General features: G+C 46.6%; 107 protein-coding genes, 6 tRNA genes, 1 pseudogene, 1 riboswitch and 2 other annotated features (2 of these 117 cut by a window edge). Of the genes and pseudogenes, 79 read left to right on the plus strand and 35 right to left on the minus strand.

All coding sequences use genetic code 11. From position 1 onward, the window contains the following. The 13 genes from BLV50_RS12845 to BLV50_RS12900 all read left to right on the plus strand — a co-directional run. Window positions 1–957: the 3' portion of a glycosyltransferase family 4 protein gene (locus BLV50_RS12845; protein WP_090808070.1), read on the plus strand. Its footprint begins 246 nt before the window's first position; the window shows 957 of its 1,203 coding nt (coding positions 247–1,203); its start codon lies off the left edge, out of view; the stop codon is at window positions 955–957. Then, on the plus strand, window positions 954–1,850 hold the full coding sequence (locus tag BLV50_RS12850; RefSeq protein WP_090808072.1) for a glycosyltransferase: 897 nt from the start codon (window positions 954–956) through the stop codon (window positions 1,848–1,850). The genes BLV50_RS12845 and BLV50_RS12850 overlap by 4 nt, the downstream gene beginning before the upstream one ends. Then, a complete protein-coding gene (locus BLV50_RS12855) occupies window positions 1,850–3,235 on the plus strand; it encodes a lipopolysaccharide biosynthesis protein (RefSeq protein ID WP_090808075.1) in 1,386 nt (461 codons plus the stop codon). Before BLV50_RS12850 ends, BLV50_RS12855 begins: the two co-directional genes overlap by 1 nt. Then, window positions 3,228–4,199: a polysaccharide pyruvyl transferase family protein gene (locus BLV50_RS12860; protein WP_256337947.1), complete on the plus strand. Its 972-nt coding sequence runs from the start codon at window positions 3,228–3,230 to the stop codon at window positions 4,197–4,199. Before BLV50_RS12855 ends, BLV50_RS12860 begins: the two co-directional genes overlap by 8 nt. A gap of 48 nt (window positions 4,200–4,247) precedes the next feature. Beyond that, window positions 4,248–5,636 (plus strand): sugar phosphate nucleotidyltransferase, encoded by a 1,389-nt coding sequence (locus BLV50_RS12865; protein WP_090808079.1) that lies wholly within the window; start codon window positions 4,248–4,250, stop codon window positions 5,634–5,636. Then, the gene (locus BLV50_RS12870) at window positions 5,633–6,964 is read left to right on the plus strand and encodes a UDP-glucose dehydrogenase family protein (protein WP_072734350.1); all 1,332 of its coding nucleotides are present in this window, start codon (window positions 5,633–5,635) and stop codon (window positions 6,962–6,964) included. Before BLV50_RS12865 ends, BLV50_RS12870 begins: the two co-directional genes overlap by 4 nt. Window positions 6,965–7,003: 39 nt before the next feature. Beyond that, on the plus strand, window positions 7,004–7,921 hold the full coding sequence (locus BLV50_RS12875; RefSeq protein WP_063564500.1) for an LCP family glycopolymer transferase: 918 nt from the start codon (window positions 7,004–7,006) through the stop codon (window positions 7,919–7,921). A 38-nt stretch (window positions 7,922–7,959) separates the two neighbouring features. Beyond that, on the plus strand, window positions 7,960–8,532 hold the full coding sequence (locus BLV50_RS12880; protein ID WP_177031177.1) for a VanZ family protein: 573 nt from the start codon (window positions 7,960–7,962) through the stop codon (window positions 8,530–8,532). 88 nt (window positions 8,533–8,620) lie between these two features. Beyond that, window positions 8,621–9,139, plus strand: a complete 519-nt coding sequence (locus BLV50_RS12885; RefSeq protein ID WP_090808083.1) for a hypothetical protein — start codon at window positions 8,621–8,623, stop codon at window positions 9,137–9,139. A gap of 243 nt (window positions 9,140–9,382) precedes the next feature. After that, window positions 9,383–9,634 (plus strand): hypothetical protein, encoded by a 252-nt coding sequence (locus tag BLV50_RS32470; protein WP_143038119.1) that lies wholly within the window; start codon window positions 9,383–9,385, stop codon window positions 9,632–9,634. 32 nt (window positions 9,635–9,666) lie between these two features. Continuing rightward, complete coding sequence (locus BLV50_RS12890) at window positions 9,667–10,575, plus strand: ABC transporter ATP-binding protein (RefSeq protein WP_064640101.1); 909 nt, start codon at window positions 9,667–9,669, stop codon at window positions 10,573–10,575. Next, window positions 10,568–11,362 (plus strand): ABC transporter permease, encoded by a 795-nt coding sequence (locus BLV50_RS12895; RefSeq protein ID WP_090808086.1) that lies wholly within the window; start codon window positions 10,568–10,570, stop codon window positions 11,360–11,362. The genes BLV50_RS12890 and BLV50_RS12895 overlap by 8 nt, the downstream gene beginning before the upstream one ends. 202 nt (window positions 11,363–11,564) lie before the next feature. Then, window positions 11,565–12,662: an AI-2E family transporter gene (locus BLV50_RS12900; protein WP_063564495.1), complete on the plus strand. Its 1,098-nt coding sequence runs from the start codon at window positions 11,565–11,567 to the stop codon at window positions 12,660–12,662. 349 nt (window positions 12,663–13,011) lie between these two features. Here BLV50_RS12900 and BLV50_RS12905 read toward each other — a convergent pair whose 3' ends face one another. Further along, window positions 13,012–14,355 (minus strand): hemolysin family protein, encoded by a 1,344-nt coding sequence (locus tag BLV50_RS12905; RefSeq protein WP_063564494.1) that lies wholly within the window; start codon window positions 14,353–14,355, stop codon window positions 13,012–13,014. Window positions 14,356–14,731: 376 nt separating this feature from the next. Between BLV50_RS12905 and cls the strand changes: the two genes are divergently transcribed. Both cls and BLV50_RS12915 read left to right on the plus strand, forming a co-directional pair. Further along, entirely contained in the window at window positions 14,732–16,171 is a 1,440-nt protein-coding gene (gene cls / locus BLV50_RS12910) for a cardiolipin synthase (protein WP_064640097.1), read from the plus strand. A gap of 347 nt (window positions 16,172–16,518) precedes the next feature. Further along, entirely contained in the window at window positions 16,519–17,427 is a 909-nt protein-coding gene (locus tag BLV50_RS12915) for a YitT family protein (RefSeq protein ID WP_053783466.1), read from the plus strand. Window positions 17,428–17,486: 59 nt separating this feature from the next. Here the strand turns inward: BLV50_RS12915 and ligD are convergent, their stop codons facing one another. The 5 genes from ligD to BLV50_RS12940 all read right to left on the minus strand — a co-directional run bounded on the left by ligD (window position 17,487) and on the right by BLV50_RS12940 (window position 22,895). Next, window positions 17,487–18,377, minus strand: a complete 891-nt coding sequence (ligD, locus tag BLV50_RS12920) for a non-homologous end-joining DNA ligase (RefSeq protein WP_063564492.1) — start codon at window positions 18,375–18,377, stop codon at window positions 17,487–17,489. 79 nt (window positions 18,378–18,456) lie between these two features. Next, window positions 18,457–19,422: an ATP-dependent DNA ligase gene (locus tag BLV50_RS12925; protein ID WP_090808089.1), complete on the minus strand. Its 966-nt coding sequence runs from the start codon at window positions 19,420–19,422 to the stop codon at window positions 18,457–18,459. A gap of 68 nt (window positions 19,423–19,490) precedes the next feature. After that, window positions 19,491–20,588: a GerAB/ArcD/ProY family transporter gene (locus tag BLV50_RS12930; protein ID WP_063564490.1), complete on the minus strand. Its 1,098-nt coding sequence runs from the start codon at window positions 20,586–20,588 to the stop codon at window positions 19,491–19,493. A 218-nt stretch (window positions 20,589–20,806) separates the two neighbouring features. After that, window positions 20,807–21,676, minus strand: coding sequence for a VOC family protein (locus tag BLV50_RS12935; RefSeq protein WP_090808093.1), 870 nt, complete (start codon window positions 21,674–21,676; stop codon window positions 20,807–20,809). 307 nt (window positions 21,677–21,983) lie between these two features. Further along, on the minus strand, window positions 21,984–22,895 hold the full coding sequence (locus tag BLV50_RS12940) for a non-homologous end joining protein Ku (RefSeq protein ID WP_063564488.1): 912 nt from the start codon (window positions 22,893–22,895) through the stop codon (window positions 21,984–21,986). A gap of 197 nt (window positions 22,896–23,092) precedes the next feature. On the opposite strand from BLV50_RS12940, the gene BLV50_RS12945 reads away from it, so the two are divergent. From BLV50_RS12945 to BLV50_RS12980, 8 genes are all read left to right on the plus strand, one after another. After that, window positions 23,093–23,389, plus strand: a complete 297-nt coding sequence (locus BLV50_RS12945; protein ID WP_063564487.1) for a hypothetical protein — start codon at window positions 23,093–23,095, stop codon at window positions 23,387–23,389. A 2-nt stretch (window positions 23,390–23,391) separates the two neighbouring features. After that, complete coding sequence (locus BLV50_RS12950; protein WP_053783520.1) at window positions 23,392–23,568, plus strand: H-type small acid-soluble spore protein; 177 nt, start codon at window positions 23,392–23,394, stop codon at window positions 23,566–23,568. Window positions 23,569–23,761: 193 nt separating this feature from the next. Next, window positions 23,762–24,244: a tRNA (adenosine(37)-N6)-threonylcarbamoyltransferase complex ATPase subunit type 1 TsaE gene (gene tsaE, locus BLV50_RS12955; RefSeq protein ID WP_090808095.1), complete on the plus strand. Its 483-nt coding sequence runs from the start codon at window positions 23,762–23,764 to the stop codon at window positions 24,242–24,244. Between the two features lie 2 nt (window positions 24,245–24,246). Further along, window positions 24,247–25,095 carry a tRNA (adenosine(37)-N6)-threonylcarbamoyltransferase complex dimerization subunit type 1 TsaB gene (tsaB, locus tag BLV50_RS12960; RefSeq protein WP_090808794.1) on the plus strand — a complete coding sequence of 283 codons (849 nt, stop codon included), beginning with the start codon at window positions 24,247–24,249 and terminating at the stop codon, window positions 25,093–25,095. Window positions 25,096–25,112: 17 nt separating this feature from the next. Next, entirely contained in the window at window positions 25,113–25,634 is a 522-nt protein-coding gene (gene rimI / locus BLV50_RS12965; RefSeq protein ID WP_063564485.1) for a ribosomal protein S18-alanine N-acetyltransferase, read from the plus strand. Then, window positions 25,631–26,686 (plus strand): tRNA (adenosine(37)-N6)-threonylcarbamoyltransferase complex transferase subunit TsaD, encoded by a 1,056-nt coding sequence (tsaD, locus tag BLV50_RS12970; RefSeq protein WP_063564484.1) that lies wholly within the window; start codon window positions 25,631–25,633, stop codon window positions 26,684–26,686. The genes rimI and tsaD overlap by 4 nt, the downstream gene beginning before the upstream one ends. Before the next feature lie 88 nt (window positions 26,687–26,774). Further along, window positions 26,775–27,132: a binding site (T-box leader), on the plus strand. Window positions 27,133–27,198: 66 nt separating this feature from the next. Continuing rightward, window positions 27,199–27,545, plus strand: a binding site (T-box leader). A 5-nt stretch (window positions 27,546–27,550) separates the two neighbouring features. Next, entirely contained in the window at window positions 27,551–27,775 is a 225-nt protein-coding gene (locus tag BLV50_RS33090) for a hypothetical protein (protein ID WP_218135394.1), read from the plus strand. Next, on the plus strand, window positions 27,759–29,315 hold the full coding sequence (locus tag BLV50_RS12980) for a 2-isopropylmalate synthase (protein ID WP_079695244.1): 1,557 nt from the start codon (window positions 27,759–27,761) through the stop codon (window positions 29,313–29,315). The genes BLV50_RS33090 and BLV50_RS12980 overlap by 17 nt, the downstream gene beginning before the upstream one ends. 524 nt (window positions 29,316–29,839) lie before the next feature. Here BLV50_RS12980 and BLV50_RS12985 read toward each other — a convergent pair. Beyond that, window positions 29,840–31,798 (minus strand): ABC-F family ATP-binding cassette domain-containing protein, encoded by a 1,959-nt coding sequence (locus tag BLV50_RS12985; protein WP_090808100.1) that lies wholly within the window; start codon window positions 31,796–31,798, stop codon window positions 29,840–29,842. A 278-nt stretch (window positions 31,799–32,076) separates the two neighbouring features. Between BLV50_RS12985 and BLV50_RS12990 the strand changes: the two genes are divergently transcribed. The 10 genes from BLV50_RS12990 to BLV50_RS13030 all read left to right on the plus strand — a co-directional run bounded on the left by BLV50_RS12990 (window position 32,077) and on the right by BLV50_RS13030 (window position 39,086). Then, a complete protein-coding gene (locus BLV50_RS12990) occupies window positions 32,077–32,715 on the plus strand; it encodes a 5-formyltetrahydrofolate cyclo-ligase (RefSeq protein WP_063564480.1) in 639 nt (212 codons plus the stop codon). A gap of 15 nt (window positions 32,716–32,730) precedes the next feature. Further along, window positions 32,731–33,234: a cyclic pyranopterin monophosphate synthase MoaC gene (gene moaC, locus BLV50_RS12995; RefSeq protein WP_072734325.1), complete on the plus strand. Its 504-nt coding sequence runs from the start codon at window positions 32,731–32,733 to the stop codon at window positions 33,232–33,234. A 37-nt stretch (window positions 33,235–33,271) separates the two neighbouring features. Next, the gene (locus tag BLV50_RS13000; RefSeq protein WP_024630749.1) at window positions 33,272–33,757 is read left to right on the plus strand and encodes a MogA/MoaB family molybdenum cofactor biosynthesis protein; all 486 of its coding nucleotides are present in this window, start codon (window positions 33,272–33,274) and stop codon (window positions 33,755–33,757) included. Window positions 33,758–33,959: 202 nt separating this feature from the next. Beyond that, window positions 33,960–34,208: a twin-arginine translocase TatA/TatE family subunit gene (gene tatA, locus BLV50_RS13005; RefSeq protein ID WP_063564479.1), complete on the plus strand. Its 249-nt coding sequence runs from the start codon at window positions 33,960–33,962 to the stop codon at window positions 34,206–34,208. Between the two features lie 78 nt (window positions 34,209–34,286). Continuing rightward, window positions 34,287–35,069: a twin-arginine translocase subunit TatC gene (tatC, locus tag BLV50_RS13010; RefSeq protein ID WP_063564478.1), complete on the plus strand. Its 783-nt coding sequence runs from the start codon at window positions 34,287–34,289 to the stop codon at window positions 35,067–35,069. 23 nt (window positions 35,070–35,092) lie between these two features. Then, entirely contained in the window at window positions 35,093–35,290 is a 198-nt protein-coding gene (locus BLV50_RS33095; RefSeq protein ID WP_161490575.1) for a hypothetical protein, read from the plus strand. A 228-nt stretch (window positions 35,291–35,518) separates the two neighbouring features. Then, a complete protein-coding gene (groES, locus tag BLV50_RS13015) occupies window positions 35,519–35,800 on the plus strand; it encodes a co-chaperone GroES (RefSeq protein WP_024630746.1) in 282 nt (93 codons plus the stop codon). A gap of 74 nt (window positions 35,801–35,874) precedes the next feature. Continuing rightward, window positions 35,875–37,506: a chaperonin GroEL gene (gene groL, locus BLV50_RS13020; RefSeq protein WP_079695247.1), complete on the plus strand. Its 1,632-nt coding sequence runs from the start codon at window positions 35,875–35,877 to the stop codon at window positions 37,504–37,506. Window positions 37,507–37,597: 91 nt separating this feature from the next. Next, window positions 37,598–37,834 carry a hypothetical protein gene (locus tag BLV50_RS13025; protein ID WP_090808102.1) on the plus strand — a complete coding sequence of 79 codons (237 nt, stop codon included), beginning with the start codon at window positions 37,598–37,600 and terminating at the stop codon, window positions 37,832–37,834. Between the two features lie 199 nt (window positions 37,835–38,033). After that, window positions 38,034–39,086 carry a flavin-containing monooxygenase gene (locus tag BLV50_RS13030; protein ID WP_063564475.1) on the plus strand — a complete coding sequence of 351 codons (1,053 nt, stop codon included), beginning with the start codon at window positions 38,034–38,036 and terminating at the stop codon, window positions 39,084–39,086. Between the two features lie 119 nt (window positions 39,087–39,205). Here BLV50_RS13030 and BLV50_RS13035 read toward each other — a convergent pair whose 3' ends face one another. The 3 genes from BLV50_RS13035 to BLV50_RS13045 all read right to left on the minus strand — a co-directional run bounded on the left by BLV50_RS13035 (window position 39,206) and on the right by BLV50_RS13045 (window position 41,153). Next, window positions 39,206–39,721, minus strand: a complete 516-nt coding sequence (locus BLV50_RS13035; RefSeq protein WP_143038120.1) for a hypothetical protein — start codon at window positions 39,719–39,721, stop codon at window positions 39,206–39,208. Between the two features lie 374 nt (window positions 39,722–40,095). Continuing rightward, a complete protein-coding gene (locus BLV50_RS13040; protein WP_064640066.1) occupies window positions 40,096–40,359 on the minus strand; it encodes a DUF2642 domain-containing protein in 264 nt (87 codons plus the stop codon). 209 nt (window positions 40,360–40,568) lie between these two features. Further along, on the minus strand, window positions 40,569–41,153 hold the full coding sequence (locus BLV50_RS13045; protein ID WP_063564471.1) for a TetR/AcrR family transcriptional regulator: 585 nt from the start codon (window positions 41,151–41,153) through the stop codon (window positions 40,569–40,571). 265 nt (window positions 41,154–41,418) lie between these two features. Here BLV50_RS13045 and BLV50_RS13050 point away from each other — a divergent pair, with 265 nt between their 5' ends. The 13 genes from BLV50_RS13050 to BLV50_RS13110 all read left to right on the plus strand — a co-directional run bounded on the left by BLV50_RS13050 (window position 41,419) and on the right by BLV50_RS13110 (window position 59,954). Then, the gene (locus BLV50_RS13050) at window positions 41,419–42,483 is read left to right on the plus strand and encodes an LLM class flavin-dependent oxidoreductase (RefSeq protein ID WP_090808107.1); all 1,065 of its coding nucleotides are present in this window, start codon (window positions 41,419–41,421) and stop codon (window positions 42,481–42,483) included. Window positions 42,484–42,511: 28 nt separating this feature from the next. Beyond that, complete coding sequence (locus BLV50_RS13055) at window positions 42,512–43,480, plus strand: alpha/beta hydrolase (protein ID WP_090808798.1); 969 nt, start codon at window positions 42,512–42,514, stop codon at window positions 43,478–43,480. Between the two features lie 221 nt (window positions 43,481–43,701). Beyond that, on the plus strand, window positions 43,702–44,613 hold the full coding sequence (locus BLV50_RS13060) for a helix-turn-helix domain-containing protein (RefSeq protein WP_090808108.1): 912 nt from the start codon (window positions 43,702–43,704) through the stop codon (window positions 44,611–44,613). A 26-nt stretch (window positions 44,614–44,639) separates the two neighbouring features. After that, window positions 44,640–45,128: a DinB family protein gene (locus BLV50_RS13065; protein WP_090808110.1), complete on the plus strand. Its 489-nt coding sequence runs from the start codon at window positions 44,640–44,642 to the stop codon at window positions 45,126–45,128. Window positions 45,129–45,306: 178 nt separating this feature from the next. Further along, entirely contained in the window at window positions 45,307–45,594 is a 288-nt protein-coding gene (locus BLV50_RS13070; RefSeq protein ID WP_090808113.1) for a hypothetical protein, read from the plus strand. Window positions 45,595–45,828: 234 nt separating this feature from the next. Continuing rightward, window positions 45,829–46,350: a GNAT family N-acetyltransferase gene (locus BLV50_RS13075; RefSeq protein ID WP_064640055.1), complete on the plus strand. Its 522-nt coding sequence runs from the start codon at window positions 45,829–45,831 to the stop codon at window positions 46,348–46,350. A 387-nt stretch (window positions 46,351–46,737) separates the two neighbouring features. Further along, complete coding sequence (rhaD, locus tag BLV50_RS13080) at window positions 46,738–47,589, plus strand: rhamnulose-1-phosphate aldolase (protein ID WP_063564465.1); 852 nt, start codon at window positions 46,738–46,740, stop codon at window positions 47,587–47,589. Window positions 47,590–47,873: 284 nt separating this feature from the next. Beyond that, window positions 47,874–49,691, plus strand: coding sequence for an APC family permease (locus BLV50_RS13085; protein WP_063564464.1), 1,818 nt, complete (start codon window positions 47,874–47,876; stop codon window positions 49,689–49,691). Between the two features lie 497 nt (window positions 49,692–50,188). Next, a complete protein-coding gene (locus BLV50_RS13090) occupies window positions 50,189–51,055 on the plus strand; it encodes a carbohydrate ABC transporter permease (RefSeq protein WP_371129256.1) in 867 nt (288 codons plus the stop codon). Beyond that, window positions 51,052–51,873, plus strand: coding sequence for a carbohydrate ABC transporter permease (locus tag BLV50_RS13095; RefSeq protein ID WP_090808115.1), 822 nt, complete (start codon window positions 51,052–51,054; stop codon window positions 51,871–51,873). Before BLV50_RS13090 ends, BLV50_RS13095 begins: the two co-directional genes overlap by 4 nt. A gap of 293 nt (window positions 51,874–52,166) precedes the next feature. Beyond that, a complete protein-coding gene (locus BLV50_RS13100; protein ID WP_063564461.1) occupies window positions 52,167–53,540 on the plus strand; it encodes an ABC transporter substrate-binding protein in 1,374 nt (457 codons plus the stop codon). A 487-nt stretch (window positions 53,541–54,027) separates the two neighbouring features. Next, on the plus strand, window positions 54,028–59,583 hold the full coding sequence (locus BLV50_RS13105; RefSeq protein ID WP_090808117.1) for an S-layer homology domain-containing protein: 5,556 nt from the start codon (window positions 54,028–54,030) through the stop codon (window positions 59,581–59,583). Between the two features lie 158 nt (window positions 59,584–59,741). Next, window positions 59,742–59,954, plus strand: a complete 213-nt coding sequence (locus BLV50_RS13110) for an immunity 17 family protein (protein ID WP_064640044.1) — start codon at window positions 59,742–59,744, stop codon at window positions 59,952–59,954. A 181-nt stretch (window positions 59,955–60,135) separates the two neighbouring features. Here BLV50_RS13110 and BLV50_RS13115 read toward each other — a convergent pair whose 3' ends face one another. Continuing rightward, a complete protein-coding gene (locus BLV50_RS13115) occupies window positions 60,136–62,727 on the minus strand; it encodes a glycine betaine ABC transporter substrate-binding protein (RefSeq protein ID WP_090808119.1) in 2,592 nt (863 codons plus the stop codon). Then, window positions 62,693–63,922: a quaternary amine ABC transporter ATP-binding protein gene (locus tag BLV50_RS13120; RefSeq protein ID WP_063564457.1), complete on the minus strand. Its 1,230-nt coding sequence runs from the start codon at window positions 63,920–63,922 to the stop codon at window positions 62,693–62,695. Before BLV50_RS13120 ends, BLV50_RS13115 begins: the two co-directional genes overlap by 35 nt. Before the next feature lie 497 nt (window positions 63,923–64,419). Here BLV50_RS13120 and BLV50_RS13125 point away from each other — a divergent pair, with 497 nt between their 5' ends. Next, complete coding sequence (locus BLV50_RS13125; protein ID WP_063564456.1) at window positions 64,420–64,992, plus strand: GbsR/MarR family transcriptional regulator; 573 nt, start codon at window positions 64,420–64,422, stop codon at window positions 64,990–64,992. A 97-nt stretch (window positions 64,993–65,089) separates the two neighbouring features. Here BLV50_RS13125 and BLV50_RS13130 read toward each other — a convergent pair whose 3' ends face one another. From BLV50_RS13130 to BLV50_RS13145, 4 genes are all read right to left on the minus strand, one after another. Then, window positions 65,090–66,718, minus strand: a complete 1,629-nt coding sequence (locus BLV50_RS13130; protein ID WP_177031179.1) for a helix-turn-helix domain-containing protein — start codon at window positions 66,716–66,718, stop codon at window positions 65,090–65,092. A gap of 198 nt (window positions 66,719–66,916) precedes the next feature. Beyond that, the gene (locus BLV50_RS13135) at window positions 66,917–68,203 is read right to left on the minus strand and encodes a hypothetical protein (RefSeq protein ID WP_063564454.1); all 1,287 of its coding nucleotides are present in this window, start codon (window positions 68,201–68,203) and stop codon (window positions 66,917–66,919) included. A 152-nt stretch (window positions 68,204–68,355) separates the two neighbouring features. After that, the gene (locus BLV50_RS13140) at window positions 68,356–69,189 is read right to left on the minus strand and encodes an ABC transporter permease subunit (RefSeq protein WP_064640038.1); all 834 of its coding nucleotides are present in this window, start codon (window positions 69,187–69,189) and stop codon (window positions 68,356–68,358) included. Continuing rightward, window positions 69,182–70,087, minus strand: a complete 906-nt coding sequence (locus BLV50_RS13145) for an ABC transporter ATP-binding protein (protein WP_177031180.1) — start codon at window positions 70,085–70,087, stop codon at window positions 69,182–69,184. The genes BLV50_RS13140 and BLV50_RS13145 overlap by 8 nt, the downstream gene beginning before the upstream one ends. Window positions 70,088–70,535: 448 nt before the next feature. Between BLV50_RS13145 and BLV50_RS13150 the strand changes: the two genes are divergently transcribed. Both BLV50_RS13150 and BLV50_RS13155 read left to right on the plus strand, forming a co-directional pair. Beyond that, window positions 70,536–72,371, plus strand: a complete 1,836-nt coding sequence (locus BLV50_RS13150) for an HSP90 family protein (protein ID WP_072734310.1) — start codon at window positions 70,536–70,538, stop codon at window positions 72,369–72,371. After that, window positions 72,371–73,426, plus strand: coding sequence for a hypothetical protein (locus BLV50_RS13155; protein ID WP_090808125.1), 1,056 nt, complete (start codon window positions 72,371–72,373; stop codon window positions 73,424–73,426). Before BLV50_RS13150 ends, BLV50_RS13155 begins: the two co-directional genes overlap by 1 nt. Before the next feature lie 160 nt (window positions 73,427–73,586). Here the strand turns inward: BLV50_RS13155 and BLV50_RS13160 are convergent, their stop codons facing one another. Continuing rightward, window positions 73,587–75,767 carry a serine hydrolase domain-containing protein gene (locus tag BLV50_RS13160; protein WP_090808127.1) on the minus strand — a complete coding sequence of 727 codons (2,181 nt, stop codon included), beginning with the start codon at window positions 75,765–75,767 and terminating at the stop codon, window positions 73,587–73,589. 154 nt (window positions 75,768–75,921) lie between these two features. Continuing rightward, window positions 75,922–77,172, minus strand: a complete 1,251-nt coding sequence (locus tag BLV50_RS13165) for an MDR family MFS transporter (RefSeq protein ID WP_090808129.1) — start codon at window positions 77,170–77,172, stop codon at window positions 75,922–75,924. A gap of 140 nt (window positions 77,173–77,312) precedes the next feature. On the opposite strand from BLV50_RS13165, the gene BLV50_RS13170 reads away from it, so the two are divergent. Beyond that, window positions 77,313–78,878, plus strand: coding sequence for an ABC transporter substrate-binding protein (locus BLV50_RS13170; protein ID WP_090808131.1), 1,566 nt, complete (start codon window positions 77,313–77,315; stop codon window positions 78,876–78,878). 23 nt (window positions 78,879–78,901) lie between these two features. Further along, window positions 78,902–79,141, plus strand: a complete 240-nt coding sequence (locus tag BLV50_RS13175; RefSeq protein ID WP_090808134.1) for a hypothetical protein — start codon at window positions 78,902–78,904, stop codon at window positions 79,139–79,141. Window positions 79,142–79,184: 43 nt separating this feature from the next. Here BLV50_RS13175 and BLV50_RS13180 read toward each other — a convergent pair whose 3' ends face one another. Further along, window positions 79,185–80,678 carry a serine hydrolase gene (locus BLV50_RS13180; RefSeq protein ID WP_090808136.1) on the minus strand — a complete coding sequence of 498 codons (1,494 nt, stop codon included), beginning with the start codon at window positions 80,676–80,678 and terminating at the stop codon, window positions 79,185–79,187. Between the two features lie 295 nt (window positions 80,679–80,973). Here BLV50_RS13180 and BLV50_RS13185 point away from each other — a divergent pair, with 295 nt between their 5' ends. The 6 genes from BLV50_RS13185 to BLV50_RS13210 all read left to right on the plus strand — a co-directional run bounded on the left by BLV50_RS13185 (window position 80,974) and on the right by BLV50_RS13210 (window position 89,641). After that, entirely contained in the window at window positions 80,974–82,176 is a 1,203-nt protein-coding gene (locus tag BLV50_RS13185; RefSeq protein WP_072734304.1) for an outer membrane lipoprotein-sorting protein, read from the plus strand. Window positions 82,177–82,635: 459 nt separating this feature from the next. Further along, window positions 82,636–83,823 (plus strand): alanine racemase, encoded by a 1,188-nt coding sequence (gene alr / locus BLV50_RS13190; RefSeq protein ID WP_090808138.1) that lies wholly within the window; start codon window positions 82,636–82,638, stop codon window positions 83,821–83,823. 261 nt (window positions 83,824–84,084) lie between these two features. Next, on the plus strand, window positions 84,085–84,366 hold the full coding sequence (locus tag BLV50_RS13195; protein WP_024630715.1) for a CopG family ribbon-helix-helix protein: 282 nt from the start codon (window positions 84,085–84,087) through the stop codon (window positions 84,364–84,366). Between the two features lie 3 nt (window positions 84,367–84,369). Next, on the plus strand, window positions 84,370–84,720 hold the full coding sequence (locus BLV50_RS13200) for a type II toxin-antitoxin system PemK/MazF family toxin (protein WP_024630714.1): 351 nt from the start codon (window positions 84,370–84,372) through the stop codon (window positions 84,718–84,720). Window positions 84,721–84,954: 234 nt separating this feature from the next. After that, a complete protein-coding gene (locus BLV50_RS13205; protein WP_079695272.1) occupies window positions 84,955–87,144 on the plus strand; it encodes an alpha-galactosidase in 2,190 nt (729 codons plus the stop codon). Between the two features lie 274 nt (window positions 87,145–87,418). Further along, window positions 87,419–89,641, plus strand: a complete 2,223-nt coding sequence (locus BLV50_RS13210; protein ID WP_090808140.1) for a Tex family protein — start codon at window positions 87,419–87,421, stop codon at window positions 89,639–89,641. Window positions 89,642–89,793: 152 nt separating this feature from the next. On the opposite strand, the gene cmpA is transcribed toward BLV50_RS13210, so the two are convergent. Beyond that, complete coding sequence (gene cmpA, locus BLV50_RS13215; RefSeq protein ID WP_090808144.1) at window positions 89,794–89,937, minus strand: cortex morphogenetic protein CmpA; 144 nt, start codon at window positions 89,935–89,937, stop codon at window positions 89,794–89,796. A gap of 233 nt (window positions 89,938–90,170) precedes the next feature. After that, window positions 90,171–90,527, minus strand: coding sequence for a hypothetical protein (locus BLV50_RS13220; RefSeq protein ID WP_024630711.1), 357 nt, complete (start codon window positions 90,525–90,527; stop codon window positions 90,171–90,173). 120 nt (window positions 90,528–90,647) lie between these two features. On the opposite strand from BLV50_RS13220, the gene BLV50_RS13225 reads away from it, so the two are divergent. From BLV50_RS13225 to BLV50_RS13235, 3 genes are all read left to right on the plus strand, one after another. Further along, window positions 90,648–91,109 carry a SprT family protein gene (locus BLV50_RS13225; RefSeq protein WP_063564440.1) on the plus strand — a complete coding sequence of 154 codons (462 nt, stop codon included), beginning with the start codon at window positions 90,648–90,650 and terminating at the stop codon, window positions 91,107–91,109. Between the two features lie 171 nt (window positions 91,110–91,280). Beyond that, window positions 91,281–91,356 (plus strand) — tRNA-Asn (locus tag BLV50_RS13230). A 5-nt stretch (window positions 91,357–91,361) separates the two neighbouring features. After that, a tRNA-Ser gene (locus BLV50_RS13235) sits at window positions 91,362–91,450 on the plus strand. A gap of 114 nt (window positions 91,451–91,564) precedes the next feature. Here BLV50_RS13235 and BLV50_RS13240 read toward each other — a convergent pair. After that, the gene (locus BLV50_RS13240) at window positions 91,565–92,263 is read right to left on the minus strand and encodes an ArsR/SmtB family transcription factor (RefSeq protein ID WP_072734299.1); all 699 of its coding nucleotides are present in this window, start codon (window positions 92,261–92,263) and stop codon (window positions 91,565–91,567) included. Window positions 92,264–92,363: 100 nt separating this feature from the next. Between BLV50_RS13240 and BLV50_RS13245 the strand changes: the two genes are divergently transcribed. Both BLV50_RS13245 and BLV50_RS13250 read left to right on the plus strand, forming a co-directional pair. Continuing rightward, on the plus strand, window positions 92,364–93,032 hold the full coding sequence (locus BLV50_RS13245) for a flavin reductase family protein (protein WP_090808146.1): 669 nt from the start codon (window positions 92,364–92,366) through the stop codon (window positions 93,030–93,032). A gap of 208 nt (window positions 93,033–93,240) precedes the next feature. Continuing rightward, window positions 93,241–93,912: an MgtC/SapB family protein gene (locus BLV50_RS13250; protein ID WP_079695276.1), complete on the plus strand. Its 672-nt coding sequence runs from the start codon at window positions 93,241–93,243 to the stop codon at window positions 93,910–93,912. Between the two features lie 57 nt (window positions 93,913–93,969). Here BLV50_RS13250 and BLV50_RS13255 read toward each other — a convergent pair whose 3' ends face one another. Both BLV50_RS13255 and BLV50_RS13260 read right to left on the minus strand, forming a co-directional pair. Further along, the gene (locus BLV50_RS13255; RefSeq protein ID WP_090808150.1) at window positions 93,970–94,866 is read right to left on the minus strand and encodes a Cof-type HAD-IIB family hydrolase; all 897 of its coding nucleotides are present in this window, start codon (window positions 94,864–94,866) and stop codon (window positions 93,970–93,972) included. A gap of 3 nt (window positions 94,867–94,869) precedes the next feature. Continuing rightward, a complete protein-coding gene (locus tag BLV50_RS13260) occupies window positions 94,870–95,646 on the minus strand; it encodes a DeoR/GlpR family DNA-binding transcription regulator (protein WP_063564436.1) in 777 nt (258 codons plus the stop codon). 307 nt (window positions 95,647–95,953) lie between these two features. On the opposite strand from BLV50_RS13260, the gene BLV50_RS13265 reads away from it, so the two are divergent. The 4 genes from BLV50_RS13265 (at window position 95,954) to BLV50_RS13280 (ending at window position 96,903) form a co-directional block, all read left to right on the plus strand. Further along, a tRNA-Glu gene (locus BLV50_RS13265) sits at window positions 95,954–96,025 on the plus strand. A gap of 113 nt (window positions 96,026–96,138) precedes the next feature. Further along, window positions 96,139–96,214: transfer RNA gene (locus tag BLV50_RS13270), tRNA-Lys, on the plus strand. A 17-nt stretch (window positions 96,215–96,231) separates the two neighbouring features. Then, window positions 96,232–96,314 (plus strand) — tRNA-Leu (locus tag BLV50_RS13275). Between the two features lie 172 nt (window positions 96,315–96,486). Next, entirely contained in the window at window positions 96,487–96,903 is a 417-nt protein-coding gene (locus BLV50_RS13280) for a helix-turn-helix domain-containing protein (RefSeq protein ID WP_063564435.1), read from the plus strand. A 168-nt stretch (window positions 96,904–97,071) separates the two neighbouring features. Here the strand turns inward: BLV50_RS13280 and BLV50_RS13285 are convergent, their stop codons facing one another. Genes BLV50_RS13285 through BLV50_RS13310 form a run of 6 tightly spaced genes read right to left on the minus strand, consistent with a single transcriptional unit; the run spans window position 97,072 to window position 101,889 of the window. Continuing rightward, complete coding sequence (locus BLV50_RS13285; RefSeq protein ID WP_177031181.1) at window positions 97,072–97,977, minus strand: urease accessory protein UreD; 906 nt, start codon at window positions 97,975–97,977, stop codon at window positions 97,072–97,074. Further along, window positions 97,949–98,671 (minus strand): urease accessory protein UreG, encoded by a 723-nt coding sequence (gene ureG / locus BLV50_RS13290; RefSeq protein WP_053781689.1) that lies wholly within the window; start codon window positions 98,669–98,671, stop codon window positions 97,949–97,951. Before ureG ends, BLV50_RS13285 begins: the two co-directional genes overlap by 29 nt. A 33-nt stretch (window positions 98,672–98,704) precedes the next feature. Further along, window positions 98,705–99,403, minus strand: coding sequence for an urease accessory protein UreF (locus BLV50_RS13295; protein ID WP_090808154.1), 699 nt, complete (start codon window positions 99,401–99,403; stop codon window positions 98,705–98,707). Between the two features lie 15 nt (window positions 99,404–99,418). Continuing rightward, window positions 99,419–101,137, minus strand: a complete 1,719-nt coding sequence (gene ureC / locus BLV50_RS13300) for an urease subunit alpha (RefSeq protein ID WP_090808156.1) — start codon at window positions 101,135–101,137, stop codon at window positions 99,419–99,421. Beyond that, the gene (locus BLV50_RS13305) at window positions 101,134–101,523 is read right to left on the minus strand and encodes an urease subunit beta (protein WP_063564431.1); all 390 of its coding nucleotides are present in this window, start codon (window positions 101,521–101,523) and stop codon (window positions 101,134–101,136) included. Before BLV50_RS13305 ends, ureC begins: the two co-directional genes overlap by 4 nt. A gap of 18 nt (window positions 101,524–101,541) precedes the next feature. Beyond that, entirely contained in the window at window positions 101,542–101,889 is a 348-nt protein-coding gene (locus BLV50_RS13310) for an urease subunit gamma (RefSeq protein ID WP_371129247.1), read from the minus strand. Window positions 101,890–102,103: 214 nt separating this feature from the next. On the opposite strand from BLV50_RS13310, the gene urtA reads away from it, so the two are divergent. The 5 genes from urtA to urtE all read left to right on the plus strand — a co-directional run bounded on the left by urtA (window position 102,104) and on the right by urtE (window position 106,967). Continuing rightward, window positions 102,104–103,354, plus strand: coding sequence for an urea ABC transporter substrate-binding protein (urtA, locus tag BLV50_RS13315; protein ID WP_064640007.1), 1,251 nt, complete (start codon window positions 102,104–102,106; stop codon window positions 103,352–103,354). A gap of 149 nt (window positions 103,355–103,503) precedes the next feature. Continuing rightward, window positions 103,504–104,409: an urea ABC transporter permease subunit UrtB gene (gene urtB / locus BLV50_RS13320; protein WP_090808159.1), complete on the plus strand. Its 906-nt coding sequence runs from the start codon at window positions 103,504–103,506 to the stop codon at window positions 104,407–104,409. An 18-nt stretch (window positions 104,410–104,427) separates the two neighbouring features. Further along, a complete protein-coding gene (urtC, locus tag BLV50_RS13325; protein WP_090808161.1) occupies window positions 104,428–105,522 on the plus strand; it encodes an urea ABC transporter permease subunit UrtC in 1,095 nt (364 codons plus the stop codon). Further along, window positions 105,485–106,294 carry an urea ABC transporter ATP-binding protein UrtD gene (urtD, locus tag BLV50_RS13330; RefSeq protein ID WP_072734291.1) on the plus strand — a complete coding sequence of 270 codons (810 nt, stop codon included), beginning with the start codon at window positions 105,485–105,487 and terminating at the stop codon, window positions 106,292–106,294. Before urtC ends, urtD begins: the two co-directional genes overlap by 38 nt. Next, window positions 106,272–106,967 (plus strand): urea ABC transporter ATP-binding subunit UrtE, encoded by a 696-nt coding sequence (gene urtE, locus BLV50_RS13335; protein ID WP_090808163.1) that lies wholly within the window; start codon window positions 106,272–106,274, stop codon window positions 106,965–106,967. Before urtD ends, urtE begins: the two co-directional genes overlap by 23 nt. A 25-nt stretch (window positions 106,968–106,992) precedes the next feature. On the opposite strand, the gene BLV50_RS13340 is transcribed toward urtE, so the two are convergent. From BLV50_RS13340 to BLV50_RS13350, 3 genes are all read right to left on the minus strand, one after another. Further along, a complete protein-coding gene (locus tag BLV50_RS13340; protein WP_063564424.1) occupies window positions 106,993–107,646 on the minus strand; it encodes a nitrogen regulation protein NR(II) in 654 nt (217 codons plus the stop codon). 27 nt (window positions 107,647–107,673) lie between these two features. Continuing rightward, window positions 107,674–107,877 (minus strand): hypothetical protein, encoded by a 204-nt coding sequence (locus BLV50_RS13345; RefSeq protein WP_063564423.1) that lies wholly within the window; start codon window positions 107,875–107,877, stop codon window positions 107,674–107,676. 275 nt (window positions 107,878–108,152) lie between these two features. Then, window positions 108,153–108,854 (minus strand): urease accessory protein UreF, encoded by a 702-nt coding sequence (locus BLV50_RS13350; protein ID WP_072734289.1) that lies wholly within the window; start codon window positions 108,852–108,854, stop codon window positions 108,153–108,155. 420 nt (window positions 108,855–109,274) lie between these two features. Here BLV50_RS13350 and BLV50_RS13355 point away from each other — a divergent pair. Both BLV50_RS13355 and BLV50_RS33790 read left to right on the plus strand, forming a co-directional pair. Further along, window positions 109,275–109,357: transfer RNA gene (locus tag BLV50_RS13355), tRNA-Leu, on the plus strand. A gap of 108 nt (window positions 109,358–109,465) precedes the next feature. Continuing rightward, window positions 109,466–109,531 (plus strand): annotated as a pseudogene (locus tag BLV50_RS33790) (hypothetical protein); the annotation flags it as partial. Here BLV50_RS33790 and BLV50_RS13360 read toward each other — a convergent pair. Beyond that, window positions 109,510–109,986, minus strand: coding sequence for a glutathione peroxidase (locus tag BLV50_RS13360; protein WP_090808167.1), 477 nt, complete (start codon window positions 109,984–109,986; stop codon window positions 109,510–109,512). The pseudogene BLV50_RS33790 and the gene BLV50_RS13360 overlap by 22 nt on opposite strands. A 367-nt stretch (window positions 109,987–110,353) precedes the next feature. After that, a riboswitch (cyclic di-AMP (ydaO/yuaA leader) is annotated at window positions 110,354–110,529 on the plus strand. Between the two features lie 120 nt (window positions 110,530–110,649). On the opposite strand from BLV50_RS13360, the gene BLV50_RS13365 reads away from it, so the two are divergent. Beyond that, on the plus strand, window positions 110,650–111,045 hold the full coding sequence (locus BLV50_RS13365; RefSeq protein WP_024629322.1) for an HAD family hydrolase: 396 nt from the start codon (window positions 110,650–110,652) through the stop codon (window positions 111,043–111,045). A gap of 165 nt (window positions 111,046–111,210) precedes the next feature. Then, complete coding sequence (locus tag BLV50_RS13370) at window positions 111,211–111,903, plus strand: HAD family hydrolase (protein ID WP_161490571.1); 693 nt, start codon at window positions 111,211–111,213, stop codon at window positions 111,901–111,903. A 140-nt stretch (window positions 111,904–112,043) separates the two neighbouring features. On the opposite strand, the gene BLV50_RS13375 is transcribed toward BLV50_RS13370, so the two are convergent. Beyond that, complete coding sequence (locus tag BLV50_RS13375; RefSeq protein ID WP_063564630.1) at window positions 112,044–113,339, minus strand: Nramp family divalent metal transporter; 1,296 nt, start codon at window positions 113,337–113,339, stop codon at window positions 112,044–112,046. A 446-nt stretch (window positions 113,340–113,785) separates the two neighbouring features. On the opposite strand from BLV50_RS13375, the gene BLV50_RS13380 reads away from it, so the two are divergent. The 4 genes from BLV50_RS13380 to BLV50_RS13395 form a co-directional block, all read left to right on the plus strand. Beyond that, window positions 113,786–114,205: an organic hydroperoxide resistance protein gene (locus BLV50_RS13380; RefSeq protein ID WP_063564421.1), complete on the plus strand. Its 420-nt coding sequence runs from the start codon at window positions 113,786–113,788 to the stop codon at window positions 114,203–114,205. A gap of 205 nt (window positions 114,206–114,410) precedes the next feature. Continuing rightward, window positions 114,411–114,656, plus strand: coding sequence for a zinc ribbon domain-containing protein (locus tag BLV50_RS13385; RefSeq protein WP_024629326.1), 246 nt, complete (start codon window positions 114,411–114,413; stop codon window positions 114,654–114,656). Window positions 114,657–114,754: 98 nt separating this feature from the next. Beyond that, a complete protein-coding gene (locus tag BLV50_RS13390) occupies window positions 114,755–115,033 on the plus strand; it encodes a hypothetical protein (protein ID WP_024629327.1) in 279 nt (92 codons plus the stop codon). A 143-nt stretch (window positions 115,034–115,176) separates the two neighbouring features. Beyond that, window positions 115,177–115,343, plus strand: partial view of a thiol-disulfide oxidoreductase DCC family protein gene (locus tag BLV50_RS13395; protein ID WP_063564420.1) — the start only. Its footprint extends 256 nt past the window's final position; only the first 167 of its 423 coding nucleotides appear in the window; the start codon lies at window positions 115,177–115,179; its stop codon lies beyond the right edge, outside the window.

The following is a 115,343-nucleotide window of genomic DNA, read 5'->3' on the forward strand; positions in this document are numbered from 1 at the left end:
AGAAAGACAAAACAGGTTGATCTTGTCATGGTCAATGGTTTTATCACCTGGGCTAAAGGGGACATCAATGCTGTTCACTTTGTACACAGCACATGGATTAAATCCCCCGTACATAGTTTCCGCGTACATCGCTCTTGGAAACGTTGGTATTTTGGTCTTTACACCCTTGTGAATGCTTATCTCGAACGTTACGCTTTTCGCAAAAGTGGTAAGATTATTGCTGTTTCCGAGAAAGTGAAGAATGAACTAATTAAATTGGGCATTGAGCATGATAAGGTGCAAGTCATTCACAATGGAGTGGATGTGCGTGAATTTTATCCCACTGAAGCTGGGAAGAAGAGCAAAATGGATATCGACCCTAGCCGGGTTGTAGGTCTTTTTGCTGGTGATATCAGCAGTCCAAGAAAGAACCTGGACACCGTGCTAAAGTCAATGGTATCCGTGCCTCAGCTATCTCTTGTTGTAGCTGGTTCTACCAACAGAAGCATTTATCCTCAAATGGCTAAGGATCTGAATATTGAAGATCAGGTTCATTTTTTGGGTTATCGCAAGGATATGGGACATATCATGCGCAATGTGGATCTCTTTATCTTCCCGTCACGTTATGAGGCTTGCAGTCTGGTTGTACTCGAAGCTCTTGCCTCAGGAATACCGGTCGTTATAACGGAGGAATCCGGCGTAACTGAAATCATAAAAGGAAGTAATGAAAAGGATCAAGCTGGAATTGTTTTGGAAGATCCTAATGATGTAACACAGTTGACAACTATTCTTAATTACTTGATAGAAGACAAGGCATGTTTGACTGAAATGGGCCAGTCCTCAAGAAAAGTTGCTCTTCTTAACGATTGGAGGAAGATGTCCCTAAAATATTTAGAGTGCTATGAAGATTACCTGAACCAAACCGGGAGTTTCACTGAAAAAATTAAACGAAAACAAAGCATAGAGGTGGAATTATGAGAGCATCGGTAGTCATATGTACGCACAATAGAGCTGTCGACACTGTTGAAGCGGTCCACAGTGTGCTTGCTCAAGAAGACATCAATATTGAATTTGAAGTGCTAGTTATTGATAATAATTCCAAAGATAATACGAAGGAGTTATTTCATGATTCACACTGGCCCGAAAATGTCCGTTATATTTTTGAGAGTCGGCTTGGTCTCTCTTATGCCAGGAATCGTGCGATAAGAGAAGCTAAAGGTGAATTTATTATGTTTTTGGACGATGATGCATTGGCATCCCCATCGTGGATTCAAGAAGTGATAAATGTGTTTGAACTGGATGAGCGAATTGGATGTGTTGGCGGGAAAATAGATCCTATTTGGGAAGGTGGAAAACCGGCTTGGATACCTGACGAGATTATAGGTTTATACACACTGATGGATTTTTCCGATATGGTAATTGAGATGAAGCCTCCATATTTCCCTTTTGGAGCTAATGTTTCCTTCCGTAAAAGTGTATTTGATAATATCGAGCCTTTTCGAGAAGATCTGGGGCGGGTTGGAAACAATTTGCTTTCAAGCGAAGAAAGTGAACTAATCAGTAGAATACGGGAGAAATACAAAATATATTACACTCCATATGGTTCAGTGCAACACAAAATCTCCAAAAGCAGATTAAATAAGCGATGGTTGTTACGAAGGATGTACTGGCAGGGAATTAGTGATGCAACAAGATATAATAAAAGTAGTTGGGGTTTGTTTAAGCACATTATCCGAATTGCACAGGCAGGATTGCTCATTTTGTTATGTATGAATAATGTACAGAAGGTTATGAGCCAGCTTGTAAAAATATCTTATCGTAACGGAACGATCGTAGGGTCTTTCCGGAACAGCAGAGGACTGAACACCTGATGAATATGGCAATTGCCAAAAAGCCAAGGCAGCTTAGCATGGTGCAGACCATTTTTATGACCAGTGTTGCCAATATTCTTATTATGGCTGTGACGACTCTCACTTCTATTATTACAGCTCGAATGTTCGGGGCAACAGGTAAAGGTGAACTTGCTGCTGTACTGTTTTGGCCCGCCTTTATATCTGGTCTAGCTGCATTTGGTCTACCAACCTCGTTAATCTACAATGTGAAAAAGAACATAAATCAATTACCAACATACATCAGCATGAGTTTTGCGGTTCAAATTCCTATCAGCTTGATAGCTGGGATTGTAAGTTGGTTTGGCATCTCTTTCTGGCTCTCCGGATATTCGGAATCGGTCGTTTCCATTGCGCGCTGGTATACTGTATCCATGGTTCCTGTAATGCTGTTTATGGGAGTGCTTGCAGCAGCCGCCCAAGGAACGGATAAATTCCATATTTATAATCTATCAAGGTTGTTTGCTCCCTTATTTAATCTTGTTGGTCTGGTACTGCTGTGGATAACAGGCATATTAACAGTGGAAAGAGCAATCATTGTTAGTTTTGCAGCTAATATACTTGTATTAATCTGTTACATGTATGCCATGAGGCAGCAAATATTCAGTTCAGCAAGCAAGCTGGTGAGTCAATTTAGAACCTGTATTCACCTATTCAGTTATGGTATTCGAGTATACGGTGTGGAGCTGCTTGGTACTTTGTATAACCAGTTTGATAAAATAATTATTTTGGCTTTACTTACACCCAAAGATTTTGGGTTGTATTCGGTTGTTTTTGCCCTCTCCCGAATGTTTAACGTAGTTCAGACTGCGATAACGAATGTGATCTTTCCAAAGGTCGCAGGCATGGAGCAGCAGAAGGTACTGACTCTTGTAGGCAGAGCCTTCCGTATTAGTATGGTTCTTATGACGATCATCATCATACCTAGTATGCTGATTGGTCGTTTTTTTATTGGAATACTGTTCGGACCGGAATTTCTTGAAGCTAGCGGTGTGTTTTATTTGTTATCTCTGGAATGCATTGTTGGCGGAGGATCCTGGATTCTGGCTTCGGCGTTTAATGCGTTGGGAAGACCTGGTGTAATCGTACTCCGGCAGATTGTAGCATTGGCAGTGACGATTACTTTATTTTTTGTGCTCACTCCACTACTGGGCTTATACGGAATAGGGTTAGCATTATTGCTCGGTTCCTTTGTTCGCATAATGATGTCATTAGCATCTGTATCCATTATTTTCAAAATGCCTATGCATAAGATGCTGTACAACAAGGAAGATATTACTTTTCTAAAGGAAAGATTGAGAGAGAAAAATATACTCAAAGGAGCCGGAAAAGATGTCAAACGTGCAAAGGATTCATCCCATGGATGAGTTGAAAAAACGGCTTGAATCCATACTGGAGATCATACCTTCTAATTCCAAAATTTATTATATTGATTACCCTGTCCATAGCAATTGTGGTGATCTTCTTATTATGAAAGGAACAGAGACTTTTTTTAAAGACCACCGTATTCGCGTCACCCATAGATATAGTGTTTATGATTTTGATTATCAGGTTGAAATACCACGAGATCAAATTATTGTACTCCATGGTGGCGGGAATTTTGGCGATTTATACGAAGCACATCAAAAATTGAGAGAAAATATTGTTCAGCATTATCCGAATCATAAGATTGTGATTCTTCCTCAGACGATATTTTATAAGGATCCGTCTGCTCTTCAAAGAACCGCTGCTATTTTTAATCAACATCCAGATCTCCATATATATGTTAGAGATGAAGTATCGTTTCAAATTGCATCCGAGAATTTCCCCAACTGTGAGGTAGCTTTAATTCCTGATATGGCACATCAATTATGGCCAATTGAATTGAAACGATCCCCACGTAAAGAAAAGTTGAATTTCTTTAGAACAGATATTGAACAAATCTCTCAACAATCTTCGATTTCAACAGAGCAGCAAGGTGACTACTTAGATTGGCCAACATTATATAACAGATATGAAAAGAAACTTATTTATTACATCAGTAAAGGACTGAAAAAGCGGGCGTCACGAGCCATTTCACAGTTTCTATGGATGAAATATAGTGATTATCTGGTGAATAAGGCTATTCGTTGTTTCGCGGATTATCGCATGATTCATTCTTCCAGATTACACGGACATATCTTATCCTGCCTTATGTCAAAACCCAATGTACTGATTGATAACTCCTACGGGAAAAACTCGGGATATTATCGAATATGGACTCATGAAGTAAACACGGCAAACATGGATACCTCCTCAAAAACGATCTCTCAACCTACACCTAAGTATAGGGAAAAAACCGCAACAATTTAAAAAAAATGGGCTCAATGTGTGTAAAATATAGAGAGTGGAGTGATAACCATGAGAATCGTACTTCTCTCCGGTGGATCAGGCAAGAGGTTATGGCCCTTATCCAACGATACGAGATCGAAGCAGTTCTTGAAAGTACTGGAGGGCCCTGAAGGGCAGACGGAATCCATGGTTCAACGGGTATGGAGGCAACTGCAGCATACGGGATTAAGCGAACAGGCCACGATTGCAACGAGTAAGCCACAGGTGGAGATTTTGCGGAGTCAACTGGGCGATGAGGTTGATCTTGTCGTAGAGCCGGAACGCAGAGATACCTTTCCCGCAATTGCCTTGGCAGCTGTTTATCTGTACTCGGTACAGGGCGTCAGTCTGAACGAAACGGTTGCTGTACTTCCCGTTGATCCATATGTGGAGGAATCCTTTTTCTATAAAGTTACAGAGCTTGAAGGAGTGTTGGATGAGTCTGGTGCGGAGCTCGCACTAATCGGGGTAAAGCCCACTTATCCTTCAGAGAAATACGGTTATATTATTCCTGATCCACATGAAACCGAAGAACATAACCATTACGCCAAAGTATCACGTTTTCAAGAAAAACCCTGTGAGACTGAAGCGGCAGAGATGATAGAGCAATCTGCCCTTTGGAATTGCGGGGTTTTTGCATTCAAGCTGAACTATCTGATTAATCTGCTGATCTCCCTTGAACTGCCAATTCAGTATGAAGAGATGCTCAAACAATACGGAAGATTACAGAAAATTAGCTTTGATTATCAAGTAGTCGAAAAAGCCAGTCACATTGTGGTTACACCTTATGAGGGATATTGGAAAGATCTCGGCACATGGAATACGCTGACGGACGAAATGAGTACCCATATTGTGGGCAAAGGTGTAATGACGAATAGCTCGGTAAACACACATCTGATCAATGAGTTGAATATTCCGGTGTGTGTGCTGGGAGTATCCAATCTTATTGTTGCGACCAGTCCGGATGGAATTCTGGTTAGTGAGAAAGAGGCAAGTCCACAGATTAAAGAGATTCTTAAGGATGATAATCAACGTCCTATGTATGAGGAACGCCGCTGGGGTTGTTACAAAGTGCTTGATTACACGCGTAATGCCAGAGGAGAAGAGGTATTAACTAAACGCATTATTGTTGAGGCAGATAAGAATTTTTCTTATCAATACCATCTCAAACGAAATGAAGTATGGACAGTTGTTTCGGGACAGGGCGAACTGATTCTGGATGGTGAACTGAGATTGCTTAATCAAGGGGATGTTATCTCCATCCTGGCAGGTAGTAAACACAGTGTGAAAGCCGTAACCGAACTTGAAATCATTGAAGTTCAGATGGGCAGTGAGCTGGTGGAAGAGGATATCGTGCGAATCGAGATGGAATGGACAGATATTATCCAAAATTGCGTGAATTGGGGGAAAACAAGATGAATATTGCGGTGATTGGAACAGGGTATGTAGGTCTTGTATCGGGAGTATGCTTTTCGGAGATCGGCAACCAAGTCATCTGTGTGGACAACAATGAGGCCAAAGTAGAGATGCTCAACGAGGGCAACGTGCCCATCTATGAGCCTGGCCTCAAAGAGTTGATGGCTTCCAACATGCAAGCAGGCAAACTATCATTCACCTCCAATATTGCTGAAGCGATTAGCCAGTCGGATATTATCTTTATCGCTGTAGGCACGCCTTCTCTTCCGAGCGGCGAAGCCAACCTGAGCTATGTGGAGCAAGTAGCTATAGAGATTGGAAGTCACATTGAAAGCTACAAAATTATCGTGACCAAAAGCACCGTTCCTGTAGGCACCAATGATCGTGTCCGTGAGCTGATTAGCAGTATTTCATCTCAGCCTTTCGATGTGGCTTCTGTTCCCGAATTCCTCCGGGAAGGATCTGCGGTCAAGGATACGCTGAATCCTGACCGGATTGTCATTGGAACAGACAGTGATCGGGCAATTAAAACACTGAAGAAACTTCATCGGCCATTGACCGAGAACCTGATCATTACGGATATTCGATCAGCCGAAATGATTAAATATGCTTCCAATGCATTTCTCGCAACCAAAATCTCATTCATTAATGAAATCTCGAATATATGTGAAAAAGTAGGAGCCGACGTTACAAGAGTAGCCGAAGGCATGGGCTATGATAAGCGTATAGGAGCTTCCTTTTTGAAGGCAGGCATTGGTTATGGAGGTTCATGCTTTCCAAAAGATACACAGGCTTTAATTCAGATCGCAGGCATGGTCGATTATGATTTCAGACTGTTAAAATCCGTTGTCCAAGTAAACCAAGATCAGCGTTTACATGTCATTCACAAACTGGAAGAGGCGCTGGGATCTTTAAAAGGAAAAACAATTGCTGTCTGGGGGTTAGCTTTTAAACCGGAGACAGATGACGTGCGGGATGCTCCAGCGATCGATATCATTCAGCATTTAAGTGATGCTGGAGCAGTCATTAAGGCCTACGATCCCATCGCAACTGCGAATTTCCGTAAAGAGGTAGATGTAGCTTCCATCACGTGGGAAGAGAATCCACTTCATGCTGCGGAAGGAGCAGACGCTTTGTGCGTTTTGACTGAATGGAAGGAATTCGCTCATATCGATTTGAATGAACTGGTCAAAATCATGAAGGATCCAATTATGATTGATGGTCGTAATTTGTATAGTGCTGAACAGGTGCAGGCGTCTAATCTTCAATATTATTCGGTAGGTCGTCCGGGTTTGACGAAGCTGGAAGGGAAAGCGGCAGCAATCATTTAACCGCTATTCATCATCTTGAATGTGAGTGAGGAAGAACACATGAAAAAGTGGATGAAAGTTACCATCTGGATTGTTTCCTTGTTTGTAGTTGTTGTATTTGGTTATGCCATATATCTCTATCAATCCGTTAAATCAACCGCTGACCAAATCTATGAGCCCCGGAATCCTGTAAAGCCCGTCTCGGTCACAGATAGCAGAGGTGGGCTACCTGTGGATATCAACAGTAAAGAGCCTTTTAATGCACTTATTCTTGGCGTGGATGAGCGTCCTAATGATCGAGGGCGCTCGGATACGATGATTGTACTGAGTGTGAACCCAGGAAAAAAACAAGTGCTCATGTTTAATATTCCAAGGGATACAAGGACAGACATTGTGGGACACAATACAGTAGATAAGATCAATCATGCTTATGCCTTCGGAGGCGTGGACATGTCGGTAAATACCGTTGAGCAATTTTTGGGAGTCCCCATTCATTATTATATGAAAGTGGATATGGAGGGCTTTGCCAAAATCATTGACCTGGTCGGAGGCGTGGATGTAAATAATCCTTTTGCATTTGATTATGAGGGCCAGAGTTATGATCAAGGGAATATTCATCTGGACGGTGTTGCTGCGCTCGGTTTTTCAAGAATGCGCTATGATGACCCGAAAGGGGATTTGGGTCGTAATGATCGACAGCGTGAGGTTCTGAAGCAGATGCTTAAGAATACGATGCAATTCTCCAGTGTACTTCATATCCAGAATATGCTTGATGAACTAGGTACTCATGTCAGAACGGATGTTACTTTTGATGAGATGAAGGAACTTCTCCTTGATTATCGTAATGATCTGGAGAATGTAGATACGGTGGAGATCAAGGGTAAAGGCGAGAAAATCAATGGGATTTATTATTACATCGTGGATCAGCAGGAAAAAGATCGCATTCACGGAATAATTGAAGAACATTTGGAGAAATAAACAGAAATAATGAAAGGCTTATGAAAGTGGTGAGGACCATGCTTATGGAGGAGGATTACGGGAAACGAAGGCATAAGCATAGACGTAATAAACGACCTTATGTTTATATCTTGTCACTGCTTCTGATTGCGGCGTGGGTTTTGGTGATTTGGCACTTTTCGACCCAATCATATCAGCAGCAGACCATCCAGCCTTGGCTGCATAAATGGTCTGAAAAGGTAAAGATCGGATTTGCGCTACCTGATGTGCAATTCACATACGGTGAGCTTGATTATTCCTTAAGACAACGACCGTATGATTTTGTTGAGTTCATATTTCGGAAAAGTGCACATTTATTTGTATATGCTGTGCTGGCGGTGCTTATCTATGGTGGGCTGAGATACAGGGAAATGCGGATGTTCACTTGTATCGCTGCTGCCCTGGCCGTAGTAGCGGTTATCGCCTCCATTGATGAATATATTCAACAGTTCAGCCCTAACCGGACGAGTTCAATCCGTGATGTCGGCGTAGATCTGCTTGGCGGATGTGGCGGAATTGTCTTATATATAGGGGTTAATGTCGTTTTCAGAAGATTCAGGTCTCCAAGGCGATCATCAGTCAAAAGAAAGTGATTTCCCAGGAAATGCTGCTCGCTAGTTCCCGCTTCTACTTGCTTGCTATCCATCATAAGTATGGAAGTAGGACAAGGGGGGACGGGGCATGCTGCGAAGAAGGAACCGGAATGCGTTACTTAAAAAGATCGGATTCATAGCACTTGTGCTGCTGCTGTTGTGGCTCATAGTCAGAACCATCCCATATCTGTTTCGTGCAGATGCACCGGATGAAGCTGCTTCCATTGCCCAAGAGTTTTACAAATATGAGCAGACGGGTGATTTCGGCAGTTCATGGGAGTTGTTTCATCCATTGATGAAAGAGCGCTTTCCCAAAAGCGCTTATTTACAGTCGAGAGCGCATATCTTCATGCAGCATTTTGGGGTGGAAACCTTTGATCTGGAGATGGAAAAACCAGAGCGAGAGTTTGACGTTACGGTAATTGATGGCGTTAAGCCATTTGCAGAGGCATATCGTATTGGTGTTACCCAGAAGTTTACGGGAACCTTTGGTCAATTTAAAATCGTGCAGAATTGTTATATCGTAAAGGATGGGGACGATTGGACATTGCTTTGGTATTATCCGAAGAATGGAGATACCGAGACTGAGCATGAAAAAACTGAATGATAGTATTAACCCATACTATGTGCCGAATTGTATCATTTGTACTTGAAAAGGCTCTATGAATGCGAGACTTTAGTCGCATTTATAGAGCTTTTTTTGCATTTCATTTCTTTTTAAACCTTTAAGGGGTTGACATTAGTCCCGGTGTCAAGTAAATTACGAGTTAGATACAAAATGTATCAAAATTCAGCGTCTAACGACAAATAACAGGGACTTCAATGCTCCTTGTGAGGGGAAGGAATATCATTGATTGAAACGGACCGCTTTTACTGTGTCAGTTGTGGGATGATTGTGTCGGTCGCTAGGGGCTCTGTCGAACTAAAGGAAGAGGACTGTGGAGGCAATCACGTATTTCGCACCGGATTTTATCGGAGTGAGATGCCGCTTGGATGCTGTGAAGCGTGTGTAGTTCATATGAAACGTCAGGGTAAATCCCAGTTTGCGGGACAATATACTAAAGATTATGATACACTATCTTCATATGAGAAGCGGGCATGATGTGAATGCCCGTTGATGAAGGAGGAAATGGAATGCAGCAGGAGCCGGTCGTCCGTCTTCAGGGCGTCAGTAAAATCATCTCCTCCCGATCATTGGTCAGTGACCTGACTCTGGATATTTCTCCGGGGCAGGTTTTTGGTTTTTTAGGACCCAATGGGGCGGGGAAAACAACAACGATTCGAATGATGGTAGGGCTGATGTCCATCAGTCAAGGAGATATCATCATCTCGGGACACAGTGTAAAGAATGAATTTGAACAGGCCATCGCTCAGGTGGGGGCTATTGTCGAGAATCCAGAAATGTACAAGTTTCTGACCGGATATCAAAATCTCGTTCACTTTGCCCGGATGTCACCTGGTATTACGAAAGAACGCATTGCCGAGACGATTGAACGTGTTGGGCTTACAGCACGCATTCATGACAAGGTAAAGACCTATTCTCTGGGTATGCGCCAGCGTTTGGGCGTGGCCCAAGCCATATTACATAAACCAAAGTTGTTGGTATTGGATGAACCCACCAATGGGCTCGATCCACAGGGAATACGGGAACTTAGGGATTATTTGCGTCAGCTCTGTCAGGAGGAAGGGATCACCGTCTTTGTATCCAGCCACTTGTTGTCGGAGATGGAATTGATGTGTGATACCGTTGCGATTATCCAAAATGGCAAATTGATTGATGTGAGAAATCTCAGAGCTGAGGCGGGAGCAGACGTACTTACTGAAGTTGCTTTTGAGGTAAATGATGCTCCACGTGCAGCCGAACTAATTAGCGAAGCTACAGTTCAGGGCAATGCCATTGTGATTCGTTTATCCCGTGAGCAGATTCCGGACTTGAATGCGAGGCTGGTCAGTGAAGGGTTCCAGGTATACGGTATCCGTAGCGTAACCCATACGCTGGAAGATCAATTTTTGCAGGTGACTGGGGGCGGAAGCATTGGGTAATTTCGGCAATCTCATTATGAATGAAAACATGAAAATTTTCCGTCGTCCGCGTACTTGGATTATGTTATCTATTCTGGCATTAATTTCGCTGTTGATGCCGGTTCTGCTCAATGAAGGCATGGGGTCCAGTGAAGTTCCATACTGGCAAGCAGCTATTACTACCGTTCAGGTCGTCTTTTTCCTGAATACTATCTTCTGTGTCGTCATTGCAGCCGAAGCGGTGGCCGGAGAGTTCACTTGGGGAACCATTAAACTACTGTTGATTCGTCCGTGGTCACGCAGCAAAATACTGGCATCCAAATATTTGTCCGTGATTGGATTCAGTATTCTGAGTACGTTACTTGTTGTTATTATGGCAACCGTAATGTCGTATATGCTGTTCTCCCATTCCGTAACTCCGGATGGAAGCGGTGCTTCTGCATCACGCGCATTTGCACTATGGGGATATCTGTACGTGGACTTGTTTATTACGCTCGCTATTGCCTTTATGGTCTCCTCCGTGTTTCGTTCGGGAGCTCTGGCCATCGGTTTGTCTCTATTTATCATGTTTACACAGAATTTGTTCTCATTGATCTTCAATCCCGTTCGTTATGAATGGGCCAAGTATGTTCTGTTCAATAACATGGATCTCAGTCGGTATATGGATCCAGTGACGGACTTTAGTATGCTTGACGGTGGGAATACAGGCATGACACTTGGCTTTTCTGTTGCTGTGCTAGCTGTATATTATGTTGTTTTCATGTTGATCTCATGGGTTGTATTCAACAAAAGAGATGTGGCAGGCTAATCGCCTGCTTCTTTTTTTTACCCAATTTCTCCTTCAGGATGGAAAAGAGAGTATATTCAGCATTCGCTGTGGCATGACTAGCATTTAAGGGTACATATAATCATACATAAGAATACGGCTTGGAATGGAACACGCTGTCCAAGCTGTATTAAGTTGCATGACATACATATTATCGCCGCAGTCGTATTTGGCAGAGCAGCGTATGGAGGGATCACGTTTCTTGATAAACAACAAGTTTTACCGTATATGCACAGCAATTATTTTGCTGCTGCTCATCGTGTATTTGGGGGATAAAGTCAACTTTATTTTCAGCCCCCTGACCTCGCTGATTCACATCATCATTATTCCGCTGCTGATTGCTGGTTTCTTCTATTATCTGCTGCGTCCGCTCGTCGACTATATGGAACGGCACAAAATGAAACGTGCACTGTCAGTCCTTATTATTTACGTGGTGATTGCGCTGATTATGGCAGGATTCAGTGTGCTTGTATGGCCTTCACTGCGTGAACAACTGTTGAATTTTGTGGAGAATGCCCCGGTACTGGTTACATCGCTCAGTGATCAGTTGGCTGAATTCGAAAAGAGTGGTTTCCTTTCAAAATATATACCTGAGGATTCCGATCTGTTCTCACGCTTCTCCGATTTTCTAAGTCAAGGAATTGCCCAGGTAACGGATTATGTATCCGGATTGTTTTCTGTCGTATCTAATCTGGTCATCATTCTGGCGACGTTCCCGATCATGCTGTATTACATGCTCAAGGAAGGCAGCAAATTTGGAACTAATCTTACACTGTTGCTCCCGAGACGTTACCGTAAAGATGGAGAAGAGACGGTACATGAAATCGATGAAGCTTTGAGCAGCTACATTGTAGGTCGTGTCATTGTCAATGTAGCCTTGGGCATCCTGATGTATATTGGTTTTCTCTTTCTCGGTTTGCCATATGCATTACTCCTGACGGCCGTATCCATTATCCTGAACTTCATTCCTTATGTAGGGGCTTTGCTGGCAGCCATTCCTGTCGTCATTGTGGGGTTCATTGAATCACCTTCAATGGCGATCTGGTCGCTTGTCATCATTGTTATCGCTCAGCAAATTCAGGATAATCTGATCTCTCCTTATGTCTATGGCAAACAGTTGGACATTCATCCGTTGACTACCGTCATCTTACTGCTTGTAGGTGCAGACCTGGGGAACATTCTTGGGATGATTATCGTTATTCCGTTATATATGATCATCAAAATTATTTTCCGGAAGATTCAGAATCGAATCGTCGAAGACAAGGCAGATCCAGCCAATTAATTCAACTAAGGTGCTAACAACTCTAGGCACCTTATCGTGTGAATTAGCATGAGTGGCCAAGTCTAACGAACTTCAGGGTCTCTTTTACGCCGGAAAAATGCGAAAGGACCAGCAGATCAAGGCATTAGAGTGTCTGCGATTCGTTAAACTGTTGTAACAGTGAAAATAGGGCCAATAGAACGTGCTCGATTCGTTAGATATTCGCCGCGAGAGCGAACTATGCTAAACAGCAAGTATCGCTAACCGCGACTCATCCCAATACGCCTGCCATATGAAAAAGGTGGTATCCATCATCTTCACGACGATGGACACCACCTTTTAGTGTATCTATATTGAAGAAGCGAGTTTATTAATTCGTCTCGTCTTCATCGGTGTAGTCGGACATGGTCAGTGGTTCCTTAGGAACAACGGCGACTTTGTAGAAGCGATTTTTGTCTTTTTCCAGCAACACGAAGGTGAGATTCTCGAACTCATATTCTTCCTGTTCATTCATCTCTGGACGATGGCTATAAAGCCATCCGCCAATAGTATCCCATTCGTCAGCATCCAGGTTTGACGTGAACATATCGTTTACTTTGGACAAGGACACCTTGCCATCCATAATGACATAGTTTTCATTGATAACCTGAATATCCTCCACTTCGTCTGCGTCGAACTCATCCCGAATTTCTCCGACAATCTGTTCAAGCACATCCTCAATCGTTACAATCCCGGACGTACCTCCATACTCATCGACCAGCACGGCAATATGCACGCCATCCTTCTGCATTTTCTTGAGCAGGTCCTTGACCGGAGTCGTTTCGTGAACAGCCGATACCGGCTGAATGAGGGAAGACAGATCGACAGGTTCTTCGTTCCCGTACAACTCCAGGAAAAATTGTTTGGTATTAATGATACCGATAATATCGTCTTTGCTCTCATTTACTACTGGAAAACGGGTGTATTGTTCTTGACGGATAATATCCAGGTTTTCCTCGTTCGATCTATTGACATAAAGGCAGACCATATCAGTCCGGGGTACCATGATTTCTTTGGCAAGCATCTCATCAAAAGCAAAAATTCGGCTTACATATCCGAACTCGGCTTGGTTGATTTTGCCGCTCTCAAAGCTTTCATTAATGATAAACTGTAATTCTTCTTCGGAGTGCGCATCTTCATGCTCCGATGCAGGTTTGATTCCAAACAACTTGACCAGTTGATTCGCTGAGCTGTTTAACAGCCAGATAAAAGGATACATAATTCGGTTAAACCAGATGATAGGTGTAGACGTCAGCAGAGCAACGGCTTCGGCTTTACGGATTGCAATCGTTTTAGGTGCAAGTTCGCCAACTACCACATGCAAATACGTGATGGCAACAAACGCAATAACAAACGATAAGAATGAAGAAACTGCCTCAGGCATGTTCATGCTTTCGAACACAGGGTGGAGAATTTTCTCTACCGTGGGTTCTCCCAGCCAGCCCAGTCCCAGAGATGTAATCGTGATACCCAACTGACAGGCGGACAAATATCCGTCCAGGTTGGCAACGGCTTGTTTAACAGCCAAGGCACGCTTGTTTCCTTCTGCAATCATTTGGTCAATCCGGCTCGGACGAATCCGTACCAAAGCGAACTCCACTGCAACAAAAAACGCCGAAAGTCCTATCAAAAATGCAACCAATACTAAATTTAACGCATACCTCTCACTTTCCATTAACTAGTCTTCTCCTTTAAGTAATAAGTTTTTAACGAATATTATATCTAATTTTACGTAAGAAGACCACCTTCCAATCAAGAAAAGAGGAAGAGTCTGGAAGGCAGAGTATGCGAAATGGCGATGGAGTGCTGATCCGCAGACTGGAATGAATCATATGTAGAGGGGAACACAGTCAGAATATACAACGCCAAAGCATGGCAAGAACTGGCTGAGCACTGTTACAGATGCGCTGTGTATGTAAAATTTTATCTAAGCAAACGTTACGAACAGTGCATACATTGGGTATCTAATGATTAGCTAAAGGCTTTATCGTCAAAGCTTGTACAGTGAGAGAGAACGGCAAGGTTATCCCTTGCCATGAGGAGGAAGCCGAATGTTTTGGCTGGTCATTATATTGCTCGTATTTACTTTTCAGGCAGCCACCATTCTGTTGCTGGAATTCCGTAATCCGGCGAAAGCTGTGGCATGGCTTTTTATTTTATTCTGTGTACCCTTGATCGGCTTTGTTGTGTATTATTTTGTCGCCCAGGACTACAGCAAACGAAAGAAGGTCCGTAAGGGCGGTTCGCGAATCTTTCGGGAAATACGGGAAACGATCTGGGAGCAGGCTCATATTGTCGAGCATGCCGATCAGATGTCTGGTAGCCGATACAATCATCAGCATCGTTTGTTCAACCTGCTGTCACACCTGTCTGAGAGCCCAATTACAGGTTGCAATCGGAGTCAAGTACTGACGAATGGTGAGGAGACATTTGAAGCCATGTTGAGGGCCATGGAACAGGCAGAGCACCATCTGCATGTTGAATTTTATATTTTTCGGGATGATGTCATCAGTACAAAGTTTCAGGACGTGATGATTCGCAAGGCGAAAGAAGGCGTCAAAGTGCGTTTGATCTGCGATGGACTCGGCAGTCACAAGATGAGCTGGAGCTTTATCCGCAAGTTTCAGGACGCAGGCGTGGAGTTTCATTATTTTCTGCCGCCGCTCATTGCAACGATTGACCGAAGGGTGAATTACCGGAATCACCGTAAAATTGTTGTGGTGGATGGAAGGATTGGATTTGTGGGTGGAATTAATATAGGTGATGATTATCTCGGACAATATCCGGAGGTTGGATTCTGGCGCGATACCCATGTACAGATTGAAGGAGATGCCGTATATTTCCTGCAAAATACGTTCTTGAACGACTGGAAACTTGCTTCCGGCGAGCAGATTACAGAGCCTCAACTGACAGAGCTGTTCCCTCCACATATTTGCAGCGGGGAAGAGCGGATTCAGATTCTGGCCAGCGGGCCGGATCAGGACTGGGATGCCATTCAAGAAATGTGCTTTGGGGCGATTTCCGTGGCATGCGAACGCATATACATCACAACACCCTATTTCATTCCGGACCCCGCATTGTATGAAGCGATTAAGACGGCTGCCGTGAGTGGGGTAGATGTGAAAATCATCATTCCGTATCAATCGGATTCCCGGCTTGTGCACTTGGCCTCATTGTCCTATGTCGAAGAACTGTTGCGTGCGGGAGTTAAATTCTATCAATATCGCAAAGGTTTTGTGCATGCCAAGGTCCTGATTGTGGATGATTTGCTTGCGACGGTAGGCACAGCCAATATGGATATGCGGAGCTTTTTCTGCAATTTCGAGTTGACCGCTGTGTTATTCGAAAAATCATCCATGGAACGGCTGACCGAGGATTTTGAACGTGATTTGGATGAATGCAGCCAGATTGACGTGAAGGTGTTTCAGCAGCGTTCACGGTGGCAAAAAGGGGCAGAAATGCTTTCTCGCATGCTTTCTCCGCTGCTTTAGCCGTTATAGGGCGGATTTCTCAAGATAAGTTCACTTTTTGTGAATTTATCTTCTTTTTGCTAACTATTTTGCTCAAATTTGATCTTTTATGATATAATGTTTATATAAATTATGTCTTGGCGAAGGAGGGGAGTCTGCGGGAAAACAGGCTCCCTTTTGCTCTCTTTTGGAAGTGTCAACCGGAATTAAGACATACTTGAATACATTTCATATAGCCTTTAGGTGCTTTTATAACGGGGTGCATATAGCGTTGGGACGGCGTTGTTCCTCTGTATGTAGGGTTCCTCTGGGGTACTTAAATGATTTATGAAATGGATTCACATCTTGATCAAAACGGGGGGGATACCATGTCCAATGTATCGGTTAAAGAACTAACATCCAAGCCGGACCGCAATGTGAAGAGTTCGGTGTTTTCACTGAAGCTTCTGCAGCGCATCGTGATGATTCTGGTCGGTGCTGCACTGATGGCTGTGTCACTCGAAGTATTTCTCGTGCCGAATGGCGTTATTGATGGGGGAATAACAGGGATCTCGATTATGGTGTCAGAGCTTACACATCTGCCACTCGGAATTTTCCTGACCTTGCTGAACTTGCCTTTCCTGATTCTGGGGTATAAACAAATTGGTAAAACGTTTGCGCTATCTACACTGCTCGGGATCGTCGTAATGTCCATTGGAACGTCATTGTTACACCACGTTCCTGCACTGACGCCAGGTGAACCACTGCTTGGAGCTGTATTTGGTGGATTGATCTTGGGGGTTGGTGTTGGTCTCGTCATTCGTTCTGGCGGTTCACTGGATGGTACGGAGATTGTAGCCATACTGTTGAGTGAGAAATCACCATTGTCTGTAGGTCAGATCGTATTGTTCATTAACGTATTTATTTTTGCAGGTGCAGGTTTTGTGTTTGGCTGGCCAAACGCCCTGTATTCCATGATTGCTTATTATATTGCAATGAAGATGATTGATATTGTGAATGAAGGATTGGATCAATCCAAATCGGTATGGATTATCAGCGAGAAGTATCGTGATATTGGTTCAGCCTTAACCGACCGTCTGGGTCGTGGCGTCACTTTCCTGGATGGAGAGGGTGGCTTCAGCGGAGACGAGAAGAAAATTATCTTTGTGGTTATTACTCGTTTGGAAGAAGCTAAACTGAAGTCCATTGTTGAAGATTGGGACCCACATGCCTTTGTGGCGATTGGTAACATTCACGATGTGAAGGGCGGACGTTTCAAGAAAAAAGGTATACATTAGCGAATCTCATCGCGCGTAAACGAAAAGATAGCCGGTACCCTTGGTTTGAGGGTGACCGGCTATTTTTGTTTTAAATGCTGGATGATCAGTTCAACAGGCTGGGGTTCGACAGCTGCGATCAGATCCCCGGTCTTCGTCAGGCGTTCCACGATGTTCATCAAGTGGTAATCCTTGATCGAAACGTTGTTCCGCACTTCATCCCATGTGAGTGGAGTAGACACAGTGCCACCTGGCTTGGCGCGGGGAGTGTAAGGAGCTGCCAGCGTTTTGCCACCATAATGCTGGAGGTAATCAAAATAAATGCGATCCCCCCGGTCTTTTTTTAGTCGTTCCAGTGTAAATAGATCCGGATGTTTTTGAGTGACGTATTTGCCTACAAAATAACCGATGTCTCTTAATTCATCGAAGGTTACACCTTGGCGAATCGGAACAATAATCTGTACACCTGTGGCACCGGATGTTTTCGGTACCGATCTCAAACCAAGTGAAGTTAGCGTTTCCCCTACGATTAAGGCCGCCTGCATAATGCGAGGTTCTTCTTCCTGCGAAGGATCGAGATCAATCATCCACTCGCAAGGCAGATGGTTGCCTACGGCATGCAAGGAAGGATGAAACTCCAGAGCGGCCAGATTGCCAAGCCATAACAGATCAGGGAGGTCGTTCATCACCACATATCGTATCCCGTCATGCATCTCGGTTCGCACAAACTCCGGAACTGGCTCTGGGGCATTTTTCTGATAGAAAAACTCGCCGCCTGCACCATGCGGATAACGTATCGTGGTGAGCAGCCGATTACGGGTGTAAGTAAGTAGGTAGGGAGCCAGTGCCGCCAACTTTTGCAAATAGATAGCCTTGGTTACACCTGCTTCGGGCCATAACAACTTGTCTGGATTAGTCACAGTAAGTTCCATTCCATTAATCGTTATGGTGCCCTTTATTGTATGGGCCATGAATAACACCTCCTCTGGGGAACAAGTATAATTTAAAAGGAAAGCCTTTTTACTTTTTCAGGTGGATGTAAAAATTAGTTTATCGTTCAGGGATAAGATGACTGATCTGGCTGATCTCACACTCATCTCGCTTTACCGAAGCAAAAGCCTGGATGCTTGGGTGACGTAGGGTAAGATGGTGGGTGAGTTCCATGAATTGCACTTTGACTCCGATCTGTGGTTCAACCCATGTCGTCTCCGCGCTTCTCTCAGGTATGTTATGGAATGGTCTATCCTTTCGGATGAGAGGCTGTACTTCTTCGGTTAGTTTACGCCAGGAGTCCGAGTTCAGTTTACCCGTGCCGACATGACCAATATAGACAAAGTTTGGCCCATCATATACACCAACTGCGATTGCATTGACGATACCACTGCGGTAGGTGACCCCGCCAATCATCGCATATAGATCGTGGAAAATCTTGACCTTCTGCCAGCGTTGATCCTTACCGTTGATTCCATAGGTACTGGAAAGGTCTTTACATACAATTCCCTCCATCTGGTGCTGTCTCATCACAGTGAGCAGGGCGTCCGGATCTGACGTGTTGGTCACCTCCTGAACATGGGGAGCAGGATTCAGAACTTGATGCAGCAGACGCTGACGTTTTGCAAGTGGTTGATCTGTGACCCATACCCCATCGCAGAAAAGAATATCAAATACCATATAAGTCACCGGAATCTGGTTTACAGCTTGGGCAATGCCATCCGGTCTGCTCATGCGATCTCGCCGCAACACGTGATAGAAGGACGGTTTTCCCGTATCCGGGTCAAGGGCAATAATCTCTCCATCCAAAATATAAGAAGGGGCGGAGCACAGATTGCGTGGCTGAACCAGCTCAGGATATTGCGCAGTTCGGTTGTGCAATCTGCGATTAATTAATTGAATTCCCTGTCCGTCCTCGTAAGCAAGCATGCGGACCCCATCCCATTTGATTTGGGCAATCCAGTTTTGCCCGCTAGGGATCACATCTCGGGATATAGGTTCAAAAGGAACCAGAGGATTGAACATGTGCCTAAAACTCCTTTCCTCTTTCAAATCTGTCTGGAGGTTGATGCCCTAAGTTGACTGTCGCAAGTTTAACTCTTCCGCAGCCGTACCCTTAGTTTGTGTACCATAATGAGCAGCAAAGGAATTGCAATGCCACAGGTCAGGTCCCAATCAATCCAATATGGAATAACAACCTTGAGATAGAAATTTTCGTTTGGAGCTAGAACAATGGACATGGCCAGAACCAACAGGGCACCAGGCAAAATGAGTGGACGATAGCTGGACAATTTGAAGAGATGAGTGATTCCAAGTACAAAGCTATAGAAAAACAGAATGCTTTTGAAAAAGACGGCGATAATCCAGACGGAAGCCATAAAGGCTTCGATCCGTTGCAAAGAGTTGCCTATGTTAATCTTCAGCGACAGATTAAATGCTGCGAACCAATGGTGCTGCGTCATAAATGGCCCCATGACCAGCAGACAGATCGTTAGCGTTAGGGTAAGCATCAATCCGCCTATAATGGCTGCCAGAAGGATATCCTTTTCCCAGTGTGCTTCCTTTTTGGCATAAGGAAAGAGCATAAGAAAGATACACAATTCACAATAAGGATAGGTAAGCACAGCGACAAAGCCTTTAAAGGGATTCAGAAATCCTTCTCCAAGAACAGGCTTGATGTTGTCCAGATGTGATTGCGGGAACAGACAGACGGTCAGAATGAGCAGAAATAGCACAATCAGGGGAAGAAATACCTCGGCGCTCCTGCCTATGGGTTCCAGACCAGATAAGAGCCCCCAGACAAGAGTGAAAACAAAGAGCAAATTCACAATGAAGAGCGGGGATTCGGGCAAGATCTGGGTCGTCATGAAATCCCCAATTTCTCGTATAAACGCGGAGGTACCCATTAGAAAATAGAATAGATAAAAACAGCTGATGAAGGCCCCGATCCAGGGCCCAAGAGTATGCAATGCATGTTGAATCAGATTCATCCGGGGCTGCAGTTTGTACACAACGAGCATAATGGACAGTATGCCTGCTCCTCCAGCAACGCCCAATAATGCGGACAACCATGCATCCTGATGCGCATATGAAGTGATCATCGAGGGGAAGACGATAATCTGTTCACCAATCGTGCATAAGAACATCAGCGAGCCCAGTTGTCTTACAGTTAAACGCCCCTTTTCAATCATGTGGGTTCTCCTTCGCATGTCGATCTAGATATTTGGTTAGGATACGCCAATTGCACCAATTTTATTAGGAAATGGATAAAGGCATATATCAACATAAAAAAAAGGTAGGCAAAAAAGCCCGGACAACTGAATTCCCTATATGGAGCGAGGGAATTTGTGTCCGGGCTAATCAGAGTACTCAATTTAATACACAATATTCACGTCACGGATTTCCCGTGTTAGCTCGTTGTGGTCAAACGAATGCGAATATTCTGTGGGTCTACAGTAAACCAGTCCTTACCTTGCTGTTCGATAGATGCGTTCGACTGACGCAGTTGCTCTACAGCTTGTTCCAATTGTTCTTTCTCGTCATAAACGATGGTGAAGTAGTCAATGCCTGTCGCATTGTCAGGATTTACAGGGGCGCCTGTACCAGCCCAAATGTTCAGCCCGATGTGATGGTGATAACCGCCTGCGGACACAAACAGGGCGGACATGTTGGCGAAGTTACCAACGATGTCGAAACCAAGGACTCCTGTATAAAAACGGCGCGATTCTTCCAGACCACGTACGTGGAAATGAACATGACCAATGACGGTTCCGGCGGGCAATCCCTGCCAAGGCTCGTTTGCGGCCAGAGCGAACAGGCTGTCTACATCAACAGGATCACTTGACATAATGTAGTTATTATCTGCATCTCGCTTCCAGGTGTCGCGGGCGCGGTCTGCATAGATTTCGATACCGTTCTGATCCGGATCTGAAATGTAGAATGCTTCACTGACCAGATGATCACCCTGACCAATTTCAATGCCGGATTCAGCCAGATTACGGAGGGCAAGGCCCAGCGATTTGCGGTCGGGCAGCAGGATGGCGAAGTGATATAAGCCTGAAGTGGAGCGAACAGGCATCGTCACGGCATTGGTCAACTGCTCAAGGCGTAGAAGCGAATGCTTTCCATCGGCAGTCATGGTAGCGACTTTTTCACTGCGTTCAAGCAGTTTCAGTCCGACCACCTCGGTATAAAATTGAATGGATCGCTCCAAATTGCTGATTCGCAGACTTACTTCACCCAGATGGGTTGTAGCAGGAATTTGATAAGTAGAAGTCATAAGGATTTCCTCCTGTAAACAAGTTTAGTTGGTTTGTTGCGGTTCGCTCATTGGCAATGGTATAGGGCTATTGTAATGTCATAGCTCATGTAGATATGAGACTCAACTGTACATTTATAAATAAGTTACTTTTCATTAGTTAATATAAAATATAAATCAACTTTCGTCAATTGTATTTTCGATTTTGGTGTAGTCATTTTTGGTTGAATATTACTTCTATTATGGAATACAAAACAAAAATCCGGCTTCATGGCCGGATCTCCAATGTTGATGTTGGTGACAAACGAATCTCTTTGTTGTTTGCCGCTTAAGCCTTGGGTTTAGGAGCAGCCTTCTTTCTTTTCGCAGGAGCAGGAGCCTCTTCTTCTCCTCCAGCCACTGCTTGGACCGAAGTTTTCTTAGGAGCACGTTTTTTGGGTTTGGCTGTGGTGGTTCCGGGATCGGTTGGAATGGGCTTCACAGCTTCAATACTTGCTTGCAATGCTGCCATAAGATCCATGACATTCGCTTCCGGCTTGGCAGGGGCAATTTTGATTTCTTCACCAGCTACTTTGTGATTGATCAGATCCAGCAGTTTGGCGCGGTAGTCGTCTGTATATTTACCAGGTTCAAAAGGAGTGGATAACTGATCGATCAGCAGTTTCGCCATCGTCAACTCCTTCTCGTTTACGTTCAGGACCTCGGGCAGGTTGGGAACCTGAGAGACGGGACGGATTTCGTCTGGATAGAAAATGGTTTCCATAGAGAGGCAATCGTCCAGTACACGGATCGCGGCCAAACTGCTTTTGGAGCGAATGGATATCTTGGCGATGCCAATCTTTCCTGTATCCCTCATGGCAGTCATTAATAGCTGGTAGGCGTTTCCTCCCGCTTGATCGGGGGAGAGGTAATACGTTTTTTGAAAATAAATCGGATCGATCTCCGTTAAATCTACGAAATCCAGAATGGTAATGGTTTTGCTGCTGGAATCATTTAACGCTTCAAGCTCGTCCTTTTCGAACAAGACGAATTTGCCTTTCTCATATTCATATCCTTTGGTGATCTCTTCCCATTGAACCTCAACTTCGCAGGAAGGACATTTACGTACATAAGCGAGTGGGCTGCCGCAGACTTTGTGAATGTAACGCATGGAGATGTCTTTGTCTTCGGTAGCCGAAAACATTTTGACAGGAACATGAACCAGACCAAAGCTAATTGCACCTTTCCAGACCGTATGCATGAACGGCTCCTTTCCGAGAACATTTTATGTATAGTATGGGCATTTCACAGGAGGGATAACCGTATTTCCCCGGAAGCGGTATGCTTCAGAAAGAGTGGGGGATGATAACAGAAACATCCTTAAGATCTGTGCTGTATGGCGCTGGTTTTGGAAGAGGATGATGTTAGTTATTAACTATCACGTCAGGAGGCACCCCTATGAAGAACAAACGAGACGAAGCTGAAGCTCACGCCCATACGTTCTCTCCGTATCCTCGTGCCGAGTCGGAAGGGTCTGAAGGTTTTCATACACCTGCAACAGCGGTTAACTGGGAGGCTATCACATCAGAAGAGCTGCCGCTTGACAGGGAGTCGTTCATGCTGGACATTGACCGGATGGTGAATGAGGGTCTGGGCGGTGGACAAGTCACGGAAGATAACGGTTATATCGGTGAAAGTACGACAGATAGCATGGTGCGGGAATCGCATGATGATCCGGAAGGGGAGTATGAATAATGTTGGATGTGAAACGCGCGAAAGCCATTTATGATTCCAAAGATACGATTGCAGTTACATTGGAAGGAGATCCGGTCTGGATCGAAAATGTGGATGAAGCTAATGGCATGGCAACGGTGCAGGTGGGCAGCAGACCGGGGAATACCCAGACGGTACGTGTAGACCGTTTGGAAGAGTAAAAGGCAAAGTGCTGGTGAAGGATGTCTAGGAAGGCCGGTGCCGTCAGGTACCGGTTTATTTGTCGTTCGTGTGAATGGTGGCCTGTCTTCCGTACTGCTTCTGATCCTTCGATGTTGCGGGGGGAGAATGGGACCGATATAATAAAGTTCAAAGTGAACTCAGGCGGCTTGACCGCCAAAGGTGGGGCGTATATTGAATCAGACGCATGAGCAGTGGGTGTATCACTCCCATGGCATTACAGATACAGAAGTACTCGCGTCCGCACTCGCTGAACAGGCAACCGCCGGCATGGTGATTGCATTGGACGGTGATCTGGGCGCGGGCAAAACGGCATTTTCACAAAAGTTTGCCTGGCATTTGGGTGTACGTGATGTGGTCAACAGCCCCACGTTTACACTGATCAAGGAATACGAAGGGCGTCTGCCCTTATATCACATGGACGTGTATCGCATATCGCTGGAAGAAGCGGACGAGCTTGGACTGGATGAGTATTTCTATGGAACCGGAGTCAGTCTGGTTGAATGGTCCAGCATCATTCCCGAATTACTGCCGCAGGAACACTTGCATGTGCGGATCGAGACGACGGGTCCAGAGGATCGAACGATTACGCTGGATGGGTATGGCGAGACTTATGCTGCCATGTGCCGACAGTTCAGACAGAATGGAGTTAAATGATGATGGAAGATTTACAAAAACAGCCGCGCCAGCGGTTTTTGGCGTTGGATACATCGACTGCGGTGATGGCAGCCTCAGTTATGGAAGGCCACGCCCTTCTGGAAGAACGGAATGAACGGGCAGAACGCAACCATTCGGTACACGTCGTGCCTGTAATGGAGCAGCTGCTGGAAGTTAGCAGCACGCAGCCGGGACAGCTGGACGGCATTGCCGTGGGCATTGGCCCGGGCTCGTACACGGGCATCCGCATTGCGGTGACCGCGGCGAAAACGTTAGCCTGGGCGTGGGACATCCCGGTTGTCGGGGTGTCCAGCCTTCAGGCTATGGCCTGGGGCGGCTGGCACAGTGGCCTCGCCGCCAAGGCCGAAGCTGCGGCAGAGGATGCCGCAGCAGGGGCTGGCGGAACGCCATCCGCGGACCAGGGCGGCACCGGTGCCGCCCCTGTCCACTGGATCGTTCCGCTTGTGGATGCAAGGCGCGGTCAAGCCTATACCGCGCTGTTTGCCTCCGCCGGGAGCGCTGCGCCCCGGCGGCTGGCGCCAGATGCCATCCGTATGGTGGACGGATGGCTGGAAGCCCTCGCCGCCCGCATGGCGGAAGCGGCGCCGGAAGAGCGGCCCGCTGCCGTCTGGATTGTCGGCGAGACGGGCCCGCATGTGGCACAAGCGGCTGAGCTTCGCTGCCCCGCAGGAACGGCGCTCCAGCTTGTACCCTATGAGCTGGAGGGCCGCTGGGTTGGGCGCTTAGGCGCCGAGGCGCTGCTTGCAGGTCAGCGAGATGACGTGCATGCGCTCGTGCCTAATTACACTCAGCTGGCTGAAGCGGAAGCCAACCTGCTACGCAAAGGCTAAAGGGGGAGGGGAAGCAGATGGACAACGTGGAGAATGATGAGCAGGAAGCAACGCTTCAGTTCAGGTTCATGACTCTGGATGATATTCCCGATGTCATGATTATTGAACATGAAGCCTTTACCCTGCCCTGGACGGAAGAAGCATTTCAAAATGAATTGACACACAATCATTTTGCTAAATATATGGTCATGGAATTGGAAGGTACAGCGATCGGCTATGCCGGCATGTGGACAATCATGGATGAAGCCCACATTACCAATATTGCAGTCCGGGAAGCTTATCGTGGGCGCAAGCTCGGTGAGAAGCTTCTGGACGAATTGATGAAAACGGCGGCTTATCTCGGGATGGAACGAATGACGCTGGAAGTCAGGGTTTCGAATCGGATTGCCCAGAGCTTGTATCAGAAAAAAGGGTTTGAATCGGCTGGTCTTCGCAAAGGGTATTACTCCGACAATGGGGAAGATGCGATGATTATGTGGGCGAATTTGCCGCCTGCGAGCCGGAGCGGCGAAGAGGAAGGAAGCGTAACGGATTCATGAAGGATTTCAATGAAAAGGTAAGTTCAGCACCATCTTATATATTGGCCGTGGAGACAAGCTGTGATGAAACATCCGTAGCGGTAGTCAAGGATGGACGGGAAGTGCTGTCCAATCTGATCTCCAGTCAGATCGAGACACATAAGGCATTTGGCGGAGTTGTACCTGAAGTGGCTTCGCGTAAACACGTTGAAGTCATTACACTGATGTTGGAACAGGCTATTGAACAATCTGGCATCCGTCCGCGTGATCTGAGTGCAATCGCCGTGACGCAAGGGCCTGGACTGGTTGGTGCATTGCTGGTCGGTATCGTCGCGGCGAAAACCATGGCCATGGCACTTGGCAAACCACTCATTGGCACACATCATATTGCGGGACATATCTATGCCAACAGACTTACCCATGAGCTGCAATATCCAGCGATGGCACTGGTGGTTTCAGGTGGTCATACCGAGCTTGTGCATATGGAATCCGAAGGCAAGTTCAAACTGATCGGCCGTACGCGTGACGATGCTGTAGGCGAGGCTTATGACAAAGTAGCGCGTGCACTGGGTTGTCCCTATCCGGGAGGACCACATGTGGACCGGATGGCTGCTGAAGCAGAGCAGGCGGTACCTTTGCCACGTGTCTGGCTGGAAGCAGATTCGTATGATTTCAGCCTAAGTGGTCTGAAGTCTGCTGTGTTGAATGTGCTGAATCAAGCCAAAATGCGCGGAGAAACGCTTGAACCATCGGCTGTGGCACGGGGCTTCCAGGAAGCTGTCGTCGAAGTGCTGGTAGAAAAAGCAGTAAGGGCTGTCCGTGAGTATGGATCACGTCAATTGCTGTTATGCGGTGGCGTTGCGGCAAACCGGGGATTGCGTTCAGCCTTGCAGGAGCGTTGTGCGAAGGAAGGGCTCGAATTGCTGATCCCGCCGATGGAATATTGCACCGACAATGCAGCGATGATTGGAGCTGCAGCGTATTTGAAATGGCAGCGGGGAGAAATCTCGGAATTCGATGCCAAAGCTGATCCTGGACTTTCACTTGAGGCATGGTCTGTACAATCGCTATAAAATGATTCATGCATATGAAGACTTGACAGCCTCAAGTGAAGAATGTATATTAATTACAAATTAAAACAGGAATTATGATTCCTGAACTAAAAACGCAATGAACAGGAACAGTAGGGTATTTCCCGGTCTTAGAGAGCTGCGGGGTGGTGCAACGCAGTCGAAGGAAACCTGAAACTCACCTGGAAGCGGAACGATGGAACACGGTAACTCCTCGGGAGAAGCCGAAGGCCGATGATGGCCCAAAGTACATGGTTACGGGTTGCCTCCGTGAATGGGCCGTTGTTGATGGAATCCGGATGACATATCGGTAGAAGATCAACAATAACTGAGGGGGCTTTTGTCACTTTGGGCAATGATAACGGTATGGACGCATACAGGATCAGCTCGAAGGAAATGAAAGTCAACAAGAGTGGTACCGCGAAGGTGAACAGCCTGTCGTCTCTTGCATTATTGCAGGAGATGGCAGGCTTTTTTGATTTTCAAAATGGTGATTAAATTCATGGTCACATATCATAAATGTAATGAACGGGAGCAGTAAAACGATAAAGCGCACAGAGAGCTGCGGGGTGGTGCAACGCAGTGGCTGGAATCGTTTGAATCTCGCCCGGGAACGGAGCTGTGGAAACAGATGAGGCGATGTCTCATCCCTTGTCTTTGTAACCAAAGGACATCGTGGTACACAGCAACGGCTAACCTCCGTTATAGGGTGTTTCTCCGGCTGGATCGGTTGTTATTGTTGCGTGTACGCAACTGCAATGGATCTAGGCCGGAGACGACGAGGTGGATGGTGCCTGGCGCAAGCCTGGACCATCAAGCAAGAGTGGTACCGCGGAGGGGATAATAACCCGCCGTCTCTTAGATGAGATGGCGGGTTATTTGTGTTTGCTGCCGGCAGCAGGGTGGGCGATGGGAATCCATAATCATGGTTTAGAAAGAAATAAGACTGGCGTGCAAGTCGACGTGCACGCCAGCATGGAGTGCAAAATGAATAAACATAGAAAACGGGAAATGAACGCCTCGTTCCGATCCCAAAAATCCAATATACATTCAAATTTGATGGAGGTTGATGAATATGACAACGAACAATAACAAACGGATGATTGAGATTTTTGATACAACACTGCGCGATGGAGAACAAGCACCGGGAGCGAGTCTGCAACCTGAACAAAAAATTGAACTGGCACATCAATTGGCTTCTCTGGGCATTGACGTCATCGAGCCTGGATTCCCGATCTCAAGTCCAGGTGAGTTCGCGGCGGTTCAGGCGATTTCCAGACAACTGCAAAACGTGGAGATTTGCGGATTTGCGCGTGCGGTCAAAGGGGATATTGATGCAGCCGTTCGAGCAACGGCTGACGCAGCGCGCCGCCGGATTCACTTGTTTATTTCCTCTTCGGACATTCATATTGAGCATCAACTGCGCCGTCCGCGCAGCGAAGTCGTAGCTACCGCCCGGGAGATGGTCTCCTATGCACGTCAGTTCACGGATATTGTGGAATTCACTGCCATGGATGCGGCTCGCACGAAGATGGATGATTTGATCGAGATGGTCGAAGTAGCCATTGAAGCGGGAGCAAGTATTATCAATTTGCCAGATACGGTTGGGTACGCACTGCCACATGAATATGGAGAGATGTTCCGTCAGGTACGTGAGGGCGCAAGAGGCGGAGATAAGGTTCGATACAGCGCTCACTGTCATAATGATTTGGGCCTTGCGGTTGCCAACAGTCTGGCTGCGATTGCCAACGGTGCTTCCCAGATCGAAGTAACCATCAACGGTGTGGGCGAACGGACGGGTAACTGTGCATTGGAGGAGCTGATTATGGCTCTGGAGACGCGGGGAGATGTTATTGGCGCAACGACAAATATCAAACTGAACCAGATGTATGAGACATCCCGTCAGATTAGCCGTGCGATGCATTTCCCAATTGCATACAACAAACCGGTGGTAGGGCGCAATGCCTTCCAGCATGAGTCTGGTATTCATCAGGATGGTCTGCTTAAGAATCGGAGTACGTATGAGATTATGGATCCGGAAGCGCTGGGCATTCCACGCAGTATGATTATTCTGGGCAAACATTCCGGGCGTCACGCTTTGAAGGATCGGGTTCGCAAATATGGCTTTGAACCGGATGAGCAGCAGATGGAACAACTGTATGAGATTTTTAAAGAAACCGCCGATCAACAGAAGGTGGTCAGCGATGACCAGTTATTGCAGATGGTGAGTCAGACCATGAATATTCCTGCACAGGATTATGAACTGGTTGAATTGCAGGTTACGGCGGGCAGCATGACGGATCGAATGGCAGCAGTTCGTATTCGCACGAGCGCAGGGGAGCAATCCTATTCTGCGGTTGGCGGTGGTCCGGTAGATGCAACGATTCGTGCGATTGGTCAAAGTATCTCGGACGACATTACGTTTGTCGATATGGAAATGCACGCACTGAGTGGAGGAGAAGCTGCGAGTGCAGAAGCTGCGGTTACCGTGGAGCGTGCAGGACGTGAATTCAGAGGAACTGCCACGCACAATGATATTGTCATGGCAGCGGGTCTGGCGTATGTTGCAGCTTGTAATGCGGCCGGACTGAAGGCGGAGTCTTCCGAAAGTGATGAATCAGTGCACGCGTAATAGTACTCCAGTAAATCACATAACTTTATGTCAAAAATAAACCAGAGGCAGGCCTTAAATACAGAGGTCTGCTTTTGTCCTTTTATAGGAGAAAAATTTGAAAGAACGAATGTGTTTGTCAAGGTGTGATTATAGTTATCCACATATTCAGTGTAAATTGTGGGTAACTATCTCAAAGTCAAACCAGTAATGTTTTCGAAAATAAAAGGCTTTAGGGGATAAAATGGTCGAGTTATATTCACAAAGTTGTGGATAATGTGGATAACTCGGTGGATAAATATGGTTTTTGTGCAAAAAAAGCTATTCTACCGCCGTATAATTAAATGAATTGAATTGCTTGCTATCTTGCTTTCTTGTGGATAAATTAGAGGATTTACAACGTAAAAATATTTTACTTGATTCGAGTGGATTTGACAAATAGGGAATCATCCTACTCAAATCTGTCTCGCTTTATGCTCAAAAAAAAGCCAATCCCGTAAGGAATCAGCTTTTGATATAAAATCCAGTCTATTTTGTTTTTTTTCTTATTCCAAAGCTAATTCTTCCCACTCTTCATAAGCCTTGGCAAGTTGAAGCTTGTGATCTTCCGCTTTCTCCTGAAGCTCTTGCAGCTTCATGTAGTCCTGATATATTTCAGGCAGAGCCATCTGAGCCTCAAGCTCTGTAATCTCCGTTTCCAGCTTCGCAATCTGTTGTTCCAGAGCTTCCTGCTTGCGTTGCCGGTTACGTTCTTCGCGCTTGGCCTGCTTGTCCGCTTCGAATGAGGCGGCACCGGATTTTTCGGTTGCGGATAGACCTGGATCAGATTTGGCTGAGTTTTTGTTAGAGGCCTGGCGTGCTTCAGCAGCTTCGCGCGCAATATCTTCAAGCTCCTGTTTCTTCTCTACATAATCATCATAATTGCCGAGGTAATGCTCTGTTCCGCCGGGATGCAGCTCGACAATACGTTCAGCCATTTTATTGAGGAAATACCGGTCATGCGAGATGAACAGCAATGTGCCCTCATAGTCCATCAGCGCCGCTTCAAGCACTTCTTTGGCGAACAGGTCGAGATGGTTCGTAGGCTCATCCAGAATGAGCATATTGGCTTCCTTGAGCATGAGCTTGGAGAGGGAGACACGAGCTTTTTCTCCACCGCTAAGAGATGAGATCTTTTTGAGTACATCATCTCCACTGAACAGGAAGTTGCCTAGCACCGTACGAATCCGTGATTCTTCCATGCCTGGATATGCGCTCCACAGTTCTTCCAATACGGTATTGGAAGGATTAAGTCCCGTCTGCTCCTGATCATAATAGCCAATCTGCACCTTGGTACCCCATTGGATCTCACCGCTTACAGGACGCAAACTTCCGGTGAGGCATTTGAGCAAGGTAGATTTTCCGATACCGTTCGGACCGATCAAAGCAACCGTTTCCCCGCGTCTTAGATCAAAAGATACATTGCGGAATAACGGCGAAGCCTCATCGTAGGCAACGGAAAGCTGATCCACACGGAGCACTTCCTTGCCGGACATCACAGCCGGTTCGAACGAGAAATGAGCTTTCTTCAAATCTCCCATCGGTTTTTCGAGTCGATCCATCTTGTCGAGTGCCTTGCGGCGGCTCTGTGCCCGTTTGGTTGTTGAAGCACGGACGATATTCTTCTGAACAAACTCCTCCATCTTGGAGATTTCATCCTGTTGTTTCTCGTATTGCTTCATCTGGCTTTCGTACTCGGCAGCTTTCAGTTCCATGTACCGGCTGTAATTGCCCGTATATTTTTTGGAGCGGTGCCGTTCGATCTCCACGATGTTCGTTACAAGCCGATCAAGGAAATACCGGTCATGAGATACAACCAGCAGGGCGCCAGAATAACCTCTCAGGTAATCTTCGAGCCACGTCAGGGTGGCGATATCGAGATAGTTGGTAGGCTCGTCCAGCATTAGCAGGTCAGGGGCCTGAAGCAAAATGCGAGCAAGCGCAAGACGTGTCTTTTGCCCGCCGCTCAGTGTGGCAATCTGGGTATCTGGTGAGAATTCACCGAAGCCCATCCCGTGCAGTACACTGCGAATGCGGGTTTCCATTTCATAACCGCCATGATCCTTGAACCAGTCCGAGCGTTTCGCATAACGCTCAAGCAGATCGGCATACTTTTTTTCATCTTCCATTTGCGCGGGATCAGCAATATCCTGTTCCATCTGACGCAAATCTGCTTCCGCCTGAGTCAGGTGGCCGAATACGTTCATCATTTCTTCCCATATGGAGCGATCGGATTGCAGTCCGCTGTTCTGAGCGAGGTAACCAAGCGTTGTTTCCTTGGATTTGAAAATTTGTCCACCATCGTAGGACATTTCTCCAGCCACAATTTTGAGTAAAGTGGATTTCCCTGCGCCGTTAACACCAACGAGTCCGATGCGCTCGCGTTCTAATATTTGTAAGTTCACGCCGTCCAGGATTGGATCGACACCAAAACGTTTGATAATTCCGGATACTTGCAGCAGCATAAAATTAAGTTCCTCCATAGGTCCAGTTCTTGATATGACAACTATATCCCAGTTTACATGAAATACAGAGCAAATGCACCGATTAGGAATGCTTGGGGCGTGTAGTCTTTTTGGTCAATCAATGATAAACTGAAAGAAGGCATGTTAATACATGAGGATTTTGCAGAAAATGAATCATTTTAACGATTCCAACACGATGACAACTGGTGCATAACATATAAATGGTTTTAATTGAGAGCTAGTTTACCTTCCCGATCAACAGGAGGTTATTCAAGGACATGCAGGATCATACGGAACAGAAAATCCGTCTTCGTTCCAAGCTGAGACAGAGCCGGGATCTGATGGATGAAAGCATGCGTCAGCAGGCGATGAGTGAGATTAATGATGTGACGAAACGGGAGCTGGAGCGCCTTAGACGGGACAAATGGAAGCTGGGGAACAAGCGGCTTATGATTTTCAGCTATTTGTCTTATGGAAGCGAAGCATCTACAGCTTTTTTATTTGAAGAAGGCTGGAAGCATGGAGATCAGATGCTCGCGCCGAAAGTGCTGACGAATCCGGCTCGCATGGAATTGCGACGTGTCATGGGTGAACAGGATATTCAGCCGGGAATATGGGGGATACCTGAACCCAAGGATTCCTCTGAAGTGCTGCAACCTGAAAGCTGGCCGGATATTGATCTTATCATCGTACCGGGGCTGGGATATGACCTTCATGGAGGGCGCATTGGTTATGGCGGCGGTTATTATGATCGTTTTGCAGAGACACTTGCAGCGAAATGTGCGATGACGGACAAAAGGCCACGGATGGCTGCATTGGTATTGCCAGGCCAGCTACAGGATGAAATTCCGATGGACCCACTTGATCTGCGAATTGATCTGTTGATAACAACCGAAGGTATATTACATATCGTATAAAGGGTTGTGATGTGATTGAATTCAGAAACGAATAACGACCAGGCTTCCGGCAATAAACTGACTCATTTTAATGAACAGGGACGAGCTCGGATGGTTGATATTTCGGGTAAGGAAAGTACCGTGCGTACAGCTGTTGCGGTATCCAAAGTGACGATGAGTCCGGCTACGCTTGAAGCGATTCGGGAGGGCCGAATCGGCAAAGGTGACGTTCTGGCTGTGGCTCAAATTGCGGGCATTCAGGGCGCCAAGAAAACGTCGGACTGGATTCCGATGTGCCATCCATTGGCATTGACGGGTGTGGATATTCGTTTTCATGACAACGGTGTCGATGAATTGCAGATTGAAGTTACGGTCAAAACCGAAGGAAAGACAGGTGTCGAGATGGAGGCGCTCACGGCGGCGTCGGCTGCGGCACTGACGATCTATGACATGTGTAAAGCCATGCAAAAAGATATGATTATCGGTCCAACCATGCTTAATTCCAAGAGTGGTGGCAAAAACGGCGATTTCAGCCGATAAGGGACATTTATTTTCATAGAGGAGAAGGGTGATCTTTATGGTGTGGAGAACAGCAATCCTGACAGCCAGCGACAAAGGGGCCCGCGGGGAACGTGAGGATACGAGTGCCCAAGTGATCCGGGAACTTGTGGAAGAAGAACTGGGTGGGGAAATCGTGGAGTACCGCATCGTTCCGGATGAACCCGATGAGATTATTGCGGCTTTGATTGAAATGACAGATTATTTTCACGCTGATTTGGTATTGACCACTGGGGGAACGGAGCTTGCGATTCGTGATATTACTCCAGAAGCGACCCGGCGGGTTATTGAACGGGAAGTTCCAGGCATGGCTGAAGCCATGAGATACAGTGTTATGGGCAAGAATCGTTCTGCCATGCTGTTCCGAGGCGTATGCGGCATTCGCGGACGTACATTGATTGTCAACCTGCCAGGTACACCGAAGGGTGTGCATGAGCATTTGGCGGCCATTATGGACCAGCTTCCGGAAGCATTGTTAATGGTTACGGGTCAGTTCAAGCAATAAGGGTGAAACAGCTATAGTAGCAGGTGTGAATTAAGCAGGAAAAATGATTGGATGTCGGGGTCTCTTTTGTGAATAATGTGGGTTATGTAAGTGGTTACATCTATGGTATGATTGACATAATTCAAAATGAAGCAAAGACATCCATGACCTTATGGCCTAGCGTGTGCATCTTTGAAGCTTGAAACGAGGAGGAATAATATCAATGTTAAGTTCCATTGGACCAACAGGTTTTATTTTGCTGGCCGTTATCGCGTTGCTTTTGTTTGGACCCAACAAGCTTCCGGAATTGGGGCGGGCCGTCGGACGCACTTTCCGTGAATTCAAAGAAGGCGCACGTGAGATTATTGCGGATGATGATTCATCCAGTCGCAAGGAGCAGGAAAAGGCGAAGCCGCTGGCATCTGAAACTGCATCTGCAGACAAGCCTGAGGACAAACGCCTGCCGGAATAACTTTGACGGCAATTAAAGAGAAATCCCTTCCTGCCGGAAGGGTTTTGTATTTTAAGCTGGCAACAATGGGGGGCAGGCATGACGCAGCAGAAGGAAGAAATGACGCTTACAGAACATTTGAGTGAGCTGCGCAAGCGGTTGATTTATGTGTTGAGTATTTTTATTTTGGGGCTGGTGGCAGGCTTTCTGGTGGCGGACCCGGTGTATCAATATCTGACGAAGGCAGAGACCGCTCAGGGCTTTGTACTGCATGCATTCTCGTTCTGGGACGGGATTGGCATCTACATGAAGATTGCTGGTCTGTTCTCACTGGTCATCACGCTGCCGTTTACGGTGTTTCAGCTCTGGAAGTTTGTCAGTCCAGGTCTCAGGCCGCGTGAGCGAAAAGCCACGTTGAAGTATGTACCTTATGTATTTCTGTTATTTCTGATCGGGTTAGCTTTCTCCTATTACGTTGTTTTCCCGATGGCACTTTCTTTTACTTCATCGATTACGGAAAAAATGGGGCTTGTCGAGACTTACGGAATGAAGCAGTATTTCAGTTTTTTGTTTGGCATTGTACTGCCGGTATCCCTGTTGTTCGAACTTCCGTTAATCATTATGTTCCTGACAGGACTGCGCATATTGAATCCCATCCGGCTTCGCAAAATGCGCAGAGTCGCTTATTTTGTCCTGATTTTCATTGCGGTTGTGGTTACACCGCCTGACTTTATTTCCGATTTTCTTGTGATGATTCCTTTGCTCCTGTTATATGAGATCAGTGTGTTTCTGTCTGGCTTTGTGTATCGCAAACAGCTTGCAGCTGATGCAGAGGCTGAATCCCGTTACATCCGTGCCGAGGATAAGCAGAGCGCAGTATAACAAGAGAGATCCATCTGATTGTTATGACTATGATAATCTTGTATGGTGCCCATCCCGGGATAAGGAGACCAGTTCTTACCCGGGAACTAAAGGGAGACAAGCTTTTACGGTTATATATTCTGATGGACGGGACAGGCAGGCATATTATGTTCAACAATGGATACAATGGAAAAGGGCTGCCTGAGAACGATGCAGGAGGACTTACGGATTCTGTGGAATAAGTTAATGAGGTATTATGGCATTTACGCAGGCCAATCGGGAGTTTTTTGGCTGGGTTGGTGTAAATACAACGTAAAATCTCGCAGGAATTCATGAAAAGGACTTGAAATCATGCTTCAAGTTGAAGTATCATAAAGTTGGTTGTTAGCACTGAACACTGTCGAGTGCTAATACATATGGCTACAACCTACAATGTAACGTTATATAATTTCAAAAGGAGGCTATTTTTCATGATCAGACCTTTAGGTGAACGCGTATTGGTAGAACCACTGGAGCAAGAGCAAACAACTTCTTTCGGGATCGTACTGCCGGACTCCGCTAAAGAAAAACCGCAAGAGGGTAAAATTATTGCTGTTGGCGCAGGAGTATTGAAAGACGGAGTACGTGTAGCTCTGGAAGTGAAAGAAGGAGATCGCGTTATTTTCTCCAAATATGCCGGTACAGAAATCAAGTTCGAAGGTAAAGAATATTTGATTATGAAAGAAAGCGATATTCACGCGATTCTCGACTAATTCAAATTTTAATCGGTTAACCGAACCATATAGCAACACCATTTTACACAATATACTAGGGAGGTTTTCTTACCATGGCTAAAGACATTAAATTCAGTGAAGACGCTCGTCGTTCCATGCTTCGTGGTGTGGACGCATTGGCTAATGCAGTTAAAGTAACACTCGGTCCTAAAGGCCGTAACGTGGTTCTGGAGAAAAAATTCGGAAGCCCGCTCATCACGAATGACGGTGTAACGATTGCTAAAGAAATCGAACTGGAAGATGCATTCGAGAACATGGGTGCACAACTGGTTAAAGAAGTAGCAACCAAAACAAATGATGTTGCCGGTGACGGTACAACAACTGCAACTGTATTGGCTCAAGCGCTGATCACAGAAGGTTTGAAAAACGTAACTGCAGGCGCTAGCCCAATCGGTATCCGTAAAGGGATCGACAAAGCGGTTAAAGCTGCTGTAGCTGAACTGCAATCCATCTCCAAACCAGTTGAAACCAAACAATCCATCGCACAAGTTGCGGCGATCTCTGCAGCTGACGAAGAAGTAGGCGAACTGATCGCTGAAGCTATGGAAAAAGTGGGTAAAGACGGCGTTATCACTGTTGAAGAATCCCGTGGATTCGCTACAGAGCTGGAAGTGGTTGAAGGTATGCAATTCGACCGCGGTTACATCTCTCCATACATGATCACGGATACGGACAAAATGGAAGCTGTTTTGGACAACCCGTACATCCTGATCACAGACAAAAAAATCTCCAACACGCAAGAAATCTTGCCATTGCTTGAAAAAATCGTTCAACAAGGCAAACCGCTTGTATTGATCGCTGAAGATATCGAAGGCGAAGCACTGGCGATGCTGGTTGTGAACAAATTGCGTGGTACATTCAACGCTGTAGCTGTTAAAGCTCCAGGATTCGGTGACCGTCGTAAAGCAATGCTGCAAGATATCGCTGCCCTCACTGGTGGCCAATTGATCACGGAAGAACTGGGTCTAGACCTGAAATCCGCTGTTGTGGAACAACTGGGTACAGCTCGTCAGATCCGTGTAACGAAAGAAAACACAATCATCGTTGACGGTGCTGGTAACAAATCCGATATCGATGCACGTGTTAGCCAAATCCGTACACAACTGGAAGAAACAACTTCCGAGTTCGACAAAGAGAAACTGCAAGAGCGTCTGGCTAAATTGTCCGGCGGTGTAGCAGTAATCAAAGTTGGTGCGGCTACTGAAACAGAATTGAAAGAACGCAAACTTCGCATCGAAGATGCCCTGAACGCAACTCGCGCTGCGGTTGAAGAAGGTATCGTATCCGGTGGTGGTACAGCGCTCATGAACGTATACAACGCGGTTGCAGGCGTAGCCCTGTCCGGTGACGAGCAAACAGGCGTAAACATCGTCCTGCGCGCTTTGGAAGCACCAATCCGTACAATCGCAGCTAACGCTGGCGAAGAAGGTTCCGTAATCGTGGAACGTCTGAAAAAAGAACAAACTGGCGTAGGCTTCAACGCTGCGACTGGCGAGTGGGTTAATATGATCGAAGCGGGTATCGTTGACCCTGCCAAAGTAACACGTTATGCATTGCAAAACGCTGCTTCCGTAGCAGCAATGTTCCTGACTACTGAAGCGGTTATCGCTGACAAACCAGAACCTGCAGGCGCTGGTGGCGTTCCTGATATGGGCGGTATGGGTGGAATGGGCGGCATGATGTAATAAAGGTGTAAAAACCTTTTGTAATGCCGATAGATGAAGGCTCCCGAAAGGGAGCCTTTTTTCATTTACTAAGATCGAGGGAGGAAATCATTTGAGAAAGGGTACGAAGTGGACATTGTGGATTCTGGGCTTGATGCTCGCTGCAATTTTTATCAACTTCTATATGAATCTATATAGCCTTGCTTATGCGCTGATTACCGTGCTTTTACTTGTATTTATGGGGTGGGGGTTCTTAGCCAAGTTAAAGAACGACGTTCGACAGCATGAAGATCATCATAGAAGAGAGCATCAAACTGCGATTGATGACATCGATCAATACACCAGGTAAAACTAACCAGCATATCAGGAATAGCATTAAAGATACGTTACAAGCAAACTAGGATTAAATGAGTAAAGGCTCCCGTGAGGGAGTCTTTTTAATTTTGATTAGTATGATGATAGTCTCTACTATTGCTAAATAGACAGTAGTTAAGTAAAATAAACATATGAATAATTGCTCATATATTAATACATAAGCGATATTGGAGATGATACATATGTATGATGTATTAGTTATCGGGGCTGGGCAAGCAGGCTTGGCGGCAGGTTACTATCTTCAACAGTCGGGGTTAACCTTTTTAATCGTTGACGCTGTCTCATCTGTCGGGGAATCTTGGCGTAAACGGTACGACTCCTTGCGTCTTTTTACCCCACGAATGTATGACGGATTACCCGGAATGCCTCTTAGTGGAAATAAAAATAGCCTGCCAAGCAAGGATGAAATTGCAGATTATTTTGAAAACTATGCTAAACAAATGGAGCTTCCAATAAAGTTAAACTGTTCAATCTCTCGTCTCTCGAAACGAGATGAGATGTTCTATGCTGAAACCAATGATGGAATGATAGAAGCGCGCAATATTATCGTTGCGACGGGACCTTTCCAGACCAAGAATGTTCCTCATTTTGCGACATCATTATCCGAGAATGTAATTCAACTTCATTCATCAGAGTATAAAAACCGCTCTCAATTGCTTCCTGGAACAACAGTAGTCGTAGGCGGAGGGAATTCAGGCGCCCAAATTGCTGTAGAGTTAGCATCAGATGATAGACAAACCGTATACATATCCATAGCTCGAAATATAACATTTAGACCTTTGCATATCATGAAACGAAGTATATTCTGGTATTTCGAAAAGCTCGGAGTATTACGTGCAAGTGCAGATCGTATGGTCGGAAAATGGTTACGAAATCAGCCTGAGTACGTATATGGCTATGAGTTAAAAGAGTTGATCACTAAAGGGAAAGTTAACAAGCGTCCACGTGCTATAAATGCAATAGATAACCGCATCCTATATGAGGATGGGAGTGAGGCACCAATAGACAATATTATCTGGGCTACTGGGTTTAAACGAAATGATGATTGGATTGATATCGCTACTGCTTTTGATTCCCAAGGTGAAATTTTACACGAGAGAGGAGTATCACCGGTTGCTGGACTATATTTTGTAGGGCTGCCTTGGCAAACATCACGAGGTTCAGCACTGTTGGGATGGGTTAAATACGATGCTCAGAGAATCGTTAATCATGTGATTCAAAGGTAAGACACATCATTGAGTAACTCTCGCATTATGGAGGTGTTCATTATTACTGAACTATCCAAACAGTACATATCACACGTTAGGCCGTTCCTTCATGGAGCGGCCTCTTTACACATTGGGTCTTATTTCGCAACAGTTATTTCAAAAGTAGAGTGATCATGATCCTGTATGCTGAAGCGATATTCAAATCCATTTCGAACCTTCGCTCCATCAAAATTACTCTGACTTACATCGCGATCCAATATGCCGATATCCTGAATCACGTCTTGCGCATCATTATACGTGTACTCGTTATTGGTTGTCAGAATGAGTGTAGCGATAGCGGTCAAAAAGATTCCACCCGTTGGTTCGCTGACATCACCAGTCCCGTACAACCTGACTTCTTGCACTTTTTGATCTGAATTTAATGTACCAACCAATCGTAATTTATCATTGAATACATACTCGAAAGCGTCAGTGCCCTGCTCTGAAGAGTCTTTCATATCCAAGCGGGTAATACTCAAACCATTCAGTCGGTATTTGCCCATGGCGCCATTAAACTTGTTTTTGAATTCCTCTGTTGTAACAGCGCCAGATTCTTGTTTCTCCGTGTGGTCTGTCCCAGATAATTGCGGAGGATTTGAAGGTAAAGTCAACATGCCATACATTCCTATCGAAGCAATTGCAAAACATGCCGCCGTTAGCAAAACATGCTTTATCTGTATCCGGTTATGTTTTCGTATGGATAAGACCATCAAAACAATAAATACGAAGAAAGCCATAAAGCCTAGGATGAATAGTATTGTAAACAGATATTGCAAATTCTCACCTCGTAATGCATCGTTATTTCGTACTCTCATTATAATGTTCCTTCGAGAAACTTTAAACCTGTACTCGTCTCTTTAAAAAAATATGAACAGCGAAGGCGAGCGGACGAAAAAAGATGACCCCTGTGCAGTACAGGAATCATCTCTTAAGTGTGGTCTAATCCCCCTGTTAAGAGGCGTTCGGTTCGTTAGCCCTCAATCGGTATTTAGTCAGGCATAATCCAGACAATTTCGGCAATGCGCACGAAGAATTTTCTATTTCTTTCCTCTAGTACAACATGGTCATGTTTAACAGCGACCACACATCCATCCAGTCTACCGCGAGTCGTTTCCAGGATAACCACTTTTCCCACCAGGGACATTAGACTTTCGACTACGCAATGATCCACTGGATGAACGACAATGTTATGGGGCATATGGGGCACATAATGTGAGTTAGCCATTGGATGCATCATTTGATAATTATTCAAGAAAAAACCTCCCAAATCATTTATACGGCATCCTATGCGATTGCCCACGCGAACGACTGGGCGTTTGACCAAAGTATATACTTTTGGAAAATCCGAATGAGGTATTATGTTTGTCAGCCAATCGCAGAGGGTCAAGTTTACAGTGAAATGAATGAAGCACTGCCGGCGTTTTAGCCAGCAGTGCTATTTTTTCTTATCATCACTTGGACTTAACCCAGCAAGGAAAGTGTGACTCGAATCGAGTTTTCTATAAATGAACGATTGGGACGGGACTTCATGAAAACGGTCAGTCCAATTAGGGATACAATAAGTGCTTGCGCGACAGCCTTAGCGTCCAGGGAGGGGTTAAGTTCCCCTGATCGCATTCCCCGCTCAATATTTTCCTGAAAGATGACCGACAGGTACATCTGATGTTCCCGGGTGAGAATTTCAAATTTCTCATCATGGGGTGCAAGCTCAACCATCGTATTGATGCAAAAGCATCCACGACTGAGTCGCTCTGCGTTGTATTCTTCGTCCACGATTTCTGCAAAAAAAGTACGAAAGGCCTCTTTAACCGATGTAATACCCGCCAGTCTGGTTCGCATCTCTGCGGCACGAGCCATCGTGTATTTCCGTAGCGAAGTTTCGAACAGTTCTCTTTTATCTCCAAAAGTGGAATATATACTGGGTCTTTGGATGCCCATCCTCGAAGTCAGATCGCTTAATGAAGTGGCCTCATATCCTTTTTCCCAAAAAAGCTGCATCGCTGCATCCAGTACTTTCTCTTCGTCAAATTCGCGAGTTCTCGCCATAATAGATACTCCTTGTTACTTATATTTTCTCAAGTATAGATATTTCGTACTCATCAGTATGATATATAATATATAACTCTCAATAATTTGTCAAACCAACGTCTTTTTGAGGATGTATTTAAGAAATGAGATACATTTTTAATCAAAATAAATAGATTGACAGTAAGAGAAACACTGAGATATATTAACTACCTAAATAACATACCGATCGGTAATTTATTTTACGAGTAGTGATAGTCCAATTTTGAATAAGGAGAAATCAGTTATGGAAATAGGAATTACTTCGTTTGTGGAGACAACACCCGATCTTCGGACAGGTGAGGTCATAAGTCACGCACAGCGATTGCGTGAAGTGGTGGAAGAAATCGTGCTTGCCGATCAGGTGGGGTTGGATGTATTTGGCGTAGGAGAACATCATCGTAAAGATTATGCGGCTTCTTCCCCTGCGATGGTGCTGTCCGCAGCTGCATCCCTGACCAAGCGTATTCGGCTGACTAGTGCAGTAACGGTACTTTCGTCCGCTGACCCGGTACGTGTGTTTCAGGATTTTGCCACACTGGATGGCATTTCGAATGGACGTGCGGAGATTATGGCAGGGCGGGGTTCCTTTAGTGAATCATTCCCTTTGTTTGGATATGAGCTAGGTGAGTATGATGAGCTGTTCGATGAACATCTGGAACTGCTGCTTAACCTGCAAAAGTCCGAAATTGTCAACTGGCGAGGTGGGCACAGACCTGCAATACATAATCTGGGCGTATATCCACGGCCTGTGCAGAGCCCTTTGCCCATATGGATTGGCAGCGGGGGCAATCAGGAATCGGTGGTGCGTGCAGGATTGCTGGGGCTTCCGTTGACGTTGGCTATTATTGGCGGGAGCCCGGAAAGGAATTTTGGCCCCCTTGTACAGTTGTACAAGCAGGCAGCGGCACATGCCGGACATGACGCTTCGAAGCTTACTGTAGGGTCGCATTCGCTCGGATTTGTGGCTGAAAATACAGAACTGGCGGCTGATCTGTTCTTTCCTTCTACCCAGGCGGGTATGAACAAAATTGGCAAGGAACGCGGATGGGGACATTACAGTCGTGCCAGTTTTGATGCTGCACGTAGCCATGAGGGTGCTTTGTACGTAGGTGATCCAGAGACGGTTGCCCGGAAAATCATTCACCTTCGCAAGAATGTGGGCATTACACGTTTCATGATGTACGTACCGATTGCCACGATGCCACATGATCAGGTGATGAGAGCGATTGAATTGCTCGGAACAGAGGTGGCACCTCGAGTGCGCACAGAGTTGGCTGAGTGGGAAGCTGAGAATGGACAAAGAGCATAAAGAACATACACTGAAGGAGGAATTGCATATGAGTTTTGTAGATCGGGTGGTACCTGAATTAAGAGATGCATTGACCCAGTTTCCGGGCTTTAATTTGAAGGGGGTATTGCAGGTTAGCCGGGCGATGCTCATGAATCCACCGATTGAGAAGTCGGATGACGTACGCACAACAAAGAGAATTATTGCTGGGGCAGCAGGAGACATGCTGGTCAAAATATATGAACCGGCTGAGCGTACTGGAGATAAATTGCCAGCGATGTTGTGGATTCATGGAGGAGGTTATGTGCTGGGACATCCGGATATGGATGATGCATTATGTGAACGCTTTGTACAAGCGGCTCATTGCGTAGTTGTATCGGTTGATTATCGCCTGGCCCCTGAGCATCCTTATCCAGCTGCCCTTCATGATTGCTATGCAGGTCTGGTATGGATGACGGACGAAACGGAGTCGCTTGGCATTGATCTTAGCCGGGTCGCAATTGCAGGAGCAAGTGGAGGTGGAGGACTGACTGCAGCACTTGCACAAATGGTCCGCGATAAAGGTGGGCCGAGCCTGATCTTCCAAATGCCGCTGTACCCGATGCTGGACGATCGGAATATTTCGGCTTCGAGCCACGAAATTACGGAACAAAATGCCACATGGAATCGGACGAATAACCTGGAGGCATGGAGTATGTACCTTGGAGGAGAGAAGGAGGGATTGGGGGAAAACGAAGAACAGCACATACCTTCCTACGCTGTCCCGGCAAAAACTGGAAATCTGGCAGGGTTACCTCCGATGTATACGTGTGTTGGCCAGCTGGATCTATTTCGAGACGAGACAATCGACTATGTGACACGCCTTGCGGCAGCGGGAGTGGATGTCGAAATGCACCTGTATCCCGGTGCTTATCACTGCTTCGAAGTATTTGTGCCTGATGCGGAAGTTAGCCAGCGGGCTAGTCAGGATTATATCCGGGCCATGGCTAGAGCGCTTAATCCTTCATGGGAGCAATAAATGTCTCCGGTGTTGCCCATAAAAATTGATGTTCTTTTCATCTTCATTTCAGATTCCGTTAAGGTAACAGGGGTAAGATAAGTCTTGTAAACCCCTTCTCGTGTTAAATAGATGTGTGACTAGCCCCGTCGGATCGTCCGGCGGGGTACTTTTTTTCTTCATTTCATCGGTTGATGGTATGATAGATAAGTACATAAATGCTAGTAACGGAGGGATGGTTCGTGGACCCCAGCCTGCATCCGCTGTTCAGACCCATTCAGATGAATGGGACAGATCGGAATACGTATTATATTGAACAAATACCTTCTATCTCCCTAATGGCTCATGTAGCCTGTTATTGGGAATCCGGTTCTATTCCCCACACAGGAGAGCAAGATCGGGAACCTATATCAGTGCCCGCTAGGGTATTGCCGGATGGCTGCACGGACATGCTGATTACATACGACTCGGTCCGTTCGGCTCATTCCTATGCATACTGTGGCAATTATACGCATCCATTTGCTGTGCCCGAGGCATCCGATGTAAGTCCTTCCGCAGATTACACATTTGGCGTACGTTTTTTTCCGGGTGGGGCGTACGTTTTTCATGGTTTGCCATTGGAAGGATTTACGGACGTGCGAATTCCGCTTGAGGAATGTTGGCCAGTCAGGTTGAATGAGCTTCAGGAGCGGATGGCTGGAACAAGAACCTTTGAAGAACGGGTGGAGGTAATGAATGCCTATCTGAGTCCACTATCCGTGCAAACCAATACATACGAGAATGATTTGATGAAAAACACGCTGCATCGCATCTTTATCGATGGGGGACGTATGAGCGTCAGTGAGCTGGCAATGCGAGAAGTTGTTAGTGAACGCCAGCTGCATCGGAAGTTTGCAGAATGGATCGGAATCAGTCCGAAGCGATTCAGTGAGGTGGTTCGTTTTCATCGTGTCCTGGGCAGTATTCATCAGGGGCATACGGCGGATGGGGTAGCGCTGGCCCTGAATCATGGTTTTTTTGACCAAGCCCACTTGATTCGTCAATTCCGCAAGTTTTATGGGGAAACCCCGCTGACCGCTGCCAAGGAACATCAACAAAGGTTGTCCGATTTGTACAATAAGTCGGTTGCCCCTTCAGATATACTGAGATCGTGAGAATAATAGTAAAGGAGATATCATATATGAATGGAACATTGCAAATTCGGAATCATCTGCTCAATGAATTGGAGACGGGAGTACGTACGGGGGCGAGTCTGATCCGCCTAATCCGTCCAGAGGATTGGGCGTACCGCCCGCAGGACAATATGCGTTCACTGGTGGAACTGGTCCATCATTTTATTCAGATCACGGCATCGGACCTTGCCATTATGCAGGAGAAGAGCGAAGCCGAGGTTGGTGTGGTAGAGAATAGCCTGTCAGGGATCGAGGATAATGAAAAATTGGAGGCAACACTTTGGGGTAATTTAGAGGTCTACAAAGCCTATATTGTATCACTCAGCGAAGAAGAGCTGTTGAATCGTTCAACCAAAGCCTTCTATATGGAGCACGGTCATTTGCAGGCTCAATGGCAGATTGAAACGCTAACTCACGTATTCCATCACCGTTCACAGTTGTATAATTACCTCAAACAACAGGGGCATGAGTTGAACTTTTTCATGCTGTATGCTTAAAAATCTTAGAATATGAGTTTTGTGTAATTAGCTCCGCCTAATGACTGGCGGGGCTTTTTTTTGTGTCTAGTATTCTAGCGTCTCTATTAAAATGGACGTTATCACACGGTCATTTTACCGTTACATTAATAGATTCCAAACATAGAATACTGTATCAAAGCAAAAGGAGGTGATTTCCATGGCCATCCTTTTACCGCAACAATTTTATGCCTTAGATGCAAGCGTGGGTAAATCGTATTATGAAAACCTCGCTGGAGGCACGAATGCCAGCATCACGGTGAACAATTTTGGTACTGCCCCGGTAGATCTGGTTGTGACTCGTGTTAACGCTCCAGTGATCACGTATATGATCCCAGCTGGCAACAGCCTTACGTTGTCTGTTGATTTGCTGCTCGTAGCTGCACTGCTGACTACTGCGGCAGGTGCTTCAACAGGCACGATTCAAATCGCGACATCTGATTTCTAATGAATGTAGCGTGCTTTGTGAACCTCTGTCGGACATGTTGTCGGCAGAGGCTTTTCTTTTTTTATGGATACATCATATCGATTCAATCAAGAAACAGCCTCAGAAATTGTATGTGCGACCCCAGTGATATAATAGGTTTAGATCAAATTTTTGTTTACATAGGCTACCATTCGAGTAATTTATATTTAGGAACAGAATGAAGACTGATGTTGTGAAACAGGAGGTTATTGGACGATGAAAAGACCAACGTTTCTTGAAACTGAGCGGCTTGTTTTCTCGACATGGAATGAAGAAGACCGTGCTCTGGCTTCCGCTCTATGGGGAGATCATGAGGTATCGAAGTGGATTAGCAGCAAAGGATTTCTGAGCGAGGATGAAGTGGAAGCGAGATTGACTCAGGAATTAAAAAGGCAAGAAGATGTGGGAGTGCAATACTGGCCACTCTTTGAGAAAGATTCGGAAGTGTTTGTTGGTTGCTGCGGATTGCGCCCGTATTCTCCGGAAGAAGAGATATATGAACTGGGATTTCATCTAACCCGGGATCATTGGGGCAGGGGCTACGCCATGGAGGCGGCACGAGCGGTGATTGACTATGCATTTGGAGAACTGAAGGCTAAAGCGTTGTTTGCTGGGCATCATCCGGATAATGAAGTGTCACGTCACCTGCTGTCCAAGCTGGGCTTTGAGTATGTACGGGACGAGCGTTATAAACCGACAGGACTGATGCACCCGTCCTATTTGCTGAAAAAGGAATAAATATGTTCCAAAATACAGCACAACGTCTTTAAATATATAGCATAAATGGATGGATAGCAGCGGTGACCGTCATTTTTTGGTAAAGGGGTTTTCATCGTTTTTTTATTTCATTTTCAGCTTCTATTAAGGTAGCAGAGGTAAGATAATTCTTGTAAACCCCTTCTCGTGTTAGATAGATGTGTGACTGACCTCGCCGGACGCCGGTGAGGTATTTTTTTGCTTATTTTTATAAATATACACAAACAAACATAAACAAAAATAAATAAAGCAAATAACGCTGTGTATTATTGACTAATAAAAGTAAACAAAGGTATAATGAATGTGAAAAAAGGAACTTACTATGTACGTGATGGGCATTTTATTTTTTATCATGAGGAGAGAATGATGATGAACGTGACCCTTACCAATGAAACAACGCAGGCTGCAGGCTTCCATATCCCATTTGTTCGTGAGATGGCGGAGATTACTCAACATATGTGGAAAAACGGGTGGGATGAACGCAATGGTGGCAATGTCAGCTATCTGCTGGGGGAAGAGGAAGTTGCCAAATATATCGATATCAACCATGTGATCCGCAAGATCAAACCAGCATTTTCGATGCATGAGCTGGCAGGCAAGTATTTTATTGTGACTGCTTCGGGCAAATATTTCAAAAATGTACTGGCTGATCCGGAGAGCAATCTGGGGTTGCTACGAGTATCGAATGATGGACAGGAGCTGGAAGTGCTGTGGGGGCTAAAGTCGGGAGCGAACCCAACGAGTGAATTGCCTACGCATTTTATGAGTCATATCGAACGTCTGAAAGTCGACTCGAAACACCGGGTTGTGATGCACAACCATGCGACCAATGTGCTGGCGATGACCTTTATCCATGAGTTGGATGAAATGAAATTTACAAAGACGCTGTGGCAGATGTGTACGGAATGCGTTGTCGTATTTCCTGACGGGGTTGGTATTATTCCGTGGATGGTGCCTGGATCGAATGAAATTGGACGGGAAACGGCTGAGAAAATGAAGGAATACCATGCGGTCATTTGGCCGCAGCATGGGATTTTTGGAACAGGTACAACGATTGATGAAGCCTTTGGCCTCATTGAGACTATTGAGAAAGCGGCTCAGGTGTATATGCTGGTTGCAGGTCATGAGATCAGACAGAGAATTACGGATGAGCAGCTAGCTACATTGGCCCAAGCTTTCGGTGTCACTCCACGTCCTGGTATATTGGGCATAGAAGTTTGACGGATCGAAATCGTATAAAAGAAAGAGCTACAACACAGCCTAATATGAATGGTCTTTGGTTTATTAAACCGAAGGCCATTTCCTTTTTTTCGGCGAACAAACGCCATTTTGGTTCAAAAACGTTCAAAAAACTGATAAAGCGCGGCTTTGTTATCGATTATTGAATCGTAGAATGCATTATCACACGCTGGCGAAATTCGGGTGAAATGACGTATTGTCAATGGCTCGGCGATTTTGCATAATAACAATGCTTCACAGATGAAAGACGGAAGGAAGTTATGATCATGCTTGGCAAAATGAAGAGAATCTTAATAGGCAAGCCTATGAAATCGGCTGAATTGGATGCAGAAAAATTGGGGAAATGGAAGGCACTTGCCATCCTGTCCTCCGATGCACTATCGTCCGTTGCCTACGGTACGGAGCAGATCTTACTGGTGCTCGTTGCGGCCGGATTCGCCGCCTTGTGGTACTCTGTTCCAATCTCCATCGCCGTGTTGGGATTACTCGTCATTTTAATTTTTTCCTACCGCCAGACGATTTTTGCTTATCCAACAGGAGGCGGCGCGTATATCGTAGCCAAGGATAATCTCGGCACGGCTCCGAGCTTGATTGCCGGAGGATCTTTGCTGGTCGATTATATTCTGACTGTTGCGGTAAGTTCGTCCGCAGGGACCGATGCGATTACATCTGCCTTTCCAATGCTTCATGATTACAGCATCGTCATTGCACTGATCATGATTGTATTTCTGACTATTATGAATTTGCGAGGGGTGACGGAATCAGCTTCCGTATTGGCGATCCCCATATATCTGTTTATCTTTTCGATTGCGATTCTGATTATCTCCGGAGGTATCAAATTTCTGGCTGGTGGCATGGAAGCTGCGGCCCCAGAATTCGGAACGAGTATGTCTCATGTGAGTCTGTTTCTGCTGCTGAAGGCATTCAGCTCGGGTTGTTCGGCCTTGACCGGGGTTGAGGCGGTGAGTAACGCCATTCCGAACTTCAAGCAGCCTGCGGAGAAAAATGCAGCAGGAACCTTGATGCTTATGGGATGTATTCTGGGAGCCATGTTTATCGGGATAACGTTACTTGCTTATGGTTACGGGGTGAAGCCTGATCCGAAAGCCACAGTCATTTCCCAGATCGCCGAAGCGACATTTGGCAGGGGTACGATGTATTTTATTATTCAGGGTGTAACGGCCTTGATTCTGTTCCTGGCAGCGAATACGGCCTATTCTGCTTTCCCGCTGCTGTCCTTCATGATGGCAAAGGATAAATATATGCCACATATGTTTATGGTTAGAGGAGACCGCCTTGGCTTCTCGAACGGTATTATTTTTCTCAGTGTGATGTCTGCCTTGCTGGTTGTTGGATTCAAAGGAAATACGGAAAGCTTGATTCCGCTCTACGCGGTGGGCGTGTTCATTCCATTCACCCTGTCGCAGCTGGGCATGATGATTCGCTGGATCAAAGTCAAACCATCCGGATGGGGTGTGAAGCTGCTCGTCAATACGATTGGTATGCTGACCACACTGTCAATTACATTGATTTTTATATTCACCAAGTTCACACAAACATGGGTTATCTTTATTTTCCTGCCACTCGTCGTTTATGTGTTCATGCGCATTCACCGTCATTACTGTAACATCGCGGATGAATTGAGGATTGATATCAAGCTGGAGAAACCGGTGAGAAAGGGCAATACGATCGTCATTCCGGTGGCTGGCATTACAAGGGTGGTCATGAATACAATCTCTTACGCCCAGACGATGTCAGATCACGTGGTTGCCTTGTATATCGGGTTCGATGATGAAGCCATTCGCAAGATGGAGCAGAAGTGGGAAGAGTGGAACCCTGGCGTTCGCCTGGTTGTCATTAAATCAAGATACCGCAGTATTATGGGACCGCTCAAGAAGTTCATTGATACCGTGGAATGGAAAACGGCCGAGACGGACCATATCACGATTCTAATTCCACAGTTCATCACCAAGCATTGGTGGCAAAATGTACTACACAACCAGACCAGCTTCATGATCCGCGCTTATTTGATCAATTACAAAGACGTGATTGTCACGACTGTGCCGTATCATCTCAATCGTTAAAAGGCTTCGTCTACACTGGCCAATGGCATGAAAAGAGTATGTTATATGCTTATATGCCATCCATTTTCTTTGGGATTCTCTACCGAAAATTTTGCGTTAACATTAAATATCCAGTTTTCTGTTAAATTGATTGAGTAGATATCTAATCGTTGTTCATCTTCCCTTAACACATAAAGCCGCACGAACGTTCCCGAATCAAGGGGTTCTTGCGGTTTTTTTGCTGTTTGCTGAGCTTGTTATGAAGTCTATTTAACATCCCTTGTTTGGTAAAGTCGCTTGTCCACGATTAACGCTGCGTTGATTCAGAACGGATGCTGCTGTGACAGTTGGCTTTTACACTAGATAATGTGGGTGATGAAGTTCACACACCGAATGCGTAGATCAAGGGGGAAGAAAATCCGATGAGTGAGCTTGACAACCGGATCGGCTTGCCTGCTGCCAGACGGCGCGTATGGGGTACAAGTCAGCGCCGGACAGCTTCGCTGCGTGTGCAGCGAATGCGGGAGAATATGCTGGCCTATGGTTTCCTGGCACCATCGCTGCTTTTATTTGCAGTGTTTCTGTTTTATCCGATGTTCAAGTCGGTGTACCTGAGTCTGCATTCCACTGACCCTACCGGACAGATTGCAGCTTATGTGGGACTGGACAATTTCAAGGCGGTATTCCAGTCCGGACTGTTCCTGCAAGGCATGAAAGTGACGTTGCTATTTGTCCTGTTTACCGTGCCAACCGGCATGCTGGCAGCTCTGATTCTAGCGGCATTAACACACAACCGTTTCAAGGGAATGCGTATATTCCAGTTTGTATTCTCTCTGCCCGTGGTATTGTCTGTCGGTTCATCGGCGGTCATCTGGAAGTTCCTGTTCCATCCGACCTTGGGCATGCTGAATTATTTATTAGGAAAAGTTGGAATCGATCCAATTCCCTGGCTGACCAGCCCGGATTGGGCCTTAATATCGATCTCCATTATGACGATTTGGATGAATCTCGGATTCAATTACATTATTCTATCCAGCGGATTACAGGGCATCCCGGATGAAATTTATGAGAGCGCGAAGATTGATGGCGCAGGTCCTTTACTTACTTTTCGCAAAATCTCGATGCCACTGCTGTCGCCAACCCTGTTTTTCGTCACAGTTGTATCGATCATTGGTGCGTTCCAATCATTTGGTCAAATCAACATTCTAACCCGTGGTGGCCCGATGGACAGCACCAATGTATTCGTATATTCCATCTATCAGGAAGCGTTTGTTAATTTCCGCTTTGGGACGGGCAGTGCGCAGGCGCTTATCCTGTTCGCGGTCATTATGCTGCTGACCCTGATTCAGTTCAAATGGGTGGAAAGGAAAGTGCATTACCAATGAGGACACCATGGACCAAAACATTGCTGTATATGTTGCTTACAATCTGTGCGGCACTTGTACTGTATCCGGTGCTGTACACCTTTTTCATGGCGGTCATGACGCCGGAGGATGCCAGTGCGTATCCGCCTCATATCATCCCGCAATCGATAGACCTGTCCAATTTCACGGAAGTATTCGATATCGTTCCGATTGGTTCGTTTATCGGCAATACATTCCTGGTGGCAGGACTGACGATGCTTGGTCAGCTTGTTACAGCGAGTATGGCGGCCTATGCATTCGCGAAAATGGAGTTTAAAGGCAAGAACGTCATCTTTAGCATGTTTGTGGCGACGATGATGATTCCTTGGGAAGTCACCATGATCCCGAACTATCTGACGGTGCGCAGTTGGGGCTGGCTCGATACGTATCAGGGACTGACCATTCCGTTCCTGGCAACAGCGTTCGGTACATTCCTGCTGAGACAATTCATCATGCAGCTGCCCAAGGAACTGTTTGAAGCAGCGAAGATCGATGGCTGTGGGCATATCCGGTATTTTGTGTCCCATGTCCTGCCATTGTCTCGCCCGGCACTTGGAACATTGGCAATCTATTCGTTCCTGAGCATGTACAACTCCTATCTGTGGCCACTGCTTGTTACAAATACTCCAGAGATGAGGACGGTACAGATCGGGATCTCGATGCTGGAGTTCCAGGAATCCACAGCATGGAATCTGGTGTTTGCCGGCACAGCGCTTGTTATTTTACCGTCGCTGCTGCTTCTGGTCTTCGGTTTGAAACAGCTTGTCCGCGGTATGGCCGCAGGCGCGCTGAAGGGTTGATTAAGTTAAGAGTGTATGGATTTAACGGGTTAGTGGTTTGGATACCCAGGAGCGAATAAACAAGGCCTCACTCTTGAAATAAGTTCTTTAAAGGCTGCAAAAGCAGTGGAGGGGACGAAATCGATTCTGTAGAAGCGAAGCGTTCGCCTTTATCACCGGATTTTCTCCTTTGAGGGAGATGAAAAAAATCCGGTGATAACAGCGATCGAAAGAACGATTCGTAACCATAACGGCCACCTTGCAGAAATTAAAGCACTTATTGTGACGTGAGCCCCAAAAAAAGGAGAGCGATTATGATCGGGTTTCGTTTGAAAAAAAGAGGAACATTTGCATTGATGTTGGCTGCACTTATGCTGGTATTGTCCGCTTGTGGCGGAAAAACCGAAACAACAAGCACAACGGGCGGAGCGCAGGCAGATGCTGCAGCTGCTGAACCGGTACAACTGACGTGGTGGCATTCGATGTCGGGTGCAGGGGAGAAAGCCATTAATCAACTCGCTTCCGATTTCAACGCAAGTCACCCGGACATTCAGGTGAAGGCAATCTATCAAGGGAAATATGATGAGAGCCTGAACAAACTCAAAGCTTCCATGGGATCGGACAGTGGTCCGGATATTATCCAGGTGTACGAGATCGGCAGCAAGTTCATGATCGATTCGGGCATGATTACGCCGGTACAGCAATTTATCGATAAAGATAAGTTCGATCTGTCCCAATTGGAGCCCAATATCATCCGTTATTACACCATCGATGGCAAATTAAATGCGATGCCGTTCAACACATCGAACCCGATTCTGTATTACAACAAAGATATGTTCAAAGCTGCTGGTCTGGACCCGGAGAACCCGCCTAAGACATATGAAGAGTTTGAGCAAGCAGCTAAAGCACTGGCGAAAGACGGTAAACCAGGTGCATCCATGGCCATCTATGGCTGGTTTATGGAACAGTTCTTTGCGAACCAGAATGCAGATTATGTAAACAATGGTAACGGAAGAACCGGTGCAGCGACTGAATCCATGCTGAACTCCGAAGCTGGTGTGAAGACTTTGACATGGTGGAAAAAGATGATGGACGAGAAAACCGTCTCTAATCTGGGACGCAGCACTGACGATACGACCGCTGCGTTTACCGCACAGCAAATCGGTATGACGCTGGATTCCACCGCTGGATTGCGCAAAATTGTAGAGGGTGCTGGTGGCAAGTTTGAGCTGGGAACAGGCTTCCTGCCACGTCCAGCAGATGCCAAAGAAGGCGGCGTCGTTGTTGGTGGCGCAAGCTTGTATATTATGAACAACAAATCCGAAGCTCAACAGCAAGCCGCTTGGGAGTTTATCAAGTACCTGGCTACACCTAAGGTACAAGCCAACTGGAGTGTTGCGACAGGATACTTCCCTATTACGACAGCAGCCTACGATGAGCAAGTATTAAAGGATAATATGGCGAAGTACCCGCAATTCCAGACAGCAGTCGACCAATTACACGCTTCCGCTGATTCGACAGCAACATCCGGGGCTGTAATGGGTGTATTCCCCGAAGCCCGTCAAATTGTCGAAGGAGCGATCGAGACAGTTCTGAATGGACAAGGTACACCGCAAGACGTATTGGATGCAGCAGCGAAGCAAATTACAGACAAGATTGGGCAGTATAACAGCACGGTGAAGAAGTAACTTATTTCTTGAAATAGGACAAACTTTAGGCTGGATATAGCAAAGTTGAAATGTATGGCTTAACTTAGGATTTCATAACGAGTGAGACGTATGCGATGGTCAACCCTGACTGTCGCATCGTTTTGCTGTGAAAAGATCTTGAACAAACTCCTTTTAAGGCGAATTGGCTATAGGGATATCTAGCAATATATGTCGAATACAGAGATCCACATCTTTATTATGTCAGTTTAAGTTACTCAATATAGGTTTTTATACACAGAAATTCACTATAAAAGTAATAAATCTGACATATAAAAGCTGTAAAGTAGTACTTTTTTACCTATTTTTATTTTTTGTCATCAATTTTGTGATGTTTGTGTTCTATTTTATACCATTTAAAAAGAATATTGTTTACACGTAATAGAAGTTCAGTTATCTTATATTTGAACTAATGTACAAGCTTCATGAACAAATGATTATGAATTTAAAACATGGAGGTAGGTAAAAGATGCATGTTCTGCAAATGAAGAGGTGGCTCAGGTTGTTCCTGGCCATGGTCCTGCTCATCACGGGTGCCATTCCAGCCGGATTGTTCAGCAGTAAGGCAGCCGCGGCGGATGAGCCGTTAACGGTTGCTCAGGCGATAGCTCGCAACAATGATGGACTACCGGGGACAGTAGAAGGATACGTTATCGGGTACTTTAACAATAATTCTAAAAACCAACTTCAAACCGAAGCTCCGTTTAGTGGAGGAAGTAATTTCGGACTTGCCGATACTCCAGGGGAAAGGGATTTAAGCAAGATTATGTCTGTTCAAATTCCCAGTGATACCTCCGTACGTGACATATTTGGATTAAATAAAAATCCCGAGCTGTTTGGTAAAAAAGTCAGGATAACCAATGGAACGTTAGCTTCCTATCTTTCTCTTCCTGGCCTCAAATACATTGACTCCTCTTCAACAACCTTCCAACTGATCGATGAGACTCCAGTAACTAAAGTGGCAAACGTCACAGCTAATCCTACTTCCGGCGCTGTTCCAACAGGGACCCAGGTGGCCTTGGAAACAACCACAGTCGGTGCAACTGTATACTACAAACAGAATACGGATGTTGATTATCTTCCCTACACCGTGCCCATCACGGTAAATGATGCAACTCACATTGAAACCTACGCAGCCAAAGAGGGGATCGACAATAGTGATGTTATCAGTTTTGACTACACCATCATCGACAACAGCCCTATTTCAATCTTCGAAGCACGAAATAAATCTGAGAATACACCGGTTACTGTACAAGGAATTGTAACTTATCGCGAAGAATCAGGAGGATTGGCGAATCTATACATTCAGGATGAACATGCAGGAATCGTCATTCGTGGAACAGACGCCACAGCGGAGCCGGGTGATCGTATTGAAGCTTATGGTCCGCTAACGATCTATAACGGTTTGCTTCAGGTAGAGAAGGACAAGACCGGATTTCCAGGCGGTTATATTAAGGTCTTGAATAAAACACAAGATATCCCTGAACCTGTTACACTGACATCCAAACACTTCACACCTGCTGAAGGAGGAGGAAAGGGTACAGGTGGCATTTATGAAGGGATGCTTGTCGAAGTCAACGCTGTTACAGTGACAAGAAGCAGCAGTTCCACCTTTTATGCGACAGATGCCGATGGTGGAGAGATCACGATCTATGCCAAAAATAGCCCTACTGCACTGGCAACAGGCAAAACATACGAAAAAGTGACAGGGGTTATGACCTATCATACAAGTTATGGTCTTGAACTGATTCCACGTACAGCATCGGATGTTGTCGAAAATCTGCTCTCTGTTACAGCCAGTGCTCCATCAGGCGGTCTTGTCAAAGGATCAACAGTGACATTGTCATCGCCAACGGCAGGAGCAGAAATCTATTATACGGTTGATGGTACTGAACCAACCCAAACATCCACAAAGTATAGTGCTCCGATTACAGTAGACCAGGACACGAATGTTAAAGCTATTGCTGTATCGGGTGGAAATACAAGTGAGGTATATACCTTTACTTACAAAGTTCTTCATGAACTGGACAATCTTAGAATCCATGATATTCAAGGAGCTTCCCATAACTCTTTGTATGATGGTTTAGCTGTTCAGAATGTCGAAGGTATTGTGACTTATGTTGTAAATGCAAGCTCCTTCTATATACAGGAGGTTCCTGGAATGGAAGATGAAGATCTGAAAACATCCGAAGGAATTCTCATCTATAAGTCTTCTCATGGAATGACAGTAGGCAACAAGGTGAAGGTGTCGGGTCAAGTCAAAGAATATGCAACAGCGACGACTGAGCTGTCTACGACAGAGATCGTTGCAACAACAATTACGGTTGAAGACAACAACCAACAACTTCCTGAGCCTGTGATTCTGGGAACTAACGATCGAATCATCCCTAATGTAATTGATTCAGATCAGTTTGGGGAGTTTAACCCGGAAACGGATGCGATCGATTTTTATGAGAGTTTGGAAGGAATGAGAGTACAACTTGATAATGCGACAATTATCGGTCCATATTCCAGTGAACCGGGCCTGGCAGTTGTCGTTGACAATGGTTTGAATAATCCGGTACGCACACCAGCAGGAGGTGTTATCCTGACTGCGGATAGTACAGAACCCTACGAGAGTGCGCTTAATCCGCAACGATTGTTCATTAACAAAAAGCCGTCTCAGGCGGTCAAAACTGGTGACAAGTTTACTGAGTCCGTCAAAGGTGTTATGACGTATTCCAACGGCAATTTCAAGGTTAATCCGGAGGGGAATCTTCCAGTCATCACTTCCGGCGGGCTTGAGCAAGCAACAACGACGATTCAGCAGGCCGATGGTAAGTTGACGATTGCAACTTTTAATGTGGAAAATTTCAGCAAGAAGGATGCAGCGAGAGCTATCAAAATCGGTGGAATTGTAGTCAATAATCTAAAGAATCCGGATATTATTGGCATAATGGAAGTACAAGATAATGATGGAGCTACAGACAGTGGAACAACTGCTGCTGATGCAAGTTTCCAAACTCTGATTGATGCTATTGCATCTAAAGGTGGTCCTACCTATAAATACACGGATATTGCTCCAGAAAACAATAAGGATGGTGGAGCTCCGGGGGGGAACATTCGTGTAGGATTCTTATACAATGAGTCACGTGTAACCCTGAAACAAGGAAATAAAGGGGACGCAGTAACGAGTATCCAAGTGGAAACGGACGGAAGCTTGTCCCTGAATCCTGGACGGATTGATCCAACAAACGATGCTTTTGCAAGCTCGCGCAAGCCGCTCGCTGCTGAATTCGAGTTCAACGGAGAACGTGTTGTTGTGATTGCAAATCATCTGAATTCCAAAGGCGGCGATCTGAAGCCTTACGGAAGTATACAGCCTGCGACAAGAAGTAGTGAAATTCAACGTGCACGACAGGCAACTGCTGTAAACAGTTTTGTTAAAGAACTGCTAAACAAAGACCCAGAGGTAAATGTTGCTGTTCTTGGCGACTTCAATGACTTCCAGTTCTCCAAAACATTGAATATTATCGAAGGTAATGAACTGGATAATTTGGTAAACAAACTGCCAGAGAACAAGCGTTATTCCTACATCTATGATGGAAACTCTCAGACACTGGATCATATTCTGGTGAGCAAAAATCTGTCTGAAACAGCAGCTATTGAAGCGGTTCATGTGAATGCTGACTTCGAAGATTCCAATGGTCGGGTCAGTGACCATGATCCGTTGCTCGCGCAGCTGAGCATTGGAAGCACGGCAGAAGAGGGCGACTTCAACCTGCGTGTATTGCATACCAATGATACGCACGCGCATTTGGATAACATCCCGCGCCGCGTAACAGCTATTAAAGAAACACGCAATGATAACACCCTGGTGCTGGATGCAGGGGACGTATTCTCGGGTACATTGTACTTTAACCTCTTTAACGGTCTGGCGGATCTCGAATTCATGAACATGATCGGATACGATGCGATGACCTTCGGAAACCATGAGTTTGATAAAGGCCCAAGCGTACTCAAGAAATTTATTGAAAAAGCGGAATTCCCATTTGTGAGTGCCAATATTGACTATACGAAGGATGCGAGTTTGGGTGGCTTGTACAACAGTACCATCGGAAATCCAGGTGAGAATTCCCAAATCTATCCGGCCATTATCACGGAAGTAAACGGCGAGAAAGTCGGAATCTTTGGTTTGACGACACCGGATACCGTATCCCTGTCATCACCGGGAGATGATCTGAAGTTTAAGGATTACAAAGCAAGTGCGCAGGCAACAGTGAACATGCTGCAAGATGAAGGTATTAACAAAATCATCGCGCTGACGCATCTGGGTTACTCGGAAGACCTGAAACTAGCAGAAGCGGTAGAAGGCATCGACATCGTAGTGGGTGGTCATTCACACACCATTCTGAACAAACCGGTGGTTGTAGATACGCACACCGATCCGACGCTGGTCGTACAGACGGGAGAATATGACGTTTCCCTGGGTCAACTGGATGTAACGTTCAACGAAGCAGGCGTACTGACAACATGGAACGGCAAATTGCTGAACCTGGATGCAAAGGATGCCTCTGGTGCATACGTCTACGCCAATGATCCGGAAGCAGCCAAGAAATTAGAAAGCTATGCGAAACCTCTGGCTGAGTTCAAAAAAGAAGTAATCGGTAAAACGAACGTATTCCTTGATGGAGAACGCGGCAGTGTGCGTAAGCAGGAAACCAATCTCGGTAACCTGGTAGCAGACGGCATGCTAGAGAAAGTGAAATCTATTGTAAAGGAAAACAATGTTAAAGGATATGTAGCCATTCAAAATGGTGGAGGCATTCGGGAATCGTTCAAGGAGGGAGACATCACCCTGGAACAATTGCTGAAAATGATGCCAAATGGAAACAACCTGTCTGCGCTAAAAATGACAGGTAAGGAAATTACGGCTGCGCTGGAAAATGGCGTGAGTGGTGTAGAAACAGGCGAAGGGCGCTTCCCGCAAGTTTCAGGCATGCGTTTCTACTATGATTCCACGAAGCCGGGCGAGAAAGTTGACGCTATAACCAATACGGTGACCCAAGTCGGTCAACGCGTGCTCAAAGTACAGATTAAGAATGCCAATGGCACGTACACAGACATCGATCCAAACGCATACTACATCGTAGCGACGAACTCGTTTATGGCTAACGGTGGAGACTTCTATCGGTCCATGAGAGCGGCGAAGGATGACAACCGGTACTATGAACTGAACTTGGTCGATTATGAAGTCTTCCATGAACATCTGGACCGTGTAGGTACGGTAAATCAGACAACGGAAGGACGCAGTACCGATCTGAAGGGAGCTCCACTTCCGGGGGATGGCAACGGAAGCAATCCGGGCAGTGGTAATAGTGGTGGAGGTACAACGACACCAACCACACCTGTAACACCAACAGATCCAACAACTCCGACCACGCCTACAACACCTTCCGTTCCGGGGAATGGGAATGGAGGAGGTACTACACCAACCAATCCGGGTATGATTTTGAAAGATATCGGCAATCACTGGGCAGCAGTTGCCATTGAGCAGGCCATTTCCCGGGGAATTGTGAATGGATATCAGGACGGTAATTTCCGTCCAAATGGACCGGCAACACGCGCCGAATTCATTGTAATGCTGGCAAGAGCATTTGAACTTCCAGCCAGCAGCAAGGCGTTGACGTTTAAGGATGCTTCCAAAATTCCAGCATGGGCACAATCCTTTATTGCTCAAGCTGTAGAACAAGGGATCATTAGTGGCTATACGGATGAGACGTTCCGTGCATCCGGCAAAGTATCCCGTGTAGAGATGACGGTTATGCTCGTAAGAGCGCTCGGACTTCCAGTTAAATCGAATGCCACACTAACCTTTGCAGATGCAAATAAAGTACCTGCATGGGCAGTACCTTATATCGCAGCTGCATATGATGCAGGACTGGTGAAAGGTACAGGCAAGAACATGTTTAATCCACTCGTTGAAGCAACTCGTGCTGAAGTTGTAACCCTGTTGATGTCAGCGAGTGAGTTTCAGGCGAAGTAATAAGACTAATCAATCTTCCTATGAAAAGGGAGCCAATCCTCTAATGAGAACAGCTTGCAGACCTTCATCTGCAAGCTGATTTTTTTTACTAATTAATGACTGTTCATTTTTACCAGAGGAAGGTATAGTAGACAGGATTATATTGAAGGAGTGTTGAAATGCAAGATCAACCGGTTTTAATCGCACTATTGGCTATTGCCGCAGGGATTTTCAGTTTGTTGGGTGGAATCAATAATTGGGATTGGTTTATGAAGAGTTTTAGAGCAGGTCTCTTTGTGAAAACCATTGGACGTCAGGGTGCAAGAGTGGTGTATGGGATTTTTGGTATTGTGCTGATTACCATTGGCGTATTATTGTTGCTGATTGGGTAAGCGTAGAAAAAGAAAAGAAATTTGTAGAGTCTGAATACATAATTCAGTTTCACAGCTTTAAACACCTGATAGCTTTAACCCATTAGCTTACCTAATCAATTAAAAGTTACACTAAAAAAGACCACCGAAATTTTTTCGGTGGTCTTTTTGCTAAATTCAGGTTTATCCATCTTAATCTGGTTTAATTATCTTTTAAATCTTCAATGGAATTGATGTCCATATAGGTTGGTACAACCAGACCTGTTTTGGCACCGTCCATATTTGGACCGAGATCATCGATCTGATCCTTATATTTGTTGAAATAATCTGCAGAGGTGAGCGGCAACCATGCAGCTGGAGTTGCATCAACATCACCATTGGCAATGCCGGTCCACATTGGACCGATTTCCACTTGAAGAGAGGTTACTTTGTAACCCAGTTTTTCTTTAAGGATGTACTCCAGCAAGTTCGTACTTGCAATCTCGGAGTCCCAGGCTACGTAACTCAGTTTAATGGAATCTCCATTCACCGGGGTCAGACCTTTGGTCCATTCAGCCACTTTGTCGCTATGCTTCTCTGCAAAAGCTGCTGCGGCTTTTTGGGGATCTTCTCCGTTTTGAATGGCAACCATGATTTCACCCATATTCTCAGGTGTCCAGGAGAAGCGATCCAGGAATTCATAAGCGACAGGTTTGTCTTCCTTTAACCCTTTACGGGCAATGGTATGAATTTGTTCTGCTTCACCGTAGACGCCTTCCGGATCGTCCAGGTATTTCAGGTCATATGCATTGAACATCCAATGCGGTGTCCAACCGGTAACGATAACCGGTTCCTTATTCTTAACCGCTTTATCTAGCGTAGCTGTCATTGCGGCTCCTGAACCTTCAACCAGTTTCCAGTCAGACAAACCGTATTTCTCAATGGCACTCGCTGTGGATTTCATAATTCCGGCACCTGGATCGATACCGATAATTTGGTGATTCACTTCATTTCCCACATTGGCATTCGCCGATGGAGTGGAGGAAGAAGCACCTGTTTCCAAATCTGCAATCGAATTAACGTCTGTCATGTATGCAGGAACAACGAGCCCTGTGCGTACACCGGTCATGTTGGCTCCCAGATCATCCACCTGGTCTTTGTAACGTTCCCAGTAGTCAGCGTGAGTCAATGGCAGCCAAGCTGCTGGAGAGGCATCTACGTCGCCTGAGGCGACACCCGTCCACATAGGTCCAGCTTCAACTTGCAGGGCGTTAACTTTATAGCCAAGTTTGCTTTCCATGACATATTTCAACAGGTTAGTACTAGCGATCTCGGAATCCCAGGCTACATAGCTAAGTTTAAATGCATCACCGTTAACTGGCGTCAGACCTTTGGTCCATTCGTCAATCTGGTCTGCATGTTTCTCAGCGTAGTCTTTTGCGGCTTCTTCTGGAGATGTACCATTTTGGATGGCACTCATCATTTCGCCCATTTCATCTGATGTCCATTGGAAACGGGACAGGAATTCATAAGCAACCGGGTGATCTCCTTTCAAGCCTTTACGTGCGATGGTGTGAATTTCTTCAGCATCACCGAAAGATTTTTCGGGATCATCCAGATATTTTAGATCATATTTGTTGAACATCCAGTGTGGAGTCCAGCCTGTAATAATGATCGGTTCTTCCGCTTTAATGGCTTTGTCCAGTGTGGCAGTCATCGCTGCACCAGATCCTTCAATCAGGGTCCAGTCCGTCAGATGATAATCTTCAATGGCTTTGGCAGCGGATTTCATAATGCCTGCACCCGGATCAATACCAATGATCTGATATTTGACTTCTTCACCTACAGCATTCGCTGGAGTGTTGTTACCGCCGGAAGAAGTACTGTTGCCGCCAACAAAGTATTGTGAGAAACCAGCTACGAGCACAACAAATGTGGCTGCAGCAGTAATCCAGGCTTTTTGTTTCGCTGAGAAGCGTGAGCTTTTCTTACGGCCTGGCATAAACAGATTTTGAGTGAAACGGTCAAGTACGATCGCGAGAACCACGACAGCCAGACCTGCTTCAAAACCTTTACCAATCTGCAACTGTGTTACCGCACGATAGACTTCCGCACCAATACCCTGTGCACCGATCATGGAAGCAATAACAACCATGGACAGCGACAGCATGATGGTTTGGTTAATCCCTGACATTACGGTAGGCAATGCGAGTGGAAGCTGTACTTTGAACAACTTTTGCATGGACGTAGAACCAAAAGCATCCGCTGCTTCGACCAGTTCGCCAGATACCTGCTTAATTCCGAGGTGAGTCAGGCGAATCGTAGGTGGAATCGCGAATATAACGGACGCGATAACACCGGGAACCACACCAAGGCTGAAGAAGGTTACCGCTGGCAGCAAGTAGACAAATGCAGGCATGGTCTGCATAAAATCAAGCAATGGTGTAATAATCCGGGCTGCAGTTTTGCTGTATGCGAGCCAGATACCGATGGGAACACCAAGCAGAATGGAGACTAATCCTGACGTAATAACGAGGCCCAAAGTATCCATCGATTGGGACCAATATCCGAGGTTATCTACGAGCAAGAAACCGATAACTGTAAACAGGGTCAGTGGTATTCGGCCAACAAGATATGCCAATACACCGAGTATTACAATAAACAGGAGCGGATGGGGGAGCATGAACAGCCCGGAGAAAAATCCGACAACCTCCTGAATAACAACAGAAATGACTTTAAATAATCCGGAGAGCGAGGTGCTCATCCAGTCAACAATCGCTTCAATCCACGATGCTAGTGGTATTTTGGGAATCATTCACAAGTTCCTCCTTTACTGCAACTTCACCGCTTAGTGCTCCAAGCAGGGCACCGCGGACGATAACACCTTGCAGACGGCCGGTTTCGCCAACAACAGCGAGCGGCACATGGGCTGAACTTACAATTTCGAACAATTCATGAATCAGGGTTTCGGGCGCTACAGTCGGCCCATCCGTGATCAGAATATCGTTCAACACTTTGTTTTCGCGCATTGCGCGGGTTGCATCCTCTGCTGTAATAACACCAAGCAGCTTCTTCGAACGGTCAATGACAAACAGGTTGGAAATACCACGTTCGCGCATTAATTCGAGGGCAACACGAGGACCACGGTCAAGCGTAATCGTTTCAGGACGTCGCATAACATGAGATGCGGTAAGGACCTTGGACAAGTCCACGTCTTCGACGAAGCGGGCCACATATGAGTTGGCCGGTTGAATCATGATTTCTTCCGGAGTACCGATCTGCACGACTGCGCCGTCTTTCATGAGGGCAATACGATCGCCGATGCGCAGCGCTTCGTCCAAGTCATGGGTAATGAAAATAATGGTCTTTTTCATTTTATCCTGAAGCTCAATCAGCTCATCCTGCATATCACGACGAATCAGTGGATCAAGTGCACTGAATGCTTCATCCATTAACAGGACTTCCGGGTCATTCGCCAGCGCACGAGCCAAACCTACACGTTGCTGCATCCCGCCACTCAGCTCATCCGGCATTTTGTCTTCCCAGCCTTTAAGGCCAACCAGTTCAAGCGACGTTTTTGCTTTTTCCCGACGTTCATCTTTATCTACCTTTTGAACTTCGAGTCCATACTCCACATTATCAAGAACGGTACGGTGCGGGAATAACGCAAACTTCTGGAATACCATGCTGATCGTTTTCCGACGCACTTCGCGCAATTGTTCTTTGTTCATCTTACGTAGATCTTTACCATGGACAAGAATCTCTCCCGATGTCGGTTCAATCAGACGATTGAACATACGAACAAGTGTAGACTTACCACTTCCGGACAGTCCCATGATGACGAAAATTTCACCTTCCTGAATTTCCATGTTGACCCGGTTGACACCAACCGTTATCTGTTTTTCTTTGGCCAACTTTTCTTTGCCCCAACCTTGCTCCAGTAATTGTAGACCTTGCTCGGTTTGGGGTCCAAACAGTTTACTTACATTTTTTACTTCAAGTATGGTCATGTTTTCACCCCTTCTGATGTGTTGTGCACTTCGAACGGCTTTCAGCATCCACAAGCCCATACACTTGTGCGCCCAGCCACGAAATCCGGTAATCGTTGCTTCGCTTCCCGTCTTTCTGGGTAACGTTTTGTATTCTAACAATACTTAACCCGTATAGCAACCGAATAAACAGTACATAATGTTTGTACAGTAAAAACTGTACAAAGTTTTCCGTCCATATGCTCCGTCATTCTCCTTATTCTGGCTAATAAGACACCTTTACATTTGATATCGCTTTTTCTACAATAGAAAATGTGCTGAATCTAAGCAGTTTTTTTTGGTTAAAAGATAGTCGTAGGCGTTTGCAACTTGGTCAAGCTCCCATGAAATACATGGGGTAACCTAAAGCCTGTTGGCATATAGGATGTCCTGCCGGATACTTTCCCATGTAAGCCGGATCTTAAACAGTTGCAATTATTTTGCCGAGACTGGGAATGTTGAGAATGGAGGTTGCAAGCATGAGCTTGGACCATTTACAAGAGGAACAGCAGGCAACCGTTCTTAGGATCCGTAAACGCGTCATTGAAGCCATTGGGCGTAATATGGATCTCTACGGCGTTACGCTGTCCACGGGACACTTATATGGATTGCTTTTTTTTGCAGACAAACCTATGACCCTTGACGATATGGGCCGGGAAATGGAAATGAGCAAAACGAGCATGAGTACCGGCGTACGTACACTGCTGGATCTAAAAATGGTGAATAAAGTATGGAGCAAAGGCTCCCGGAAAGACCTATATGAAGTGGAGTATGACTGGCATCAGACGTTTACGGATTATTTTGTGATTAAATGGAGAAAAGCCGTGGAGAGTAACCTTCAGGTACTGCGCAAATCCGTTGATGAACTGAATCGTTTGATTGCTGATCTGGATGAACAAGCAGATGCTGAACTTCTTCACATTCTTAAGGAAGACAAGCATAAGGTGCTTCAAGCAGAGGCCTACTACAAATGGCTGGATCGCTTGATTGATACCATGGAAGATGAAGAAATATACAAACTGGTTCCGAAGGAAGAGATTAAGGAACATTAATAACAGCAAAAGCAAAGAGCCCTTTCCGAATTGGAGAGGGCTCTTTTGTCTTGGGGGTTACGCACTTGTACATTTATAATGAAGAAAAACACATGCTTTACAATTGGCCGATTAATCCCACACGTGATAAGGTCACAAGCTGCTGAACGATCTGTTCCAGTTCGTCCATGATCTGATGGCGTCCGCTGGGGGTCCAGGATCGTACAGACCAATCGGATATATCGTGTACGTTACCTTTCAACACGGCTGGAGATCGATTCCAGGCTGTAGTTTGTTTCATACGCCGAAGCAGTTTCTCACTGGCAGGAGTATTGGAGACACGGTTCATGAACAGATGATCCGTATCCAGCATGGGGATGCTATCTGCCGCATACTCATCTGTCATTAAGTCTGTACATATGATCTGTGCAGGGTTCAGTCCAAGTTCACCGTAGATAAGGCGATTTAATGGATGCTCGATATTTTCCTGGAGCCGGATAGACTGATTCGTAACCTGCATAAGCATAATACGTTCTTGCCCGAAATGATGCTTCAAACGGAGTCCGATATCAAGGTTGCGAAGCTCAAGCTGTTTGAAATTCTGTAAGGCCTGCTGCTCCCGTCCGACCAGTTCAGCAAAGCGTACATGATTTTCTTTCCATTCATGGGCCTGATCCATGATAACCGTAGGTGCAATACTTTTGAGCTTATCGTAAAAGGGTTGATGATAAAAGTCACCGATAATCAGGTCCGGCTTGGCCTGACGTAATTTCTCCAATTGTGTGGATAGCCGCTGCTGCTGCTCGACTTCATCAAGCTCCCGATCATGGAATCCGTCCATTGCAGCTACGGGAGACAATCCGAGCGAAGAGAGGTTCTCATGAAGTCCCATTCTGGACGCGGTAGCCACGCGAATTTGGTCTTTTTTCATATATAGGCTGGGTGCGATCCCCAAGGTTTGTTTGAATTTGCGGCTAAAATAATATTCATTGCCATAGCCAACAGATACGGCGACGTCTTTGATTACACATGTTTCCTGCTTGAGCTGTTTTTTGGCCTCGTCAATCCGTAAGCGATTCAGATAATCGGTAGGTGACATGCCCTTGGCTTTCTTGAAACTGCGAGAATAGGAGCTTGGCGTCAATCCGGCAATTTTGGCCAGTTGATCCATGCTGATACCTTCACTCATGAACCTTTTCATATACATAATGCTGCGTTCAAGCGCCGGATCGACCTTCTCATAATTTTCTTCAAGCCGGTTCTCCGAGAGATACTGCAAAAGCTCGTGCAGCTGGCTATGTATACTGATAAAGTGATCGGGGTGAACGCCGCGGTAGGCTTCATACAATTGTTCAACTCGCGCTCTGGCTTGTTGGTCATGACGAACCATCAGTCTGCCTGTCTCCCAATCCAGCGGGAAACCAGAAGAGGAGGACATTTTCCATTGGCCACGCACTTGCTGCAAACATACCGTATCCATGCTAAGTATTATAAACTCCGTAACAGCCGAGCGTGCAGCCGCCTCAATCGTTGTTCCTGGCTTAAGAACATACAGTTGATTGGCTTCGGCGGTATAGACTGTATCGTTCAAGACCAGAACACCGTCTCCTTGTAAAATAAGACAGAGCATGGGCCGGGACACCGTCTTGCCCTGCACACGGAAATGCTCCCCGCGCCGTACACGGCACATGGAAGAGAGGAGCGGTAGAGATGAGGTTTCAGAAATGAAGGAAAGCTGTTCAGTCATACGGACCATCCTTTTGTCTTATTTTCTTAATGATAACAATTATCATTCTCATATGGAAGATGTTTTTGAAAAATAGTTTTGGACATGAAAAAAAGAGGATACCCAGAGCCGTGATGGCTTTAGAGTTATCCTCTATATTTGAAACTAGAATGTTGAGATAGCTATAAGTCTCTATAAGTCTATACCCACATGCGTGGGTTAGTTTGGCACGACCAACAGGATATCATCCAGGAAAACGTCGCTTAGCACCTTTTTGCCTGTGCCATTGGCTTGCACATGATACAGCCGATAGAGATCATTTGCGTTGATGTAGAACATGCCCGGAACATCGTCATGAAGCTGGAACGTTGACCATTCCTCTCCAGCAAGCTTGGTTACTTTGAGAGCTGTGCTCACGGAATAAAGACCATTTGTACCGGATAGATATGCAATAGTTGGTGTTCCGTTGGTCAACTGAGCAGTTACGAAAGTGACACTGTTCAAATTCAGGTTGGCAGATTTGGATACCTTGTTCCCGGCGATGGTTTTGGCATACGCCTTTTTGTCTGCATCCACAACGACAACCTTATCCGTACCCAGTGGATTGACCTCCCGGATGCTCTTACTATGAATCTGAAGTGTTTTGCCAGAAGTGGTTAATGCAAAGGCTTTGCCTGTTGAATAATCATAATCCTTGTTGCTATCCAGCTTGATGCCTTTGTTGTACACATACAGATTGTTGCCCCAGCCACCAGCATAAACAGCGTTCACATCCAGCTTTGCTTTGGGATTAACTGCTGTACCTTTGCCTGTATTGTAGTTTACCTTGTACATGATAATGGCGTTGGTAGAGTAGTACTGCTCGTATGGGTCAGTGTTCACCATCAATTGCAGTTCGTTTTTGGCCACGTTCATAAAATAACGACTCTCTACTGCACCAGCAGCAATTCGTTGCACTGCTCCGCTTCCATTGGATGCCTTAGAAACGATCCATGGGTTTCCATTAACGAGCCCGTTATAATATACACGGCCTTTCGTTACGGCGAGCAGCGGGAAATCTGTATCTGCTTTGTCTGCAATTTTGGTGGCAGCGGAAGCTTCGCTATTGCCATTTCCACGATAGATCGTTCCTTTGGAATCCATATAATAGATGAACCCGTTATCCGTAAAGTAGCTCAATACATCTGTCGCATACGTTTCAGCGGAATCACTAGAACCGTCATTGGGAACGCGAAGCAGCGTTGTGGAAGACTCGGAACGAGTGTAATAGAGATAGGTTCCAGCCGCAGACAGACCATCTCCTTCAAAATCAAGCAATACCTCTGTAGTTCCGCTTCCGTCACCGGATACTTTGTACAATACACCATCGGACTCATAATATACCGTAGTTTGGCTGAGGGAAGCTGCATGAGCATTGGCTCCGCCTCCAAGCACTGCTGCCGTGATCAGTGTGAACAGCAGCAAGGTGCAAACCGTGCGATGCATACGTGTAGACCATTTGTTCATAAATCAATCGGCACCCTTCTTTTTATGTATGTAAGTAACACATTATCACCTTACGTTATATCGGTAAACTATGGAAAATATGTTACACATCTCAGTCAGATAAAAACGACAGAAGATCAGATCTTCTGCCGTTATATTCAACCATATTCAGCCTAAATCTGACTTTCAGCCAGCTGTTGACGACTGTTCCACAAAGTAACCAGACGAAGCAAAATGAAACTGATGAGCAGAAGTACTGCTCCGACCAGGATTAACATGAGAGGACTGATAAGCAGCATGCCGCTCGCCTGACCAGCAATCAGCGCAAGCAATGGAAGAACGACCAGTCCTCCGAGTTGATAGGCCTCCTGAAATCCACGTACCTTCGCCGAGATCAGTACATTTAACAGAATGACCACAAGACTGCACGTTGGAACAACCCATAGAACCAGAATGATCCAGTTCAGATTGGGAAACATCCATGCCCCGAACATGGGATACAACAGGATATTGGCAATGATTCCGTAGATAATGAAGGTAATCCAGGATAACAGCAGGGAAGGAATAAGGGCAGCTAACACCTTGCCTTTAAACAACGTATCCATACTCATCGGAGTGAACAGAAGACTTTCCAGAGTCTTGCGCTCCTTCTCGCCTGCAAAACTGTTGGCCGTCAGAATGCTGGATGCCATCACCGGAATGATGAGAAACAGGGGTGCGAACATGTACAAGGCCAGGTAATAGACAATACGATGGTTATCCGTAGGCATCGAAGCAAGCTGCGGAATCCGCCCGGCACGGGTTAGGTTATCCAGTGTATCAAGCAGGAAACTCATATTGCCGAGGGAAGCAAGTTCCATCCTTGAGGCTGCCCAAATGAGTATCCCAGGCATGATGATCCCGATAACTAGCGGAACGATCAACATGGGCAGCCAAAGCTGCACACTGGCTGTGATAGCTCGAATATCTTTTCGAACAAGTGCACGTATGGCTTGTCGGTTATTCATGATGATGTGCCTCCCTAATGGCAAAATAAATACTCTCCAGATCGCTGCCCGTAATCCGGGCCTGATAGACTTGTCCACGCTCACTCAATTGTCGCAGTAACAACGGAATATCTTCACGGGTTTGAAGCTGAAAAACGGCTTTGTTGGCGGAAACCATCTCCGGTGTACACCCTGTTACCGTCTGCCAGCCATTCGGCATGGTCGCTTCAACCTCAATCCGGGGTGAGGTCAGGTATCGGTTGACGATCTCCTGCTCCGTACCTTCCTCAACCTTACGCCCCTTTTCCATAAAAATATATCGATCACACACGGCCGATAGTTGGGATAACACATGAGACGATACGAGAATCGTCATATGTTCCTCTTGATTTAGCCGACGGATGATTCGGAGGACCATCTGAATCCCATCCGGGTCAAGCCCATTGGTTGGCTCATCCAGAAAGAGAATAAAGGGGCGGTGCAGCAGCACCCGCGCTAGACCTACGCGTTTTTTCATGCCTGTGCTGTAGGTACCTACTTTTCGATGTTGATATTCCTGCAATTCGAACAGATCCACAAGCTCATCAATCCGTGCTTTGGCATGTTGTACACCGAAAGCTTCAGCGAAAAAGATCAGGTTGTCACGCCCACTCATATTTTCATACAATCCACTCTGCTCGGTTAATGTGCCGCATAGGGCGAGTACGTTCTCCGTCTCACGGAAGGGATCGAGGCCGTTAATGCTCACTTGCCCACCCGAAGCGCCGAGAACGCCGTTCATGATGCGGATCAGGGTGGTTTTGCCCGAACCGTTAGGACCGATCAACCCGGTAACGCTGCCTTGTTCAACCGTGAAGCTGACATCGTTCAGTGCCTGATGCACTTTAAATTGCTTAGAAATGTTGCGAACTTCAATCATGCACATTCACCGTCCGATCTGAGTTTGGAGATTATACGTCCAGATGAGATATATCGTTCAAATGGAGGGCCGAAATATAAAAATTATACGTCTTTAGTCCCAAACGCAAACAGCAACTTCACCCTAAAGTCCGGCGAAATCGGGTCTCAGGTTTGTTTTCACTGTGGTCTATACCATGTATTCTGGTTAAAAGGATGCAATATCTCGTTTCATTGCCATCCATAACGTGGTAATTAGACTTAAGGCCTCTTACATATCATGAATGCCTGAATATTCATCTAACGCCGGTCTTGGTTAGCCAAGGCCGGTTTAACGTCGTTACTTGGCGTATTCATCCAATGGAACGCCTCATTTCTTGTGATTACATAACTATTTCGTCTAACACATCATATGAACACTTCCAAGTAGGAAACATCAGATGTGTTTGGACCAGAGGAAGGTGAGCGAAATGACAGCATCCAATGAGTATCGCTTCCAGGTGAATCTAAGCGGTATGATCCAGATTCTATCGAACCATCTATACAGCAGCCCTAAAGTATTTTTACGTGAATTAATGCAGAATGCGACCGATGCCATTACAGCTCGAACAGAAGCGGAACCGGGATTCCAGGGTGAAGTACGTGTGGAACTGACCGGAACAGGCGAGCAGTTGACCATGATGGTGGAGGATAACGGCATTGGTTTGACAGAAGCCGATATCCATGAATTTCTCGCGATGATAGGTCAATCCTCGAAGCGTGGGCAGCAGGCCTTGCTGGATGGAGAGACTTCGTTTATCGGGCGATTCGGAATCGGATTATTGTCCTGTTTCATGGTGAGTCATGAAATCGTCATGCTGACGCAATCCGCGAAGGGTGGACCTTCGATGGAGTGGCGGGGTAAGCCCGATGGAACGTATACGATTCGGCAATTGGAGACACAGTTGTCTCCTGGAACGAAAGTATATCTGCGTTGTACGCCGGACGCAGCGCATTATTTTGAAACGGAATATGTGAAAGAAGCCTTGTTCTATTATGGAGCGCTGCTGCCTTATCCAGTCATCCTGCATAGTGACGGTGTTCAACATATCGTCAATAGCGAGTCACCGATCTGGTTGATGGAGCCTGGGCTTGCACGTGGACGCAGAGCGGAAGTGCTGGCTTTTGGTGAACGATTGCTGGGAGAGAAGTTTCAGGATTTCATCCCACTGACGACGGCTTCAGGTCGTACAGGAGGCATCGCATTTGTTCTTCCGCATGCAGTTAATTTGAATGCCAAGCGTTCTCACCGGGTGTATCTGAAGCGGATGCTAATCTCGGAGAAGGCGGAGAATATTTTGCCGGATTGGGCCTTTTTCGTGAAATGCCTTATCTGGACAGACGAGCTTCAACCTACAGCTTCACGGGAACATTTTTATGAAAATGAAAAGCTGGAAGAGGTTCGCTCCGAACTTGGCGATGCCCTTCGTAAAGGATTGGCCGACATGGCTGAGCGCCAGACGGAACGGCTGCAAAAGCTGATTCGCCTGCATGCGCTGTCGATGAAGGCACTGGCTGTGCAGGATCAGGAGTTCTATGCCATGATTCACCGCTGGCTTCCATTTGAAAGTACCCGTGGTCATCGGGAACTGGGCGAGTTGATGAGTGAGGGAGAGACGTTGTACTTCACTACCACAGTGGATGAGTATCGCCAGATTCATCATGTCGCGTCAGCCCAATCGATGCTGGTCATTAACGGTGGATACATCTACGACAGCGATTTGATGGCAATGCTGCCACAAGTGGTGCAGCATGTTCAGACGCAGCGGTTGCAGCCGGATGAGGTATCCATGAGTTTCACTGATGTGCCACCAGCTGAACGGAATCAGTATTATGATGCCTTGCGCCTTGCTGACTCTGCTTTGCAACGTTTCCGCTGCCGTGCAGAGGTCAAGGGCTTCAAGCCAGCTGATTTGCCGGTGCTGTTCACGCTCTCGCAGGAGTCTTCCACGCTGCGTGCATTGGAAAAAGCAAGTGAGGAGAGTACAGAATTATTCTCCTCCGTCCTTGGATCATTGTCATCCGGAATTAGTTCCGCAGGTTATTCGACCCTGTACCTGAACATCAGCAATCCAATTATTCAGCGGGTCCTGACTACACCGGATGCCCAAATGACTCCCATTGCCATTGAGATGTTGTATGTCAATGCATTAATGATGGGGCATTATGCGATGAATCGACAGGAGCTTGAGGTGCTGAATCAGGGCATCGTTCGTTTTATTGATTGGGGTTTGCGTGCGAATACAGATCGTAAGGGGGATGCCTGATGAAGATTGAAATGGATTTTGAGGATTTGATGGATGAGGCCTATGGCCTGCCTAATGGAACAGCGAAGCTTGGCATGCTAGAGGAAGCGGCAAGAGTCGCCGATGTGAATGGCATGGAGGAGGAAGCGTACGAAGCGCGTTCAGAGATCGTGGAGACCGCGACATTCTGCGGTTATCCGATGAAAGCACTGATTGCTTTTTCCTGGCAGCTGGGCAAGTTTGATCAAGAGCCAGAACGCTATGACGAAGAAACGTTAATGTGGTCGTATAAATGGATTTTGGGAGAACTATCCAGCTTCCCGGAAGTGTCTCGCGATAAAATGATGGAGCTGCTGGAGGACTTTGGACGTCGCTTCAAATCATTTGGGTACAGTGAACGTTCGTATTGGTATTATCGATTCCGCATATCCATGGATCTTGGCGATCTGGAGGAGGCGGGTACCAGTTATACGAAGTTCAGAAGTATGGATCGTGACTTTATGAGTGATTGTGAAGCCTGTGAGCAGGACGAGATCATGCGCTACTGGTTATTGGCAGGTGATGATGAGAAGGTATTGGAAGCAGCGAAGCCCATTTTGAAAGGGAGAATGAGTTGTGCCGAAATTCCGCACCTGACCTTATCGGAGATTTTGATGCCACTATACCGACTTGGCAAGATTGATGAAGCTGACAAACATCAGGCCAAAGGCTATCGCATGATCAAAGGACATAATGATTTTGTGCAGAGCTTTGCTGAGCAGATGGATTATCTTGCACGCACGAACCCGGCGAAGGGCATCGATGTACTGGAAGAAAGTATAGTGCTCGCGATGGACCATGAAGATCCGTTTGCCAAAATGATGTTCTATGCCAGAGCAGCACAATTGTTGCGCCGCTGGGCTGATGAATCTCCAGGATACCGATTGCGGCTTCCCGCTTCATTCCCTTATGAAGGAGATTCAGGAGATTTGCGTATACTGGCCGACTATTTTGCGGCATATGCCAAAGCGGCCGCAGACAAATATGACCAGCGGAATGGCAATCAACATGTCTCTTCCATGTTAAGCGAGGTATAGGAGAAGAGGAAGACAGCAGAGCATTCCGGCTACAAATGGTCAGCGTACAAATCAAAACAGGCTTGTTCAGAGGGAGGAAGCTCCTCCTTCGAACAAGCCTGTTTAATTTTTTATGTTATGAGTGCGAGAGTAATACTGTTATTGCAATCTGGTGTTCAGTTTATTCAGGATTCACGGTTGCAGGTGCAGCCGAAGCATCTTCAGCAGGTTTTTCGTCTTCAGGGGAAGCCTCCGCTTTTGACTGTTTTGCCATCAACTCAGCTACGATTTTATCGGTTGGCTGCGTGAACAATTTATACATAATCGCTGCCTCTTCCTGGCGGATCAGTGGTTTGCGCGCAAGGAAATCGACTGATCCATCCTCCAGCACCTTCACTTCAGGACCGTGGATGCCTAGCTTAACCATCATCTGGATCGCAGGCACAGCCCAGGCATCTGTCTGCCCGGCCAGCTTCACATCCTCGAACAGTTCATTTGGATATTGCAGCTGGAGAGTTCTCCAAATCATCACCATAGCTTCCTGACGTGTGATGACCTGATCCGGTTTGAACTGTTTCTCATCCGCACCGGCGATCATGCCGGATTCATAACCTAGCTGAATGTAACCGGCAGCAGGGTGAGTTGCCCAGTCGGTATCCGCAGGTGGCGTCGTTTTGCTGGCTTTCAGCCCGCTCATTTTAAGGACATCCTCAATGAATTCAGCCCGTGTAACGGCATTTTTGGGTTGAAAAGCTTCATTTGCATCATTGGTATAGTATCCAAGGGATTGTAATCCATAGATGGCTTCAGCATAAGGACTATTCGCCTGGACATCCCGGAAGCCTTGGGGTTTCTGTCCTTTTTTCTCATATCCGAACGGGTTGAGATAAGGTTCTTTCATGTAGATGGTTCCATCTGCATTTTCCTTAAACGCCGTGAACTGGTCTGTTAATTCATCCTTGAAGAGATGATCTTCAACCTGGATCAGATTACGTGGGCCTATGAAAGCATCTGAAATGCTCAATTGTCCGGGTTCTTTCCCGCCATCTTTCAGGGAACTGACAATGGTGCTCAGTCGCAGATCCGCGTATAGACCAGCGAAGCGTTGCAGCTCATCCGCTGATTGAGGTGTATATTCCTTGAATTTGACGGGCTCCGCATATTGCGGGAAGAACGTCTGGATAAAGGCCGGGTAGAAGAAATTACGAAGTGCTCCCGTCTGGTTGTAAGTAAGGAAAACGCCGGTGTTTTGCTCAGGAATAAGGAAGAGATAAGAGCTGAATCCGATCAGGTCGCCAGCTTTGGTAATAATTTTGGAACTGCTGCCTGCACCCGGAAGCTGAAAAGCGGCTTCAAATCCATAAGTGGTATTGGGTAGCAGCGGATGAATGGAAGAACGGTATTGTTCCATGCTTTTTACCGTAGATTCTTTCCAAATACGTTCGTTATCCTTCACACCATCATTCAGGAAAGCGATCATGAAATTCCCGATATCCTCTGCCGTTGAGAGCATGCCGCCTTGAGGCATAGGTGTTGGGGAAAGGGTGTACAGGTCGAGTGGATTATGGCCCGCATCATAGGCTGTTGCAAGTTGGTTTTTGAACTTGCCGTTCAGCAAGAAACTGCTGTTATCCATACCCAGAGGTTTGAAGATATGCTGCTGCATATACGATTCAAAAGGCTCGCCGCTCACATTCTCCACAATCATGCCAAGCAGCAGGAAGGAGAAGTTGTCGTACATGTAGGCGCTACCAGGTTCTCGAACGACAGGTGGCATATGTAACTTGGCATATTCCTCCATCGATACACTTTTGTCAAAGTCATCATGGATGTCTTCCTGCTGCGGGTCGCGAATCTCGAATCCGGTGGTGTGTGTGAGCAGATTCTCTACCGTTACAGGTTTGTCAAAAGGATTATCGAAATCCAGTCCTTTCACATAGGTCTGGAAATCAGCCTTCAAATCCACCTTGCCTTGCTCTACGAGCTGCATGACAGCGGCTGATGTGAATGTTTTGGAGACCGAGGCGATACGAAAGGTGGTATTTTTCGGATCAACGGGCGTTTTACTCTCCAAATCGGAATATCCATACCCTTTCTCTGCCACGACTTTTCCATCTTTGACAACGACTACGGAAGCACCAACATATTGGGCCTTCGCTTCGGCGGAATCAAAAAATGTATCCAGAAAGGCTGTCGCGGACTCCGTTGTCAGCGCTGTCACTTTCCCTTTTTCATTGACCGCAGCAGGTGCGGTCTCCGCTTGCACGGCGGGTGCCCATAGACTGAGCGACAGGACCAACGCCATGAACGCCCCCGTTATGGAGGTGAGTCTGAAGCGGGTGCTTCGATTGGATAAATGCATGTAAACACTCCTTCAAAAGAAAATTTTGTAAATAGGACTCTCCTGTTATTACTGATTACTGGCCCGATAAGTTTCAAGATAGTAGATTGTGATATACATTTCCAATAGAACTCAAAACTACCAGGAGAAAGTCCAGCATAGAGGAGCTTGGAATTTATGAGGCATCTGCACAGGGTCGTGGTTCACTTTGAACCGTTGACGGCCGGAGCGACTGACGGAAAAATACGAGAGCACCGATCCCCATCAATACATACAGGCCAGCCATTGCATAGGAAGGCAGAAAGGCCCCCATCGTTAGGCCAAGACTACCCAGGAGAGCGGCCGCGTTATAACTCATGCCGTCTGCAGCCATATAGGCAGCACGGTCGGATTCAGGAATCATGCCAGCAAGCATGACCTGACGGACGGGCGCATACATGAGCTCACCGATGGTTAGCAGTACAGCGGATGTAATAAGCAGCCAGGCCCAATTGCTGAAAGCGAGCACGGCAAAACCCGTAGTGTACAGACACATGCCGACAGTCATAATAAATCTGGACTGGAAACGCCCCAGCCATTTGGAGAAAGGAATGGCCATGATTACGACGAGCACAGTGTTAATCGCCATGATCAGACTGAACATCTGCAGACCTGAGATGTCCCAACGGAACAGTTGGGCGTTGAATTCACTTTTCAGACGAACGGCGATGTATTTATCCATTTGGAATTCCAGAGAGACAGCCAGCACTGTTGCGGTGAAAAACACCATAAAACGTTTGTCCCTAAATACACAGCCATACGTTTTCAGTATGTTCCTATTAATCGGGGCATCAAGCTGATTCGAGTGTTTAATATCCATTGTTTCGTGAATATATAACAAGAGAATAAATAGTGTAACCAAGCTCTCCATGCATACCAGACTGAACAAAATGAAGCGGAAGGACTCGAATAATAACCCGCCCATCAGCGCACCAATCGTAACGGCAACGTTGGTGGTCCAATATTGCAGCCCATAGACATACTGACGTTCATGTTCACTGCTCACGTCTACAATCATGGCATTGGCAATGGGTCCGGTGATACCCGAACTGATGCTACTAAGCAGAAACATGACACAAGTTAAAGGAACGGAGTCCATCCATGGGGAGTTGGCGGCAGCCAGCAAGAACAGGGCGAATACCTGCAACATTTGGGCGATGACCATCAGTTTCTTGCGCCCGACTCGGTCAGACCAGTATCCTGCGCCCAAGCCAACGATCATGGAGGCCACAATATTAACGGTTAACAGTATACCTGCCCAGCCTGCACCAATCTGGACACTCAGATAAATCGCCATAAAAGGAATAATGGATTTCTGAGTTAGATCCGTAAAAAAATCAGTAATGATACGAATCTTGATGTTGGGATGCAAATCAGTATATTTCATGTGCAGTTCTCTTCCTTCCCGCTGGTGTTGTCGATGTACCTGAGTATAATGGAGGAAAACCTGAAGAAAAACTGTAGAAGCGTACGAGTCAATTTCGTATTTTACTCAGGGAAGGAAAGGCAGGGATAGTTGTGGAGGTCATGGATCATTATATTCAGCTTCGCGTGGCCTTTTCGAACGTGGACGAAGAGGAAGAAATACACACAACGATTGGTGAGCTGGCGAATCATTTATGTTGTACGATGCGCAATATGAATCTGATTATGAACAAATTTATGGATCATGGCTGGATCAGATGGAGCCCGCAACGCGGCAGAGGGAAGACATCGGTGCTCGTTTTTTGCCATCCTCTGTTACAGGCTGTTCAGGAACGATTTGATCGACTGTTGCAGGGAAACAAGTTGGAGGAGGCCTATATGCTGGCTTCAACAATGCCGTTTTCGATGCGAGAAATATTGATGCAAGGATTACAAGGCCAGTTCGGTCTGCGTTCCGATCACGGCGCTCGGGGAAGAGTTGATACACTGCGAATTCCACAGGAGACTGCTTTTGAGACATTGGACCCTACCCGGGCTTACATGTGGGGAGAAGTTGGAATTGTTGCGGAGGTATTTGATCGCTTGGTGCAGTACAACGCTGAACGCCAAGTCTGTGAACCGAGTCTTGCCGTTGCATGGGAGAGCAACCCTGAGGGAACAGAGTGGATCTTTTATTTGCACAAAGGCATAGTCTTTCACCATGGCAGGATGCTTAATGCAGAGGACGTAAGATATACGTTTGAACGGATTCTTTCCGATCAGGAGAACCCTTGCAAGTCACTGTTTGGCTCCATTCATCACATAGAAACGTTCGACGAGCTAACGGTGCGCTTTGTGTTGCGGTTTCCCAACTTTATGTTCCCGGATCTGATGAGCAGCATGAATGCATCCATCTTACCCCGTGATGTGGAGCTTGACCCGATGCATCCGATTGGTACGGGGCCTTACCGATTGACACGCAATCATCCCAAGCTGCTTGTGCTGGAGGTGTTCCCTTCGTATTTCAGGGGGCGGGCGTTTATTGATCGGGTTGAAATATGGCAGCTTCCTCAGACGGGTCTAGTGGAGTCAGTGATCAAACAGGACTTGTTTCCAGACGGACTGGCTCGCTTGATTCAACATGAGGTTCAGGGCGGTGTGTTTATGACTTTTAATATGCGAAAAGAAGGCCCACAGCAGGATTTATACTTTCGTCAGGCTGTTCAGCAACTGATGGATCCACAAGAGATGATGGTGGCGTTGGCACACACAGGTGTACATGCTGCATATAGCCTGATTCGGGACAAGTCCAAGGAAAAGCAGATACTTGAACGAATAGAATCGAAGCCAACAGCCCTTTCTGCTGACTTATCTCTCGTAAGAGCTTCAGAGCTGTTACAACGCAGCTGCTACGCAGGCCAGATTATGAATGTGTGGGTAGAGGAAGGCGAGAAAATGGAGACAGACATGGCCTGGTTCGCACAGCGTTGTGCACTTATTGGACTGAAAGTGAGTGTTACGCCAGGTAATCCGGTAGATGCCGTATACCATGATGAATTCGCCTCTTATGATTTGATTTACACGGGTGAAGTGTTCGATGAGCATGTGACGCTGAGTCTATTAACGATGTATACTTTCCAAAATACGCTGTTCCTTATGGCATTGGATGACGAGCGAAAAGCGAGCTAGAACGTGAATGCAGACACGTCGTTATGATTCAGGATAGTGCTGAGCGGTTGCGTACGCTAATGACGTTGGAGGGGCGACTCATTCAAGAGGCCTTACTCTTGCCTACATACAGCTTCAGGGAAGAACATGCACACCACGTTTCGCTTCAGGATTACCGTGTCGTAGCATACGGTATGCCTGATCTGCGTCGATTGTGGGTGAAGAGAAGTCAAAATACAGAAGAAGATACTGCGAGTTATCCGGCGTATATCCCATTGTGGTAAAGAGTGTAATTACTACAATGGGATAGGCCGGTGGGGGCTACTTTTATACTGAAGGTGTCTTTATAAATCCAATTGGATTCGTACCTGGTTCCAGCAGTAGCGGAATGGAGAGAGAGCTTATGGTGTCCTCTTCATCCGTCTTAAACGTAAAAGTGATTTTCAAGCCAAACAGGACAAGCTCTACGGAAAACGTATCTTTTCCAGTGTATTCCATAGGCATTTCAATGGCATTCAATGTGGCCTGTAACCCATCGTTCGTCTGTTGAATAACGATCTCGCCGTAACCCGGATGATTATAACTTCCCGCATACGCATGGATAGGACGATCATGGGGATGAACCTGAGCTTCCACTGGTTTTTCCTCAACCGAGGTTTCTGGCGTAGTTGGTGTTTCTATGGTGTCTGTTGCTGCTTCGGAATCAGTTGAATCTCCAGTCATTAATTTGGCTAATCTCCCACTCCAATCTACAGGTTTCAATTCAAGCAAACGATCAATAACGTTAAAAGAAATCGTGTAGGGAAGAATGCTTCCATTGGTATTGCAAAGGACTACAACACCGATCTGTTCCTCTGGTAAAAAGGCGACCTGTGAAGCGAATCCATCGATTGCCCCGCCGTGATGAATCATGGCGTTCCCGCGATAAGAATCGATCATCCAGCCCAGACCGTACGTGCTAACAGGCAGCTCTTTGCTGTGGAATGGTGAATCACAAGCCATTTGCGGGCTGTGTGTAACAGCCAACTGTTCTTTGGAAATCAGTTGATTCCCACCCTGTTGCCCTTGATTCAACTGAAATTGCACCCAGGCGATCATATCGACCAGATTGCTGTTAATGGAGCCAGCAGGGCCTACGGCATCAATTTTCCGAAAAGGTATCCGCGTATTCTCACCATTTTGATCCATATAAGGGAAGGCGAAGTCAGGTTGATTCTGCATCTCATCGACAGAGAAGACACTTGAATTCATACCAAGTGGGTTAAACAGGGACTCCTGGACAACATTCTCCCATGAAGTTCCTTTGAGTTGACCCACCAGATAACCAGCGGCCATATACATCAGGTTCTGGTATTGCCATTTGTTCCGAAAGTCCTCATTAGGCTCCAGATACTGAAGCGCGTTTACGAGTTCTTCTCTGCTCCGTGATGAGTTATACCATGCCATATCGTGCCTTGGAAGTCCGGAGCGGTGACAGAGCATATCGCGGATGGTCAGGCGTTCTGTAGCTACCGGATCGAACATTTTGAAGTCTTTCAAATACGTTCTAACAGGTGTGTCCCACTTCAGAATGTCCTGATCCACCAGCAGGGCAGCGGTTGATGCTGTGAAGGCTTTGGTACTTGAACCGATCGCGAATAGGGTATGGGGTGTAACTTCAAGCTGGGACTCCAGATCGCGATAACCGTATCCTTTTTGCAAAATGACTTCATCCTTGTGAATAACCGCTACCGCCACACCTACTCCTTTCCAACGTTGAAGCTGCTCTTCCACAAAATCATCCAATCCATTCAGCAATGAGTGAAGATAGGTTGTGTTCATTATTTTCCTCCAATTTAAAATAGAGTTGTACATCAATTAAGCTACATAATCGTGGTATGTAATTACATGGGTTGGGTTGTTATCTGTATTTACTATGAAGAATCTGGTTGGATTTTACATCCTACCCGAGACTGATTTTGTTACCAGATAGGGTGTTGCGGCACTGATTGATGGAATGCTTGTCAAACTAGTCCGCATATATCGAACAAGTCCCTCATAACATGTACTAATCAAGTAGGGGTTCTGCTGTACGCACAATCCTGAAGTGAAAACATGTGCTAAAGGGGATGATGTCATGCGCCGAATATCATGGATGCTTGCCATGGTATTGGTCTTATCGACCTTACTTGCCGCCTGCGGGAAGAAGGATGCGGCAGCCGTGGTCAAAGATCTGAACGAAGTCGTAGGAGAAATGGAAAGTTATCAGGGGGCAGGCGTTATGACGCTGCATACCGGAGATACGCCGCAGCAGTACAAGGTCGAGGTATGGCATCAAAAGCCTTCATATTATCGTATCGCGTTAACGAATGCCAAAAAGGATGTAACACAAATTGTACTGCGCAATGATGAGGGCGTATTTGTCCTGACACCGAGTCAGAACAAAAGCTTCCGTTTCCAGAGTAACTGGCCGGATAACCAAGGCCAGGTTTACCTCTACGAGACGCTGATCCGCAGCATAACAGGTGATTCGACCCGCCAGTTTGCCGATGAGAAGGAAAGCTATGTATTCGATGTAGCTGCCAACTACAATACACATGCATTGGTCAGACAGAAAATATGGTTAAACAAAAGCGATTACGCTCCAAAACAGGTAGAAGTATCCGACTCGAATGCCAATGTGGTGGTCGATGTGAAGTTCGATAGCTTCAAATTTGGTACCGAATTTGAGAAAGACGCTTTTGATATGCAGCGTAATATGACTGCTGCTACTGAAAATGGTGGCAAGGTTGGTACTGACTCAGGCGCGGCTCCTGCTGGGGAGGGTAAAGAGACTACCAATCCTCAAGCTGCAACAGAGGAAGGTTCTGCATCCAATCCAAGCGGAACCGTTAGTGATGGACAGACGGGTGTGAGTGATAACGCCGAGCAGCAAGGTTCAGAAGATCCAGCCAGTGGGAAAGGAACCGAAGAACCGACATCGGCCGAGCCGGAAGGTACAGGCAGCTTCGGGGTTATTCAGCCGACCTATGCACCGGAAGGCGTCAAGCTGAAAGACGATCAGATCGTGGAAGGATCAGGAGACTATTCGGTTATGCTTCGCTACGAAGGAACATATAATTACACGATTTTTGAAGCGCGGCCGCAGGACAGAGCGGTATCACTTGCGCCATCCAGTGTCGTGGATCTTGGATTCACGCTGGGTATGTTGAGTGGAGATGCCTTACAGACACTTACATGGATGACAGATGGAGTGGAGTACCGGATCACAAGTGCAGATCTTCCACAGAATGAGATGGTACAGATTGCGACATCGATGCAGGAAGAGTCAGGGAAATGATTTGCAAAGTATAGTCGTCCTAACATAAGGAATGCTAAGAAGCATCGGAGATGAATTCTCCGGTGCTTTGCTGCATATACAGGTCTTCGTTCCTGTTTTATAGCAATGATTCGCAGAATTTGATTTCGGTTGAAGCTATGAGTATCAACAGCCCATGACCCTGCGTAAGATAAGCAAGGATTAGGTCCAGTGCACTCAATAATGCAAAACACGCTTCTACGCGGGAGGAACCGGGTAAATAATACGATATAAGCAGATGAGTTACGTTATGGAGAGATGAATATCTCATTCATGGTCTGGCTTATGGGTCTTATTCCGCGTTTGCTCCCGACTTCAGGATAGCGCTCCTGTATGTGTTTTGGACTGCAGATCTTCCGTTCATTTGACAGTCACATGCTTGAGCATTACGATGGAGTCTGACGTGAGCCGGATTAAGATGATTAGAGAAGGTGACTTAACGTGCAAGAACAATATCGGCCGACCCAAGCGGAAATCAATTTGGATCATTTGTGCAACAACGTAGACGCTTTCCGTGAAACATTGCCGCAAGGCAAGAAACTGCTCGCTTGTGTAAAGGCAAATGCCTATGGACATGGGGCAGTGGAGATGGCCAGAGAACTGGAACGAGTTGGCGTGGATTACTTAAGTGTAGCTTTTCTTGACGAAGCGCTTGAATTGCGACAACACGGAATTACCCTTCCGATTCTGGTATTGGGCTACACGCCGCCAGAAGGCATCGCTGAAGCATGGAAACATGATGTAACCATTACGCTGTTCAGTAAGGAAGTACTCGAAGCCATTCAACATCTGGAGACGGGCACATCCTCTCGTAAGCTCAAGGTTCACATCAAAATCGACAGCGGCATGGGCAGACTTGGCCTGTTGCCTGGCGAAGAGGCAGTTGCTTTTATTCAGGAAGCAGCCAAGCTGAAGCAGGTGATGCTTGAAGGCATGTTTACCCATTTTGCCAAGGCGGATGAAAAAGACAAGACCTATACACTGGAGCAGTATCGACGGTTCCGAGGCGTGGTTGATGCGCTGCGGGATCAGGGATGTGTCATCCCGATTATACATACGGCGAACAGCGCCGCTACCATTGATACACCGGAGTTGTCCTACGATATGGTACGTGTGGGAATTAGTCTGTACGGATTGTATCCTTCGCGAGAGGTGAATCATCAGGTAGTGAAGCTGTCCCCGGTATTGACACTGAAGACGAAGGCGGTTCTGGTCAAAACGCTGCCACCTCATTGGGGTGTTAGCTACGGAACCCGTTATGTAACACAAGGGAACGAACGAATAGCGACCCTGCCTATAGGCTATGCAGACGGATTTTCAAGAATGCTGTCAGGTAAAGCACAAGTACTTGTGCGCGGCCGCCGCGTTCCCGTCGTCGGTACGATCTGCATGGATCAGTGTATGGTGTCGCTACAATCTTTTGCAGCAGAAGCAGAAGAAATTCAAGTCGGCGAAGAGGTTGTTCTCATCGGCCACCAATCGGGTGCAGTCATTACTGCAGACGAAGTGGCATCTCAGCTCGGTACGATTCCCTACGAAGTGATCTGCATGATGGCGCATCGAATCCCGCGGGTTTATACCCGTAATGGAGCAGTAGTCGCCAGAATCAACCCTCTTTTGACATCCTGATAGCTCGACTGGACGCTATTACCAATAAACTTTTTTTCAGAACAGAAGGAAAACTGTCGGAGCATCTCGAATTATGAATGATGACTGGGATGAAAAATCCTGAAAAGAGATGTTTGGTCTGTACGAATATTGTTCCCCGTGTTTATAATGGAGTACAGCATACTTGATATACTCGGGGCATATATATTCCTTTGTATAAAAGTTCTGGAAAAACGTAATACTGGTTCACAATGGCGAAAGGTTTGTGGGGGTGGAAGAAAGGTGGCCAACTTGCAGAACACCAAGCGGATCATGATCAGTTTGCCTGATTATCTTTTGCAAGAAGTGGATGGCATCGTAGCGCTGGAGAATTCCAACCGCAGCGAATTGATTAGGCAGGCCATGAAGCTGTATTTGACGGAGCGTAAGAAACGTTACATCCGTGAATCGATGCAGCGAGGGTACATGGAGATGGCGAAGATTAACCTCACCATGGCATCCGAGGCCTTTCACGCGGAGGAAGATGCGGACAGCACTCTGGACCGCTTAGTTAGCGGGGTGTAGACATTGATCGTAAAACGCGGTGACGTTTTTTTTGCGGATCTTTCTCCCGTTGTTGGTTCCGAGCAAGGTGGAGTCAGGCCGGTTCTGGTCATCCAGAATGACATCGGCAACCGGTTTAGTCCTACTTGTATTGTGGCGGCGATCACCGCCCAAATCCAAAAGGCAAAGCTGCCGACGCATGTAGAGATTGATGCGGCGGCACACGGCTTTGACCGGGACTCGGTTATTTTGCTCGAACAAATACGGACGATTGATAAGCAGAGGCTGACCGACAAGATTACCCATCTGGACGAGGAGACCATGAAACTGGTCAACGAAGCCTTACAGATCAGCCTGGGTTTAATCGATTTTTAAGGCACCAGGCAGTTGTTTCTTTGTTCTGCCGTGCCATCCGTAGACAATGGATGTTCCTTGCAGGAACACACAATTTCAGACAGCAATCAAAAGAGCGTACAACAGCCTAATGGCTGGGGTACGTTCTTTTGATTAAAGCTTCATGAAAGCGTAGAACATTGTGAAGCTTTTCGTTATAATGATACCTGAGAAACCGTTTACGTTAATCGACATATATAGAGGTGGAGGAGACACATGAGCATTTATATTGATCAGGAGAAGCTTCAATTTCATCTACAGACTCAAAAGGCAAGCTATGTATTTCAGGTACTGCCTTCGGGATATTTGGTACATTTATATTATGGCAAAAAACTGCGTGATACCGATCTGAGCTGGCTTCATGTGCGTACAGAGCGTGCTTCGTTCAGCCCAAATCCGGTGCCGGAAGATCGGACGATCTCTTTCGACACGTTGGCAGTAGAACTGCCGGTGTATGGTACAAGTGATTTCCGTAATCCGGCAATCCAATTGGAGCTTGAGAATGGTTCAACCGTTTCGGAGTTTACGTATACAGGCCATCGACTGATCAAAGGAAAGACAGCGCTTACCGGACTGCCTGCAACTTATGTTGAGTCCGACGATGAAGCCGAGACACTCATCGTTGAACTGGAGGACCGTGTTGCAGGGATCAAGATTGAACTTAGCTACACGGCCTTTACGGCCTTTAATGCGATTACGCGTTCCATGCGCATCATTAATGAGAGCGCTACCTCGGTGAATATTGCACGTGCGCTCAGCTCTTCCGTTGATTTCCCGCATGCCGATTACGAATTGCTGCAATTGTCAGGAGCATGGACGCGTGAACGGGATATCGTTCGCAGACCGCTTGCTTCCGGCCTGCAAGGCATCGAGAGTCGTCGAGGCTCAAGCAGTCACCAGCAGAACCCGTTCATTGCACTGATGACACCGGGTACAGACGAAGATCAGGGTGAAGTCTACGGGTTCAGTCTTGTATATAGCGGCAGCTTTACAGCACAGGCAGAAGTGGATCAGTTCCACACCACTCGTGTATCCCTTGGAATCAATCCATTTGAGTTCAGCTGGAAGCTGGATTCGCAGGAGTCATTCCAGACGCCTGAGACGGTCATGGTCTATTCGGACGCAGGTCTCGATGGTATGTCTCAGTCGTATCATAATCTGTATCGTGAACGCCTTGCACGTGGCAAGTTCCGTAATGCAGAGCGTCCGGTTCTGGTCAACAACTGGGAAGCGACCTATTTCGGCTTCAACGCAGATAAGATTGAACAGATCGCCCAGGCAGGGAAGAAGCTTGGCATTGAACTGTTCGTACTGGATGATGGATGGTTCGGACATCGGGACAGCGATAACTCCTCACTTGGTGACTGGATTGTGGACAAGAACAAATTGCCACAAGGCCTGGATGATTTGGCCAACCGGGTAACCAGTTTGGACATGCAGTTCGGACTATGGTTCGAGCCTGAGATGATTTCGCCAGACAGCGAATTGTACCGTGCTCATCCGGACTGGTGTTTGCATGTGCCGGATCGTCGTCGTACGGAAGGGCGTCAACAATTGGTACTCGATTTCTCCCGTCAGGATGTGCGTGATGAGATTGTACGCATGCTAAGCGATGTGCTTGGATCTGCGCCGATCACTTATGTGAAATGGGACATGAACCGGAATATGACGGAAGTGGGTTCTGCATTGCTTCCAGCAGATAGACAGCGTGAGACTGCGCATCGTTATATGCTTGGATTGTACGAAGTCATGGAACGTATTACTTCGGCGTTCCCGAATATCCTGTTCGAGAGCTGTTCAGGTGGTGGCGGCCGTTTTGATCCAGGTATGCTGTACTACATGCCGCAAACGTGGACCAGCGATAATACGGACGCGATATCCCGTCTGCGTATTCAGTATGGTACAAGCCTGGTATATCCGGTAAGTTCAATGGGGTCACATATCTCAGCGGTTCCAAATCATCAGGTCAACCGAATTACTTCCCTAGAGATTCGTGGACATGTCGCGATGTCGGGTAACTTTGGATACGAGTTGGATTTGACTCGTTTCACAGAGGAAGAGAATGCTATCGTGAAGGCTCAGGTTGAACTGTACAAAGAAATTCGGGGAACCATCCAATACGGAACGTTCCGGCGCCTGCTAAGTCCGTTTGAGGGAAATGAAACGGCATGGATGTTTATTGCCCCAGATGGCAGCGAAGCCGTTGTATTCTACTTCCGTGTGCTGTCTGAACCAAATGCACCGCTCCAACGTCTGAAGCTGAAGGGCCTCGACCCTGATGCGGATTACCGCCTGAAAGGTGGTTCCGAGACGTTTACCGGGGATGCGCTGATGTATGGTGGGATCTCTGTAGGCCGTGCATCGGGAGACTATTGGAGTGAAATGTTCCGCTTCGAACGGGTATAATAAACTGGCGTGAATGCAGTGTTTGTCAGGGGAGACCGGAAGACGTCGGGGAGACGTTTTTCGGTCTTTTCTTATGGTTGAGATGAAGGTTTGATACGTAATCTCAATTGTAAGAACTTGTAACATGGACGAATGCTGGAAATCTGAACGGGATTTTGTGATAATATAGGGGAGAGGAATCTGCATGAATGCAGGTTCGATACTGTGATTACAGCAGCAAAGCTGCCCTGAACAAGCTTCAACTGAACGATTCAGGAAGGAAAGAGGGATTTATTTGTCTGAACAGGAAACGGTTCTGGAACCCAATGAAGAAACAATAAAGGCAGAACGCCATGAACGAATCATCAAACAGGTAGCCAAGGAACTGTCACTGTCCTTGAAGCAGGTCCGCACAACGTCGGAGCTTCTGGACGAAGGCAATACGATTCCATTTATCGCCCGCTACCGTAAAGAAATGACTGGAGAGCTGGATGAGAACCAGCTGCGGCTCATTGAAGAACGCATCGTATACTTGCGTAATCTGGAAGACCGCAAAGTGGAAGTCATCCGTATTATAGAGGAACAAGGCAAGCTGACCGGAGAACTGAAACAGTCTATCACTCAGGCAGTTAAGCTGCAGGAAGTGGAGGACTTGTACCGTCCGTTTCGTCAGAAGCGGAAAACCCGTGCCAGTGTAGCGAAGGAAAAAGGTCTCGAACCACTCGCTGTCTGGATCTGGGGTCAACCAAAGCAAGGGAATCCTCTGGAGGAAGCTGCGCGTTATATCAATGCTGAACTTGGGGTAGAAGATGCAGAGGTTGCACTTCAGGGAGCCAAAGACATTTTGGCTGAGAATATTGCAGATGATGCTGCTATTCGTGCATGGATTCGTCGTTATACGCTCGATCATGGCATGCTGACTTCGGAAGCAAAGGATGCTGAGCAGGAGTCTGTATATGAGAACTACTATGATTATCGTGAATTAGCCAAAAAAATGCCTCCTCACCGTATTCTCGCCATTAACCGCGGTGAACGTGAAAACATTTTGAAAGTGGGCCTGGACGTGCAGCCTGAACCGGCTCACCGTCATATGGAAGGACAAATCATCAAGGGTGCATCTGCGGTCCAAGACGTTTTGCGTGCTGTGATTGAAGATGCTTACAAACGATTGATTGCCCCTTCGATTGAGCGTGAGGTTCGTGCAGAACTGACGGAAAAAGGTGAAAACCAAGCGATATCCGTATTCTCGGCTAATCTTCGTAATCTGTTGCTTCAGCCGCCGATTCATGGCAAACGTGTGCTTGGTGTCGATCCTGCCTATCGAACCGGTTGTAAACTGGCTGTGGTCGACGATACGGGCAAGCTGTTGGAAGTGGCTGTTACGTACCCAACGCCACCACACAACAAGAAGCGTGAAGCTGCTGAGGTTTTCCATCGGATGATCAAGCAATATGATATCGGGTTGATTGTTATCGGTAATGGTACCGGATCCCGTGAAACAGAACAGTTTGTTGCCGAGATTATTCAGGAGAACGGGGACGAAAGTCTCGTGTATCTGATCGTCAATGAAGCTGGAGCGAGTGTATATTCTGCATCCAAGCTGGCCCAGGAAGAATTCCCGGATCTTGACGTTGCTGAGCGGAGTGCTGCTTCGATTGCCCGCCGGGTGCAAGACCCGCTGGCTGAGCTGGTTAAGATTGATCCAAAAGCCATTGGTGTAGGCCAATACCAACATGACGTATCTCAAAAAATATTGGAAGAAAGCCTGAAGGCTGTTGTGGAATCCGCAGTTAACCATGTGGGCGTGGATGTGAACACGGCTTCGCCTTCACTGCTGTCCTATGTTGCGGGTGTAAATGCCACCATTGCCAAAAATATCGTGAAATACCGCGAAGAGAACGGCCGGTTCACGAATCGTCGCCAGTTGCAAAAAGTGCCGCGTCTGGGTGCCAAAACCTATGAGCAATGCGTAGGCTTTATGCGGATTGGTGAAGGCGAGAACCCGCTGGATCGCACACCGATTCACCCTGAATCGTATAAGGTCGTTGATCAGCTCTTTAAGGAGCTTCAGGTTGCGCTGGACAAGCTGGGCAGCAAGGAACTGTCTGTTCTCCTGTCGGAGCAACAACCGGAACAGCTGGCTGTGAAGCTGGATGTGGGTGTACCTACACTGCGTGACATTCTGGACAGCTTGCAGCGTCCGGGTCGTGACCCGCGTGAGGAAATGCCGCTACCGATCTTCCGCACGGATGTGCTCAAAATTGAAGATTTGGTGGAAGGCATGGAGCTGCAAGGTACGGTTCGTAACGTGATCGACTTTGGTGCCTTTGTTGATATCGGCATCAAGAGTGACGGACTTGTCCACATCTCACAGCTGAGTAACGGTTACGTCAAACATCCGATGGATGTTGTATCTGTCGGGGATAATGTAACGGTCTGGGTGATGAACGTGGATACCAAAAAAGGCCGTGTCGGCCTCACGATGAAGAAGCCTGCTTCTTCTAAGCAGTCTTCCTAATCCAACACAATGATTGGAGAACAGCCTTCCCTGTAATGGGAAGGCTGTTTGTTGTCAGTTATAATAGTACTGTTGCCCGTACTGTATTGTTCGAAGGAATTTTATGAATGAAGTGAGAGCTTGAAGTGGACGGAGAGAGTGGCGTCAGATTTTTAGAGTTCGCTGTCCGCGCTGCGCGGGGTGCCACTTGTCGGTTTATTTCGGTAAAAGAACCAGCATTCGTTCAGCAGCTTGATCTGTCTGCTGTCTTTTTTGTGAAATGCACGCATCAGTTGATTGCAAAGCCATTGAGGCAAGGGTATCTCCTCCTCTTGCATAATTCATCTGTACGTTAGCATATGTGGCAATAGCCTGGACTGTGCGAATTAACCCTTGATGAACTCGGAAAATTCAATATCTATACGGATATGTACTGAAGAGCGAGGCGTATGAATGTAGGGTTGAAAGAAAATGAAAAAAAGCGCAGCCCCTGTTTTTAGGAGATGCGCTTTTAGTTCCATCCTGCATTAATAATAAGTCCATAGGTGGATTAGAGTGATTCCATCTCTTCTTCATACCATTGCTCTAATTGAGCCTGAAGCGCCCGGATCTCAGTGAGCAGGGAAATCAAAGGATATTCACTCTCTCTTAGTGCTGCAAAGCTTTGTTCAAGCGCATTGATATAATCAAGGCCTCCGATGATGGAGAGTTGCTCGTCCAGAAGATCAAGATTGTCACATTCGGCGATTGCCCAAGGCAGAACAGGTACATCTGCTGCGGTAAGTTTGTCAATTTCTTTGTGCAGGCGCAGGTTGAGCGCACTGAGTTGATAAGCGTAATCGGCAGGCATTTCCACAAACTGCAATTGCTGTTCCTGCTGCAGGATGACGTAGCGCATTGTAGGCATAACGAGTAATAATCTCCCCTCATACATTCTACTTGACAGTGTAGCCTACGAAACGGTTAAAATTCAAGTATTATGGCGGAAAAACAAATGGCCCAAGAGGTGTGAAAGGAGGACAAACCGATGGAAAATGAGGAATTGCAGCAATGGATTGAGCAGGTGTCACTCGATCATTTCGGGGTTCCGTTCACTCACGAGGCGCTGTTTAACCGTCGTCTGACGACTACAGGTGGGCGTTATATGCTCAAGAGTCACCGAATAGAGATTAATCCTCATCAGCTCGAAGCCTATGGGCGGGAAGAGGTTGAAAAAATCATCAAGCATGAGCTTTGTCATTACCATCTGCACATTCGTGGACGCGGCTACCAACACCGGGACCCTGAATTCAAAGCCTTGTTGCAGAAGGTGGGCGGTTCGCGGTTCTGTCAATCCCTTCCTGATGGAAAGGGCAGAAAGCCATTACCGTATCGCTATAAGCTGGTGTGCAAGAGCTGTGGCACGGAATATTTGCGTAAACGCAAAGTTGATCCGAAGCGGTACCGCTGTGGTCGATGTGCCGGCAAGTTGGGGATTCATACCATCTGAGGTGAACGTTTTTTGGAAACAACACTTCTTACCACAAGACCACAAGACTATATGCAATATGCTCCCTGATGAGCATTTATGGGAGTATCTGAAGCTTATAAAGAAAGTCACCGAAGGCATGTTGACTTGGAATATTAATCATGATAAATTTAGGTTATTCAAGATTATTATTCCCTGATAGCTCAGTTGGTAGAGCACTCGACTGTTAATCGAGTTGTCACAGGTTCGAGCCCTGTTCGGGGAGCCATTCTTGGAGAGATACCCAAGTGGCTATAAGGGGACCCTCTGCTAAGGGGTTAGACTGCGTAAGCGGTGCGAGGGTTCGAATCCCTCTCTCTCCGTTCTGAACAAAACATAATCCCCCTCCTCAGTAACCTTTAACGGATACTCAGGAGGGGGATTTTTGATGTATCGTCATTTTGCCAATGTACAAGAAAGAATGCCCGATTGCGTCCCTATAATGAAATGCCCAATACCTCGTACAAACCCTTCTTGCCAGCTTCCGTGACTTCCACCGAACGGCTGCCTTCCTTCTGGCGGGTCCAGTCCAGCTCAGACAAGCGGCGTCCCAGTTCGTCTCCCAGTACTCCGGAGATATGGTGACGACGCTCACTCCAATCCAGACACTTGCGAGCCACAGCGCGGCGTGATCCGGCTTTCCCTTCAAGCATAATGCCAAAAGAAGTGAACCATTGAATCCCTTTCTCTGTAATGTGGTAATCCTTGGCCTGCTCATCCTCAGGTTCTTCGAGATAACCTTCCCGTAATAAAGCTTCACACAACGATATCCCCAATTTTCCGGCAAGATGCCCATAACAGGTTCGAGCAAAGCTTAGATGTTGAAGCTGGTTGGACTGTTTGAGGGATCTCACTTGTACTGGTGCGGCGATACTTCCCATCGTCTCAATCAGAAAAGCAACCTCTTTGCCTGCGAGACGATAGTATCGATGTCGTCCTTGCTGTTCAACGACGAGCAGCCCGCCTTCTACCAGCTTCGCGAGATGACTGCTTGCTGTTTGAGGAGTAACACCCGCCATGTATGCAAGTTCGCCGGCAGGAAGCGCACGACCATCCAACAAAGCTTCCAAAAAAATAGCACGACTGGGATCAGCAATTAACGATGCAATCACAGAAATATTCGGATAGGTATTCATACTTCGATGATACCTTAACTATTGGTGTATTACAATTAATCATGCATGAATTAGAACCCAAGAGATGGAAGGGATGGATTGAAGAATGGAGGAAGAAACAATGTATACCAATGATAGATCGCAAGAAGAGTTTGGATCAGAGCATCAAGTGGGCTGGACCAGCGAATTGATACAGCACGAGGTGATAAATCCAAGTATTTTGTACTATGGCACACCGGTATTGCTGCTGAGCACGTTAAATGAAGATGGAACGACAAACTTGTCGCCCCTTTCTTCATCATGGGCACTTGGAGACTGCTTGGTACTTGGAGTCGGTATTCAGGGCAAAGCCTTTGAGAACCTGAGTCGTCATCCCGAATGTGTGATTAATCTGCCGGAAGCATCCATGTGGGAGCAGGTTGAGGGACTGGGGCGTTATACCGGAATATATCCCGTTCCTGAGGAGAAAAGGAGGATGGGATTTGAGTTTTGCGATGATAAATTTGCCGTCTCTGGACTGACACCCCAAAGTTCAGTTCAGGTTGAGCCGGATAAAATAGAGGAATGTCCGCTCCAGATTGAAGCCGCGGTACAACACATTCGTATTCCCGAACATACACCTTTCATGGCGATTGTGGAAGTGAAAGCGTTGAAGGTACACGCACATACCCGACTGATTGCAGGTTTGAACAAGATTAACCCAGAGAAGTGGAACCCTTTAATTTATAATTTCCGACACTATTATGGACTTGGAGAAAGGTATGGGGAGAGTTTTCGGGCAGAGAAGTGATGTGTGGATTGAAATAGCATAGACAATCAATAAGTAATCCAGAATATATGAAGTGGGGCCAGTTGTGGTGCTACTTCTTTCTGTCTATATGAGACTTCATTATGATTTCATCGGGGGAATCATTGAATTTGGCTATTTTATTAGGCAGGGATTGGGTAAATAGTAAAGAAAGATACATGTAAGCATATACATAAGAGAGGTGATGAACATGGAAATGGAATACTTAATGCGTGTACTCATAGCTGGCATATGCGGCGTGTTGATCGGATATGAGCGCAAGAACCGAATGAAGGAAGCGGGGATACGTACACACTTTGTTGTTGCGGTGGGTGCAGCATTGATGATGATTGTATCTAAGTATGGCTTTCAGGATCAGGCAGGCTGGGCGAATCTCTCGCTTGACCCATCCAGGATTGCCGCACAGGTGGTCAGTGGGGTTGGCTTCATTGGAGCAGGGATGATCTTCACACAGCGTCACACGGTCCGGGGATTGACGACAGCGGCGGGAATCTGGGCGACTGCAGGAATGGGACTGGCTGTGGGTTCGGGATTGTATTGGACTGGGGCTGGGGTTACGCTGCTTATTGTAGTGGCACAGATGCTGCTGCATCGGCCGACACGCTGGTTGGTGTCCGCGAGAACAGAGACGCTGACCATTCGACTTCTAAAGGAAGGGGACACCCTCAAAACCGTTTTGGCTTTGCTTGGACAGGAGAAAATCTCGGTGGTTGGGTTCAAAACAGAACAGCAAATAAGCACAGACTCCGGGGAGGAGACTGTACTTGAATTCACTCTTCAACTGCCTGGATCATATCGGGCCGAGCAATTAATTGTTTTATTACAGGATGTGCCTCACGTTCGATCCGTTGATATGAGGTGAGCCCAGGCTATCGCTGGTTCGTTATGTCGCGCAATGCCGAGCTATCACGACAATCGATTACTGACCGCCTTCAACGACGGTCTCCGGCCGGGAAACGGGCTTGCCTTCAAGAACACACTGAATGGCATGTGCGACACCATGCTCCACATTGGTCAAAGAGATAGCCTTGGCAAGCGCCTTAATCTCCGGTTCAGCATTGCCCATGGCAATACCGAGTCCTGCCATTTTCAGCATGGATACATCGTTGAAGTTATCACCAATGGCTGCTGTATCTTCCATGGAAATGTTCAGATGAGCTGCCAGTTTGCTTAAGGCGTTACCTTTGGATACATCAGGATGCTGCATTTCAAAGTTGTGTTCAGAGGACACCACCATGGCTACATCGGAGCGAGAAGCAAAGTATTCGCGTCCCTGCTGCAATTGAGCCGGATCCATTGAAAAGGCCATAATATTGTAAATGTAAGCTTCGGAAGGGATTTCCTGATGGGAGTTTACGCGGTCATAGTCTTTCTTGTCATAGTGCTTCTTAACAGCTCGAATAAGGCGTTCAATATCCTCCCCAGGACTCGAACCCAGGATGCGATCCATCTCAGCGAGCATCGCCTCGTGGCTGCTTATAGGAGCGTAAATACCCTGTTGTGTGGAGGCCTCGTAGTAGCAATGATGATCTTCCAGCCACTGCATGACGGATGCGGCCGTTTCACGCTCAAGTGGAAGATGGAATAGGCGTTCACCGTTGGCATCGTGGATGGTAGCTCCGTTGGAGCCGATGACTGGTGTGTTAATTCCGCCTTCGCTGCTTATAGTTAATACGTCGGAATAGACCCGACCTGTAGCAATCGTAATCTTCAATCCTTCTTGTTGCGCCTTATGGATTGCAGCTGCGTTTTCCGGGCTGATCTGACTATCTCTGTTCAATAGGGTTCCATCTAAATCGGTAGCAAATAATTTCATATGTTACAACTCCTTTTCAATTGTAGGTTCAGGAATGAGAATCTCGACTTGTTGCTCGGCTAGAAAAGTCCGCCAATCTTGGGAAGGCCATTGATCTGTAATTAACATATCAACAAGTGACCAGTCCGCAAAACGATAACCATAACGCTTATCAAACTTGGAATGGTCAGCGAGTACAATAACCTGTTTTGCAGCCTGCATCATTTTGTGCTTGATCTTTCCTTCTTCTTCAGAGGCACTGAAGCCATCCATCGTAATTCCGCCAATGCCGATAAAGGCTTTGTCTACATAATAATGGGAAAGAGTTTCAATCACTGAAGTACCATAGACATAACGTTGCTCCTTATCGACTTTGCCGCCCAGCAAACGAATCTCGACAGCGGTATGATTGGAGAGAAGATCAGCTGAATAAATGGAATTGGTGATGACAGTACAGGACTTGCCATTTAGATTTTCGGCACAAGTCTGCACTGTAGTGGAAGAATCCAGAATAATGTGTTCGCCTTGGCGGACGATAGCAGCGGCTAGCTTGCCAATAGCTCTTTTTTCATTGGAAATGTGGAGCAAACGATCTTTATAGGATCGGTGCTCGTCTGGTGGAACGGGGAGAATTGCACCGCCGCGCGTTCGGATAATGGCATCCTGTTCTTCGAGTTTGATCAGATCCCTTCGTGCTGTGTCCCGGGAAACGTCAAAGAGGGATACAATATCATCAGCTGAGATGCGATTGTGTTTACGCAAATGTTCAATAATCAGCTGCATTCGTTCTTCCTGAAACAAACGTGCCGCCTCCTTATACGTAGCTGACCGTGTAAATAACTGATAGGTTAATTATAAGTACTAATAATGATATTTGCAATATTATAAGTGAATGTAAGTGTATTTAAGTTTTTTGATATTAATTTAACAAAATGCGAAGATTACGATGATAAATTTGTGAAAGACATTTCAGGCGTGAGCAACGCTCTTGACCTCATGGAGAAGGGGAAAAGGAGTGCATAAAAAAAGTTTGAAAAAAAGTGTTGCACATTTAAGTTGGCCTATGATATACTCATTCTTGTCGCCAAGAAAGACAACTTGTTTACAAGGCCCGTTGGTCAAGGGGTTAAGACACCTCCCTTTCACGGAGGTAACAGGGGTTCGAATCCCCTACGGGTCATTATCTTCACCACCTCAGGGATGTACAATCCTGATGAGGAATCCTCAAAAAGTCATAGCTCCTATACAAAAGAGTTACGCATGGCACACACACATTCGGTGAAGTTACAGCAAGAGCCATTAGCTCAGTTGGTAGAGCACCTGACTTTTAATCAGGGTGTCGAAGGTTCGAGCCCTTCATGGCTCACCATTTTTACAATTGAATATGCGGTCGTGGTGGAATGGCAGACACGCTATCTTGAGGGGGTAGTGGGTGTATACCCGTGGAGGTTCGAGTCCTCTCGACCGCATCACAGTAACAAACGTTATAAGATAGACTCTCATGATTATTCATGGGAGTCTATCTTTGTGTTATGAGAAATACCAGAACGTATTCCTGGGATTAAAAGGCTGAGGATTCAGGAAGGTTGTGGTATAATTTAGGTACATGTATTGATTATTACGGTTGGAAGGCGGTTCTGTATGCAGTCGATCTATGAGCGAATTGAACACCTGATTGCCGAACGAGGAATGACCAAGAAGGCTTTCTGCCAACAGCTGAAGATCAGCACGGGCAATCTGGGTGACTGGAAACGCGGTAAATCTATTCCGAGTACGAATAAACTAATTGAGATTGCTTCGTTTTTTGATGTGAGCCTTGATTGGCTCATGATTGGGCGTCCATCCAAGGAGGCGATGGTACGGGAAAAACGGGAGGATTATTTTTTTGACGTGTTGCGGCAATTGAATTGCCAAGAAAGCGAATTATCGACTGTGGAACAGTCTTTTATCAGTGAATATATTGAATTTACCCGTTATCGTAAATCCAAGGAAAGCAGAGATTCAGGCGACTTTCGTTACAAGGGAGAAGATAAGCCCAAAGGAGACGATCTGTTGTAGTACAAGTTAGTGGAAGCTACGACTTGACTGGATTATCTGCGTATATAAAAAAACCTCTGAACACATCCGAAACCCGTCGGAGAGTGGTCCAGAGGTTTTTTTCTTTGAAACTCGTTGCAACATGAACATGCGATTCCGAAAGTTGTTAGTCTGATAGACGTGTAGCCTTCACTTGCGGAATGTGATGCTAGGTTTACCCAAAAGATCGGAGCGAAGGGTGTTCCAGATCTGAAGGCATTGCTCCTGAAGTTCCCAAGCAGCCATTCCGAGCAAACGAACACCAATCCCTCCTGTAGCGAGCAAACTAGCCCCGGCAAGCATGCGACCATCTGGGGGAAGAATGGACCGTACGGACTCCAACTGTGCTGCGCCCAATCCGGGGGCAATCATCCATAAAGCTGCAGTATGGGTGTAGTTTAACAACGCTGCGGATGATTTTGGATCGTCCGGCTCTGGTTCGAGCCCGAAGCGATCCCATACGGCCAATTGCTTCCCTTGCCAGATTTCTGTCAGACTGCGATATCGCTTGAACTGAAAGACTTCTCCCCGATGAATCCGTCCAGCGGACCAGATATCAGCATACGCAAGTATTGCTTGTTCACCCAGCTCAAAGGTCGTGGTGAGTGATGATGAGCTGCCTTTAAACGGGATAACGCATTCAGGGAAGTACTCCAGCACCGCTCCTTGCTCCAGTCGAAAGTGATGGTTCACAGATGACGGAACAGTAGGTGTTGGATGAAGCCTCGTGGCTGATGTACTGCTTAGCATTAAGTGAGTGTTCTGGCCCAATTGCCATTCGGATCGATAATGATCACCGTTCAGCACGCCTGGAGAGACGTCTGAGGTGTATACACATAATTCATCTCCGCCACCCGGAGGTCGAAAGGATCGACTGAACCGCAGAGGGGCGCTATAATACCGATCGGTCATGACGGTGCGCCCGCCTTGGAGGGCGAAAGTGGCCCGAAGCTCGCTGCGGCGTATCACGGCCTCTCCGGTACTGCGGTTCGGTCCATGTTCAACTCCATGTGAAGAGGAAGAAGGATTAGTGGCTGTGAGTCGTTCCGTGCTCATGAGTGTGGGTATGCAGATGCGCAGCGGAAGCATCGTCATCCATATATTGATGTTCAAGCCAATGGACGATTTCGGATACCCCTTCACCACTCATCAGGTTCGACATCACATAAGGCCGTCCTTCGCGTACCCGTTCAGTATCATCCTTCATCACTTGCAGACTTGCGCCAACATAAGGGGCGAGGTCGGTCTTATTAATCAGTAGCAGGTCAGAACGTGTAATACCTGGACCGCCTTTGCGAGGCAGTTTTTCCCCTTGAGCCACATCAATAATGTAAATGAATACGTCCGCCAGTTCAGGGCTGAATGCAGCAGAGAGATTGTCGCCGCCGCTTTCGATAAAGATCAGTTGCAAGTCCGGGAAGCGTTCAATCAACTCATCAACGGCTTCAAAATTCATTGAAGCATCCTCGCGAATAGCTGTATGTGGGCATCCTCCTGTTTCTACACCGATAATACGTTCCGGCGCGAGCGCATTCTGACGCAGCAAAATCTCGGCATCTTCCTTTGTGTAAATATCATTGGTAATAACGGCCAGGCTGTAGCGTGTACGCAGTGCCTTGGACAGCTTCTCTACTAGGGCCGTTTTTCCTGAACCTACCGGCCCACCGATTCCGATTCGCATCGGGCGACTCCGATCAAATACCTTACGTTCCCATTCCGCATGATGCGTATGATTAGCTCCTCCACACATAACAAATTCCTCCTTGGTTTTGAATTATTGTAGTTAGGACATAAACAGACGGGCTGGCAGGCTCTCGTGCCGCATAGCATAGATTTCCTGGGCAATACCGAAGCTGTGCATGTCTTCCGGGTCGTTATCCCGAATTTGAGACCATTCAGAATCAATATCATTCAAAAGTTTTTGGATAAGCATCTGTGCTTCGGTTTGCCCGATGGGCAGAAGACGCAGAGCGCTATTTACATAAGCATTAACTGAGGTGTACAGATGTCCGGTGACGGCTTCGTCCAGTCCAATTTCCAGCTGATAATTGATGTAGCCGTGAATGGTTGTAATGCCGCAAAATGCACCGTGTTCCTGTACGGCTTCATCGATTAGAGAAAAGTCCATCCACGGATATAGTGATCTCGCGAGTTTGAGTAATCGCTTACCCATCTTGTGCCCACTTTCCCGTAGTTCCCTGGGGGTTCGCTGGGCGTGTACACGTTTGTCGTAAAGGGCTAGAAGGGCGGCATCCTGTTGCTCAATGGCTTGGTAGACACCCTTGATGGCAAGACCATCGAGCCGTACGAGGCTGGAATGAAGCTGGCCGCGAATGAATTGTTCAATCTGGGCGGTGGTCCGTATTCTACCGTCATGAGTGTATGCCTCCAGACCGAACGAGTGGGAGAACCCGCCAATGGGCAAGGCCGAATCCAGCAGTTGAACATAACGGAGTAATTTCGTGCCGCTGTGCATCATCATGCGTGTCCCCCTTTGTCAAAACATGAAATAGCGTTGTGCCATCGGTAATTCGTCTGCGGGCTCACAGGTGAGAAGCTCGCCATCAGCCCGTACCTCATAGGTTTCGGGATCGACTTCAATGATGGGTGTCACGTCGTTGTGAATCATATCCTTTTTGCTCACTGATCGGCAGCCTTTGACGGGTTCCACACGCTTGTTCAAGCCTAGCATCTCCTTGATTCCTGCATCTGCTGCGGCTTGGGAGACAAAAGTGATCGACCCTTTGGCAAGTGCACCGCCGTAAGCACCGAACATCCTTCTGCCGAATACGGGCTGCGGCGTAGGGATCGATGCGTTGGGGTCACCCATCTGGGCGAAAGTGATCATACCGCCCTTGATAACCATCTCGGGCTTTATCCCGAAATAGGCCGGGTTCCAGACGATCAGGTCTGCCAACTTGCCAACCTCCACGGAACCGACGAGATGGCCTATGCCGTGAGCGATAGCTGGATTGATCGTATATTTGGCGACATACCTTTTGATCCGATCATTATCGGACGGGGAGCCTGAGGTCAGTTCAAGTTTGCCTCGCTGCTTTTTCATCTTGTCGGCAGTTTGCCAGGTGCGAATAATGACTTCGCCAACCCGGCCCATCGCTTGCGAATCGGAACTGATGATGCTGAATACACCAAGATCATGCAAAATGTCTTCGGCCGCGATCGTTTCGGGACGAATACGTGAATCAGCAAAAGCAACGTCTTCAGGGATAGACGGGTCCAGATGGTGACAAACCATCAGCATATCAAGATGTTCTTCTACGGTATTGCGTGTGTAAGGACGTGTTGGGTTGGTCGAAGAGGGGATGACGTAAGACTCTCCGGCAGCGCGAATAATATCCGGCGCGTGTCCGCCGCCAGCACCTTCTGTATGGTAGGTGTGGATTGTGCGTCCGTTAATGGCCGCCAGTGTATTTTCGAGAAATCCGGTCTCGTTCAGCGTATCGGTATGAATGGCTACTTGAACATCATGTTCTCCGGCTGCGGTCAGACAGGCATCGATAGCGCTTGGCGTTGTGCCCCAATCTTCATGCAGCTTCAGTCCAATGACACCGGCTTCAATCTGTTCAATTAATGGAGCGGTGCTGGAACTATTGCCTTTACCTAGATAACCGATATTCATGGGAAATGCCTCTGCGGACTCCAGCATCCGGTGAATGTGCCAGGCTCCGGGTGTACAGGTGGTGGCTTTGGTGCCAGTTGCAGGTCCTGTACCGCCGCCGATCATGGTTGTTACTCCTGAAGATAATGCCGTTTGAATCTGTTGTGGACAAATAAAATGAATATGGGTATCAATGCCTCCAGCGGTCACAATCATGCCTTCTCCGGCAATGATTTCGGTCGATGCGCCAATAACCAGCGCGGGATCGACTCCATCCATCGTATCCGGGTTGCCGGATTTGCCGATTGCGCAGATGAGGCCATCGCGAATACCGATGTCCGCTTTGACAATCCCCCAATGATCGATGATGACGGCGTTGGTAATGACGGTATCAGGTGTGCCATCACTGCGAAGGGCAGATGTGGACTGACCCATCCCGTCACGAATAACCTTACCGCCACCGAATTTGCTTTCATCCCCATAGACAGCGTAATCATGCTCAATCTCCGCCCATAGTTCCGTATCCGCCAATCTGACGGCATCCCCGGTTGTAGGCCCGAACATGGACGCGTATTGTTCGCGGCTCATTCGTTTCATAAAGGGTCCCCTCCGTCCTGCATAGGGGGTGCAAATGTCTTCAGAAATGTTTCTAGTTTCTGTGGATCAGGTGGCTGATCTGCCGATCCTTCGGTTAATCCGTTAAATCCATAAATCTGACGTTTGCCACCGAATGTGGTGAGTTCGACCGGTTTTTCTTCACCAGGTTCAAAACGAACAGCGGTGCCTGCCGGAATATGCAGACGGTGCCCAAAAGCGGAAAGGCGATCAAAGTCCAGCGCAGCATTGACTTCATAGAAGTGAACGTGAGAACCGACCTGAACGGGACGGTCGCCGCGGTTCAGTACAATCAGACGCACGGTTAAGCGATCGGGATGACAGACGATCTCATCATCCTGTTTTAAGCGATATTCACCTGGGATCATGGAGTTCTCCTGCCTTTCTCAGCGTATAGGTTCGTGGACAGTGACCAGTTTTGTTCCGTCAGGAAAAGTGGCTTCCACCTGTACCTCAGGAATCATATCGGATACACCTTCCATGCAGTCTTCGCGTGTCAGGATCGTGCCGCCGTATCTCATCAACTCTGCAACACTCATCCCATCGCGTGCACGTTCCATGAGTTCGGAGGTCAACAATGCGATAGCTTCAGGAACATTCAGTTTAAGTCCACGTCCTCTGCGTTCGCGGGCGAGGTTAGCAGCCACGGTAATCAGGAGTTTTTCTTTTTCCTGCTCAGTCCAGTGCAAGGTAATCCGACCTTTCCCTTGATAGTCTATGTCGTCATGGATCATGTTATATGTTAAATATACTCACACAGGGTGGACCCTTTGTCAATATGGTTCCAATTATATTAGCAGCATGCATGAAATGAGTATGCATAAAATAAAATTGTGTAAGCATTATTGACACGGTGAGTGTGACCCTCCATAATTTGGATCAACGAACATTTCGGACATATATGACCTTAATGTTCGTCAATAGACTAAAAAAAGGGAGTGTAGGCTATTGAAGAAGAGGACGGTCAAGTTATGGAGTGTTTTGCTCGGTGCAGTCATTGCGTTGACAGGATGTGTGGAGGGTGGAACGCCGCCGGAGGCATCGGGCTCTGGTGGGGCGGGAGAATCAACTTCGTCCGGAGAACCGATTAAGGTAGGTGTTCTTCACTCCCTAAGTGGAACGATGGCAATCAGTGAAGTGTCGGTTAAGGATGCGGAGATGCTTGCCATTGAAGAGATCAATGCAGCGGGCGGAGTTCTGGGTAAACAGATCGAGCCAGTGGTTGAGGACGGAGCTTCCGATTGGCCTACATTTGCTGAGAAAGCAGGAAAGTTGCTGCAGCAGGATAAAGTAGCCGCTGTATTCGGCGGATGGACCTCTGCGAGTAGGAAAGCGATGCTGCCAGTGTTTGAGCAGAACAAGGGTCTCTTGTTTTACCCGGTGCAATATGAAGGATTGGAATCATCCCCCAACATTTTTTATACAGGAGCCACGACAAATCAACAGATCGTACCGTCCGTAACCTGGTTACTGGAGAATAGGGGAAAGAAGTTTTATCTGCTTGGTTCCGATTATGTTTTCCCAAAAACGGCCAATCAGGTCATCAAAGCTCAGCTTGCAGCTGAGGGTGGCGAAGTCGTAGGCGAAGAATATACACCGCTGGGACATACGGATTACAGTACGATTATCAGCAAAATCAAGGCTGCCAAGCCGGATATTGTATACAACACGCTGAATGGAGACAGCAATGTCGCCTTTTTCAAACAATTAAAGGATGCCGGGATCTCTTCGGAACAGTTGACAACTCTGTCAGTGAGTGTGGCGGAGGAAGAAATTCGGGGGATTGGTGCGGATGTGCTGAAAGGGCATTTGGCTTCGTGGAACTATTATCAAACGACAGATACACCTGAAAATAAAACATTTGTAGAGAAATATAAAGAAAAATATGGAGCTGACCGGGTGACGGCCGATCCGATTGAAGCGGGATATGTGGCCGTTTATCTGTGGAAAGCAGCCGTGGAAAAAGCAGGATCAACTGATGTTGAAAAAGTGAAGGAGGCAGCCAAAGGTCTGGAATTCGATGCGCCGGAAGGAAAAGTGACGGTGGATGGAGAGAACCAGCATATCTACAAAACGGTGCGGATTGGTGAAGTGCAGGAAGATGGACAGTTCAAGGAATTGTGGAACTCCGGAGCACCCGTCAAACCTGATCCGTATCTGAAAACGTACGATTGGGGCGCTTCCCTTAGTACCAAATAGCATGGGCATCTCACGTCAGAACTGCTGAATAACAGACGAGGGTGAGACAACACACCCTCTTACAACATCACGGTAAAGCGTTGATGCGAAACGCAAATTGATGTCTTGTATAAAATTTCAGATGTTCACAGCATGAGGAGGGAAAGGCGATGGATATGTTTGTCCTGCAAATGTTCAATGGGTTAAGCATCAGCTCCATCTTGCTGCTAATTGCATTGGGACTCGCGGTTACATTTGGATTGATGAATGTCATTAACATGGCTCATGGTGAATTGATCATGATCGGCGCTTACGCTACATATGTGACGCAAAACCTGTTCATTTCGTATGCTCCGCAAGCGTGGTTCGATGTCTACTTTATTGTGGCTCTGCCTATCGCCTTTGGTGTGGCGGCTTTTATAGGCTGGTTGCTGGAAGTGGTGCTGATCAGGCATCTGTATGGGAGGCCGCTCGACAGTCTGCTTGCTACATGGGGCGTAGGTATGATGCTGCAACAATTGGCCCGAACGATATTTGGGGCGCCAAATGTAGGGGTATCCAGTCCGGCTTGGCTCAACGGAGGTCTGACCATCGCGGATGGTATTGTGTTTCCGTATAAACGTCTTTTCATTATCGCGCTGGTTTCTGTTGTACTGCTGTGCATGTATCTGTACATCTATCGGACTTCTTCCGGGAGACGGATGAGGGCCGTGATGCAAAATCGAAGCATGGCGGGCTGTCTCGGGATTTCCACCAGACGGGTGGATGGCATGACCTTTGCGATTGGTTCGGGCATTGCCGGCATCGCTGGATGTGCATTGACACTCATTGGACCGATTGGCCCTTCGCTGGGGACGTATTATATCGTAGATGCGTTCATGGTGGTTGTACTGGGCGGTGTGGGGAAACTGGTGGGAACCGTGTGTGGTGCGCTTGGAATTGGCATGTTCAATACGTTATTTGAAACGTATACCTCAGCCTCTATCGGTAAGGTGCTGGTATTTGTCTGTATAGTAGCTTTTCTGCAATGGAAGCCGCGTGGGCTCGTTGCCATACGGACTCGGAGTCTGGATTAATGCGAAGAAGGGGGTTATATGATGTCGGCACTTCTCAAGACGGGTAGTCTGAAAATGAAGATCATCTGGGCGGTTGTCCTGATCATGATGTGTCTGGCTCCACTCATTTCCACGGAATTCCGGCTTAGTCTATTGGCGAAATTCCTGGCACTGGCCATTCTGGCGATCGGTCTGGATTTGATCTGGGGATATGGAGGGGTGCTTAGTCTGGGCCATGGTGTATTCTTCGGACTTGGTGGGTACGCCATGGCGATGTATCTGAAGCTGCAAGCCAGCGGTACAACACTTCCAGACTTTATGGGATGGAGTGGTCTTAGTGGTCTGCCGTGGTTCTGGGAGCCGTTCAGGTCATTCCCAGTGGCGCTATTGCTGGGCATTGCCCTTCCGGCATTGCTGGCCTTTACCCTGGGGTGGTTCACATTCCGTAACCGGATCACCGGTGTGTATTTTACAATCCTGACCCAAGCGTTAGTCCTCATTACCGTAACGTTATTTGTGGGCAAACAGGAATGGACGGGGGGGACCAATGGTATAACGGGATATAACGCGATCTTTGGTTTTACCCTTCATTCGGCAGGGACAACGATTGCTCTCTACTATATAACGCTTGCTGTTCTGGTGCTCGCCTACCTGCTTTGTCGCCGGGTTGTGAACAGCAGGTTTGGTCAGGTGCTTGAAGCTGCGCGGGATGGGGAGAATCGGGTTCGCTTTCTTGGCTATGACCCGGCAGGGTTCAAGACGCTGGCTTTCGCCCTTTCCGGAGCGTTGGCGGGAATCGCAGGTATGTTATTTGTGCTCCAGGTAGGGATCATCTCACCTTCCATGATGGGAATCGTGCCATCAATTGAAATGGTATTATGGGTTGCCTTGGGCGGGCGTGGGACGCTGATTGGTGCGGTAATCGGAGCTGTGGTACTGAACGCAGCCAAAACGGGCATCAGTGAAGCTTATCCGGAAGGTTGGTTGTTTGTCATTGGTGGGCTCTTTGTAACAGTGGTCTTGTTCATGCCGAATGGACTTGTTGGTGTATATCGTCATGTGGTGCGCTTGCTGAAACGGAGAGGAGAGGTTGTGCATGTTCCAGTCAGTCAGGAAAAACCAAAAGTCTACTGACGTTCCGGTAGTTCTGGTCGCCGAGGAAATCACGGTGGCATTTGGCGGTTTTGTTGCGGTCAAAGGTATGGATCTGAAGCTGCATGAACATGATCTGCATTTTCTGATCGGCCCCAATGGTGCTGGAAAAACAACGATGCTGGATGTGATTTGCGGCAAAACCAAGCCCTTGTCCGGTACAGTGAAGATGGCGGATGGTACGGATCTGACACGTCTGAAGGAGCACCAGATTGCTCGAAAAGGGGTAGGGCGCAAGTTCCAGGCTCCATCGATCTTTGCTGGTCTGACCGTGCAGGAGAACCTGACGCTGGCTGCGGAGACTCGTCGTTCTCCTTTACAGGCTCTGGGTATTCAACGGTATTCAAAAATAAGTCCGGCAATGGAGCAGATTACGCTCCAGGTTGGTCTGCAGGACCGTGTGGACGCACGTGCAGGTGCTCTATCACATGGGGAAAAGCAGTGGCTTGAGATTGGCATGCTACTGCTGCAGGAACCCCGTGTATTGCTGCTGGATGAACCGGCAGCGGGGATGACGGACGAAGAAACACACAAGACGGGTCGCCTACTGCAGGAGATTGCGCGAGAAAGGTCTGTTGTGGTAGTGGAGCATGATATGGAATTCGTCCGCGAGTATGCAGCCAAAGTGACGGTGATGCATGAAGGCAAACTTCTTAAGGAAGGTACGATGGCGGAAGTGCAGGAAGATCCGAGAGTGGCTGAAGTGTACCTGGGCAAAAGGAGGGATGACCATGCTGTCGCTGCAACGAATTGAGTCCGGCTATGGGGAAAGTAATGTGCTGCGCGGTGTGAATCTGGATGTCGAGCCAGGTCAGGTAGTATGCCTGATGGGGCGTAATGGTGTAGGGAAAACCACCTTGATGAAGACGTTGATGGGGCTTCTTAAAACGCGCAAGGGAAGTATTCAGTGGAAAGGTCAGGAATTATCCACCCACGATCCGGCCAAACGGGCCAGGTCGGGGATTGGATATGTGCCGCAGGGGCGGGAAATATTCCCGCAGCTTACGGTAAAAGAAAATCTGTTGCTGGGTCTGGAGACGAGTGCTGCAGGGGTGAAGACGTTCCCAGAGGATGTGCTAGCGATGTTTCCGGTGCTTGCCACGATGTATGGGCGGCAGGGTGGTGATTTGAGTGGTGGGCAGCAACAGCAGTTGGCATTTGCCCGCGCGCTGGCTTCTCGGCCGGGATTATTGCTTCTGGATGAACCGACAGAAGGTATTCAGCCTTCCATCGTAGAGGACATCCGGCAGGTCATTTTGCAAATTAAGGAAAAGGATGAGATCTCCATCTTGCTGGTGGAGCAAAGCATTGATTTTGTACGCGGTGCTGCAGATTATATCTATGTAATGGACAAAGGGGCAATTGCACTGCAAGGAAAACCGCGAGAGCTGGATATGTCGCAGTTTGAGCACCATCTGTCTGTGTAGCTAAGGTTCATGGCGTAGGATGAGTTCAGGAGCGCTTGTCCAGAATGTTGGAGTACTTCGGATATAGTCTTCGGATGCAATCCGGGCAGATATCATGAGTGAATTCGGCATGGGTGTGCTTCTCCAAATAACTTTCAACAGAGTTCCAGCTGTCCTGTTCATCCTTAATCTGTTTGCAGACAGCGCAGATGGGAAGCAGTCCACGCAAAGTGCGCACTTCAGACAGAGCCTTCTTCAATTGGCGTTCTGTCTGTTTCTGTTCGGTAACATCCGTGTGTGCAATCAGTGCAAGATCAGACAGCAGGGATGGGTCGGCCTGAATCAATGGGGTGAGTTCCATACGGAACCATCGCTGTTCGCTGTGAGCAGTTTGAACGGAGATATCGTATGTATAACTGTCTTTAAAAGGTGCAGTGATACTTTTCAACTCCTGAACAATCTTCGCATTTTTTGCTTTCTCCTCGCGTAATGTCCACCCCTCTACAAGATGAAGGTAATGAGGCGGTTCAGGTGCTGTTCTGGAGGGGCTTGTTACGCTCTGTTTGGGAAGCAGTTGCCCAAGTCCATGTTGCCAAGCGGTGTTGCAGCTTCGAATGATCCAGTTGTGATCGACGATGATAAGTTGGTGTTGAATGGACTGGAACGATAATCTCTCCAGATCGGATATTAAGTATCTCATGAAATGAGCTCCTCCTTGGCAGAAATCTTATCTTAAATCATCTGGAATTTCCAAGATGTCTGCGACCTGGTTCCTGAACCGGGTTGCTTTGCGGGTACCGTGAATGAGATTGGACAGACGATATGGCGGAATGCCATACTGTTCACAAAATGTCTTTTGGTCGACCTGGAGTTCGGTTAGTCGTCGTTTAATGGCCCATCCGAAAGGAGTCACAGGTTTCTTTTTGTTCAAAAGGGTTCACCCCTCGTTGGAATGTAGTGTTCAGCTGGTTATTCTTGGTGTAAAATATATAGATATGCGAGCTGTATGTTTTATTATATACGCATTTGCGTCATCTAACAATTAAAAAAGACGGAAATAAGTGTATTTTAATATGTTAAATGGCGTAAATGCGTTAAATAGACAAAATAAATGACATAAAAAACACGCCAGCAATGAGGTTGCGGCGTGTTTTTTTATATTTTACTGTGTGAGGGTGGGTTGTGTGAAGAAAAAGGGGATGGGAATTAGGCTCTGTATGCGTGAAGCCCTGCTCCAAGCATGTGAAAGCTTGGAAACAACGTTTTCATGGACAATGAGGTCGGTTGTACCGGTCCATCCGCAGCGGAGGCGCTGACGGTATCCCATTCATGCTCCAGGTCTGCGGCCAGGCGAACCAGCAGGTCCTGGGTTGTATCGGTGTTAAGGGGAATCACTTTGGAGGCTTCGGTTATGCAGGCACTCATGGCTGAATGCAGATAACCAAGGACCGCCTCCTCGACAGGGATTTCGAGGTGGTGGTTAATCCAGGCGTGAACAGTGGGGAGACAGCCAACAGATTCATACTTAGCCAGCGTTTGTTCGAGATGGCTAAAATCAATCCAGGGGTGTAGTGCGCGAGCTAGCTTAATTAGTCGTTTGCCCATAATGGAGGCATGTTCTCTAAGATTGACTGGGGTGCGCTGGACATGAACGAGTTTGTCGATGAGGGCTGTACGCCATGCGTCCTTGTGATCTGCGGCGGTGTATATGCCTTTAATCGCCATACCTTCCAGACGCACGATGCTGGGATGCAATTGACAGCGCATGAATGATTCGAGATCTTCAACACTACGAATGGTACCTTCAGCGATATGGGCATCCATACCGAAGGAATGGGTGAACCCTCCGACCTGGATAGAGGAATCAAGCAGTTTGACATAATCGAGCAGCTTATTCCCACGGTTCACAATCTTTCGCCTCCTACGTTCGTTAAATGTTATGTTAAATAACATTTATACTCCTTTTTGGTTCGCTTTATGTTTGTAAATCCGAATTATATGATATATATATTCACATAAATATCCGCTTTTTGTCAATAGTTTCTTTGTTTTTTGAATATTAAATCTAATTAGTGTTATTTTATATAACTTTATGAGTTACTTTATACTAAGGGATATGAAGGATGGTAATACAAATAAAGTAGAGTGATCGGCCTAATCGGGTATACAAACGGGATTAAATTTAATCATATGCACTTCGTAGGAGAAAATGACGAGATTATACGATTTATGGAAGGAAAAGCGCAGTTAAAATGATATTAAGAAAAATGCTTTACTTTTAAACATGAACCGGGTATAATCAATTTTGTTGCCGATTATTTACGACATGCGGTCGTGGTGGAATGGCAGACACGCTATCTTGAGGGGGTAGTGGGTGTATACCCGTGGAGGTTCGAGTCCTCTCGACCGCATGATAAGAACGATAAAGAAGAAGCTTCCCGTATGGGAAGCTTCTTCTTTTTTTGTTTTATTTACAGTACAGATGGGCCAGACAAAAAAAGGTCACCCGTTTCCCCTGAATGCATGCTCATTCTGTCTGCTGGGGTCGGATGGCCTTTACTTGTTATTTAAGCAATTCTTTGATGTCCGCTTCAATTTTATCAGGTGTTGTTTTGGGAGCATACCGTTTCAGAACACGTCCGTTCTGATCCACAAGGAATTTGGTGAAGTTCCATTTGATGGCTTTGGAGCCGAGTACGCCTGGTGCTTCTTTGGTAAGGTGCTGGAATAGAGGGTGAGCGCTTGAACCATTCACATCGATCTTCTCAAACATCGGGAAGCTAACACGATAGTTCATCTGGCAGAACTCGGCAATATCATCAGAAGAGCCTTTTTCCTGTGCAAACTGGTTGCTTGGAAAACCAAGAACTTCGAATGGGGAGTCTTTAAACTTATCCTGAAGCTCTTGCAGACCTTTGAATTGAGGTGTGAGGCCGCATTGGCTTGCTGTATTCACGATAAGCAGTACTTTGTCACGATAGTTGGACATTTCAACTTCCTGACCGCGAAGGGTGTTTACTTTGTAGTCGTAGACTGACATGAAAATCGCCTCCATTTCATATTCTTCTTTCTTCTATTATATTGATTACAATTAAATAATGCAAAATTAATATTGCTTTTTTAACTCAATTTGAAGCTGTCGTGTATGATCTGTGACTGATTTGCTACCTGAATTTCGCTAAAGAGAGAATTAGAGAGCTTTGATGAGATGGGTAGAGAATGGATACGTTGTAAGCGCTATTATTGATGTGAAATGGCAAAAATCCGTCGATTCGGTGATCTGCGCAGACTTTACACCAATATGGCACGGGTGTATGATTCATATCGTAATTCCAATTTAAATTAAATTTTACATGAAAAACGAAACAAACGATAATATCGCTCTGATTAATGATTATAAAAGAACGATGTTTTAATCGCTGAGTTTCCATTCATTCATGGGTGGGAAACGGGGGAACCAACAGGATGAACTGTCCAAGACAGTAGGCATCCATGGGGTGAATTTTCCGGTGACAGCCGGAAATAGGGCGACTCTCGCGCCCGAATCCGTCAGCTAACCTCGTAAGCGTTAAAGGGAGAGGCAACAAGCCGTACGCTGGTTCATAGTGTCTTTTTGCTATGGATTATTGAAGAAGCGTCCGGGAGGCCTTGGTCCCCCACGCTTCTTTTTTGTTGTCTTTTCACGCCAAGGGAGGAACGAATGATGGATAAAGAGATGATCTTAGTGACTGCTCCAAATGAAGCAGGACGTAAATTTATCAAATTGCTGATGTACAAAAAAATGCCGTTTGCCGTTCTGACCAACAGTGCAGGGGAAGAGCGCAGGCTCCGGAGAATCGGTGTGGAGCATGTCATTCGCATGAACACAGCTGCTGCTCAGAAATGGTTTTTGCCGCAAGGTAGTGTCGGCAATGTTTTTATTTTTGAAAATAGCCTAAACCTGACCTGTCGATATTTGCAGATCTGCCGCTCCTGGACATCCAAGTCCCTGTGTGTCATTACGGAACAAAGCCACCCCAAAGGGATCTATCGGGGAATGGGAGCAGACCGTATTGTATATTCCTTGAATGGGGAAGTTGGGTTTCTACTGAATGGCTAGTGGCTAGTACTATTCCTGTGATTGATCCAGTGTCAGCTGCCTGTTATAATTGAAATCATAAATAAACGGAATCTTGAGGAGACTCATGCATGATGGTGGGTCTTCTTTTTTATGGTTTGGGAAATAGGGATATGGATTTCCTGTGGCTAACGAGGAGGAATAGGCGTGCCGGATGTACGTGGAATACAATGGTTGTTCTTTGATGTGGGGGATACGCTCGTGGACGAATGGGAGCCGGTAGATGATATTATCGGTCAGTTCGTTCGTGAAGCTTGTGCGCTTGGTTATCAGGTGGAGATGCAGACGGTGCGAGATATATTTGCCGCCTCCTACCGAAATTACGAGCAATGGCCGATGAAATTGGCTATTCGTACCCTTATCAGCGATGAGGGGCACCGGGAACAGATACAGGAGAAGCTGAAGTTCCGCAAAGAGCTTGAGCGCCCCTTTGCGTCAGCCGACGCTGTTCTCCAGACGTTGTCGCAACACTATAAGATTGGTATCATTGCCAATCAGAGTCCGGGGACGGAAAATCGGCTGGATAGCTACGGCTTGCGCAAGTATGTGGATGTGCTGGCCTGTTCGGCTGAAGAAGGAGTGTCCAAGCCTGATCCTGAATTGTATGCTGTAGCGTTGAAACAGGCGGGATGCAAACCTGAGGAAGCGGTCATGATCGGCGACAGGATTGATAATGATATTATTCCGGCTAAGAAGCTGGGTATGCACACGATCCGGATTTTGCAGGGTTATGGCAGATTCCAGCCGGAGCTTGCGGATGCAGAGCGTCCAGACTGGACTATTGAATCACTGGAGGAACTTCTTCCTTTGTTAATGGTAACTCAAAATTCAGACAACTAAATAAGAGCAGTATTTATGATCTATTCGGTATAATTAGGCTGCTGCTCTAACATATAAAAGGCTGATCGTCTCAAGGGGTACGTTACTTGAGTTGATCAGCCTTTTTGAGTTAGACAAAATACGGCGTAATTCCGTTTAACCTAGAACAACAGAATGGTCTGGATAATCAGATACACATTCAGGACAACGATAACTCCGGCAATGATCCAGGAGATGATTTTGAGCCACAGCTTGTTGGCAAAAGCCCCCATGCTTTTTTTGTCACTCGTAAACATTACCAGCGGAATGACGGCAAAGGGTAGCTGCAGAGACAGCACAACCTGGCTAAGAATCAACAGTTCTTCTGTTCCGTGCTCTCCAGCAATGGCTGTTACGATGACGGCCGGGATGATAGCGATCAGACGTGTAACCAGTCGACGAAGCCACGCTGGAATACGAATGTTCAGGAAGCCTTCCATTACAATCTGTCCGGACAACGTGCCGGTGAGTGTTGAGTTTTGGCCTGAAGCCAGCAGGGCTACACCGAACAGGATGCTGGCGATGGTGGTTCCCAGCAGAGGTGTCAACAGATGGTAAGCATCTGTAATTTCCGCCACCTGGGTCATACCCGCACTATGAAACACGGCAGCAGACACAATCAGGATGGCTGCATTAATGAACAGAGCTAGCGTTAAAGCGATGGTTGAATCCATGGTGGAATACAGAATCGCTTCTTTTTTTCCTTTTGGCGTCTGTTCAATCTGACGGGTCTGCACAATGGAAGAATGCAGATACAGATTATGGGGCATGACGGTTGCACCGATAATCCCGATGGCGATGTAGAGCATAGCCGGATTTTGCAAAATCTCGACATTCGGTACGAAACCATGCATGACGCCACCCATATCTGGTTTAGCGAGAAACAGGTCAATCCCGAAGCAGAGGGCGATGGTAGCCATCAGTACAATTACGAGGGATTCCAATGCGCGAAAGCCTTTATTTTGCAGCAAAAGAATGACCAGTACATCGACAGCGGTAATAATGACGCCGTATAACATGGGGATGTTGAACAGCAGCTTGAGCGCGATGGCTGAACCAATAACCTCGGCAAGGTCGGTGGCTGCAATCGCAAGCTCACACAAAATCCATAACACGATTACAACAGGCATGCTAAATCGTTCGCGGCAGGCTTGCGCCAAATCCCGTCCTGTGACAATCCCGAGCTTGCCAGCGAGAGACTGTAACACAACTGCCATTAAGTTCGAAATCAGAATAACGGACAATAACGTATAACCGAATTGTGAACCACCCGCAATATCCGTTGCCCAGTTCCCAGGATCCATATATCCAACGGCAACGAGGTAACCCGGTCCAACAAAAGCAAGGAACTTTTTCCACCAAGCAGCGTTCTGAGGCACCTTCATGGAGCTGTGGGCTTCCCCGAGAGATGGGGCCATGCCCGCAGCCAATGGCTCATTTGAAGGAGTGTTGAACGGATTTTTTTTACTCATAATATAATCACCCGACTTTGAAGTATTGATATTCTATATGAAGAGGAACGGTGTCATTCCTTTGATTAAATTGGAACATTGAAACCAAAATCTTAAAAGCGTAATTAAACGACTTCACATATGTCTAAACGTTTATGTTGATACTTACATTGTACTCCTTCAATTATTTTTGTCTAGTGCAACTTTTGTGTATGAGGACAAAAATTACCGGAGAGTGAATTGTGCCTTAGTATATTACCCAACCCTGGATAAATTACCTGTGTTCATCCCCAATGCATGAAAAAGATAAAGATGTAAAAGCTGAATAAGGAGCAACAACGTTTCAAAATGAGCCAGAAGTTTAAATTGAATTGTAGGCAACAAAAAACTTAAAGGTGAAGGAGAGATTCTTAATGGAAGCTTTATATACAGCAACAGCGACAGTTAAAGGTGGACGTACAGGTTCGGTGGCTTCTTCGGATGGCGTGCTCAAGCATGATCTGAAAATGCCAAAAGAACTTGGAGGCTCCGGTGGTGAAGGAACCAATCCTGAGCAGCTCTTTGCAGCGGGATACGGTGCATGTTATGAAAGTGCTCTTGCCAATGTGGCACGCAAAGCAGGCGTGAAATTGGAGAATGTGGTGGTCACAAGTAATGTATCCATCGGCAAAGATCCGGCAGATGATGGTTTCCAACTGTCTGTACGTTTGGATGTGAGCATGCCTGGCGTGGATCACAGTCAAGCAGAGGATCTTGCACGCAAGGCACATGATTTCTGTCCTTACTCCAAAGCAACACGCGGCAATATTGATGTGGTACTTAATGTAGTTTAAGACCTGACTCGTAGGAGTAAAGGGAACATATAGAGCAGGGTATCTTTGGATACCTGATGTTCGAGTACAAGACCCTGCTGGCCTTCGGCAGGGTTTTGTATTTTATAATACAGATGAGATGCAGGAGATTGCATGTTGAACAGCGTACTATTTTACATAATCTACTCTTGCTTGAAGTCATACATTCGAATAAGGGGGAACGACAATGAGTATTGAAGAGATGATAGAACGACGATTTGTATGTACCAAATGCAGGGGTACGGATTGCAATATTAAGGAAGTATCCATGTCAGGAGCAGGACTTAGCAAAATGTTTGATATTCAGCACAATCATTATCTCTTCGTCGCCTGTTCTTCCTGTGGATATGTAGAAGTATTCGATCCGGATGTGTTGAAAGGGAAAAAACAGGGTCAGGTGGGTACCATTCTTGATATTCTATTTGGTGGGTAAATGTGCGTGAGTTGACATCGAACTAAAATTTCTTTAATATGATTTAGTACTAAGAAGTGTCAATGCATGAACCAAATTTGAATTAACAGGTGATATCCATGTCTTATAGACCGCGTATTGCAAATTTAGAATTAGCTAGTGGCAACAAGGAAGACGGATTGTATGAATTTAAAATGAAATTGGTAGACGGTACACAATGCCGTGTATTCTACTCCCATTCCCCGGAATGGAAGCTGACCAATATCAGCCGTCTACAGAAAACACCTTGTCCGGTATGTCGCAAAGATTTCATTTGCAAATGCATGGACCAGTGGGCTGGTGACCTGCACCAACAGATGATCGACGACCAATGGATGGAAAAGGCAATTGCCGAGTAATTGCCAAAACAGATACGAGCGTGGGCATAGAGCCTGCGCTCTTTTTCTATTTTCCGTTTTACTTAAATAAAATGTGAAAAAGCGACCGAGATGACTCAAAACGGGTAAGTTATGCTAATAGCACACATGAGGAGGCCACGATTATGACAGTAAATCAAACGGATCAGCATCAGGGACACCCGATTGTGCTTGTGGACGGAGTCTGTCATTTCTGCCAAGGATTAACGAAGTGGATTATCAAGCGTGACCCTGAGGGGAAATATCATTTTGCATCACTCCAATCGGATGTAGCGAAAAAATTGCTGGAGAA

Source organism: Paenibacillus sp. 276b (assembly GCF_900107875.1).
In the GTDB taxonomy this organism is placed as follows: Bacteria; Bacillota; Bacilli; order Paenibacillales; family Paenibacillaceae; genus Paenibacillus; species Paenibacillus marchantiae.

Coding starts and splice junctions, on each gene's coding strand:
- BLV50_RS13055 (WP_090808798.1), top strand. CDS start 42,512: ATGAGTTTTGTAGATCGGGTGGTACCTGAATTAAGAGATGCATTGACC.
- BLV50_RS13280 (WP_063564435.1), top strand. CDS start 96,487: ATGCAGTCGATCTATGAGCGAATTGAACACCTGATTGCCGAACGAGGA.
- BLV50_RS12990 (WP_063564480.1), top strand. CDS start 32,077: ATGCAGGATCATACGGAACAGAAAATCCGTCTTCGTTCCAAGCTGAGA.
- BLV50_RS13105 (WP_090808117.1), top strand. CDS start 54,028: ATGCATGTTCTGCAAATGAAGAGGTGGCTCAGGTTGTTCCTGGCCATG.
- urtC (WP_090808161.1), top strand. CDS start 104,428: ATGATGTCGGCACTTCTCAAGACGGGTAGTCTGAAAATGAAGATCATC.
- BLV50_RS13145 (WP_177031180.1), bottom strand. CDS start 70,087: ATGATTGAAGTTCGCAACATTTCTAAGCAATTTAAAGTGCATCAGGCA.
- BLV50_RS13160 (WP_090808127.1), bottom strand. CDS start 75,767: ATGCATTTATCCAATCGAAGCACCCGCTTCAGACTCACCTCCATAACG.
- BLV50_RS13255 (WP_090808150.1), bottom strand. CDS start 94,866: ATGAAATTATTTGCTACCGATTTAGATGGAACCCTATTGAACAGAGAT.
- BLV50_RS12860 (WP_256337947.1), top strand. CDS start 3,228: ATGGATGAGTTGAAAAAACGGCTTGAATCCATACTGGAGATCATACCT.
- BLV50_RS12870 (WP_072734350.1), top strand. CDS start 5,633: ATGAATATTGCGGTGATTGGAACAGGGTATGTAGGTCTTGTATCGGGA.
- BLV50_RS13050 (WP_090808107.1), top strand. CDS start 41,419: ATGGAAATAGGAATTACTTCGTTTGTGGAGACAACACCCGATCTTCGG.
- BLV50_RS13205 (WP_079695272.1), top strand. CDS start 84,955: ATGAGCATTTATATTGATCAGGAGAAGCTTCAATTTCATCTACAGACT.
- BLV50_RS13090 (WP_371129256.1), top strand. CDS start 50,189: ATGCGGGAGAATATGCTGGCCTATGGTTTCCTGGCACCATCGCTGCTT.
- BLV50_RS12855 (WP_090808075.1), top strand. CDS start 1,850: ATGAATATGGCAATTGCCAAAAAGCCAAGGCAGCTTAGCATGGTGCAG.
- BLV50_RS12935 (WP_090808093.1), bottom strand. CDS start 21,676: ATGACTTCTACTTATCAAATTCCTGCTACAACCCATCTGGGTGAAGTA.
- BLV50_RS13165 (WP_090808129.1), bottom strand. CDS start 77,172: ATGAAATATACTGATTTGCATCCCAACATCAAGATTCGTATCATTACT.
- BLV50_RS13380 (WP_063564421.1), top strand. CDS start 113,786: ATGGAAGCTTTATATACAGCAACAGCGACAGTTAAAGGTGGACGTACA.
- BLV50_RS13045 (WP_063564471.1), bottom strand. CDS start 41,153: ATGGCGAGAACTCGCGAATTTGACGAAGAGAAAGTACTGGATGCAGCG.
- BLV50_RS13305 (WP_063564431.1), bottom strand. CDS start 101,523: ATGATCCCAGGTGAATATCGCTTAAAACAGGATGATGAGATCGTCTGT.
- BLV50_RS12875 (WP_063564500.1), top strand. CDS start 7,004: ATGAAAAAGTGGATGAAAGTTACCATCTGGATTGTTTCCTTGTTTGTA.
- BLV50_RS12885 (WP_090808083.1), top strand. CDS start 8,621: ATGCTGCGAAGAAGGAACCGGAATGCGTTACTTAAAAAGATCGGATTC.
- BLV50_RS12925 (WP_090808089.1), bottom strand. CDS start 19,422: ATGTTCAATCCTCTGGTTCCTTTTGAACCTATATCCCGAGATGTGATC.
- BLV50_RS13075 (WP_064640055.1), top strand. CDS start 45,829: ATGAAAAGACCAACGTTTCTTGAAACTGAGCGGCTTGTTTTCTCGACA.
- BLV50_RS13185 (WP_072734304.1), top strand. CDS start 80,974: ATGCGCCGAATATCATGGATGCTTGCCATGGTATTGGTCTTATCGACC.
- BLV50_RS13110 (WP_064640044.1), top strand. CDS start 59,742: ATGCAAGATCAACCGGTTTTAATCGCACTATTGGCTATTGCCGCAGGG.
- BLV50_RS13240 (WP_072734299.1), bottom strand. CDS start 92,263: ATGAATACCTATCCGAATATTTCTGTGATTGCATCGTTAATTGCTGAT.
- urtB (WP_090808159.1), top strand. CDS start 103,504: ATGGATATGTTTGTCCTGCAAATGTTCAATGGGTTAAGCATCAGCTCC.
- tsaB (WP_090808794.1), top strand. CDS start 24,247: ATGGAAGATTTACAAAAACAGCCGCGCCAGCGGTTTTTGGCGTTGGAT.
- BLV50_RS13220 (WP_024630711.1), bottom strand. CDS start 90,527: ATGCCTACAATGCGCTACGTCATCCTGCAGCAGGAACAGCAATTGCAG.
- tatA (WP_063564479.1), top strand. CDS start 33,960: ATGTTAAGTTCCATTGGACCAACAGGTTTTATTTTGCTGGCCGTTATC.
- BLV50_RS13150 (WP_072734310.1), top strand. CDS start 70,536: ATGACAGCATCCAATGAGTATCGCTTCCAGGTGAATCTAAGCGGTATG.
- BLV50_RS13135 (WP_063564454.1), bottom strand. CDS start 68,203: ATGAACAAATGGTCTACACGTATGCATCGCACGGTTTGCACCTTGCTG.
- BLV50_RS33095 (WP_161490575.1), top strand. CDS start 35,093: ATGACTATGATAATCTTGTATGGTGCCCATCCCGGGATAAGGAGACCA.
- BLV50_RS13125 (WP_063564456.1), top strand. CDS start 64,420: ATGAGCTTGGACCATTTACAAGAGGAACAGCAGGCAACCGTTCTTAGG.
- BLV50_RS12850 (WP_090808072.1), top strand. CDS start 954: ATGAGAGCATCGGTAGTCATATGTACGCACAATAGAGCTGTCGACACT.
- BLV50_RS13070 (WP_090808113.1), top strand. CDS start 45,307: ATGGCCATCCTTTTACCGCAACAATTTTATGCCTTAGATGCAAGCGTG.
- ureG (WP_053781689.1), bottom strand. CDS start 98,671: ATGTGTGGAGGAGCTAATCATACGCATCATGCGGAATGGGAACGTAAG.
- tsaD (WP_063564484.1), top strand. CDS start 25,631: ATGAAGGATTTCAATGAAAAGGTAAGTTCAGCACCATCTTATATATTG.
- rimI (WP_063564485.1), top strand. CDS start 25,113: ATGGACAACGTGGAGAATGATGAGCAGGAAGCAACGCTTCAGTTCAGG.
- BLV50_RS13030 (WP_063564475.1), top strand. CDS start 38,034: ATGATACATATGTATGATGTATTAGTTATCGGGGCTGGGCAAGCAGGC.
- BLV50_RS13170 (WP_090808131.1), top strand. CDS start 77,313: ATGGATCATTATATTCAGCTTCGCGTGGCCTTTTCGAACGTGGACGAA.
- BLV50_RS12905 (WP_063564494.1), bottom strand. CDS start 14,355: ATGGAAAGTGAGAGGTATGCGTTAAATTTAGTATTGGTTGCATTTTTG.
- BLV50_RS12880 (WP_177031177.1), top strand. CDS start 7,960: ATGCTTATGGAGGAGGATTACGGGAAACGAAGGCATAAGCATAGACGT.
- BLV50_RS13175 (WP_090808134.1), top strand. CDS start 78,902: ATGATTCAGGATAGTGCTGAGCGGTTGCGTACGCTAATGACGTTGGAG.
- BLV50_RS12900 (WP_063564495.1), top strand. CDS start 11,565: ATGGAGGGATCACGTTTCTTGATAAACAACAAGTTTTACCGTATATGC.
- BLV50_RS13100 (WP_063564461.1), top strand. CDS start 52,167: ATGATCGGGTTTCGTTTGAAAAAAAGAGGAACATTTGCATTGATGTTG.
- groES (WP_024630746.1), top strand. CDS start 35,519: ATGATCAGACCTTTAGGTGAACGCGTATTGGTAGAACCACTGGAGCAA.
- BLV50_RS13375 (WP_063564630.1), bottom strand. CDS start 113,339: ATGGCCCCATCTCTCGGGGAAGCCCACAGCTCCATGAAGGTGCCTCAG.
- urtD (WP_072734291.1), top strand. CDS start 105,485: ATGTTCCAGTCAGTCAGGAAAAACCAAAAGTCTACTGACGTTCCGGTA.
- cls (WP_064640097.1), top strand. CDS start 14,732: ATGTTTTGGCTGGTCATTATATTGCTCGTATTTACTTTTCAGGCAGCC.
- BLV50_RS13140 (WP_064640038.1), bottom strand. CDS start 69,189: ATGAATAACCGACAAGCCATACGTGCACTTGTTCGAAAAGATATTCGA.
- BLV50_RS33090 (WP_218135394.1), top strand. CDS start 27,551: ATGGCGGGTTATTTGTGTTTGCTGCCGGCAGCAGGGTGGGCGATGGGA.
- BLV50_RS13295 (WP_090808154.1), bottom strand. CDS start 99,403: ATGATGATGCACAGCGGCACGAAATTACTCCGTTATGTTCAACTGCTG.
- BLV50_RS13180 (WP_090808136.1), bottom strand. CDS start 80,678: ATGAACACAACCTATCTTCACTCATTGCTGAATGGATTGGATGATTTT.
- BLV50_RS13285 (WP_177031181.1), bottom strand. CDS start 97,977: ATGAGCACGGAACGACTCACAGCCACTAATCCTTCTTCCTCTTCACAT.
- BLV50_RS13310 (WP_371129247.1), bottom strand. CDS start 101,889: ATGATCCATGACGACATAGACTATCAAGGGAAAGGTCGGATTACCTTG.
- BLV50_RS13035 (WP_143038120.1), bottom strand. CDS start 39,721: ATGTTGACTTTACCTTCAAATCCTCCGCAATTATCTGGGACAGACCAC.
- BLV50_RS13115 (WP_090808119.1), bottom strand. CDS start 62,727: ATGATTCCCAAAATACCACTAGCATCGTGGATTGAAGCGATTGTTGAC.
- BLV50_RS13365 (WP_024629322.1), top strand. CDS start 110,650: ATGGATAAAGAGATGATCTTAGTGACTGCTCCAAATGAAGCAGGACGT.
- rhaD (WP_063564465.1), top strand. CDS start 46,738: ATGAACGTGACCCTTACCAATGAAACAACGCAGGCTGCAGGCTTCCAT.
- BLV50_RS13085 (WP_063564464.1), top strand. CDS start 47,874: ATGCTTGGCAAAATGAAGAGAATCTTAATAGGCAAGCCTATGAAATCG.
- ligD (WP_063564492.1), bottom strand. CDS start 18,377: ATGGCCCATACAATAAAGGGCACCATAACGATTAATGGAATGGAACTT.
- BLV50_RS12980 (WP_079695244.1), top strand. CDS start 27,759: ATGACAACGAACAATAACAAACGGATGATTGAGATTTTTGATACAACA.
- BLV50_RS13065 (WP_090808110.1), top strand. CDS start 44,640: ATGAATGGAACATTGCAAATTCGGAATCATCTGCTCAATGAATTGGAG.
- BLV50_RS13360 (WP_090808167.1), bottom strand. CDS start 109,986: ATGTCAGTCTACGACTACAAAGTAAACACCCTTCGCGGTCAGGAAGTT.
- BLV50_RS13130 (WP_177031179.1), bottom strand. CDS start 66,718: ATGACTGAACAGCTTTCCTTCATTTCTGAAACCTCATCTCTACCGCTC.
- urtE (WP_090808163.1), top strand. CDS start 106,272: ATGCTGTCGCTGCAACGAATTGAGTCCGGCTATGGGGAAAGTAATGTG.
- ureC (WP_090808156.1), bottom strand. CDS start 101,137: ATGAAACGAATGAGCCGCGAACAATACGCGTCCATGTTCGGGCCTACA.
- BLV50_RS13000 (WP_024630749.1), top strand. CDS start 33,272: ATGGTGTGGAGAACAGCAATCCTGACAGCCAGCGACAAAGGGGCCCGC.
- BLV50_RS13095 (WP_090808115.1), top strand. CDS start 51,052: ATGAGGACACCATGGACCAAAACATTGCTGTATATGTTGCTTACAATC.
- BLV50_RS12985 (WP_090808100.1), bottom strand. CDS start 31,798: ATGCTGCTGCAAGTATCCGGAATTATCAAACGTTTTGGTGTCGATCCA.
- BLV50_RS13225 (WP_063564440.1), top strand. CDS start 90,648: ATGGAAAATGAGGAATTGCAGCAATGGATTGAGCAGGTGTCACTCGAT.
- BLV50_RS13340 (WP_063564424.1), bottom strand. CDS start 107,646: ATGAGATACTTAATATCCGATCTGGAGAGATTATCGTTCCAGTCCATT.
- BLV50_RS13120 (WP_063564457.1), bottom strand. CDS start 63,922: ATGACCATACTTGAAGTAAAAAATGTAAGTAAACTGTTTGGACCCCAA.
- BLV50_RS12930 (WP_063564490.1), bottom strand. CDS start 20,588: ATGATTGAAAAGGGGCGTTTAACTGTAAGACAACTGGGCTCGCTGATG.
- groL (WP_079695247.1), top strand. CDS start 35,875: ATGGCTAAAGACATTAAATTCAGTGAAGACGCTCGTCGTTCCATGCTT.
- BLV50_RS12890 (WP_064640101.1), top strand. CDS start 9,667: ATGCAGCAGGAGCCGGTCGTCCGTCTTCAGGGCGTCAGTAAAATCATC.
- BLV50_RS13245 (WP_090808146.1), top strand. CDS start 92,364: ATGTATACCAATGATAGATCGCAAGAAGAGTTTGGATCAGAGCATCAA.
- BLV50_RS12940 (WP_063564488.1), bottom strand. CDS start 22,895: ATGCATACGGTCTGGAAAGGTGCAATTAGCTTTGGTCTGGTTCATGTT.
- BLV50_RS12915 (WP_053783466.1), top strand. CDS start 16,519: ATGTCCAATGTATCGGTTAAAGAACTAACATCCAAGCCGGACCGCAAT.
- BLV50_RS12945 (WP_063564487.1), top strand. CDS start 23,093: ATGAAGAACAAACGAGACGAAGCTGAAGCTCACGCCCATACGTTCTCT.
- BLV50_RS13155 (WP_090808125.1), top strand. CDS start 72,371: ATGAAGATTGAAATGGATTTTGAGGATTTGATGGATGAGGCCTATGGC.
- BLV50_RS13250 (WP_079695276.1), top strand. CDS start 93,241: ATGGAAATGGAATACTTAATGCGTGTACTCATAGCTGGCATATGCGGC.
- BLV50_RS13385 (WP_024629326.1), top strand. CDS start 114,411: ATGAGTATTGAAGAGATGATAGAACGACGATTTGTATGTACCAAATGC.
- BLV50_RS12865 (WP_090808079.1), top strand. CDS start 4,248: ATGAGAATCGTACTTCTCTCCGGTGGATCAGGCAAGAGGTTATGGCCC.
- BLV50_RS13390 (WP_024629327.1), top strand. CDS start 114,755: ATGTCTTATAGACCGCGTATTGCAAATTTAGAATTAGCTAGTGGCAAC.
- tatC (WP_063564478.1), top strand. CDS start 34,287: ATGACGCAGCAGAAGGAAGAAATGACGCTTACAGAACATTTGAGTGAG.